Here is a 115,083-nt window from a genome sequence, read left to right as displayed (position 1 = left end):
CATCACACTTCATAAACAGATCGCGACCACCGAAGCGTATATGCCATGCTGCGTGGATCTCTCCACCCGGCAGCTCATTACGCAGCTCGATTTCACCTTCACCAAGCTGCTCGCTTAACAGACGACTCACCGCTTGCCACATGCTCTCTCTCCCCTGCAATCTGCCAGATTAAAGGTTAGCGCGCTAACGCAGCATAAAATACGATTCTGCGCACACCCTGTATGTCGCGTGCGCGCAAAGGCACTTATTGCTGCTGCGTCTTCAGCCAGTTCTCCCAGGTCGTGACCTCAATAGCAGGCTGCCTGTCGATGGCGCTTTCTGCCAGCGCCAGTGCCTGCTCTTTAATATCATCCTCACTCAGCGGACTGACCAGGCCAAACGTATTGGTTCCCAGCTCGTGGACCTTGCCATCGTCATCGCTCAGCGTGAGGAGATAACCGGCAAGTGTGAAGGTGTTATTAAGCTCGTTAATTTCAGTCAAACTATGCTCGTGAAATTTTACCGTTATTACGTAGCGAGTGATATCCCCACTGGCCATAGCTCACCTCATTGTTATCACAACATTTTTTCGCATAGACAACGATCAGTTCTGACACAGATAAGCATATATCTTTTGTGTGTCTTCCTGACCGCAGAGGCGCGTACCGTGGTTGATGGTCGCGGCACTACCGGCGGCGACGCCAAAGCGCACCATATCCTCCAGCGAGGCGTTTTCTGCCAGCTTCAGGGTCATCGCCCCTACCATGCTGTCACCCGCGCCCACTGTACTTTGACTTTTAACCGGAGGGGGAACGACCTGCACGCACTGCTGCTCGTCTACCCCCAGCGCGCCCTGTGGGCCGAGAGAGACCACAACACGCTTAGCTTTGCCGCTGTTAACCAACTCCTGGGCGGCGCGCCGAACATCATCCGGCTGGGTCAGATCCCGGTTGACCAGCGCGGCCAGCTCTTTCTGGTTAGGCTTCACTAGCTCAATACCGCCAATCTCCAGCGCGGCGGCCAGCGCCTCGCCAGAGCTGTCAACGATGCAGCGGATACCGTTATTCTGTGCAGCCTTAATCAGCTGGCCCATCTTTTCTACCCTGACGCCCGGGGGCAGACTGCCGCTGATCACCAGCAGTGAACCGCTCTCAATAGTGAGCACCTGCTCCTCGAGCTGGCGGAACTCATCCTCGCTCAGCGCCGCGCCGGGCATCACAAAACGATATTGCTCGCCGCTGGTCTCAACGTGCACGTGCAGGTTCTGCCGCGTCCAGTCATGCGTGGCGACCTGGATTGTCGTGACCTTCTCATCCGCCAGCAGGGCGGTAAGATGTTCCCCCGTCGCCCCGCCCGCAGGGAAGATTGCCGTGGCGCGTCCGCCCAGGTGCACGATGGCGCGGGCGACGTTAATTCCGCCGCCGCCGGGTTCAAACACCGGCGCGGTGCAGCGTAGCTTACCTTCGGGATAGATCTGCGGAGTCAGCGTCGCGCTGTCCAGCGACGGGGCCAGGGTCAGAGTATAGACTGCTGTCATTTTCATCTCCTTTCGCTTGGTTGTCCTAAGCCTGGCACTGAATTGCCCGAAGGGAAAGTAAATAACAGCATGATTTTCCAAATAAATAACGATAAGCGTCCGGGAAGGGCATTATACGTTTATTGGGGGTTTGAGAGCGCTCTTATTCAAAAAACGAAAGAAGAATACATTGCTATGTTATTTGAGCCTTTTTATAATTTGTTACCTTTCTTCAGATTGCTAAACGTTGATCCTGAAGGAAGTTTCCAGGACCGTAGGTCCTCTTTTTTTTGCTGTACGGACTCTTTATAAATGAAGCTTTTGAAGACAGTACCCGCTGTTGTTATCCTGGCGGGAGGCGTGCTTGCGTCGATGAATGCTGCCGCAGATGATACCGTTTTTACTGTCATGGACGATCCCTCCTCAGCACAGAAACCCTTCGAAGGTAATGTGAATGCAGGCTACCTGAATCAGTCAGGTAACACGAAAAGTACCTCCCTGACCGCTGACTCAACGCTGACCTGGTACGGCAATACTACCGCATGGTCGCTCTGGGGAAACGCCAGCAATACCTCTTCTAACGATGAGCGCTCTTCAGAGAAGTATGCAGTGGGCGGTCGTGCACGTTATAACGTGACCGACGTTGACTACGTGTTTGGTCAGGCAAGCTGGCTTACCGATCGCTACAACGGTTATCGTCAGCGTGATATTCTGACCGCCGGTTACGGTCGCCAGTTCCTGAATGGTCCGGTGCACAGCCTGCGTTTTGAATTTGGTCCGGGTGTGCGTTACGACGAGTACACCGACGGCGATAGCGAAACCCAGCCGCTGGGCTATGCATCCGGTGCGTATACCTGGCAGTTTACCGACAACGCTAAGTTTACTCAGGGCGTATCGGTATTTGGCGCAGACGATACTACGGTTAACTCTGAGACCGCGCTGAACGTAGCTATCAACGAACATTTCGCTCTGAAGCTGGCTTACAACGTAACGTGGAACTCCGAGCCGCCGGCATCCGCCCCGGAGCATACCGATCGTCGTACCGTCATTTCGCTCGGCTATAAAATGTAATTGATTTTGGGCCGGTTATTCCGGCCCGCTTCAAATTAACTTTTTGTGCTATTAAACCCTGCAACAATGTTTTATTTCTTCAGGAAAAGGGTTTCTCCTTTTTCCCTCCTTAATTTCATCCGCTGCAACATATTCAATTTATTTGACACTTTTTGATAAATAAACTGACTAGGCAAAAGTGTGATCTGGATCTACACTTTACCCACAGGCAAAAAAACGCCTCCGCAATAATGTACTAATTCAAACAGAGAAGAAACATTATGAAAACAATCAAAACACTCGCCGCCGCCACGGTGCTTTCGGCACTCTCTTTTGGCGCATTCGCGGCTCAGCCAAGTTATAACACTGCCAGTCAAACCACCTACCCAAGCGCTACCTTTAACGCAGCGGATATTGAAGCAGGCTCTAATATCCAGCCTGGCTCGCAGAATACCGGTCGCTCAACGGATGATGCTTTCGATGTTCACACTTTGGTTGCCGGTGAATGGTATTAATGGATTTAGCCTTTAGCAATAATTGCTTTTTTACATCCGGGCGTCAGCCTGACTAAGTAAAAAACCGGAGCATGCTGTCCCGGTTTTTTTATATCTGTCATTCTGCGTAAAGTTTTCTCATTATTGTATTTAGCTACGTAATAAAGAAAGCAGGTTCTCAGGTGCCTGATTCGCTATTTTCAATACCGCGTTTTGACTCTCCTGCAAAATTTGCGCTTTGAGCATTTTGCTGGTTTCCAGAGCATAATCAGCGTCCTGGATCCGGCTTTGCGCTGACTGCGTGGCGATTTTCTGCTGCGCCAGCACCGATTTGCTGGATTCAAAGCGATTAATGGCGGCACCATACTGCGAACGGTAACCATCTACCTTTGCCAGCGCGTTGTCTAGCGCACCCATCGCCGAGCGAGCAGACTGCACGGTATCCAGCCGGGCATCATTTATACCCAGCGTTTTAGTATCGGCAGGGGTCGTATCGAGCGTTGTAGTCTCGATTTTATCGCCAAAGTTGGCGCTGGTGACGACCTGATAGGGGATACTCTGCTTCGAAGGGCCGGCAGGCTGGACGGTCGGCGTCTCCAGGTTTCCCCAGGTCAGCTTACCGGTGAAGGAACCGTTTCCTACCACAGCGACAATCAGATCTTCGGTGACGTTGTCAATGGTCACCCGCTCCAGCAGATTAGCGCCGTTGTTCCCGTCGTTAAAACCACCGGAGGTACTGTCCTCATAACGATCACCGTCGCCACTAAAGGCTATCTTCATTCCGTTATAGTCCAGAGTGCTACTGCCGTTAATATCCCAGGCTGCACCGCCCGAAATAAGCAACGAGTCATCGTAGGTGGCGCCACTCTGGAAACCGTTGGCTTCCGAAAGCAAGCGTGAGTTCGCGCTGGCGTTGTCGGTGATGCCGTTGCTCACCCAGGTGTAATCCGCATCGCCGCCATTTACAGGCGTGCCTGCCAAGTGTTTGCCGTCGCGGGTAAAGAGCTGAATATCATCATCCGCGCCGAGAGAGTTGATGGTAATGGCGATATTGGTCGAACCGGCCGCAATATAAGCCAGCGGAACGATGCCCGAGGTGAAGGCGAAATCTTTGTTCGCCACCGGGAATTTGGTGCTTACCGGAGCGACGTTGCCGAGCAGAGCAGGCTGCAGCTCGGGACTGTCGGTAGCCAGTGGGTAAAGGCCAAAGATTTCGGTTCCTTCGGAGATACTGTTGATGCCGGCGAGAATGCTGGCAAATTCGTTTTGAATACTGGCGCGATCGCTTTCCGAAAGCGAGTCGTTCACCGACTGGATAGCGAGTCCCTTGGCACGTATAAGCATTAAGCTTATTGAACCGAGACTGCTCTCCGCGGTTTGCGCAAGGCTGATGGCATCATCAAGCCCCCGGGAAATCACGCTGTCAGCGTTAATATTTGCGCCCATCCGATTGGCAATAGCGAGACCTGCGGCATCATCCTTTGCACCATTAATCCGCAGTCCGGACGCGAGCCTTTCGATCGATTGCTGAAGGATCGATGAGGTTCCCGGCCGAGCTTTGAGACTGAGGCCTGCAATACCGTTATAATTTATCGATTGCATATGTTGTGTCGCGATGCTGTTTGCCCAATGTAGGCTATAACATCGGCAAAATTTAGCTTAACTTTAAAAATATTGCTTACAAAAACGACAGCCCTGGGCGCTCAATTGCCTAATTATTGATATAGTGCGCCGGATCGCTTGACGTTAGCAGGGTTTTTCTATGTGCTATGCCTTTAAATTCAGCGACAAACGGAAAGAGGGCACCATGGGTAACCAGGCAAAAGAGAGCGAGCTGTATGATGAGATGTGCCGCGTCGTAGGTAAAGTGGTGCTGGAGATGCGCGATTTAGGCCAGGAGCCGAAGCATATTGTGATTGCTGGGGTGCTCCGTACCTCGCTGGCTAATCAGCGAATTACACGCTCTGATCTCACTCGCCGGGCCATGGAGACGGTCATTAACGCCCTCGTTCCCGAAGGCAAAGCCTGAACAGCGAAAAGGCCTCTTGCGAAGCCTTTAGTTAATCAGTCACTTTATTCATCTGCCTGCTTACGGGAATACACATCGAGGCGGTAAGCCGTTCCCCACAGGTTGCGCATACTGCGCCATGTGGAAGCTTTTTATCACGGTGGTGCGATGAAAACTGAAACTTGAAACCATGGCAGACGGGACAAAAGAATTTGAGGTTTGGAATAACCCCTCCAGTCCGTTGAGTGGAAACACCACCCTAACATGTTTATTTGTGGTTGAGGGATATATCGTCAAGTAAATAGCGTTTTTTTCAAGGCTACAAATACGCTTCACTGAATGCACTTCTCAGGCATTATTACGTTTATTGATAAGGCGTTTCATTTTTTAATTTTACACATTTATTACAAGTCACCAGATTACATCCCTTGAAATAGTGTAGGCCAACCCAAAGATTAACCGAATGCAACGCTAGCCTTTTAACTCACTGATTAGACGTGTAGTATCAGAGGTGAGCTTATCAACAGCCGAGCAGGGTACAGCGTAATTTCTGTACAGATTCGTCAGAGTGAAGACGAAAACTTGCCTTAAGCCGTTGATAATAATTTAAAAATAGTTTTGTACGTGACCTTTCGTGGGGGTCACCACTGCAAATAGAGGATCTCACATGCCTGTAATTACCCTTCCTGACGGCAGCCAACGCCAGTTCGACCGCCCTGTTAGCCCAATGGATGTTGCCCTTGATATCGGCCCTGGCCTGGCGAAAGCCTGCATCGCCGGTCGCGTCAACGGTGACCTGGTCGATGCCAGCGATCTTATCGAAAACGATGCGCAGCTGGCGATTATTACCGCCAAAGATGAAGATGGCCTGGAAATTATCCGCCACTCCTGTGCGCACCTGTTAGGTCATGCCATTAAACAGCTGTGGCCTAATGCCAAAATGGCTATCGGCCCGGTTGTAGATAACGGCTTCTACTACGATATCGATCTTGATCATACGCTGACCCAGGAAGATATCGACGCGCTCGAAAAGCGTATGCACGAGCTCGCCGAAACTAACTATAACGTCATTAAGAAAAAGGTAAGCTGGCACGAAGCGCGTGAAACGTTTGTTGCGCGCGGCGAAAACTACAAGGTTACCATTCTTGATGAAAATATTGCGCATGACGACAGGCCTGGCCTGTATCATCATGAAGAGTACATTGACATGTGCCGCGGCCCGCACGTGCCGAATATGCGCTTCTGCCATCACTTCAAGCTGATGAAAATTGCCGGGGCCTACTGGCGCGGCGACAGCAACAATAAAATGCTGCAGCGTATCTACGGTACCGCGTGGGCAGATAAAAAAGCGTTAAACGCCTATCTGCAGCGCCTGGAAGAGGCCGCGAAGCGCGACCACCGTAAAATTGGTAAGCAGCTCGACCTGTATCACATGCAGGAAGAGGCGCCGGGCATGGTTTTCTGGCATAATGATGGCTGGACTATCTTCCGTGAGCTGGAGACCTTCGTGCGCTCCAAGCTGAAAGCATACCAGTATCAGGAAGTGAAAGGCCCGTTCATGATGGACCGTGTGCTGTGGGAAAAAACCGGCCACTGGGACAACTACAAAGATGCGATGTTCACCACCTCTTCAGAGAACCGTGAGTATTGCATCAAACCCATGAACTGCCCTGGCCACGTGCAAATTTTCAATCAGGGTCTAAAATCCTACCGCGACCTGCCGTTACGTATGGCGGAGTTTGGTAGCTGCCACCGTAACGAGCCATCAGGCGCGTTGCATGGCCTGATGCGCGTGCGCGGGTTCACTCAGGATGACGCCCACATCTTCTGTACGGAAGAGCAGGTGCGTGATGAAGTGAACGCCTGTATTCGTATGGTCTACGATATGTACAGCACCTTTGGCTTCGAAAAGATCGTGGTCAAACTCTCTACTCGTCCGGAAAAGCGTATCGGCAGCGACGAGATGTGGGATCGTGCTGAGGCGGATTTAGCAGTCGCGCTGGAAGAGAACAACATCCCGTTTGAGTACCAGCTGGGTGAAGGCGCGTTCTACGGTCCGAAAATTGAATTTACCCTGTATGACTGCCTCGATCGTGCATGGCAGTGCGGTACGGTACAGCTGGACTTCTCCCTGCCGTCTCGTTTGAGCGCCTCCTATGTGGGCGAAAACAACGAGCGCCAGGTACCAGTAATGATCCACCGCGCCATTCTTGGGTCACTGGAGCGCTTTATCGGCATCCTGACCGAAGAGTTTGCGGGCTTCTTCCCGACCTGGCTTGCGCCAGTGCAGGTTGTAGTCATGAACATTACCGATTCTCAGGCCGATTACGTTAACGAATTGACGCGTAAACTACAAAATGCGGGCATTCGTGTAAAAGCGGACTTGAGAAACGAGAAGATTGGCTTTAAAATCCGCGAGCACACTTTACGTCGTGTCCCTTATATGCTGGTTTGTGGTGACAAAGAGGTTGAGGCCGGCAAAGTCGCCGTGCGTACCCGTCGCGGTAAAGACCTGGGTAGCCTGGACGTAAATGATGTTATCGAGAAGCTGCAACAAGAGATTCGCAGCCGCAGTCTTCAACAACTGGAGGAATAAGGTATTAAAGGCGGAAAACGAGTTCAAACGGCGCGTCCCAATCGTATTAACGGCGAGATTCGCGCCACGGAAGTTCGCTTAACTGGTCTGGAAGGCGAGCAGCTTGGCATTGTGAGTCTGCGAGAGGCTCTGGAAAAAGCTGAAGAAGCCGGGGTCGATTTAGTTGAAATTAGCCCTAACGCCGAGCCGCCCGTTTGCCGTATAATGGATTACGGCAAGTTCCTCTATGAAAAGAGCAAATCTTCTAAGGAACAGAAGAAGAAGCAAAAAGTTATCCAGGTTAAGGAAATCAAGTTCCGACCTGGTACAGATGAAGGCGACTATCAGGTAAAACTCCGCAGCCTGATTCGCTTTCTCGAAGAGGGCGATAAGGCCAAGATCACGCTGCGTTTCCGCGGTCGTGAGATGGCCCACCAACAGATCGGTATGGAAGTGCTTAATCGCGTGAAAGAAGATCTGAATGAACTGGCAGTGGTCGAATCCTTCCCAACGAAGATCGAAGGCCGCCAGATGATTATGGTGCTTGCTCCTAAGAAGAAACAGTAAGGCCATCAAGTAATCATACCTGTGGGCCACAAGCTCACAGGTCTGGTTCGCCTTTGTTTCGTTTATCAACAATGCGAAGTGGAAGTTATTAAAATGCCAAAGATTAAGACCGTACGCGGTGCTGCTAAGCGCTTTAAAAAAACCGGTAAAGGTGGTTTTAAGCACAAGCACGCTAACCTGCGTCATATTCTGACCAAAAAAGCTACCAAGCGTAAACGTCACCTGCGTCCGAAAGCCATGGTTTCTAAAGGCGATCTGGGCCTGGTCATCGCGTGCCTGCCGTACGCATAAGTCGTTTACCTTTTAACCTTTTTTAAGAATAGATACAGGAGAGCATCATGGCTCGCGTAAAACGTGGTGTAATTGCACGTGCACGTCACAAGAAAATTTTGAAACAAGCTAAAGGCTACTACGGTGCGCGTTCACGCGTATACCGCGTTGCCTTCCAGGCTGTTATCAAAGCTGGTCAGTACGCTTATCGTGACCGTCGTCAGAAAAAGCGTCAGTTCCGTCAACTGTGGATTGCGCGTATCAACGCAGCAGCACGTCAGAACGGTATTTCTTACAGCAAATTCATCAACGGCCTGAAAAAAGCCTCTGTTGAAATCGACCGTAAGATCCTGGCTGACATCGCTGTATTCGACAAAGTGGCATTCTCTGCCCTGGTCGAAAAAGCGAAAGCAGCTCTGGCCTAAGCCAGTTAGAGAGAGGGAGCCTGGCTCCCTCTTTTTATTGTTCACCATACAAGGTAATGCAAGCATGAATGCTGCTATTTTCCGCTTCTTTTTTTACTTTAGCACCTGATCCCAGGAGGCTTGCGCGTGAAAGAAGAAACGAAAAACAGCGCCGGAAAGCCTCCCCAGGGAGGCTTTTTTTATGCCTGTATGGAAAAATATGAGATCACCATAACGGTGTCAGCACCGACATAATGAGGAAAACCATGTCACATCTCGCAGAGCTGGTTGCCAGCGCCACGGCAGCCATTAACGAGGCTACAGATATTGCGGCATTAGATAATGTGCGCGTCGATTATCTGGGCAGAAAAGGGCAGTTAACCCTTCAGATGACAACCCTGCGTGAGCTGCCGCCCGAAGAGCGTCCAGCCGCCGGTGCGGTGATTAACGAAGCCAAAGAGCAGGTGCAGCAGGCGCTAAACGCCCGCAAAGAGACGCTGGAGAGCGCTGCGCTGAACGCACGTCTGGCAGCAGAAACCATTGATATCTCTCTGCCGGGCCGCCGCGTTGAGAACGGCGGTCTGCATCCGGTAACCCGCACCATCGACCGCATTGAGAACTTCTTCGGCGAGCTGGGCTTTACCGTGGCAACCGGTCCAGAAATTGAAGACGATTACCATAACTTTGACGCACTGAACATTCCGGGTCACCACCCGGCGCGCGCCGACCACGACACCTTCTGGTTTGACGCCACCCGTCTGCTGCGTACCCAAACCTCCGGAGTGCAGATCCGCACCATGGAGAACCAGCAGCCGCCGATCCGCATTATCGCCCCGGGCCGTGTCTATCGTAACGACTACGATCAGACCCACACCCCGATGTTCCACCAGATGGAAGGGCTGATCGTCGATAAAAACATCAGCTTTACCAACCTGAAGGGGACCCTGCACGACTTCCTGAACAACTTCTTTGAGGAAGATTTGCAGGTTCGTTTCCGCCCGTCCTATTTCCCCTTCACTGAGCCTTCCGCTGAGGTGGACGTCATGGGTAAAAACGGCAAATGGCTGGAGGTGCTGGGCTGCGGTATGGTGCACCCGAACGTGCTGCGCAACGTGGGCATCGATCCTGAAGTGTACTCTGGCTTTGCGTTCGGCATGGGGATGGAGCGTCTGACCATGCTGCGCTATGGCGTTACCGATTTACGCGCGTTCTTCGAAAACGATTTGCGTTTCCTTAAACAGTTTAAATAAAGGCAGGAAAAAATAATGAAATTCAGTGAACTGTGGCTACGCGAATGGGTTAACCCGGCGGTCGACAGCGAAGCGCTCTCCGATCAAATTACGATGGCAGGCCTGGAAGTGGACGGCGTTGACGCCGTGGCCGGCAGCTTTAACGGTGTCGTAGTGGGCGAAGTGGTTGAGTGCGGCCAGCACCCAAATGCCGACAAGCTGCGCGTAACCAAGGTTAACGTCGGCGGCGAGCGCCTGCTTGATATCGTCTGCGGTGCGCCAAACTGCCGCCAGGGTCTGAAGGTTGCCGTGGCGACCATCGGCGCGGTGCTGCCGGGCGATTTCAAAATCAAGGCTGCCAAGCTGCGCGGCGAGCCGTCCGAAGGGATGCTCTGCTCTTTCTCCGAACTGGGTATTTCCGACGATCACAGCGGTATTATCGAGCTGCCAGCGGATGCGCCGATCGGTACCGATATTCGCGACTACCTGAAGCTCGATGATAATACCATTGAGATCAGCGTCACCCCGAACCGCGCCGACTGCCTGGGAATTATCGGCGTCGCCCGCGACGTTGCCGTGCTGAACAAGCTGCCGCTTACCGAGCCTGAGATCGCGCCGGTTGCCGCAACCATCAGCGATACGCTGCCCATCAGCGTTGAAGCAGCCGATGCCTGTCCGCGCTACCTGGGCCGCGTGGTCAAGGGTATCGACGTGACCGCGCCAACCCCGCTGTGGATGCGTGAGAAGCTGCGCCGCTGCGGCATCCGCTCTATTGACGCGGTTGTGGACGTAACGAACTTTGTCCTGCTGGAGCTGGGTCAGCCGATGCATGCCTTCGATCTGGGCCGTATTGAGGGCGGGATCGTTGTGCGCATGGCGAAAGAGGAAGAAACGTTGGTCCTGCTCGACGGCAGCGAAGCGAAGTTGCAGGCCGATACGCTGGTAATTGCTGACCATAACAAAGCGCTGGCAATGGGCGGTATCTTTGGTGGCGAACACTCTGGCGTGAATGGTGAAACCCAGGATGTACTGCTGGAGTGCGCCTTCTTCAGCCCGCTCTCTATTACTGGTCGCGCCCGCCGTCATGGCCTGCACACCGATGCCTCTCACCGCTACGAGCGCGGTGTTGATCCCGCCCTGCAGTACAAAGCGATGGAGCGTGCGACGCGCCTGCTGCTGGATATCTGTGGCGGTGAAGCCGGTCCGGTTATTGATGTGACTAACGATGCTGCGCTACCGAAGCGCGCGACCATCACGCTGCGTCGCAGCAAGCTGGATCGTCTGATCGGCCACCATATTGCCGACGAGCAGGTCAGCGATATTCTGCGCCGTCTGGGCTGTGAGGTGACCGAAGGCCAGGACCAGTGGCAGGCGGTTGCGCCGAGCTGGCGTTTCGATATGGAAATCGAAGAGGATTTGGTCGAAGAGGTTGCCCGCGTCTACGGCTACAACAGCATCCCTGATGAGCCGGTACAGGCGGGTCTGATCATGGGCAGCCACCGCGAAGCGGATCTGTCGATGAAGCGGGTAAAAACCATGCTTATCGACAAAGGTTACCAGGAAGTGATCACCTACAGCTTCGTGGATCCGAAACTGCAGCAGCTGATCCATCCGGGCGAAGAAGCGTTGATCCTGCCAAGCCCGATCTCCAGTGAAATGTCGGCCATGCGTCTGTCGCTGTTGACCGGTCTGCTGGGGACAGTGGTCTATAACCAGAACCGTCAGCAGAGCCGCGTACGTATTTTTGAAACCGGGCTGCGCTTTGTACCTGATGCGCAGGCGAATCTGGGGATCCGTCAGGATGTGATGCTGGCCGGAGTTATTACCGGAAGTCGCTATGAAGAGCACTGGAACCTGGCAAAAGAGAGCGTCGATTTCTATGATTTAAAAGGCGATCTGGAGTCCGTTCTCGATCTGACCGGCAAGCTGGCTGACGTCCAGTTCAAAGCGGAAGCCAACCCGGCTCTGCACCCGGGCCAATCCGCCGCGATTTATCTGAAAGGCGAACGTATTGGTTTTATTGGGGTTGTGCATCCGGAGCTGGAACGTAAACTGGATCTGAACGGCCGGACGCTGGTGTTTGAGATTGAGTGGAACGCCATTGCAGACCGCGTGATTTCGCAGGCGCGGGAAGTATCTCGCTTCCCGGCAAACCGTCGTGATATCGCGGTTGTGGTCGCGGAAAACGTCCCTGCAGCAGAAGTTTTGGCTGAGTGTAAGAAAGTTGGCGTAAATCAGGTAGTTGGCGTAAACTTGTTTGATGTGTACCGCGGCAAGGGCGTAGCGGAGGGCTATAAGAGCCTCGCTATCACCCTGATCCTTCAGGATACCGGCCGTACACTCGAAGAAGAGGAGATTGCCGCTACCGTTGCCAGATGTGTAGAGGCATTGAAAGAGCGATTCCAGGCATCATTGAGGGATTGAACCTATGGCGCTTACAAAAGCTGAAATGTCAGAATATCTGTTTGATAAGCTTGGGCTTAGCAAACGGGATGCCAAAGAGCTGGTAGAGCTATTTTTCGAAGAGATCCGTCGCGCTCTGGAAAATGGTGAGCAGGTAAAACTCTCCGGTTTTGGTAACTTTGATCTGCGTGATAAGAATCAACGCCCGGGACGTAACCCGAAAACGGGCGAGGATATTCCCATTACAGCCCGGCGCGTGGTGACCTTCAGACCCGGTCAGAAATTGAAAAGCCGTGTCGAAAACGCTTCGCCCAAAGCAGAGTAATCTGAACTAACCAAAAAGGCCGCACCTGCGGCCTTTTTTCTTTTCACTCGCCGCCCGGCATCTTAAAATCAACCTCATGACGTTAAGCAGGATGGATCCTATGCTAGCTCTTGCCCACCTACACACGCGTCGCCATGCCCGCTGGCTTGGCGGGCTCTCACTGCTTCTGCTGCTGGCTATCGCGGTAAGCCTCTGCGCAGGCGAACAATGGATTGCACCCGGTGACTGGCTCACCCCGCGCGGGCAGCTCTTTGTCTGGCAGATCCGTCTGCCCCGCACCCTTGCGGTCGTGCTGGTCGGTGCGGCGCTGGCGCTCTGCGGCACCCTGATGCAGGCGCTGTTTGAAAACCCATTGGCGGAGCCGGGCTTGCTCGGCGTCTCTAACGGTGCGGGCGTGGGCCTGATTGCCGCCGTCATGCTGGGGCAGGGGGCGCTACCTGCCTGGGCACTTGGCCTGTGCGCCATTGCCGGGGCGCTGATTATTACACTGATCCTGCTGCACTTCGCCCGTCGTCATCTCTCCATCAGCCGTCTGCTGCTGGCGGGGGTTGCGCTGGGCATTATTTGCAGCGCGCTGATGACGTGGGCCATCTACTTCTCAACCTCATTCGACCTTCGCCAGCTCATGTACTGGATGATGGGCGGGTTTGGCGGCGTTGACTGGCAGCAGGGATGGTTGATGCTGGCTCTGCTGCCGGTGATGGGATGGGTCTGTATGCAGGCACAGCCGCTCAACATGCTGGCGCTGGGAGAGACGTCTGCCCGTCAGCTGGGCCTGCCGCTGTGGTTCTGGCGCAATATACTGGTGGTCGCCACCGGCTGGATGGTAGGCGTCAGCGTGGCGCTGGCCGGATCAATTGGTTTTATTGGCCTGGTGATCCCCCATATTCTGCGTCTCTGCGGCCTGACCGATCACCGCGTACTGCTGCCCGGCTGCGCGCTGGCAGGGGCAACTGCGCTGCTGTGTGCTGACATTGTCGCCCGTCAAGCGCTTAACGCGGCGGAACTGCCCATCGGTGTAGTGACCGCAACGCTGGGCGCACCGGTATTTATCTGGCTGCTGCTGAAGGCGGCCAGGTAACAGCGTAATCACACCGCATTTAACTCCCTCTGACTAAGAAACTTTTAGTATAAAATTGCGGATGAATGCACGCCGTCTTATTGTCTATTATTAAAGGCCGGCGACTGAACCGGTGGCGCGTTTGATAACCAAGGGGAAGCTATGCAACACGATATTCTGAACACTGACGTGACGACAATTGATGGTGAGAAGACCACGCTAGCGGATTACCAGGGCAAGGTACTGTTGGTGGTTAACGTAGCGTCAAAATGCGGCCTGACGGCGCAGTATGAGCAGCTGGAAAACATTCAAAAAGCCTGGGCGAAAGACGGTTTCGTGGTGCTCGGCTTTCCCTGCAACCAGTTTTTAGGCCAGGAGCCGGGCAGCGAAGAGGAGATCAAGGAATTTTGCAGCACAACCTATGGCGTCACCTTCCCGATGTTCAGCAAAATTGACGTTAACGGTGAAAACCGTCATCCGCTCTATCAGAAGCTGATTGCCGCCGCACCCACTGCCGTGGCGCCGGAGAAAAGCGGATTTTATGAGCGTCTCGCCAGCAAAGGCCGTGCGCCGCTCTATCCTGACGATATTCTCTGGAACTTTGAAAAATTCCTGATCGGTCGTGATGGTGAGGTCGTTCAGCGCTTTGCGCCGGATATGACGCCGGAAGATCCTATCGTGATGGAAGCTATCAAGCTGGCGTTAGCAAAATAGTGAAAACGTTAATGACGCTACAGGATGTAGCGGAATCCGGCAGGCTGGGGCCAGTCACGGCCACGGTCAATGCCGGTGAGATCCTGCATCTGGTGGGACCTAATGGAGCCGGGAAAAGCACCCTGCTGGCGCGAATGGCAGGTCTGGCGAGTGGCGCTGGAAACATCATGTTCAACGGCACGCCGCTCGATACCTGGCATGCGACCGCGCTGGCCCGGCGTCGCGGCTACCTCGCCCAGCAGCAAAATCCACCTTTTGCGATGCCGGTCTGGCACTATCTGACGCTGCACCAGCCCGATCGCTCCCATACTGAACTGCTGCATGACGTGGCCGGTGCGCTGGGGCTTGATGATAAGCTCGGGCGCGCGGCGAACCAGCTTTCAGGCGGAGAGTGGCAGCGGGTGCGTCTGGCGGCAATAATTTTGCAGATCCATCCAGAAGGTAATCCTGAGGGGCAAATGCTGCTGCTTGATGAGCCGATGAACGGCCTTGATGTTGCCCAGCAGGCGGCGCTCGACCGTCTGCTCAGTGCACTCTACCGGGCGGGCATTACCATTGTGATGAGCAGTCACGATCTCAACCATACTCTGCGGCATGCTCAGCAGGCATGGCTGCTGCGCAGCGGTAAGCTGATTGCCAGCGGTCCGCGGGACAGCGTCCTGACACCGGCCAGGCTGGCTCAGGCCTATGGTATGCCTTTTCGCCGTCTTGACGTTGAGGGGCATAGCGTACTTATTTCTACACTGTAAACGCATAGCATATTGCGCGGCGCTTTACCGCCACGCTAAATTACTGGAAAAATAATAAAGCAGAGGATCCGCCCCGAATGCGCCTATGGTTTGTTTTCGCCGCCGTGCTTTTTTTAGCAGGGTGCAGCCACCACCAGGCTCCACCGCCGAACCCACGGCTGGCAGACTCGATCACTGTTATTGCCAACCTTAACGATCAGCTCAGCCACTGGCGGGGCACGCCCTATCGTTACGGTGGTATGAGCCGGGGCGGCATCGATTGCTCCGGATTTGTGCTGATGACCTTCCGGGATCGGTTCGATTTGCGTCTACCAAGAGAGACTCGCCAGCAGGCGAAAGTGGGAACAGAGATTAATAAAGACGATCTGCTGCCGGGGGATCTGGTCTTCTTCAAAACAGGCTCCGGCGAGAGCGGCCTGCACGTTGGGATCTATGATACCGATAATCAGTTCATTCACGCCTCTACCAGTCGGGGAGTGATGAAGTCCTCTCTCGATAACGTCTACTGGCGTAAGAAATTTTGGCAGGCACGAAGAATTTAATTTTCTCGCTATATCATGTAAACGGAGCCATAACATGGCTCCGTTTTTATTTAGTATGACGTAACATTTTCACATTTTGAAAAATATTTACTCAATATATTAATGCTTACTGATGAGAGAGATGATAATTATCAACTATCGTACTAATTTATAAGGACTGACTGGCAATTATCTTTCTCCCAGGATAATCTTATTACTGGCAAGGGATTGTCTGAAATTATTTTGGGATCGTGGAGCAGACGCAATGATTGTATCGCTCGACAACGCCTGGTGCTCTGAACTGCTATTCAACCCGGCGCGCGATGCGCAGGGGCAGCTACAGGGGCTTGAAATTGTCGTTAACTTTGTTGGTATAGACCCCGACGTGCGCATTCCTGCAGAGCTGGTGCTGCCGCGCCTGACGTCGCAGCAGGCTATTGCGCTTTTTAATGAACAGCTGGAGTTGATTGATACCTGCCAGCTCTTTTTTATTCAGCATAATCTTATCGCATGGATCAATATTTCTCCGGTTATAGCCGGTGCACTTTTAATGGATGAGAAGCTGGCCGCGGCGGTAAATCGTTTCCCCTTTATCGAGTTTACCCTCAATGAAAATTACCCGCAGCTGGACAGGGGGAATGAGAATCCTTTACTGGTTCAGCTGGCTAATCGTTATTCCCTGGTGCTGACGAATTTTGGTGCGGGCACGGCCTCGACCCGGGCCATATTTGACGGCCTATTTACCCGCATTGCGCTGGATAAACATTTTGTTAATCAGCGCCTCAGGGCGCGATCGTTTCAGCCATTTATGCAGGCTATTGTCACTCAGGTAAAACCTTACTGCCGCTCAATGATGATTGCGGGCATAGACAGCGAACACACGCTGAAGAAAGTGACGCCGTTTGGCTTTAGCGCAATGCAGGGACGCCTGTGGCCGCCGGTGCCTCCACAGCAGGTTACTCAACTGGTGCAGGGATAACCGCGCACTCTGCCAGTGTTTATTCCTCCTGATACCTTCTACACTACAGGAAGAGGAGGAACCATGACCCTTTCGTTTACTACACACTGGCGCGATGAGCTGCCGGGCTTTTACACCTCGCTTTCCCCTACGCCACTGCGCAATGCACGCGTGCTGTGGCATAACGCTGCGCTGGCCCAGACGCTGGGCGTGCCCGATGCGCTTTTTGCCCCTGCTGAGGGGGCGGGCGTCTGGGGCGGTGAAACGCTGCTGCCGGGCATGTCGCCGCTGGCTCAGGTCTATAGCGGGCATCAGTTTGGCGTCTGGGCAGGTCAGCTGGGCGATGGCCGTGGCATCCTGCTCGGCGAGCAGCAGTTGGCCGATGGCAAAACGGTGGACTGGCACCTTAAGGGGGCAGGGCAGACGCCTTACTCCCGTATGGGTGACGGACGCGCCGTGCTGCGCTCGACCATTCGTGAAAGTCTGGCCTCAGAGGCTATGTACTATCTGGGGATCCCGACCACCCGGGCACTGGCCATTGCCACCAGCGACACGCCGGTAGCGCGAGAAACCACCGAGCGGGGAGCCATGCTGATGCGCATCGCGGAGAGTCATCTGCGCTTCGGCCATTTCGAACACTTCTACTACCGCCGTGAGCCGGAGAAGGTCCGCCAGCTGGCCGACTTTGCCATTCGCCACCACTGGCCGCATCTGGCCGATGAGGGCGACAAATATGTGCTCTGGCTGCGGGATATTGTTGCACGTACCGCAACGCTCATTGCCCAGTGGCAGGCGGTAGGCTTTGCCCACGGCGTTATGAATACCGACAACATGTCGATTCTTGGCCTGACCATCGACTACGGTCCGTTCGGCTTTCTGGATGATTATCAGCCCGGATTTATTTGCAACCATTCCGACTACCAGGGGCGCTATCGTTTTGATAATCAGCCTGCCGTTGGCCTGTGGAATTTACAGCGTCTTGCTCAGGCACTGTCGCCCTTTATTGATGTTGATACCCTGAACAACGTGCTGGATGAGTATCAGCAGGTGCTGTTGGAGCAGTACGGAAAACTGTTGCGGGGTAAACTGGGCCTGTTTACCGAGCGGCGCGGCGATAACGAACTGCTAAACGCGCTATTTGCTCTGATGGCGCGAGAGGGCAGCGACTACACCCGAACGTTCCGCATGTTGAGCAGCACTGAACAACACAGCGCCAGCTCGCCGTTGCGCGATGAGTTTATCGATCGCGGCGGATTTGACGCCTGGTTTAGCGACTATCGTGCGCGGCTGCAGAGCGAGCAGATTGATGACGCCGAGCGCCAGCAACAGATGAAAAGCGTTAACCCGGCGCTGGTGCTGCGTAACTGGCTGGCCCAGCGGGCCATCAGCGATGCTGAACAGGGCGACACCCAAGAGCTGGAGCGTCTGCACATGGCGTTACGCGATCCCTTTAGCGATCGCAGTGATGACTACGTCAGCCGACCACCTGACTGGGGTAAGCATCTGGAAGTAAGCTGTTCAAGCTAGAGAAGGCTGCCCGCCACGGCGGGCAGTATTTCAGAGGCGGGTTGCCACGGCGTCGGAGAGCTTCTCCATCAGCAGCGTCGTGTCTTCCCAGTGTAGGCACGGGTCGGTAATCGACTGCCCGTAGGTGAGCGGTTGCCCGGCGATAATCTTCTGCGTCCCTTCCTGGAGGAAACTCTCCGCCATGATCCCGGCAATGGCTGTCGAACCGCTGCGGATCTGCTGGCAAACGTCGTCGCATACATCAAGCTGGCGACGATGCTGCTTCTGGCAGTTGCCGTGGCTGAAATCCACCACCAGATGTTCAGGCAGGGAGAACTCGCTCAGCGTTCCGCAGGCCTCGGCAATCGCCTCGGCGTGGTAGTTAGGCGTCTTGCCGCCGCGCATAATGATGTGGCCATAGGGGTTACCGCTGGTTTGATAGATGGTCATCTGCCCGTTCTTGTCCGGGGAGAGGAACATATGACTCGCCCGTGAGGCACGAATGGCGTCAACCGCAATGCGGGTATTGCCATCCGTACCGTTTTTAAAGCCTACCGGACAGGAGAGCGCCGAGGCCATCTCACGATGGATCTGGCTTTCGGTGGTGCGCGCCCCGATTGCCCCCCAGCTGATGAGATCGGCAATAAACTGCCCGGTCACCATATCAAGAAATTCGGTAGCCGTCGGTACGCCCAGCTCATTTACCTGTAATAGCAGCTTACGCGCCAGCTCCATACCGTGGTTGACTCGATAGCTACCATTAAGATCCGGATCGGAGATCAGTCCTTTCCAGCCCACGACGGTACGGGGCTTCTCAAAATAGGTACGCATGACAATCTCAAGCGTATCCTGGTGTTTTTCGCGCAGCCCCTGCAGCCGGTGAGCGTAATCCATCGCTGCATCAAGGTCGTGGATCGAGCAGGGACCCACAATGACCAGCAGTCGGCGATCTTCGCCGTTTAATATTCTCTCAATCCGCCGACGCGAGGCGTTAACGTGTTCCGCCACCGGCCGGGAGACAGGATACCGCTGGGCCAGCTCGGCCGGGGTCACCAGACTCTCTATGCGCGCAGTGCGGAGTTCATCAGTTTTGTTCATGACTTATCTCAGAAATTTGTGGCTTCAACGGCAGACCTGCCGGAAGTGATGGGCATCACGATAAACCAATCCTTGACGTTTTCAAGTATGAGCGTGATGCACATCACAATGCTGCGGGCAATGATAGCGGAAAATGGCGAATTGTACTAGCTAATTAGTACATGCTGCGATTCAGTTTCATAATATCGAGGATCTTAGTGGCAATCTCCTCAACCGAGTAGTTGGTGCTGTTCAGGTAGGGGATATTGTTTTTACGGTACAGAGCTTCCACCTCGGCCAGCTCAAGCCGGCACTGGCGCATTGAGGCATAACGGCTATTCTCGACGCGCTCTTCGCGGATCGCTGCCAGGCGTTCGGCATTGATGGTCAGGCCAAACAGCTTATGCTGAAGCGGTTTCAAGGCAGCGGGCAGCACCAGATTATCCATATCATCGGCAATAAAGGGGTAGTTAGCAGCGCGAATGCCAAACTGCATCGCCAGATAGAGGCTGGTGGGCGTTTTGCCGCAGCGGGAGACCCCGAGCAGGATCACTTGTGCCTGCTCCAGATTGCGCATGGAGATGCCGTCGTCGTGGGCAAGAGTGTAGTCAATCGCAGCGATACGGGCGTCATATCGCGTCAGGTTCCCTGGATTGAGTCCGTGGGTACGGTGGGCGACTGCGCTAGGATCGAGCTTAAGTTCCTGCTGGAGCGGAGCAACCAGCGCCTGGACGATATCCTGACAGAAGCCCTGGCTCTGGGTAATGATGCTGCGGATCTCCGGCATGACGATAGAGTAAAAGACCAGCGGCCGCACGCCTGTCTGCTGAAAAATGGCATCAATCTGCTCCTTGACCGCATTGGCACGCTGGACGTTTTCGACGAACGGCAGCGTGATGCTGTGAATGGCAACGGGAAACTGCGACATGACCGCATGCCCGAGCACTTCTGCCGTAATGGCCGTACCATCAGAAATATAAAACACCTGGCGATCGGCTGAATTTTCCATTTTTTATCCCCCGTTTGCATGATGGTGTTAACGCTAAAAATAATTTAGGTACCATACTACTGCGCATTGCGCATTTGCACAAAATGAAATGCCGTTTTTATTTTTACTGAAATGTACATTTCACTTTTATTTTTCATGTATACAAAAAATCTCAAATAGAGTGCAACCAAATCAGCAGGTTACAAAATAGCGTGAAACTGTCCGAAAAATAGAAAAATAAATTTGCTTGAACGATTCACCGTTTTTTTAAGCGAGCCAGTTATGCCAGGATAAATAGGTACGTCAGGTGTTGCTAACTCAATCATATATCAAAAAAGGATTGTCCGATGTCCAACAATGGCTCGTCACCGCTGGTGCTCTGGTATAACCAACTCGGCATGAATGATGTTGACCGCGTTGGGGGCAAAAATGCCTCCCTGGGTGAAATGATTACTAACCTGTCTGAAACTGGCGTATCTGTCCCGAACGGATTCGCTACCACGGCGGATGCGTTCAATCAGTTTCTCGATCAAAGCGGCGTCAACCAGCGTATCTACGAACTGCTGGATAAAACGGACATTGATGATGTAGGCGAACTGGCGAAGGCCGGGACGCAGATCCGGCAATGGATCATCGATACCCCTTTCCAGCCGGAGCTGGAAAAAGCCATCCATGAGGCCTATGACCAGCTTTCGGAGGGTGATGCCGAGGCGTCGTTCGCGGTGCGCTCATCCGCCACGGCGGAAGATATGCCGGATGCCTCGTTTGCCGGTCAGCAGGAGACCTTTCTCAACGTTCAAGGCTACGATGCGGTGCTGGTGGCGGTGAAGCACGTCTTTGCTTCACTGTTTAACGATCGCGCCATCTCCTATCGTGTGCATCAGGGCTACGACCACCGTGGTGTGGCGCTCTCTGCCGGCGTGCAGCGCATGGTACGTTCGGACTTAGCCTCTTCCGGCGTCATGTTCTCCATCGATACGGAATCCGGCTTCGATCAGGTGGTGTTTATCACCTCTGCCTGGGGGCTGGGCGAGATGGTCGTCCAGGGGGCGGTTAACCCGGACGAGTTTTACGTGCACAAGCCGACGCTGGCGAACGACCGCCCTTCCATTGTGCGCCGCACCATGGGCTCGAAAAAGATCCGCATGGTCTATGCCCCGAGCCAGGAGCATGGTAAGCAGGTAAAAATTGAAGATGTTCCTGAAGCTGACCGCGACATTTTCTCCCTGACCGATGATGAAGTTCAGGCGCTGGCGAAGCAGGCGGTGCTGATTGAGCAACACTATGGTCGCCCGATGGATATCGAGTGGGCAAAAGATGGTCATACCGGCAAGCTGTTTATCGTGCAGGCCCGTCCGGAAACCGTGCGTTCCCGTGGTCAGGTTATGGAGCGCTATACGCTTCATGCTCAGGGTAAAGTCGTTGCCGAAGGCCGTGCCATTGGACACCGCATTGGCGCTGGCCCGGTGAAGGTCATTCACGATATCAGCGAAATGAACCGTATTCAGCCTGGTGATGTGCTGGTAACGGACATGACCGACCCGGACTGGGAGCCGATCATGAAAAAGGCGGCGGCGATCGTGACCAACCGCGGCGGCCGTACCTGTCATGCAGCGATCATTGCTCGCGAGCTGGGCATCCCGGCGGTGGTGGGCTGCGGTGATGCGACCGAACGCATTCGCGATGACGAGAAAGTCACCGTCTCCTGTGCTGAAGGTGATACCGGCTATGTCTATGCCGAGATGCTCGACTTTAGCGTGCAGAGTTCCAGCGTAGATACCATGCCCGATCTACCGCTGAAGATCATGATGAACGTCGGCAACCCGGATCGCGCTTTTGATTTCGCCTGCCTGCCAAACGAAGGCGTTGGACTGGCGCGTCTGGAGTTTATTATCAACCGCATGATTGGCGTGCACCCGCGTGCGCTGCTGGAGTTCGACGACCAGGAGCCGGGCCTGCAAAACGAAATTCGTGAGATGATGAAGGGTTACAAATCACCGAAGGACTTCTACATCGGGCGACTGAGCGAAGGTATTGCCACCCTTGGCGCGGCCTTCTGGCCGAAACGCGTTATCGTGCGGCTCTCCGATTTTAAATCCAACGAGTACGCAAATCTGGTAGGTGGGGAGCGCTACGAGCCGGAAGAGGAGAACCCGATGCTCGGCTTCCGTGGCGCGGGCCGCTATGTCTCTGATAGCTTCCGCGACTGCTTTGCCCTTGAGTGCGAGGCGGTAAAATACGTGCGTAATGATATGGGGCTGACCAACGTCGAAATTATGATCCCGTTCGTCCGAACCGTTGATCAGGCGAAAGCGGTAGTAGATGAGCTGGCGCGTCAGGGTCTGAAGCGCGGCGAGAACGGGCTGAAGGTGATCATGATGTGCGAAATTCCGTCCAACGCCCTGCTGGCGGAGCAGTTCCTTGAGCACTTTGACGGTTTCTCTATCGGCTCGAACGATATGACGCAGCTGACGCTGGGCCTGGATCGCGACTCCGGCGTCGTATCTGAACTCTTTGACGAACGTAACGAGGCGGTTAAAGCGCTGCTCTCGATGGCAATCCGCGCGGCGAAAAAAGAGGGCAAATATGTCGGTATCTGTGGTCAGGGACCATCCGATCACGAGGACTTTGCTGCCTGGCTGATGGAGGAGGGGATCGACAGCCTGTCGTTGAACCCGGATACCGTAGTTCAAACCTGGCTAAGCCTCGCTGAAATCAAGTAATAGTTCATCATCTTCTTAAAGCCTCCCCAGCCCGGGGAGGCTTTTTTATTTGTTACCGATTTGTCTTTGGTCGAAACAATTTCTGTTGATGTGACGACGCCTTGGTTTATTTACCCATATCGAACTACCCTTACAGAGGCTAAAGCTGAAGCCATTCCAGCTCTATTTTTTTAACCGTCGAAAATTGCGACATAAGCCGTAAGGTTATAAGGGAGAAGAAAAGATGGCCGATCAACATGTACATGTCCGAAACGATTACGATGACATATATACGCCGGGTAGAGGCGTCCCCCTAAAACGTATTTCATGGAGTGCAGTGTTTGCCGGTGTCATTATTTCAATGGTGCTCTACCTAATCCTTTCTATTCTCGGCACCGCGATTGGTGCCAGCACTATCGATCCTCTGGAAGAGCAAGATCCGATGGGGGGTATCGGCATGGGAGCGGCCATCTGGACTGGCTTGAGCATGCTGATCGCCATTGCCGCAGGGGCCTATGCCAGCGGCAGGCTGGCACAGCGAGAGGGTGCTTTACATGGTCTGTTGATGTTTGGCGTCAACACCATCATTAGCGCCTGGTTCGTCGTTATGCTGGCGAACAGTGCGGTCACCGGTGCCATGAATATTTTGGGGGCTGGTTTGCAGGCGGTAGGCAGTGGCGTCACGGCGGTTGCACCGTCAGTTAAGGATATGGCGAAAGAAAAACTCGCAGAGAATAATATTAATCTCGACAGCTTACAGGACGAGCTTGAAACCACGCTGCGACAAACTGGGAAACCGGAACTGCAGCCAGAGGCGCTGCAAAATCAGGCGCAGAATGAAGCCAACAATGCTCAGAACCAGGCGGCAGCGACGGCTAACACCCCGCAGACGGCTGATACTGATATCGCCGGTTTTATTAAAGGCTTAATCGACAGAAATCAGAGCACCTTCCAGGCAGCCGACCGTGAAGCACTGAAAAATATTATTCAGGCGCGTACCGGTAAATCTGATGCCGAAGCGGAGCAGATAGTTGCTCAGACGGAAAAAAGTTATCAGGAAGCGCGGGCGAAATTTGATGAGCTGAAAGCGCAGGCGGAGCAGAAAGCCCGTGAAGCGGGTGAGAAAGCGGCAGCCGCTACGGCCAAAGCCAGCTGGTTCACCTTCTTTATGCTGCTGATTGAAGCGGTACTGGCAGGTGCAATGGGCATGGTGGGACGCCGCACTCAGCCGCGTCAGGTAACCACACACGATCGCACCCGATAATTTCGACTGTTATTGAATACAAAGCCAGACCCCGGTCTGGCTTTTTTGTGCAATCTTTAGGGTGGAAATATTTTATCGGTAACATAGTGATTATTGCGATGCATCAAAACTCTATACTCACCACTAACATTAATAACACTATCCTAAGCTATTTGTGGTGTTTTGATGTATTTGTGCTTAAGAGTAATCTGGCTCTGTTGACAGCTGATCGACATATAAACATAATGCATGGGTGGCGTCATTATAAATCCTATAAGGCTATAATACCTAAATATAATTATGGGCCGAGGATTTTATCGTCAAGATTTTATATTTTTAGTTACCAGTCGTGGCGAGCATGTTAACGTTATGCTGCATAGAAAACTTCCCCGGATAATATATAGCATCTGGTACGGCCTACCCGTCCAGAGGCTAAGCTAATGGCTTTTGGGATTAGTTTGATTGATGATGATGCGTGTTCTTTCGATGTAGGTCTGCTGTGGCAGGTTTTGTGGAGATAGAGCCTGTAGGGGCTATTTGGATAATTTTTGTGTCCAGCGTTTTAATTATGGCGCTATGCAAAAAAAGCTTAAATGAACTATTGATAATGCGATGGTGCAGCACTCATTAATTAGTGGCTGGAGAAGTTGAAAGTGAATAAAACATTGTTAGTGGTATTAATGGCACTAAGCGCTTCTGCTATGGCTGGTAGTTGTACCTATCCAGATGATATAGCCGCTGATGGTTCTATTTGTGGTGGCAGGGCTGCCTCTGTTCGTCAAGGTGGAAAAGTTCCACCTCCTGAACATACAGCTTTACCAGTCAATAACGATTTAACACCAACCAGAACAGATAAAATTATTCCTACAGGTTACGGTGATAATATTTTAGTAGCTGGTGATTACATTTATCCAGATAACGTAGAGTTTGCCTGCAATGGTGATTTGAATCTTACTTTCAATGCAGGGCGTTATTCTTCCAGCGTTGAAAAATCAGAAGTACCGGAGAACTGGTATAGCGTAGGGTTGGTAGCCCATAACCATAATTTAGGTGAACAGAATCATATCATTTATCCTAATGGGGTTGATGCGCAGAAAGTAAGTTATAACTTTAATAATGATGATACAGGTTATTTAACTATTGACAGCTTTCCCCATGTTTGGAATTTTGCAACGCTGGAAGTTAATTATTTAAAAGGTAAAGCCGTTAGTGCATCGCTTGTAGGTGATAACGATTTTAATTATCAGTGCAAACGTATTAACGTAGAAAACCCGTGGAAGGCTTAAATTATGAAGGACTATCCAGAAGGTAGTTCATTGAGTCCTACTGAACCTGTTCAAACACAACATCAGTGGGAAAATTGTAAATCAGGTTTACCGCTTGTATTATCTGATTAAAAAAAATGCCGCAACAAAGAAGCCCTCAGCGGTCAACGCTTCGAAAGGCTAAAACAGCCTTAGCAATGAGAGTCGCTATCATACCTTTACCCCATGCAGATTCTCTATCATTTAACGCTTATCTACTAGACAAGCGTAGATTTTGAACCTAAAAAAAAAGCCCATCGTGGGAGATGGGCAAAGACTACACACAGCAATTCGTTGTTTCACTCAGGGGATTTCCATGCTTATAAATCAAAGCCTTGATTTATAACCGTGCCTTAATAGTAGGCATACCCCTTATTAGCGTCGATCAGATTCGTCTCAATAGTTAACCATAAGTTACGATTTTGCGACAAGCAAAATAGGAGATATAGCGTATATATAGTGAGTTGAAGGGTCCGACCAGAAAGGAAATATAAATAATTGATAAGCGGGGCTTAATAGTAAAGCGGGTTCCCCCGCTTTATTGACTATTTATTATCCAATTTGTGATCGCTAACCTGTTCCAGCAGATTATCTTTAACCTCGTCCGGGGGAGGGACTTCGCGAACCCAGGCATCAAAAAGACGCCATGACACGGCGAGCAGAACCGGACCAATAAACAGGCCAATCATGCCAAAGGCAATCAGTCCGCCAATAACGCCGGAGAGGATCAGAATCAGCGGCAAATCGGCTCCCATGCGGATCAGCACCGGGCGGATGACGTTATCCAGCGTACCCACCACGCAGCTCCAGACCAGCAGCACCGTACCCCAGGTGGTATCCCCGCTCCAGTAGAGCCAGATAATGGCCGGGATCAGCACCGGCAGCGGACCAATCTGCACCAGACAGGAGAGGATCATGACGACGGTAAACAGGGTCGGATAGGGGACGCCGGTAACGGCCAGCCCAATGCCGCCCAGCACCGCCTGTACCAGCGCGGTCACGACGACGCCGAGTGCCACGGCGCGGATCGCCTGGGCTGCCAGCAGCACGGCGGTATCGCCACGACGACCAGCCAGCCGAGTTGCAAAGTGGCGGATGCCCTGGGCGACCCGCTCTCCGCGCCAGAATAGCAGGGCGCTGAACAGCAGCATCAGCGCACAGTGCATCATAAAGCGGCCAATGTGGGCCGCCTGGCCAACGAACCAGGTCGTGGTCGCGCCCAGATAGGGACGCACCTTAGCCATGATTGCGTTGCCGCCCATATCCAGCAGGTTATGCCAGCCGAGATAGAGATTGTGTCCTACCAGCGGAATGCTCTTCAGCCAGGCCAAATCCGGTGGCGTCAGATCGCCTGAGGTAATCGCGCGGATCACCGGGCCGCTGCCGTCAACAAGGCTATTAACCAACAGGGCAATAGGAATAACAAATACCAGGATTAAGATCACCGTCATACACAACACCGCCAGGGATCGACGGCCCGCCAGTACACGTTGGAAGCGTAAAAACAGCGGCCAGGTGGCAATGACGATGGTACCTGCCCATGCAAAGCTAAGAATGAAAGGTTGCACTATCCATAAACAGGCAACAATCATAACGGCTAAAAACAGCACCGAGAGCAGGATCTGAGCCACATCCCCGGGCTGACGACTATTGATCATAAGATCTATCCACCTTTTTGTTTTCGCCGAACCGTCGGCGCGGAGTCTGTTTAATTCAAGAATACGGCTGTTTATTTCAGCGTGTTCTGACCGCGCTATTTTGCCTGTAATTCAAAGGGGCGTAGCATAAAAAAATGTGATACAACGATAAACTCACAACGCAAACGATACACTTACAACATTAACAGTCAGGCAGGGTCAACGGTAATGATCCCACAGATTTCTCAAGCACCCGGTGTCGTTCAGCTGGTGCTAAATTTTTTGCAGGCACTGGAGCAACAGGGTTTTACAGGTGATACCGCCACGGATTACGCCGACAGGCTAACCATGGCGACCGATAACAGTATTTACCAGCTTCTCCCCGATGCAGTGGTTTTTCCCCGTTCAACCGCCGATGTTTCTCTGATCACCCGGCTTGCCGGTGAGGCCCGCTTCCAGTCGCTGGTCTTTACCCCGCGCGGCGGGGGGACAGGCACCAACGGCCAGGCGCTAAACCAGGGCATCATTGTCGATCTCTCCCGTTATATGAACCGCATCCTTGAAATAAACCCCGAAGAGGGCTGGGTACGCGTGGAAGCCGGAGTGATCAAAGATCAGCTTAATCAGTTTTTGAAACCGTACGGTTTCTTCTTCGCCCCCGAGCTCTCCACCAGCAACCGCGCCACCCTTGGCGGCATGATCAATACTGACGCCTCCGGGCAGGGATCGCTTGTTTACGGTAAAACCTCAGACCACGTGCTGGGCGTGCGGGCCGTGCTATTGGGGGGTGACCTGCTGGATACGCAGCCAGTATCGCTGGAGCTGGCACGCACTCTCGGCAAGGCGCAGACTGCCCAGGGACGGATCTATAAAACCGTCTATGAGAGCTGCTATAACCATCGTCAGCTGATTATCGATAAGTTTCCCAAGCTAAACCGTTTCCTGACCGGCTACGATCTGCGACACGTCTTTGATGATGAGATGACCACCTTCGATCTCACCCGTATCCTGACGGGTTCAGAGGGGACGCTGGCCTTTATTACTGAAGCGCGGCTGGATATCACGCCGCTGCCGAAGGTTCGTCGGCTGGTCAACGTCAAATATGACTCCTTTAACTCGGCGCTACGCAACGCCCCCTTTATGGTTGAGGCTCAGGCGCTGTCGGTTGAGACCGTTGACTCTGCGGTGCTCAACCTGGCGCGGGAGGATATTGTCTGGCACTCCGTGCACGATTTAATTACCGACGTGCCGGATAAAACCCTGCTGGGGCTGAACATCGTTGAGTTTGCTGGTGACGATGCGGAGCTGATTGATGAGCGGGTCAGCGCCCTTTGCCAGCGTTTGGATGCACTGATTGCTGCCGAGGAGGGCGGAGTGATCGGCTGGCAGGTATGCAGCGAGCTGGCAGGAATTGAGCGTATCTATGCGATGCGCAAAAAAGCGGTCGGGCTGTTGGGGAATGCCAAAGGCGCGGCAAAGCCGATCCCCTTTGCAGAGGATACCTGCGTGCCGCCTGAACACCTGGCGGACTATATTGTTGAATTTCGCGCCCTGCTTGACAGCCACGGGCTGAACTACGGCATGTTTGGTCATGTGGATGCAGGGGTGCTGCACGTTCGCCCGGCGCTGGATATGTGCGATCCGCAGCAGGAGATGCTGATGAAAAAGATCTCCGACGACGTCGTGGCCCTGACGGCGAAGTATGGCGGTCTGCTCTGGGGTGAGCACGGTAAGGGTTTCCGCGCTGAATACAGCCCGGCCTTCTTCGGCGAGCAGCTCTACGGCGAGCTGCGCAAAGTCAAAGCGGCGTTCGATCCGCAGAACCGACTCAACCCTGGCAAGATCTGTCCGCCAGCGGGCGTCGATGCCCCTATGATGCAGGTCGATGCCGTGAAGCGCGGCACCTTTGATCGACAGATCCCGATAAGCGTACGCTCCTCGTGGCGTGGGGCGATGGAGTGCAACGGCAACGGGCTGTGCTTTAACTTTGATGCAAAAAGTCCGATGTGCCCATCGATGAAAATCACCAGCAACCGTATCCACTCGCCTAAAGGCCGTGCCACGCTGGTGCGTGAATGGCTGCGGCTGCTGGCGGACCGCGGTGTTGATCCCATCAAGCTGGAGAAGGAGCTGCCGGAAAAACGCGCCAGCCTGCGGAGTCTGATCGAGCGTACCCGTAACAGCTGGCACGCCCGCCACGGCGAGTATGACTTCTCCCACGAGGTGAAAGAGGCGATGTCCGGCTGTCTGGCGTGCAAGGCCTGCTCGACCCAGTGCCCGATTAAAATTGACGTGCCGGAGTTTCGCTCGCGCTTCCTCCAGCTCTATCACACCCGCTATCTGCGTCCGCTGCGCGACCACGTTATTGCTAGCGTGGAGAACTATGCCCCGCTGATGGCCCGAGCGCCGAAGACTTTTAACTTCTTTATGAGCCAGCCGTGGGTACGCTCCCTGTCGGCTACCCATATTGGAATGGTTGATCTGCCTCTGCTGTCGGTGCCTTCCCTCCAGCAGCAGATGGTTGGGCATCGCTCAGCCAATATGACCCTCGACGAGCTGGAGCAGCTTAACGAAGAGCAGAGAGCAAAAACGGTGCTGGTGGTGCAGGATCCCTTTACCAGCTACTACGACGCTCAGGTAGTCGGCGATTTTGTCCGTCTCGTAGAGAGGCTGGGCTACCAGCCGGTGGTGCTGCCATTCTCCCCGAACGGTAAGGCGCAGCACATCAAAGGTTTCCTGACGCGCTTTGCCAAAACGGCGCAAAAAACCTCTGATTTCCTCACGCGGGTGGCGAAGCTGGGCATGCCGATGGTCGGCGTCGATCCGGCGCTGGTGCTCTGCTATCGCGATGAGTACAAGCAGACGTTAGGGGACAAGCGAGGGGAATTTAACGTTCAGCTAGTGCACGAATGGCTACCCGCCGCGCTGGCTACACGTGAGGAGCAGGCTCCGGGCGGTGAGGCCTGGTATCTGTTTGGCCACTGTACCGAGGTCACCGCGCTACCGGGCGCGCCGGGACAGTGGGCAAACATTTTTGCCCGCTTTGGCGCGAAACTTGAAAACGTTAGCGTCGGCTGCTGCGGCATGGCCGGAACCTACGGCCATGAGGTTAACAATCATACTAACTCGCTGGGGATCTACGAGCTATCCTGGCACCAGGCAATGCAGCGTCTGCCGCGCAACCGCTGCCTGGCGACGGGGTACTCGTGCCGCAGCCAGGTGAAGCGCATTGAGGGTAGCGGCGTGCGCCATCCGCTACAGGCTCTGCTGGAGATAATGGGATGATCTGGAAACGTACGGCTACCCTCGACGCGTTGAACGCAATGGGCGAGGGCAATATGGTAGGACTGCTTGATATCCGCTTCGAGCGCATCGGTGACGATGTGCTTGAGGCCTCAATGCCCGTTGACGCCCGCACACATCAGCCGTTTGGTCTGCTGCACGGTGGCGCGTCGGCGGTGCTGGCGGAAACCCTTGGCTCAGTGGCGGGCTATCTCTGCACCGAGGGCGAGCACAACGTAGTGGGTATTGAGATCAACGCCAACCATATTCGCGCCGTACGCAGTGGCCGGGTGCGGGGCGTCTGTTCCGCGCTGCATACCGGTGGCCGTCATCAGGTCTGGCAAATTGATATCTTTGATGAGCAGGATCGGCTGTGCTGTTCATCACGGCTGACTACCGCCGTCGTCTGAGATTTTGCGGCAGGTTAGGCCTGCCGTTTCCTACCAATCTATTTTTTTCTTCCCCAGATGTAGTTTTTTAAAAACATGCTAAAATCCGCGCGATTGAATCTTCGGCTAAAACTCTTGTCTTAATCGAAGACCGTAACGCTGACTGACCTAATGAAGGGATTCGTTGTTTCCTTAAGCGCTACTTATTATAAGCTTAAAGGTAACAAGGTTATGTGCGCTTCGTTTAAACTGGCTTTTCTGCATCCCCGTCACTGGTCAACCTGGTTTGGCCTTGCCGTTCTCTGGCTTCTCGTTCAGCTGCCGTATCCTTTGCTCTACCGCTTCGGCACCGGCCTTGGCCGTGTAGCGCGTCCGTTCTTAAAACGGCGGGAAAGCATTGCCCGGCGCAACCTTGAGCTCTGCTTCCCTGAAATGACGCCCGCGCTGCGCGAGACGCTCATCGACAGGAACTTTATGTCATTGGGCATGGGTCTGATCGAGACCGGTATGGCCTGGTTCTGGCCGGACAAACGGGTACGCCGCTGGTTCGACGTGGAAGGCTATCAAAACCTGGTCGAGGCGCAGAAAAAATATAATGGCGTGATGGTTGTTGGCGTGCACTTTATGTCGCTGGAGCTGGGTGGTCGGGTGATGGGTTTGTGCCAGCCGATGATGGCTACCTATCGTCAGCACAACAGTCCGGTGATGGAGTGGGTGCAGACCCGAGGCCGTATGCGATCCAATAAATCGATGATCGATCGTCGCAACCTGAAAGGCCTGGTTAGCGCGCTACGTAAGGGCGAAGCGGTCTGGTTTGCTCCCGATCAGGACTATGGCCGCAAGGGCAGCACCTTTGCCCCGTTTTTCTCCGTCAATGCTGCCACGACCAACGGTACCTATGTGCTGTCACGCCTCTCCGGTTCGGCAATGCTGACGGTGACAATGGTGCGTAAACCTGACGGTTCCGGCTATCAGCTGCATATCGGCGAGGCGCTGACGGACTACCCGGTGGATAATGAGTTCGAAGCGGCAAGCTACATGAACCGGGTGATTGAGCGCGAAATTATGCGCGCCCCTGAGCAGTATCTGTGGATCCATCGCCGCTTTAAAACGCGTCCTATGGGCGAAGCCTCGCTCTATCTCTGATTCTTAGTTAACGCTGCCTGCTGATGCGGGCGGCTTGTTCAGGCAGGCCTCACGCGAGGCCTGCGTTCATGCAACTTTTTTCCATCGCCGCCTTTTCGGGATGGTGGTTTTCGCAGTGAGTCTGATTCCGCAAACGGAACAGACGGCCCCGTGGGGGTGATGTATGTCAGGGCAAAAAGTTGTGAAGTTGAACTTAGAACCGTTGCAGACAGGGCACTTGAACTTGAGATTGGGGATAACCCCTCCGGCCCGTTGAGTTGAATGACTACCTTAGCACGTTTTTTAGCCAATTACAGATTGGATTTTATAACTAAGTAAATTATTTTAGTGCCAGCTACTCTAATCGCATAAATAGGCATTGCCTATACATGTTTCATTTTTGTTATAAGAAGCATGTTATCCTCTTTTAAAATCCATTAATATCAATAAATTACTTAAGTCAATCCTTTCCTGATAACCCTGGCAGCAGGGTCTATGCTTAATAGAAGTGTTCAAAAAGGACATCTAACGCGAATAACCCTGCGGATTAGAGGTTGAAGTGATAATCATTATCACTAACATAGCGTTATGTCCTTCTGACGTAATCGTGTGAGGTAAACCTATGGAATTGCATTCAGGGACTTTCGATCCAAACAATCCGGGCTGGCAGGGATTAATACTGACCCCTGCAGCGGCGGAACATATTCGTGCATTAACCAGCAAGCAGCCGGAGCTGAACGGGGTGCGTCTCGGCATCAAACAGACAGGCTGTGCAGGTTTCGGCTACGTACTGGATACCGTGACCGAACCAGCAAAAGACGATCTGCTGTTTGAGTTAGACGGTGCGCGCCTGTATGTCCCTCTACAGGCAATGCCCTTCATTGATGGAACAACCGTCGATTATGTGCGTGAAGGATTAAACCAGATATTTAAATTTTATAATCCGAAAGCTCAGCACGAGTGCGGCTGTGGTGAAAGCTTTGGGGTATAGGCGGTACTATGTCTCGTAATGTTGAGTCTCATAAAACTGAAGCAATGGACGATGTCCAGACCTGGTCAGGCCACCTTAACTATAAAGAGGGCTTTTTTACCCGGTTACAAACTGACGAGATGGCTCACGGCATCAATGAGGATGTTGTGCGGGCTATCTCGGCCAAACGAAATGAACCTGAATGGATGCTTGAGTTCCGCCTGAACGCCTACCGGGCCTGGCTGACCATGGAAGAGCCGCACTGGCTCAAGGCGCACTACGATAAGCTCAACTATCAGGATTACAGCTACTACTCCGCACCCTCATGCGGTAACTGCGACGACACCTGTGCCTCTGAGCCGGGAGCAGTGCAGCAGACGGGGGCCAACGCCTTCCTGACCAACGAGGTGGAAGAGGCGTTTAACCAGCTGGGTGTTCCGGTGCGTGAAGGCCGCGAAGTGGCAGTCGATGCCATTTTTGACTCGGTTTCCGTGGCGACCACCTACCGGGAGAAACTCTCGGAGCAGGGGATTATCTTCTGCTCGTTTGGTGAGGCTATCCACGATCACCCCGAGCTGGTGAAGAAATATCTCGGTACCGTCGTGCCGGGCAACGATAACTTTTTTGCGGCTCTGAACGCCGCCGTCGCCTCCGATGGCACCTTTATCTACGTGCCGAAAGGCGTGCACTGTCCGATGGAGCTGTCGACCTATTTCCGTATTAACGCCGAGAAAACAGGCCAGTTCGAGCGCACCATTCTGGTGGCCGATGAGGGGAGCTACGTTAGCTACATTGAGGGTTGCTCGGCCCCGGTGCGCGATAGCTATCAGCTTCATGCGGCGGTCGTTGAAGTGATTATCCATAAAGACGCGGAGGTCAAATACTCCACAGTGCAGAACTGGTTCCCCGGGGATAACAATACCGGCGGCATCCTGAACTTCGTCACCAAGCGCGCACTGTGCGAAGGCGAGAACAGCAAGATGTCCTGGACGCAGTCAGAAACCGGCTCGGCAATCACCTGGAAATACCCCAGCGTTATCCTGCGCGGCGATAACTCCATCGGTGAGTTCTATTCCGTGGCGCTGACCAGTGGTCATCAGCAGGCTGATACCGGCACCAAGATGATCCACATCGGGAAAAACACCAAATCGACCATCATCTCGAAAGGGATCTCGGCGGGGCAGAGCCAGAATAGCTATCGCGGGCTGGTGAAAATCATGCCGACGGCGACTAACGCACGTAACTTTACCCAGTGCGACTCCATGCTGATTGGGCCGGACTGTGGGGCGCATACCTTCCCCTACGTCGAGTGCCGCAATAACAGCGCCCAACTAGAGCACGAAGCGACTACGTCGCGCATTGGTGAAGATCAGCTCTTCTACTGCCTGCAGCGCGGCATTAGCGAAGAGGATGCGATATCCATGATTGTTAACGGCTTCTGTAAAGATGTCTTCTCCGAGCTGCCGCTGGAGTTTGCCGTAGAAGCACAAAAACTGCTGGCAATTAGCCTTGAACACAGCGTCGGTTAAGGAATAAGGGAATCCCTATGTTAAGTATTAAAGATTTACAGGTATCCGTTGAAGATAAAGAGATCCTGCGTGGCCTGAGCCTTGAGGTGCGTCCCGGTGAGGTGCACGCCATTATGGGACCCAACGGCTCCGGTAAAAGCACGCTGTCAGCCACCCTGGCCGGCCGGGAAGATTATGAAGTCACAGGCGGCAGCGTCCAGTTTAAAGGTAAAGATCTGCTGGAGCTGGACCCGGAGGAGCGCGCGGGGGAAGGCGTCTTTATGGCCTTCCAATACCCGGTGGAGATCCCCGGCGTCAGCAACCAGTTCTTCCTGCAAACCGCCCTTAACGCGGTACGCAAGCATCGTGGCCAGGAGGAGCTAGACCGTTTCGATTTCCAGGATCTGATGGAAGAGAAGATCAAGCTGCTGAAGATGCCGGAAGATCTGCTTACGCGTTCGGTCAACGTCGGCTTTTCCGGCGGTGAAAAAAAGCGTAATGACATTTTGCAGATGGCGGTGCTGGAGCCTGAGCTGTGCATTCTTGATGAAACAGACTCCGGTCTGGACATCGATGCGCTGAAGATCGTTGCCGACGGCGTGAACTCCCTGCGTGACGACAAGCGCGCGTTTATTATTGTTACCCATTATCAGCGCATCCTGGACTACATCAAACCTGACTATGTGCATGTTCTCTATCAGGGGCGGATTGTAAAATCAGGTGATTTTACGCTGGTTAAACAGCTGGAGGAGCAGGGCTATGGCTGGCTTACCGAACAGCAGTAACGCGCTGCAGCAGTGGCATCACCTGTTCGAGGCCCAGAGCGGAAACCGTTCAGAGCAGGCCCAGCAGCACCTGCAGCAGATGTTGCGCTTAGGCCTGCCGACGCGCAAGCATGAGGACTGGAAATATACCTCGCTGGATGGGCTGCTGAAGAGTCAGTTTGTCGCGAAAAGCAGCCGTATCAGTGTCGAACAGCGTGATGCCCTGGCACTGCCGGTGGATGCCCTGCGGCTGGTCTTTGTTGATGGACAGTTTAATGCAGACCTGAGCGACAGCCTTGATAACAGTGGGTACAGCGTGACGATCGGCGACGAGCGTAGCGCGCTGCCTGCGGCGGTTCAGCCGGAGGTATTTTTACATCTGACCGAAAGCCTTGCGATGAGCGTGACGTACATTCGCGTGGCGCGTAACCAACGGCCTTCTAAGCCGTTGCTCTTAATGCACATTACCCAGGGGATGGACGGTGAGGAGATGAACACCGCCCATTACCGTCACCATCTCGAGCTGGCCGAGAGCGCAGAGGCGACTATCTATGAGCACTACGTCAGCCTGAACGACAGAAGCCATTTCACCGGCTCGCGCCTGACGATGAACGTTGGTGCTAACGCGCAGCTGCACCATGTGAAGCTGGCCTTTGAGAACGCGGGTAGCTACCACTTTGCTCATAACGATCTCTTTATGGCTGCCGATGCCGCCGCCTGGAGCCACAGCTTCCTGCTCGGCGGGGCAGTGCTGCGCCATAATACCAGCACCCAGCTCAACGGTGAAAACACCACGCTGCGCATTAACAGCTTGGCGATGCCGGTTAACAATGAGGTGTGCGATACCCGCACCTGGCTTGAGCATAATAAAGGCTTCTGTAATAGCCGTCAGCTACATAAAACCATCGTCAGCGACAAAGGCCGGGCGGTATTTAACGGCATGATTAACGTGGCGCAACACGCCATCAAGACCGACGGGCAGATGACCAACAACAATCTGCTGCTGGGTAGACTGGCGGAGGTGGACACTAAACCGCAGCTGGAGATCTATGCCGACGATGTAAAGTGCAGCCACGGAGCGACCGTCGGCCGCATTGATGATGAACAGATGTTTTACCTGCGCTCGCGTGGTATCAATCAACAGGCCGCGCAGCAGATGATTATCTATGCCTTTGCCGCTGAACTGACGGAAGCCATCAGTGACGAGGCGTTAAAGCAGCAGGTGTTGAGTCGTATCGGTCAGCGCCTGGCAGGGGGCAACGCATGAGCTATTCCGTGAGCGACGTACGGGCGGATTTTCCCGTTCTGGGGCGTGAAGTTAACGGCGTGCCGCTGGCCTATCTCGACAGCGCCGCCAGCGCGCAGAAACCCAATCAGGTTATTGACGCCGAGGCCGAGTTCTACCGCCACGGCTACGCGGCCGTGCACCGGGGGATCCATACCCTGAGCGCAGAGGCAACGCAGCGGATGGAGAATGTGCGCGCCCAGGCGGCCGGTTTTCTTAATGCCCGGACGGCAGAAGAGCTTATTTTTGTTCGCGGCACCACCGAGGGCATTAACCTGGTGGCGAACAGCTGGGGCAGCAGTCAAATCCAGGCGGGGGACAACATCATCATTACGATGATGGAACACCACGCCAATATTGTTCCATGGCAGATGCTGTGTGAGCGAACTGGCGCGGAGCTGCGGGTGATCCCACTCAACCCCGACGGCACGCTGCAGCTGGACGTCTGGCGCGAGCTGCTTGACGATCGCACCCGCCTGCTGGCCATTACCCATGTCTCAAACGTGTTGGGTACTGAAAACCCTGTTGCGGAGATGACCGCGTTAGCCCATCAGCATGGTGCGAAGGTGCTGGTGGACGGTGCCCAGGCCGTGATGCACCATACCGTTGACGTCCAGGCGCTGGATTGCGACTTCTACACCTTCTCTGCGCACAAGCTCTACGGACCGACTGGCATCGGTATTCTCTATGTCAAGGAGGAGATTCTCCAGGCAATGCCGCCATGGGAAGGGGGCGGGTCGATGATCGCTACCGTCAGCCTGAAGGACGGCACAACCTATGCCCGGGCTCCCTGGCGCTTTGAGGCCGGAACGCCGAACACCGGCGGGATTATTGCTCTCGGTGCGGCGATAGAGTACGTCAGCGCGCTGGGCCTCGATAATATACAGACTTACGAGCAGTCATTGATGGAATATGCGCTGGCTGAAATGGCCAGTGTGCCAGATATCACGCTGTATGGACCTGCGCACCGCCAGAGCGTCATTGCATTCAATTTAGGTAAGCATCACGCCTATGACGTGGGGAGCTTCCTGGATAACTACGGCGTTGCAGTACGTACTGGTCACCACTGTGCAATGCCGCTGATGGCGTTTTATAACGTTCCGGCAATGTGTCGTGCATCGCTGGCTATTTACAACACCCAGGAAGAGGTGGATCGTCTGGTAGCCGGGCTGAAACGTATTCATCAGCTGCTGGGCTAACAAAGGAGCGGTTATGGCTGAATTACCCGATAAAGAGCGACTGCTGCGTAATTTTACGCGCTGCGCTAACTGGGAAGAGAAATATCTCTACATTATCGAGCTGGGTCAGCGTCTGCCGGCGCTGAGCGAGCAGGCGCATAGCGCCGAAAACACCATTCAGGGCTGCCAGAGCCAGGTATGGATCGTTATGCAGCAAAACGAGAGCGGCATCATTGAGCTTCAGGGAGACAGCGACGCGGCCATTGTCAAAGGGCTTATCGCCGTAGTTTTTATTCTGTATCAGCAGATGACGCCGCAGGATATTGTCGCTTTTGATGTCCGACCCTGGTTTGAAAAAATGGCCCTTGCCCAGCACCTCACCCCTTCGCGCTCCCAGGGGCTGGAAGCGATGATCCGCGCAATTCGTAACAAAGCCGCTAACATTAGCTAAACTGTTTATATAGCTTTCATCCTGTTACGTGAGGCGGATATCCGCCTCACGTAATTTTCAGCTTTCTGGCGCTGGGCCAGTGAATACGGGAACTTCAGTATGAAACGCGCGTCTCTAATAACAGTTAGCCTTATCAGCGCTTTTAGCGCTATTCAAACTGCCCAGGCGGCAGACTATTTACTGCCGCCGCCGGGTAGCCGTCTCATTGGGCAGAATCAGACCTATACCGTACAGCCACAGGATCGTAACCTGCAGGCAATAGGCCGCCATTTTGATACGCCCGCAATGCTGCTCATCGAAGCAAACAACACCATTGCGCCGGTGCCGAAACCGGGAACGGTAATGACGATCCCTACGCAGATGCTGTTGCCTGATACGCCCCGGGAGGGGATCGTGATTAATCTGGCCGAGCTACGGCTCTATTTCTATCCGCCGGGTGAAAACAGCGTGCAGGTCTATCCTATTGGCATTGGTCAGCAGGGACTTGAAACGCCCGTCACGCTGACTCGAGTAAGCCAGAAGATACCTAACCCCACCTGGACACCACCAGCGGGCATACGAGCGCGCTCGCTGGCGAAGGGCATCACGCTACCCACTGTTGTTCCTGCGGGGCCTAATAACCCGTTAGGACGCTTTGCGCTGCGTCTGGCGGAGGGAAGGGGAGAATATCTCATTCACGGGACTAACGCGCCTGACAGCGTCGGCCTGCGCGTCAGCTCCGGATGTATCCGTATGGCCGCTCCTGACATCCAGGCGCTCTTTTCTCAGGCATCAACCGGGATGCCGGTGCGCATCATTAACGAGCCTGTGAAGTACTCCGTGGAGCCTGACGGCAAACAGTATATCGAGGTGCACCGTCCGCTTTCGCAGCAGCCGGAGGAGAATACGCAAACCGTGCCTATTTCGCTGACGGCGACCTTTAGCGATAGCATTCGCCAGGCGGGAGGGGATCGGTTAACGATTGATAAAGCAATGCTACGGCGTGCAGGCTACCCAGTGAGCGTCCCGGTAGCAAAGAGCGAATCGGGTCCGACAGCGGTGCTGTCAGCACACAACAGCGGTTCTTCAGCAGTGACCGAAGCAGGGAGTGAGAGTTCAGGCTTGACGATGACGCAGTAGCGATAGAAGTTGATAAATCGCAGGCAAAAAAAATGGCGCACAGTGTGCGCCATTTTATTACAGGAACTCTTACTTACGGTAAGAGTGAGCCTGGTTGTCCAGACGCTGGTTAGCGCGAGCTGCGTCATCTTTAGCAGCCTGAACGTCAGAACGGATTGCGTTCACGTCGTTGCTCAGCTGGTCAACTTTAGCGTTCAGAGTCTGAACGTCAGAAGACAGCTGGTCGATTTTAGCGTTGCTGGAGCAACCTGCCAGCAGAGTAGAACCCAGGATTACCGCGCCCAGTACCAGTTTAGTACGATTCATTATTAATACCCTCTAGATTGAGTTAATCTCCATGTAGCGTTACAAGTATTACACAAACTTTTTTATGTTGAGAATATTTTTTTGATGGGAATACCCCTAAATTTGATCGTTCGCTCAAAGATGCATCGACTTTAGCGGGGGAGGCAAAAAAACTGTGTGAAAACAGACCACTTTCATCGGATATATCTTATGAAATACGACGTTAAATAGTTTAAGCCGATTTGCATTTCTATTGATAACAGCTATTGATGGAATAAAAAAAGCGCCCGGAAGGCGCTTTTATTGCAAATTAATAGAGCTGTTAATAATTACAGTACATGTACAGAAGCAGTATTAGTAGTACCGCTTGGAACCAGCGCACCGGAAACCATTACCACAACGTCACCTTTCTGTGCCAGGCCGCTCTCCAGCGCAATCTCTTTGCCCTGCAAATAGAAGTCATCGGTAGAGGCAATTTCGTTTACCAGCTGCGCGACAACACCTTTGCTCAGCACCAGCTGACGAGCAGTCAGTTCGTTGGTGGTCAGCGCAAGGATAGTGGCATCCGGGAAGTATTTACGCACTGCGCGAGCGGATTTGCCGCCCTGAGTCGCAACAACAATCAGCGGCGCTTCCAGTTTTTCAGCAGTCTCTACCGCGCCACGACAGACGGCTTCGGTGATACGCAGCTTACGGCTGTCGTTGTTGAAGTCCAGACGGCTGGTCATCACGCGGTCGGTACGTTCGCAGATGGTTGCCATGATGGTCACGGCTTCCAGCGGATATTTACCTTTAGCGGACTCACCGGAGAGCATGACAGCATCGGTACCGTCGAGGATGGCGTTAGCCACGTCACCAGCTTCAGCGCGGGTAGGACGCGGGTTTTTGATCATAGAGTCCAGCATTTGGGTAGCGGTGATCACCACTTTGCGTGCGCGGATACATTTTTCAATCATCATCTTCTGCGCGAAGATAACCTCTTCAACCGGGATTTCAACGCCCAGATCGCCGCGGGCAACCATGATGCCGTCAGACGCTTCGAGGATTTCGTCAAAGTTGTTCAGGCCTTCCTGGTTTTCGATCTTGGAGATGATCTGAATGTTTTCGCCGCCGTGCGCTTTCAGGTGCTCGCGGATCTCAACAACGTCGGAACGTTTACGGATAAAGGACGCTGCAACAAAATCGACGCCCTGTTCACAGCCAAAAATCAGATCCTGTTTGTCTTTCTCAGCCAGCGCCGGCAGAGCGATAGAGACGCCTGGCAGGTTGACACCTTTGTTTTCGCCGAGGTCGCCGTTGTTCAGCACCTTACAGACAACCTTGTTGCCTTCGATGGCGGTCACTTCCATACCGATCAAACCGTCATCAACCAGCACGGTATTACCGACGGAGAGGTCGGTGGTGAAACCTTCATAGGTTACAGCAACGATTTCATTGTTACCGACTACGGATTTATCGGTAGTGAAGGTGAAGGTCTGACCTGCCTTCAGGGAGACGTCGTTGCCACCTTCCAGCTTAATGGTACGGATTTCCGGTCCTTTGGTATCCAGCAAAATAGCGGCTTTTTTGCCGGTTTTGCTCATCACGTTGCGTAGGTTCTGGATACGCTGACCGTGTTCTGCATAGTCACCGTGAGAGAAGTTAAGACGCATAACGTTCATCCCGGCGTCCAGCATTTTGGTCAACATCTCTTCGGATTCGGTTTTCGGGCCGATGGTGCAAACAATTTTGGTCTTTTTCATGACAGTCTTAGTCTTTAAGTTGTGAAGGATAGGAGAATAGTGCTCCGGGGGCGCACCGCCGCGGAGTCAAACCTGTGTTGCGAAAGTTGCGATGCCACAGCCTAAGGATAGGTGACATCAAAAAAGCGTGCAGAGTAATGTGTGCTTGAGTTTCAGCCCAAAACGGGAGTATGCGATGTGATAGTTGAATTTTACAGTTCAATGAGCTGAAACCATTCAATAGCGACCAGATACCCATTATACGCTGAAAAAAGCGCAAAAGGAAAATGAAAACAGCGTTTCAAAAACCTTCTGTGCAGTTTCACAACGAAGTGTGATCAAGGTGTTAAGTATTCACAAAACTGTAAATAACGAGCGTAGCGATCGCTGCGGCAGAAGAGGGGGATTCGCTCAATTTTGCACCGCCGCGCCTCTTTATACTTTTCTCCCACCAGGTTTTGCTGGTTACTATTTCTGTGGACAGCATTGACTCATTTTAAACTGAGCGCGGAGACAAGCATGGGAGATATCTCTACACATTTCAATCGTCAGGAATTTGCCTGCCGCTGTGGATGTGGATTCGCTGTGGTCGATAAGAAATTAAACGAAGTTCTGGAAGACATTCGTGACTATTTTGCTATGCCGCTAATCATAAATTCTGCATGCCGGTGTGCGGGCTATAATCAAAAAATAGGCGGTGCAAAAGGGAGTCAACACGTTCTGGGCATGGCCGCAGATATTAGCATTATGAATATTCATCCGGACAGAGTGGCAGACTATGTTGAGGAAGTTCACAAAGAGTGCTCTACGGGGCGGTATAACAGCTTTACGCATATTGATGTACGCAATGTAGTAGCCCATTGGGACGAGAGAAGTTGAGGCATTTACGGCACAACGGCTTACAATGAGAGAAGCGAGTTCAACTCGCTTCATCTTTTTTATATTTAAATAAAATCATTTATGATCGATTTAATCTGCAGGATAATTTTATTCATTTTCTTTTCAGAGGTGTGGTACATATAGATGGTTGGTCTTTTCTCTTTTACAGGGATATATTCAACACCGTCAACTTTATACATGGTGGCGATTTTGCGCGTGAGAAGTGAACAGCCTTTGCCGGCGCGTATATTATAAAGCAGACCGGTGAGGCTGAAGTTATGCTCAATAAACGTGGCATCGGGTAGATAGTTTTTAACGAGCTGGGAAAAGCTTCGTTGAAGGTAGCTTGAATTGAGATCTTTCCAAATAAAAAGAGGTGTCGTACTGTGCGACACCGAGTAGCTCATCGGCGTGCAGATGACTATCTCATCGCCTTGCCACTTATCAACATCACACGTGGTATTAGACGCGATTTCGCGCAGCGAAACGACAAGCGTGTGTTTACGTGCGACGTCATCAACATCAGACAAATTAATAACATATCTTTCACAATTAAAAAGAATGTTTTCACTTTTCATCGCCATCACGATTTGTTGATACAGCAACTCAGGCACGCTAATATCAAAAAGAATAGTTAATGGTATATCAGCGTTTCCTGATCGACACTCGCTTTCAAGCGCCAGTATCATTTCATAAATGGGTTTGCATTTTTGATAATAGTCAAAAGCAAGCTCAGTAGGTTCCAGGCTGTTATAGGTACGGGTAAAGAGTTTGCCTCCGAGATAGTCTTCCAGTTCGCAGATGGCTTTACTTAAAGGCGAGCGAGTGATACAGAGTGCCTCTGCTGCTTTAGCAAAATTGCGCTCTTCCATGGTGACCATAAAATATTTCATTTTTTTCGCAAGTAATGCGCCCATTCGGTTTTCTCCGATGATGATTATGAGAGTAGGGTGAATACAATGGCTGTACATCCAAAACTATATTGATTAAAAGATGTAATGTCATTTTCGTGTGCATTATACGTATTTAATTAACGTCTAATGCAACCGCAGGCAGCATCATTTTTCGATTAACTTTAGGCTATTTATGAACACTATTTAACAAGGGTGATAATATCATCAGGCCACGGCATTTCTGAAGGACAGGGTAAATGAAAAATAGCAATTATACAGTTAAACATTATCAATGGCTCCAGACCATTAAAGGCAGTAATACTTATGGCACTCTCAACTATTATTAGTCAGGAACCGGATACGTTTATCGCTGCTTTTGCTGGCAGTATCATTTTTGTGGTTTCTGCTATCGATTTTGCCGTTTGGGCACGGCTACTTTTATTCGCCGCCTCAATGATGGTGGGGCTGATATGCTCAGAGTTTAGTGCGCAGGTGTTATCCCAGCTTAGCCAAAAATTATTGGGGCTTGCCCTGGAGGTCTCGCCAGCAGTAGGCGCAGTGATCAGTGCAGCGGTAGCAGTGCGCTTGCTCATGTATTTAACCACTCGCCCAAAGAAGGTTGGGTCAATCTTTGATCATAAGTTCCGGAAAGGTGAAAAATGAACATACTTTATCTTAGTTACATAATTAATATTCTTGTCGCAGGTTTGATTATTGCCAAGATCGTCTTTACGCGCGCGGTTCCGCCTACCCATCATCCCGCCTACTCATGGGTAACATGGGCGTTAGCCGTGGCCTGTAGCGCGCTTATCGTCTGGATTGCGCATGGCCATTTCAGGCTGGCCGAGCTGGCTCAGATGGTTATCAATATCCTATTTTGCATTGCCCTTTTCGCTGCTGAGGGCGATCTGGCATTTTTAATTAAAGGAAAGAGAAGAAAAATTAATATCTAACTTCCGCCTTTAACCCAGAGTAGGAAGTCAACAAGCATAATAGGTGGGAGATTTTAATGGTATTAAAATGTTTAAATAATTGTATAGAGTTGAACTATTTAGGGAGAGGTACGATAAATGAATATCAGTCACGATCTGTTTTATCACCGTGGTAAGTTGCTCTATTTGCTTTGCGATATGTCTGATACAGATGAGCGTGCAATGATACGGATTGTTGAAAGTGGACGTATTTATGATATCTATTCATGTGAATATCCCATTCAGGATCTCCGCTTTGTTCAGGGACAGACGACCCGGGACATTATGATCACCTGGCTGGCCTGGATCGATCCCCGGCACAAACACTCCAGAACCTACCTGCTTAGCTTCGATGATACGTTTACCGTTAGGCGTGTTGATCTATTACAATCTACCTACATTGGGCGGGAAAAAAATATGTTGCCGACGGCTACCCAGTTTGATGATGTTTTACTGTTGTCACAGATTAGCCTGGTTGAAGGATGGGTAAGCCTGAGTGTGTATGATATTGACACGTTGAAAGAGATTGTGCCTGTCAACATGATCAAGGAGAGCGTGAGTTATGACTTCTTTCATGCGCCAGAAGAGTGCGCAGAGAAGTTTAGCGTTATTAAGATTTCCACTAACGAAGCAGCCATTATATTTTATAATGAATTTGAACACCGTTGCGTTTATCGCTACCCGGTTATTAGCTTGAGAAGTGTTGAAAACATTGCTTACAAATAATTTGCAAAATAAAGTGTCTTTTATTGGACTTATTTATGAGCCGACTATTTCAATTTTATTTGATTGATGAAAAGTATCTGTCTATCTAAAGACACTGCAAATGTTGGTCGGTGAAAACCGAGTTCACGTTCAGCGAACCCGGTATCAGCGCTACTCTTAGAAGAATTAGCCTTCAGCAAACTTAAGCAGTGCGTCGCCATCGAGGCGGTAGCGCACCCACTCGCTCTGAGGAAGGGCGCCGATGCTAAGGTAAAAATCGATAGAGGGCTGGTTCCAGTCGAGGACGCTCCACTCCAGACGGCCACATTGACGAGTGACCGCACATTGGGCAATGTATTTCAGCAGCGCTTTACCTGCACCTTTGCCGCGGTATTCTGGTGACACATAGAGATCTTCCATGTAGATGCCGTTGCGCCCAAGCCAGGTTGAGTAGCTGGTGAAGAAAACGGCATAGCCTACCGTTTTTCCGTCAATCTCGCAGATCAGTGCTTCAGTTTTGCTTTCAGGACTGAACAGCGTTTTGCCAATCTCTTCCGGGGTCGTCACCACCTCGTCAGGCGCTTTTTCATACACTGCCAGCTCGTAAATCATATCGTAAATAGCATTAACGTCCGTGGAGAGGGCCTGGCGAATCGTGATACTCATCCGTTTTCCTGTCATTTTCTGTCGGTAGGTAAATTGATGGCGTTAAGCATAAGGGTTATCGTAAAAAGAATTAAGTGCAATGAACTCATGGATTGTTGAATACTATGCATTCTGCTCTAAGACGTCTCGATTTAAATCTGCTACCCGTTTTCGATGCCGTTTATCGCCACGGCTCGGTCAGTCTGGCGGCGGATGAGCTGGCGATGAGCACCTCGGCACTTAGCCACGCACTATCCCGGCTGCGGACAGCCTTAAACGATCCGCTTTTCTACCGGGAAGGGCACCGCATGTGTCCCAGCGTATATGCTTCCCAGCTCGCGCCTGCTGTCGCTTCGGCATTAAGCTCGCTTAATTTACAGCTTACGCCACAGCCGAAATTCGATCCTGCTGCCAGCACAGACTGCCTGCAGATTGCCATTACGGATTTCACCGCATTTACCATTTTCCCCACGCTGATATCCAGGCTACAACGCGATGCACCCGGGTTGCGCTTTGAGCTGCGTTATTTGCCTCATAGTCCTGCCCTAACGGAGCTGCTGGCGGGAGAGGTCGATCTGGCGCTGGGGTTCAGTGCGCCGGGCGATGCAAAGCAGCCGGAGCTGGATGAGATTAGCTGGTTGAAAGATGAGTATGTGGTTATTAGCAACCCTGGCCGAGCGCAGCTCACTTTCGACGATTATCTGGCTGCCCGTCATTTGATTGTGACGCCGTGGAATGAGAGGCAGGGCGTTCTGGATCTTCAGCTGGCGCAAATGGGACACACACGCCAGGTAACGATAAAAACACCCTCCATGCTTAGCGCCCCCTTTATTGTCGCCGAAAGCGATCTGCTTATGGCCCTCCCGCGACTGGCGGCGGAGCGTATCGCCCAGACGGCAGGCGTTACAATTTTCGAGCTGCCGTTTAGCGTGCCTCCGTTCGAGGTGAAAATCTATTCCCACAAACGAAGCGGTAAGCGCGGTGCGACCGACTGGTTGAAAGAATTGTTGCTGACGCTGGCGATATCTGGCGCAGAATGAAAAGCAAAAAGCCCGCTAAAAAGCGGGCTTCTCAAATTTGGCTCCTCTGACTGGACTCGAACCAGTGACATACGGATTAACAGTCCGCCGTTCTACCGACTGAACTACAGAGGAATCGTGTGAACGCAGCGAATATTAGCGGCATAAAATTTTTTGTCAAACCCCATTTGAATCAATGTCGTTCGTCTGCTGCTTCTCTCACCACTCTGGTGCTTTTGCCAACAAAATCTGTGGAAAATACTTTGCAGGATCGGCATTTCTCCCTCATCATTTGAAATGAAGTTTCAACTTTCTCTCTTGCACTCTCGCTAAGGTCCACTTTGAACGTCACTGCCGCTCTACGACAGGCCGTCGTACGCACGTCCTGGTATAAAAAACGCAATAGTTACCGAGTCCTTTTCTGGCGTGAGATCACTCCGCTGGCGGTACCTATTTTTCTGGAAAATACCTGCGTACTGCTGATGGGGGTACTCAGCACCTTTCTGGTCAGCTGGTTAGGTAAAGAGGCGATGGCGGGCGTGGGCCTCGCTGACAGTTTCAATATGGTGGTCATGGCGTTTTTTGCCGCGATCGACTTAGGGACCACCGTGGTTGTCGCCTTTAGCCTGGGCAAACGTGACAGGCGACGAGCACGGGCGGCGGCACGGCAGTCGCTGGTGATCATGACTCTCTTTGCCGCAGTGCTGGCGGCGGTGATCCACTACTTTGGCGCGCAGATTATTGACGTTGTCGCGGGAGAGGCGACGCCAGAAGTCAAAGCGCTGGCGCTGACCTATCTGGAGCTAACCGTTCTTAGCTACCCGGCAGCGGCGATTGCGCTGATCGGCAGCGGAGCGCTGCGTGGGGCAGGTAATACTAAAATTCCGCTGATGATCAACGGCGGCATGAATATTCTCAATATCATTATCAGTAGCGCGCTGATCTACGGCGTCTTCTCCTGGCCGGGGCTGGGCTTCGCCGGGGCCGGACTGGGCCTGACCATCTCCCGCTATATCGGCGCGATAGCTATCATCTGGGTACTGATGATTGGCTTTAATCCGGCGTTGCGTATTACGCTCAAAAGCTACTTTAAGCCGCTTAACTTCGCCATTATCTGGGAGGTGATGGGTATTGGTGTTCCAGCCAGCATCGAGTCAGTGCTTTTTAACAGCGGCAAACTGCTGACGCAGATCTTTGTGGCCGGTATGGGGACTAACGTTATTGCCGGTAACTTTATCGCCTTCTCCGTGGCGGCATTAATCAACTTGCCAGGCAACGCGCTGGGTTCTGCCTCAACCATCATTACCGGCAGGCGATTGGGTAAGGGGCAGATTGGCCAGGCCGAGCGCCAGCTGCGCCATGTCTTCTGGCTTTCGACTATTGGCCTGACCTGTATCGCCTGGTTCAGCGCGCCGTTTGCAGGCCTGCTGGCCTCGTTTTATACCCCGGAGCCGGACGTTCAGGAGGTCGTGAAAACGCTGCTCTGGCTTAACGCCGCATTTATGCCTATCTGGGCGGCTTCGTGGGTGCTGCCGGCGGGGCAGAAGGGTGCGCGTGACGCTCGCTTTGCAATGTGGGTCTCCATGCTCGGCATGTGGGGTTGCCGCGTTGTCGCAGGCTATACGCTAGGTGTGGTGCTGGGGATGGGCGTGGTGGGTGTCTGGCTGGGGATGTTCCTCGACTGGGCGGTGCGCGGGGTGCTCTTCTACTGGCGCATGATTAGCGGCCGCTGGCTGTGGAAATATCCGCGTGCCAAACGGCCAAATGCACAGTAAGTCAGCGGGGCATTGCTGTTTTTTGTGCGGCATGGGGAATAATTGGGCAATCGGATGTTTTTTTTAAATCACCCTTTGACAAGCCCACCCCCCGCCGTTAATATTCGCCCCGTTCACACGATTCCTCTGTAGTTCAGTCGGTAGAACGGCGGACTGTTAATCCGTATGTCACTGGTTCGAGTCCAGTCAGAGGAGCCAAATTCTAGTCTCAAGACCTCTCCCTGCGTCCTGAGGCATTAAAAAGCAGTTAGATTAACCCGGCTGTCCTGATAAGGACTGCCGGGTTTTTTACATCTGTGGTTTTCGGGCCTTAATCGGAGCCTCACGGTTCGTTGAGTAAATGCAGCACTCACTGATACCGCTATCCGCAAGTTCAGACCCGCAGGCAAACCCGGCGAACAGTGGACCGGTAAACCAATCATTTTTGCCCGTTTTCTTGCCATAACAGCCTGATGCTCTTCCTCCTTTTTTTTCATCATTGGCGCCGATGCCGGACTTTCTGTCCGGTCCCTGTGACTTTAAAAAAGGAAATACTATGTCCGTTATCCCTGAAGCTGGCAGCAGCCTGCGCTTATACACTGGCATCAACTATTCCGGTACCTCCCAGTCCGTCGCCCACGGCATCACCGGCACTCTCGCCACCGGCAGTAACAGCTGGAACTACCGCTCTGTTGCCATGAGCGACATGCATGCCTTCTGCTGGAGCGAAGTCAGTACTACCGACCCTTCCCTGAACTACCAGAACCACACCGAGAGCCTTATCACTGCTGACGTCCCTGACCTTACCACCTTCTATGTTGCCTCCGCTTTTCCGCTGTCTTACCTCGGCGTCGACCCGGCCGTGGTCACCCCGGTCTGGCTCGACATGAGCGCCGTTTCCGGTGACGTTAATGCCGTGGCCGCCACCTCCGTGGTTGGCGGTGCCACCACCAGCATCACCACCCTGAGCCGCCCGGGCCTGAATGGGGTGGCCGGCTTTATCGGCATCACCACCGGCAGTTCCGTCATCGTCTCATGCTTGTTCGGTGCCTACAATGCCACCACCGGCCAGGTCGCCTGGAGTAGCCTCAATGCCGGTACTCTGGTGCTGGAGTACACCGGCGGTGCCGTGACCATCCTCTCCGCCACCGGCTTCCCGGATGGCTGGACCTTCGCCGCCCCGGTCATGCAGACCGACAACTCCTGGCAAATCATCGTTGCGGGTGGTGGTGCCGGTAACGTCATCAGCACCCTGGTCAGCGACAGGAGCAGCATCATCAACGATGGCATCAGCGCGGCAGTCCTGACCGCCACCGTGACCGACGGCAGCGGCCTTCCCGTTTCCGGCGTGACGGTGAAGTGGAGTGCCGCCCCGGGTGAGCTGAGCACGTCATCTTCAGTGACGGACATGGCTGGCCAGGCTACGACGACCCTGACCGACACCGGTGACACCGGGACAAGCTGGGTGACGGCCACTCTGGACAACGGCAGCACGAAGAGCGTGAGCGTGGCTCTGCTCGATGCCAGCGGCGATGTGACCCTGGTCAGCGTCACCAGTGACAAGGACACCATCATCAATGACGGTGAAGACCAGGCGTACCTGACCGCCACGGTGGTGGATACGGCCGGTAACCCGGCGCAGGGTGTGACGGTAACCTGGACAACCGACCTGGGCAACCTGAACCATAAACAGCAGGTGACGGATGAAACCGGCCAGTCGCATGCGAAACTGTCGGACCTTGGTGACGCGGGGACCGCAGTGGTGACCGCAACCCTGCCGGACGGCACCTGTAAGTATGTGAATATAACGGTGGAGGAAGCTGAAGCCGGCGACCGGATTGTCAGCCTGACCAGCGACAAAGCCAGTATCACGAATGACGGTACGGATGCAGCGACGCTGACTGCGCTGGTTTATGGCCAACAGAACATGCCCGCGGCAGGCGTGAGGGTGAACTGGCGTACCACCCTGGGCAATCTGAGTAGTGAGTTTTCAATGACGAACCTTCTGGGTCAGGCAACCGTGAGTCTGACAGATACGGGTGATACAGGTACTGCGGTAGTGGCTGGCGTGCTGTATAATGGCAGTATAAAAAGCGTAGAGATTGTTTTGAATACGCCAACTCTACGCTGGACTGATGTAACACGTGCACTTAACCCCCTCAAAAAAATAACTGTTGATGAACAAGGGATTTTTTCTACTAATAATTATGTTCCGGTGGGAGCCCGCGTAAGTCGAAAATTTACTGGGGGAGCATTGCCTGTACACTGGAGTTCAAGCCAGCCAGGTGTTGCAAGTGTCGATAAAAATGGTACGGTCACGATTAATGGCAGAGGCATTGCAAAAATCTCGTTAACTGACAGTGACAACAACCAGATTTCTTACCTTATTAATACCTTAACAGCTAGCCTCTATAAGCAAAAATCTACAGTACCGGAACCATGGCAGGAACATTTATCTAGCGCGTCAGGGCTGGAGGATTTGTTCGATGAGTGGGGGGATTTTTACAATGACGCGAACGCCTGCGGTTGGCGTGGTCAGTCAGCATCTAATTTTTATTTCTGGAGCGCAACAGGAAGCGATCGGGATCCGGGTATTCTCGTTAAAATGGCCTACTGGACAGTTAACCTTCATATGAAAACAGAGGAGGTCGTCGACTGGCCAGATAGTTATCATTATATCGCTGTGGGCGTTTTGTAAGTATCCCGAATAGTTAAAATAGTTAAGTTACTCTCGCATACGCAATCTGCGAAAAAAGAAGAGCGCTATGCGCATGTCACGCTTTTAGCACAGGATGCTGGTGGCAGTGGTAGCGCTTTTTTACCTGTGAAGGTTCAGCATTTTTTTTACTCACTTGCATAAAACTGTTAACGCCTCGTAAATAATAAAGGCTTCTGGAAAGAAGCCTTTGCCAGCTAAAAACTATTTCTTTAATCGTCGTTCTGCTTACCGGAACGGCGGCTCGTTAAAGGTTCTCAGCTTACGCGAGTGCAGACGGTCACCCTCGGCGCGCAACAGGTCAATCGCCCGGATCCCAATCTGCAAATGCTCAGAAATAGCGCCCTCGTAAAAACGGTTCGCCTGGCCCGGCAGCTTGATTTCGCCATGCAGCGGCTTATCCGAAACGCAGAGCAGGGTGCCGTACGGGACGCGGAAGCGGTAGCCCTGTGCGGCGATGGTGGCGCTCTCCATATCGATTGCCACCGCACGGCTCAGGTTAAACCTCAAGGCCGAGGCGCTGTAGCGCAGCTCCCAGTTGCGATCGTCAGTGGTGACGACCGTCCCGGTACGCAGTCGCTGTTTAACCTCTTCACCAGGCATGCCGCTGACCATTTTGGTAGCGTCATAGAGCGCGCGCTGGACCTCGGCAATGCTTGGAATGGGAATATCCGGCGGCAGTACCGCATCCAATACATGATCGTCGCGCAGATAGGCGTGCGCCAGCACATAGTCGCCAATGGACTGGCTTTCACGTAGGCCGCCACAATGGCCAATCATCAGCCATAATGCAGGGCGCAGTACGGCAAGGTGATCGCAAATGGTTTTGGCGTTCGACGGCCCAACGCCAATATTGACCAGCGTAATGCCTTCGCCATCGGCGGTGATCAGATGCCAGGCAGGCATCTGATGCTTTTTCCATGCCAGATCGGAAATAGCCTCTTCCGGCGCCTCGGTCTCGGCAGTGATCCAGACCCCGCCTGCGCAAGAGAGCGCAATATAGGGGCTGTCAGGATCGAGGATCTGGCTACAGCCCCAGCGCACAAACTCATCCACGTAGCGGGTATAGTTGGTAAACAACACGAAGGGCTGGAAGTGTTCCACAGGCGTGCCGGTATAGTGACGCAGGCGAGCCAGTGAGAAATCAACGCGGCGCGCATCAAAATGCGACAGCGGATAGAGTTCTGTGGGGTGAAACAGGCCGTCGGCAGTCTCATCGCCAATCTGTGCCAGCTCGGTAGTCGGGAAGTGGCGGGTCAGCCCCGCGCTCATTGAGCGATCCAGCGTCAGCGCTGAGCCATCAATAACATAAGGATAGGGGATCTCATGCTGGGATGGCCCAACTTCAATTACTGCCCCATAGTCATTGTACAGCAGCGTTAACTGTTCCAGCAGATAGGAGCGGAACAGTCCCGGACGTGTGATGGTGGTAGTGTAGCGGCCGGAGTGGGTAAAACGGCCGTAAGCACGGGTTTTTGGCGGATTTGTGGTATTCCCATCCCAGGAGACCGACAGCTCAGGGTAGACGAACTTGCCCTGGGCACGTGCCAGAGTATCGGGCAGCGTACCGTCATTAATAAAGACCCCGATGGCATCGCGTAGTGCGTTCACTGACTGCTCATAGAGTGCATCAAGCTTCTCCAGCGCCTGCTCCGGCGTCAGACCTTCGCCCTTGTTATACATCATTATCTCCTTGTTCACGGGTGTGCTGACATACACGATAGTATGTCACACGAATGTGAAACAAAAGGGTGGGATAATTTCATACTTTACCTGTCCGCGTCCTGCCTATACTCGTGGGACCGATCGTCGCCGGGTCTCTTTTAATGTCGATACCAGAACGTCTTTTCGCTTTTCTGCACGGAAGCTGGAATAGTGTGGCACTTCTTCTGCTCTCTATCTTCGCTCTACAAACTTATGAGGCATGGGCTTTCTATCCCACCGATCCCCCTGCGGAGTGCAGCAGTAGTCCGGACGATGCAGGGCGCGGGCGCTGTCTGCTTGACCGGGTTTACCAGGCGGGCGATGCGGCGGCAGAAGCGGGTTTAGACCGCGCAGTTTATCGGCAGCAGGCGAGCGCCGCACTGGCACAGATTGAAGAGATGAATGCACCTCCGGCCTGGCTGCTGGCGGAGGCGCGCTTCGCCTGGGCGTGGGCCAGCGATCCAGATAACAGCGTCTTTACCGATCGGCAAAGTGATGAGGAGGAGAGGCTAACTGTCGCGGATTACCAGAAGGTCTGTTTTCCCCCTTATTCATTGACGGTCAGCGTGCAGCATGACATCGCCCAGCTCATGTGTACTGTCGCCCGGCAGCGTATCCATCTGTTGGAACGCGGCATGAATCAAATTCAGCAGGATGGGGCCGGTATGAAGGCGATGCTGGAATTTATCAAGCGCTACCCTCTGCTGAAAAGCGATACGGAGCTGGATGAGGCCAGCCTGCACCTGGCACGAAGGTTAGTGGTGCTGGGGCTAGGGTTTGCTACAGCCGAGCGCGCGGGATCACAAGCCAAACAGGCGGCGGGGCTGGCCTTTCTTATGCTCTCGGTTGCTGAGGCTCAGTATAACCCACCCGATCGCGAAGCAGTTGCCTTTGCTGCCCGTATCGCGCAGTTCGTCGATATCGCCAGGCCTGCGGAGACCCCCCGACAGGATTACAACATCAAGCTGGTGACCTTGAGCCACCGTCTGGTTTCTGAGATGTTTCCGCCAGAGAGCCTTGTTGTCGTCAATAGCAACCAGCTGCAGACGGACATGAGTATTGATATTGCCCTTAATCCTGTCTATCCGCCTACCATGCGCAGTACGGCGGCAGCGGAGGCGAAAAACTTGCTAGATAGCTTAACCCAGAATGCTCTGCGGCAGCGGGATTTTGCCACGCAAAGAGAGCGGCTGGAGGTGGTGCAAACGCTTTTTGAAAGACTGGAGCGCTATAAGCCGGAGCCGGAGCAACACCTCGAGTTTGCCGCCGTCTGCCCCATCAACATATAAAAAACCGGCCAGAGTGGCCGGTTTACGCATCAGATTTTGCAGGCGTCACCGCAGTCATCGTCAGCGACGATTGCCTGCGCTTTTTTATCAGCATCTTCCAGACGTTCCGCATTGCGCTCCTGCGCTTCTTCAAGCCCGGCAAACTCCAGGTTGTCGAGATCAATTTCCATTAGCTACCCCTTTTTTAAGCTGGTTGATTGGCTACTTTAGCATTATATGCCATCCGTTCGGGATGGCGAGAAATGCTACCGGTGCCGGTATCAGGCTTCCTTGCGCCAGCGCTGCATGGCAACCGGGAACGGCGTCGCTTCGGGCTGGGCGGGCGTTCTGACAACCAGACTCGGCAGCGCCAGTTCAACCTCGTGTTCATTCAGCTTCTCAATAATACGAATATTAATCTCCTGCTGAATATCCATATACTTGTTGTAATCGGCGGTATTCACAATATGAACTACCTCAAAGGTCAGACGATCGGCATTAAAGGCCAGCAGGTGTGCGCGGTCGAATTTCGTTTCGCCAACCTCAGTAATGATCGTTTTTACCATGTCACCAATCATACGCAGCTTTTCCGGCGGGGTTGCGAGTGCGACGCCGAAGGTAAAGACGATACGGCGGGTCTGCATACGCTTGTAGTTATGAATGGTCTGTTGCAATAGCTGGGCGTTGGCGCAAACAATCTGTTCCCCGCTAAGGCTGCGAATACGGGTGGTTTTCAGCCCAATGTGCTCAATGGTGCCCGCCACGTCGTTAAATACCACAAAGTCGCCGATCTCAAAGGGCTTATCGAAACCGATCGACAGCGAGGCGAAAACATCGCTCAGTACGGTCTGCACCGCCAGCGCGATAGCAATACCGCCGACGCCAAGGCTGGCAACCAGCGCGGTAATATCAACGCCAATATTTGCCAGAATCGACAGCAGCATCATTGACCAGACAACGACGCGCAGGATCATGCCCAGAATGACCAGCGTTACCGGGTTTTTATTGGCGCCTGGGGCATAGAGCAGATGGCGCATCCACGATTGCACGCCCTGATCGAGCCAGATAGCAATCTGAATAGCAATGACAAAAAACCAGATGTGGGAGACCGTAGAGAAGAGGCGGTCAGGCAGATCGACAAACCGCAGGCTGAACAGAAAAGCCGCAATGAAAAGAAGAACCTTATTGGTTCGCTTCAGTATATCGAAGGCGATAAAGCGTGAGTGAGTGCTGTTACCCTCTTTTTTACTGGCCTGCTGGATCCTTTTGTAGACAAAGTTAAGCAGTCGGTTGGTCAACCAGTAAGTAATGAGAGTAACAAAAAAGACGATAGCCAGGTTGATCCAGAACGCCGGTGACATCAACACCGTAACGATATTCAGCCGTGCCAGATACTCCATTTTACCTCCAGTAGTAGCGCATAAACACTACAGTATAGACACCGAAGGGTAAGGGTGGGATGGGACCAGACCGAGAAGAGGTATGCCAGGCGGCGTAAGCCTGCCTGGCTAACGTATTTAATTGACCACGTCTATCCAGGTAGACTGCTGACTGCCGTTATCCAGGGTCGCGGTTATAATCGCTTCTCCAGAAGTGGTGCTGCTGAATGTAGTGCTGGCCGAACCTTCATTATCCGTTGTCGATGTTGTTGCGCTTAGCTGTCCCAACGTTGTCGTCCAGTGAACGTTTGTCCCTGCTACGGTGCTGCCCGTTTTGCTCTTCACAACAGCGGTAATGGCCGCGCTATCCTGCCCACTGGCGCTAATCGTGGTTTTACTGACTTTGAGGGTATCAATATAGAGATCTTGTTCAGCACTCTGTTTTACCGGAATGATCCGGTAATTATGATTTTGACCATCAGGTCCATAGGCAAACACGACGGCGTTTTCGGCTTTGGTATCGGTAAAAGAGTTGGTAGCGACGCCAGATGCATCAGTATAGCTGTATATCTGCGCCAGCTTTCCGGTTGATGATGTTGTTACCCATGTAACTAGCGCACCACTAATGGCCTCGCCGTTTGACGAACGCACTGTTGCAGTCAAATGGGCAACCGTTTTATCACCCGTCGTTTCAATGGTAGGCGGAATAGCCAGCATATCGGTAACGGATAACGTGTCGGTTTTAACCTGAGCATTCCGGTCATAATAGAGTGTTGCTTGTCCAAATTGAGATGTTGGCAGAGTCAATTTTATGACCGGTACAAACATGCCATTGGTTTGGTTATAGAAATCAATCTGGTCGGCCTGCGCATCGACAAGGCCGCTGGCATTGAGATAGAAGAATGCCTGGATAGGCAGTTTAGTGGGGATATCCTGCTGCCAGGTTGCGATGCGCAATTCATTTTGATCGTTAATGGATTCCGAGCTTATCTTGGCCATGCTCAATATTGTCTGGTTAAACGCATCGGTCACGTTTGCATAGTCTTCTGTCAGACCAAATCCACACTCTGAGGCATGAGATCTATTATATTTGACATAATGATTATACCAGCCATTCGCATCAGTAATACCCTGCAGTTGGCACTGTTCACTTTCATTATGCCCATATGTCATACCACACCCTGCATCCATACGGTTGTCTGAGGCAGCATCAATGGGGAAAGAACAGAGCACATCGAGGGCAATTTTACCTTCAGGTTTATCATCGTCAGGGTATAGGAAAAAACCGTTGTCGTAGCTATAAGCGAGTTTGGTATATTTTGAATCCGCCCTGAGATAGGAGAAAGACACCCCGCCGCTGGTGACCGAGGCCGGGCTTGGATTCCATGAAAAATAGCTAGATGAATGATTGGTTCCTCTTAATAATATACCTGAGCAATTAAAAGCGGGTGAGTTTTTACTGCATGAATCCACGCTATCTATATATTGTTTAGACAGGTTTGCTGCTACCTGTTCACCATGCAGGTCTTGCCAGCCAGACTGAGGGGAAGTGAGATTGTTTTGTGCAAAAAGGTTGAATGATACAAAAAGCAGGGCGCTAATATATTTTGAGGTTTTCATAATTTCTTCTCTTATTTTAATGTGCCAGCGGTGACTAAACCGCTGGCAATTCTATTCTTGTTAATTTACGTAGTAAGAGATGTTGCCGTTAATTACCTCTGCCGGGAAATCAATAACGCCAGAGGAGGCGTCGCCCCAAACAAAGAGTGAATCATCGTTTTTGATCGCGGCAAAAGCGCGGGTATTGCTGTAAATAGCGGTAACGTTATTCAGGCCTGGAACTAATGAATCTCGGCCCCCCGTGGCGGGGTCGCCCCAGGTAATTACACGCCCCGATCTGGTTAATGCGGCAAAACTGCTGCTGTTTGCGCTAAGCGCAACAATATCAGTGAGTAAACTGGCTACCGCGCTGGCGTCTCCGCCATAGGCTGCGTTGCCCCATGCAATAACGGTGCCGTCAAGGCAGAGCGCAGCGAAGGCACCATAGGTGCTTTTAACATCGATAATGTCATTTCGCGATTTATACTGGGCTGGCAGGCTATTACCATAAGTGCTGTTCCCCCAGCACGTTATACCACCATTTGAAAGTATTGCCGTATAAGCAGACTCGGTGGCAACCAGCCGTGAAGCATTGTTAATGGTTCTGACAGCACTTGCATCGCCGCCATAATCAGTATCGCCCCACGCTTTTATTGCGCCGTTTGCAATGACAGCGAAGGCACGACGGCTGGCACAGCACGTATCAATACCGCTGAGGGCGCTTATTTCTTGTGGAACAGACCCTCCTGTATTCTCACTGCCCCAGGCAAAAAGCTCTCCACCCCGATTAATGGCCGCAAATGCATTTTCATTGGCAATGATTGTCTGTATATCGCTCATCGCGGCAATATTGTCTGGGACGGAGAGATCAATCGACTGGCCATCATCTACACCCCATCCCCATGTTTGAATATAGGGGGAGATGAGTGAACGTAAAGCATAGGTTCCCCGGGAGCCTTTTATATCCACTATGCTAAGGCGTCCCGCTATGCTGGCAGGAACATCTCCGCCTTCAGTTTCGTCCCCCCAGGCAATAACGCTACGATCGTCGCGGAGCGCTGCAAAAGAGTAATATGTAGCATAGAGGGAGCGCACATCGTGGTTAATGCTGGCAGGCAGCGTATACCCGCCCTTGCTTGTTTCCCCCCATCCCACATAGCTGCCGTTATTTAATTTCACGGCAAATGCCCCCGTAGAAATGAGGTCGTCCTTCCACTCGCCGTTGCCGATGATATTAGCGACATTAAGCGTAAGGGTGTCACCATTAATATTGCTGACTTCAAGGTATTCATCGGGATGCGTATCGATGAAATAACTGCTTATGGTGTAATCCGCGCTGTTTTGATAACGCCAGACTACGGATAGGGGTCTAAGCGTAAGCGGATCGAGTGCGGCCAGGCAGCCTGTTTGCAACTGGCCCGCTCCACGGCTGCAACCGCGAGCGCCACGGATAATGGCAAACGATTTACTGGTCGTTACTTCAATATCGTACGATTTTGAACTGCCGTTGCTAATACGTGCCATTACCGTAGCGGTGCCAATGTCGCCTGTATCGGTCAGAGTGACGGTCGCGACGCCGCTGCTGTTAGTGAGCGTGGCGCTGGCGCTGAGGTTGCCGAGGGTTGTTTTCCACTCCACGGAGACGTCGGCAAGCGCCAGGCCAGAAGCGGTATCGATAACGTTGGCAGAGAAAACAGCGGTATCAATACCGTTATTTTCAATACTGGTTTTGTCACTGGTTAGGCTATCGATCTCTGCCGTAGCGGGTAGCGTCGCGTCCGAAAGCACCACAAGCCAGGTTCCGTCAGCTTGCTGAGCGGGGTCGCTAAAACTCCAGTTACCAGGAATACCCGTACCGGAGGTAATGACCGGAACGCCGCCGGTAAAGCAAACTGTGAACGAACCGGAAATAGAGAAGTTTGCTGTCCCATCGGCATTTAACGTACCGGACTGTAATGAGAGGGTCTGTACGCTTCCTGATGAAGGCATAACGGCCAGCAATCCGGTATGACCGCGCGTCACGGCAGAGTAAAAGGTGGAAGGATAGCGTTGGGTAATAGCCATCACCTCATCCTCTGTATCGGTAGTACTGAGGGTGACGTTTAACTGGACATCGGTCTTATCCAGCGCGAGAAGCTGCGCTGGCATATGTCCGGTAAAAAGTGTGGCAAAATCTGGCGTGTCCGCATTCATCCGCACAAGCTGATATTCGGTATAGTCGAAGGCCGTATCGATAGGGTTGAAAGATGAATAGAGCAGGACAGGCATGTCGTAAAGTTTAATGGAGCGCCAGAGCCAGCCTGATCCTGAATTAGCCTGGACGGATTGATGTGGGTTAAGGATCTGGCTGGTACCACTGTATGAGGCACCAGAAAAGAGGGTACCCGTATCAACGGCTTTGCCAGCAGTAAGCGTGACCAGCCAGGAGCCATCGGCCTGGAGCACGGGATTAGTAAAAGACCAGCTTTCCGGAAGCCCGGACACGGAGGAGAAGGACAGGGTATCGTTGTTATAGACGAGCATCACGGAGCCGGAGCCTGACCAGCTCACCATACCAGAGGCGTCGTCCAGCGTGCCAATCATGAGTGAGGCGAGGGTGGAAGCGCCGTTAACATTCTGAATAAAGGCAATAGCACCCTCGTGTTCGAATGACGCGAAGGTGGAAACGCTATTGGATGAGCCAGGGACAAGACTAGAGGAGGCAAAGCAGTTTTGTGCAACGAACTCTCCGCTAAGCTGCACAAAAACGGGCACGGCAAGGGTGGCATCAACACCGAGAAACTGCAGTGGGTACTGAGGGGTAGGCAGAGCGGATGCAATATTGGCAAGACTGTCGGTGACATATTGCTCGACATGATTAGTGTAAGAAAGAGTTGGATTACCCGTATCGACGCTGCTCCATATAAACGTGTACATATTATCGGTGCCGGGAACGGATACGGACTGCTCGGCCCATGAGATGGAGGAAGAAGCGACAATTCCCGTCTGACCATGCACCGCGCGCAGCGCAGTACCCGCATAATTGGGCATTGAGTAGAAAACAAGGGAAGAGGCCTGAACGCTTGTTGGGGATGTTGCCATAGTTAAACTCCTTGAGCGGAAGATAAACAGAGAGAACCCACAGGGTTAGAGAGACTGTACTGGCAGGGATGAAATGAATTGTGCAAATAAAGCAGAAATGGGGGTAAAATATGAAATCAAAGCCCATGTTCGTTTTAAGTAAGTTCTTTTTTCCTTAAACAATGAGGCCTGAAATCTCAGGCCTCATTGTTTTTACATTGCAGGAATGTAAATACTGGGTGCTGATGTAAATGTGCTACTGCCGTTAGCGATAGTTAAATTGATCGTTCCGCCTTCCCAGTCAGAAGTTGCAAGGTTTAAGTTGTTAATAATAATGTGCAGGGTTGCTTTCCAGTCTGATCCTGAAATATAAGTTGAGGCGTTTTGTTGGATATAGCTATTGGTAACGCTATAGGCTGTGTCGTACAGATGAACAGAAGAGGTATCCGTCAGGTAAAGGGTTGTGGTTGGAGCGCCTGGGTTATTACCACTCAAGGGTTGTGTGTAGAATCTGAATACATAGTTTTGTGCTCCCGGGTAATTGTGGGCGATCAGCTCAAAACTAATTGTCCCTGCCCTGGTGCCCTTCTTGATGTTGGTTGCAATAAACTGTGGAAAGACAGAAGGCCCGGCTATAGCATTAACCGTGACTGATTTGCTATTGCTATTCTCCAGCGTAGCGGTGACGGTAATTATGCCTTCCTGCGTTGCCATTAATAAAGTAGATGCTTCTCCTTGCGCGTTGGTTACACTACTTTGGCTACTCAATTTACCGGACGTTGCGGTCCAGAATACAGGCGTATTTTTCAGTGGGGATTGATGTCCATCAACCACGGTTGCGGTTATTAACGCCCGGTCACTGCCATTGACTATAAGTACAGGTTTGTCGCTTACCACGCTGCTAATTGAGCTTCGGTTATTTTTTACAAACAGGGATACTGCATATTCTCCAGAAGTGGCGGTTGTTGTCACAGATCCTAAAAGAAAATCCTGTGAATCTCCACCTGCCAGCATCACTACGGGCATCTGGTTTACTTCATCCCATGTGACAATCAATGATGTACCGCCGATCCAGTCAGCATTCCCCGCTGAATTTAGTTCACCAATTAAAAGCGGTATAGCTATCTTTGCTTGGGTTTTATCCATAACAGCAATAATGCCGCTGTTGCTCTTACCTGCAATAGTAAGAGAGGCTGTCGTCATTGTTGCTGGCCAATGTTGTTCAGCGCAGGCAACCAACGTAGATGTGAGATCGGAAGATAATAGCGTGCTTCGTATAACAATATCATTACTGCCTAATGCTGTCGCTTCGACCCAGGGAGAGGTCTTTGAATCATAGAGTGTGGTGATATCGGCAACATCATTTGCGCTCACGTTATCCGCGTAGCCCAAAAAATTGAAATTATTTACATCCTGAATGACCGTGCGGCTGAATAAGCGCTTAACCCCGACTCTGGCTGACTTCCAGAGCCATTGGCGCAGCGCTGTCCTCATCTGTACGCTGGCATGCTCTTGAAGTTCAAAGAGTTCGCCCTGGTAGTTTGTCTCGCTGTAAAGTAAGGCATTACTGGATGAAACAACCAGATTGATAGCTTGTGATTTAGCACTGCCGTTGCTGATGCGAGCCATTACTGTGGCGGTGCCGATATCGCCTGTATCGGTCAAGGTCACCGTAGCGATGCCGCTATTGTTGGTCAGGGAGGTTCTGACGCTGAGGTTGCCAAGCGTCGTGTTCCAGTCAACAGAGACGTTAGCGAGCGCCTGTTCAGACGCGGAGTCGATGACGGTGGCTGAGAAGGTGGCGATATCGGTACCGTTATTCTCTATGCTGGTTTTGTCACTGGTCAGGCTGCCGATCTCTGCCGTAGCAGGTAGGGAAGCGACAGAAAGTATGACAAGCCAGGAGCCGTCATCCTGGCGCAGCGGGGGGCCAAAGGACCAGCCGGTGGGCAATCCAGAGACGGAGGCCAAGGTCAGCGTATCATTGTTATAGACAAGTATGACGGAGCCGGAGGCGGACCACATCACCGTGCCGGATGCCTCGTTCAACGTGCCGAACGTCAGAGAGGCGAGGGTAGACGCACCGTTAATATTCTGAATGAAAGCGAGAGCACCCTCGTTGGCGAAAGAAGCAAAAGTGGAAACTTTGGTAGAGGATCCGGGAACCAGGGAAGAGGAGGCAAAACAGTTTTGCGAGCTGAACTCGCCACTCAGCTGCACAAAGACCGGTACTGCGAGAGCGGCATCAACACCGAGGAACTGCAGCGGATACTGAGGCATCGAGAGAGAAGAGGCAATATTGGGAATACTGGTGGTGATATAGTGCTCAACGTGGCCAGTATAGGAGAAGGCTGGATTGCCGATATCAACGCTGCTCCATAAGAAAGTATACAAATTATCAGTGCCGGGAACGGAGACGGACTGCTCGGCCCATAAAGAGCCTGACGATGCGACAAGGCCGGTCTGTCCATGAACAACACGCAGAGTATCGCCCGCATAATTGGGCAGCGAATAGAAAGCGAGTGAAGAGTCCTGAACGTCAGTTAGGGATGGTGTCATGGTAAATCTCCTTGAGCATAAAACAGATAAAAGAGAGAACCCACAGGGGAAATCAGACTTTAGCGGCAGATAAAAAGGGAATTGTGCAAATAAAGCAGAATGAGAGGTGAAATATAGAAGCGAAATCTTTTTTAACGCGCATTGAAAATCTTTTTTGATGAAAAATACCTCAGAAAAAGATCCAACATTACAAGTGATTATGTTTTTTTTCGATGAGGATTTGAGATGAAGATTGTGACGGTATTACGCAGCGGAGGTGAGTATACCGCTGAGCATGTTTATTGGCTTGATAAACAGCTCTGCTCACGCTACGACCATATTTGTTTAACAGATGTGGAGATAGAGGGCATAAAGAGCGTGGCGCTAAAAAAAGACTGGACGGGCTGGTTCGCCAAACTTGAACTGTTTGATCCGGATTTGATAAAGGATGATATCTTCTATGTTGATCTGGATACGGTTATCGTGGGGGGCTTTGATCATATGCTTACGGATAATACCCTGTCGGCGTTAAGAGACTTCTATTTCCCAGACTATGCGGCCTCTGGCATTATGCTTATTCCTCACGCCGCCAAGTTATCTGTTTGGCAGAAGCTCAGCGCGATGACTAACGACGAGCTGAGCACATATAGAGGTGATGGCGAGCTGCTGCGTGAGATAGTGGATTTTAATTTTCTTCAGGATCGGTATCCCGGAGAAATTGTTAGCTATAAAGCGCATATTGCTGGCAGAGGAATGGCTGGATTCAGTCCGACGTTTTCGCGAGGTAGCAAGAGGCTGCCTGCAGGGGCAAAAATAGTCTGCTTCCACGGCAGGCCAAGACCCTGGAAACTGACTTTGCCCTGGATACCGCCTTTAGCTTCTCCGACACCATGCCTCTAACGACATCTGGGGGATGCCCGTCAGCTCTCCGCAGCTGACAACATCTATCTGCGGGCGGGCGCTGGCAAAAAGCAGCGGCAGGTGGGAAAGATTATTTGACCTGCCGCCTTCGATACGGGGCTGATTAGTTGCATCAACCCCGATAAGCGCAACCTCCTTAAATCCCAGATGATAAGCCAGCCCCAGTGCGCCATAGGCGCTGTTTCCTGAGTGAATTGCATTTTTATTTTCCGATAAACCGCATACCGCGGACCAGCGCCATAGCCACCACGCTGGGGAACCTTTTTCTCGTGGCTCCTGGCCTCGTCGAGCCAGCCGACGGTAAGCAAGCACCTCTGGAACAGCGCTTTTCAAGCCTGCCGCATGGTAGATAACGCCATCTCTCCTGCTATGCAAACGAGCCAGGTTAGCGGCAGAGGGATCGAGGGTAAAAAAGTGGTCTACGCGAGGCAACCAGTCGATAGCGCCGTTGACCGCAATAATAGTTATGCCTGGCGGAGGAGTGAAATTCTTAGCTGACGGGCCAGATGCGACAATAATGGCTCGCCTGGACATGGGTAAACAAGATCGCATTTTATACCTTATTAAAAATTGGTTTCCATTATTACTATGAATATATGTTTTGTTACATGTGATCATGATTTGCTTAAAGCAAAGCCGTTAATGATATATGTTAAATAGTGTTATAAAACCACCGTGTATGTTCATAAAATTTTCAAAGAATAGGGTGCAATTATTAGTGGCAAGTAACTTTTTTTCGCCTATTCAAAGGCTTTGGTGCTAATAAATGAAGGGTTTTGAGCTTTTGGTTTTAAGATTTTTCAAATGCAGCCGACATTGTCAATTTATTTTAGTGTCTCATAAAGGATCTGCTGGTGAGGTTAAAGGGAAAATGAATTTCTGATACGATCTTCTTTTCGCGAAAGGAGAAGGTATTTGTCTGAATAATCCTTTTAGCGAAGCCACTAAAAAATGAATTTATATGAAGTTGAAATATTTCTAACGGTTTATGGCTTTTTCGCAGTTTAAAAATGGCGGCCTGGTAGCGTTGTGCTGCCTAAAATAGGTAATGATATGAGTGAGAACACACTATTTTCTAAGTTGAGAAGAAAACGCGCCTTTATTGGCGTGGTATGGCTTCAGGCTATATTACAGGCGGCCATGCCGCTGGTCTCGATAGCCAGTATGAATGCCCATGCCGAAACACAGGCGGCAACGACACCGGTCTCGCCGTTTTCCGTGGACCGGGCATCCGCACCGGCGTCCCTTCCCGGCAGCGAAAATTTCAGTACGGTTGCCAGCGCCCTCTCTTCAACCGGGACATCCGGATTGACCGGGGCCGCCACCTCCGCTGCAACCGGCTATGCCGCCTCTTCCGTGCAGGAGTGGCTGAGTCAGTTTGGTACAGCCCGGGTCCTGCTAAACGTCGATGATAACGGTAACTGGGATGACAGCGCTTTTGACTTCCTTGCCCCGCTGTACGATAACCAGAAGTCAGTGCTGTTTTCACAGGTTGGCTTACGTAGCCCGGACGATCGCCTGACTGGTAACTTCGGGCTTGGCGTACGCACCTTCTATTTAAAAGACTGGATGCTGGGTGGAAACGTCTTTTTTGACGATGACTTTACCGGTAAAAACCGACGCATTAGCTTTGGTTCAGAAGCCTGGACAGACTATCTGAAGCTTGCCGGGAACGTCTACGTCGGGACCACTGACTGGCACTCATCCCGAGATTTCGACGACTATAACGAAAAACCTGCGGATGGATTCGATGTCAGGGCGGAAGGTTATCTACCTGCGTACCCGCAGCTCGGCGTCAAAGCCATGTACGAACAGTACCATGGCGATGATGTTGCTCTCTTCGATACCGATCATCTGCAAAGTAACCCGTCGGCAGTCACTCTCGGCGTTAACTACACGCCTGTTCCTCTTATTACCGCTGGCGTGGACTATAAACGCGGTCAGGACTCAATGGATGAAACCCGCTTTAGCCTGAATTTCCGCTATGCACTGGGCCAGTCCCTCGAATCACAGCTCTCCTCCGATCAGGTGGCATTCCGTCGTAGCCTTGCAGGCAGCCGTTACGATCTTGTCGATCGCAACAATGAAATTGTGTTGCAGTATAAGAAGAAACAGCAGACGGCGGTCTTATCCGACCTCGCTATTTATTCTGCCGTAGACGGTAGCCCGGCTGATGGTAAAACGGCCAATACCGTTACGGTCCATGCGATTGATAACAACGGCGACGCCCTGAAAAATGTATCAATTGCCTGGAGCATCACCGGCCAGGGCAAACTCAGTTCAGCCACGGGAATAACCGATGCAAACGGCAATGCGTCAGTAAACGTAACGAACACCACGGCTGAACAAAATAGCGTCAGCGCAACCTCTGGCGCAATCGTCCGCAGTACGACAACCACCTTTGTTCAATCCGTTGCATCGTTAAATCTGAAGCTAACCAAAAACAACAGCCAGGCTGACGGCCAGGATCAAAACGCTGGCCAGGTTACCGTTAAGGATGCAAACGATCAGGCGATGTCCGGCGTGGCCATCAGCTGGAAAGTGGATAATGGCGCCACCATTGCCAGCAGCGATGCCGTGACCAACAGCAGCGGGCAGGCAAGCGTCCACTTCACCAGCTCGCAGGCGGGTACCGTTAAGCTCACCGCCACGGCGGCAGGTAAAACAGAAACGGTCAGCTCTGCCTTCCAGTCAGCAGACGTCTCTGCGCTGAAAGTCACGATGAGCAAGAATAATGCGCCAGCAGACGGCATAAGCACCAACGTCGCCCAAGCCCAGGCCGTAGACGATCATGGTAACCTCCTTGCCGGGAAAAGCATTACCTGGACACTGGGGAAAGGTAGCGCGGTAGCGACAACGCCTATGACCAGCATCACGGATCAGAACGGTATCGCCACGTTAACGCTGACGGATAAGGTTGCAGAGAGCCAGGCGGTGACCGCGACCGCGGATGGAGTGAGTGGCCAGACGCAGGCGGTATTTAACGCTGTGTCGGTCTCTGCCATCGATGTCAGCGTCACCGCGAACAACGTGCCAGCCGATGGCGCATCGACCAACGGCGTTCGCGCTGTGGTCACTGATAGCAAAGGCAATCCTATGCCCGGGGTCGATCTGACCTGGAGTTTAGGCAGCAGCCACGCCAGTGCCACGACGCCGCTCTCTGTCACCACTGACGCTAACGGAGTCGCCACCCTCAGCCTGACGGATACCGTGGCTGAGACCGTTACGGTTAATGCCAGCGCCGGTGGTCAACAGGGTAGCGCCAGCGTGACCTTTATCCAGGTAGATGTGAAAGGGATAGACGTCAGCGTTATCACAAACAATGCGCCTAACGATGGTGCATCGACCAACGACGTGCAGGCCGTCGTGACCGATTCTAAGGGCAACCTCATGTCAGGGGTCAGTCTGACCTGGAGCTTAGGCAGCAGTCATGCCAGTGCGACTACGCCGCTGTCGGTCACCACCGACGCTAACGGGGTGGCTAAGCTCAGCCTGACCGATACCGTGGCTGAAACCGTGCCGGTTAAGGCCAGCGCCGGTGGGCAGGAGGGCAGTGTTAATGTCACCTTTACCCAGAATGACGTGAACAGCATCACCGTCAAGATGACAACCAATAGCTCTCCCGCAGATGGCGTGACGGAGAATATCGCCCAGGCGCAAGTTTTGGATGATAAAGGCCAACCGATGCAGGGCGTCGATGTGACCTGGAGCGTCAGCGGTAACGCGAAAGCGACCTCATCCCTTACCGCTGTGACCGATGCAAACGGCTATGTAACGTTGAACGTCGTTGATACTACCGTTGAATCCGTGACGTTAACGGCCAGCGCAGGGGGGAAATCGGGTCAGGTCTTTTCTATCTTCACCGAGGTGCCTGCAGACAATGTTGCCGTCACCATGTTGACCGACGGGGCAATGGCAGACGGTAAGGCAACCGACGAGGCGCAGGCGGTGGTAACGGACAAAGCCGGTGCGCCGATGCCTAATGTGCAGGTGATATGGTCAATTAGCGCAGGCAATGCCGTGCCTAAAACGTCGCTGACCGTCAATACGGATGAAAACGGGATAGCAAAACTCTCGTTTGTTGACACCACCGCGGAGTCGTTAACCATCACCGCAGCGGCGGGCGGTAAAACGGGGCAGACCACCGCTTCGTTTATTGAGGCTGGCTTTGGCCCGGTGACCATCGAATATCCTAAAGTTCGCAACTCCGGCATCAATCATTATGCAGTTGAGGGTGGGCTAACCATTCGGATGAAAGCCTGGCCGGGAATGGCGGCTGGCGATCAGGCCTCGGTCCATTTTGTGATTAAAGGCGAGATAGCCCCGGATTCTCCGCTGCAGGTATTGCCGGACTACACCTCCCCGGTACATACGGTGACAGCCGATGAGGTTGGCTCGGATATTAACTTTACGGTACCGCAGGAGCTTGTGGATGGTTTGCAACCCCTGGAGGATAACGAGAATAGTTTGGTGTCTACTGCAAAGGGTACGGTAGTGCGCCCAAGTACAGGCATTACGGTTCAGTCTGCACCATTAATTGAGACTGTAGATACCATAGCCTGATTCAAATATCTCTAAAAAGCAGTCCGCCAGGGCTGCTTTTTTATATTAAGCAACGTAAGTAATAAACTATGACGCTAAATAAAACCATTGCAGTATGTGCATCTGGCCCTTCGTTAGTCAGAGAGGACTGTGAGGCGCTTATCCGAGCTGGTATTCCTGTTATTGCCGTAAACTCGACCTGGCAGATGGTACCGGAATGTACGTACATCTACGCTGCCGATCGTCGCTGGTGGCAGAAGAACGTAACCCATTTACCGGCTGGCCCGCAGCGCTGGACGTGCAGCAAACCGGCCAGCGCTGAATTTAACCTGAACTATTTCGAACCTGACTATCGCGGATCGTTCAATTCTGGCTTACGGGCCACTCTTTTTGCGCGCTACTGTGGGGCCAGCAATATCATTTTACTGGGTTTCGACTGCTCCATTGCCGCCGGGAGCCACTGGCATGGTGACCATACCGATCTTGGCAATCCTAATCAGAACGCGGTAAAAATATGGCAGAGCGATTTTAACTGGTTATCAGGTTTTCTTGCTGATAGCGTTAAGGTAATTAACTGTAGCAGGAAGAGTGCATTAACCTGCTTTACCCGCGCTCCACTCGGTGAAGCGCTGGTAAATATAAGTTAACGATTAACGATCGGTTTCAGTTTGGATAGTAGCTGGCGGGAATGCGATAAAAACAATATCAGAGCTTACCGCAGAGCCAGAGGCCTGGGGAAGACTGATGGTAAAATTCACGGTTTCGGCCACGCTATCCAGCACCGCGACGCTACAGGAACCATCTTCATAGAGGGGAATATTTGCTACGGAGAAAGGGTAGCCCTCCATTGTTGCGTTCCCGGTGTTAAGGCTGATGCGGGCGTAAGTAATATCTTCGGAGGGGTGAGCGCGAATATAAAGATGCCCCTGAGAGCGGCCATTTGCCGCCGCACCCGTGGAGATCGCATAGCCCGCTAACGAGCCGGTCCCCGGTAGATAGTCACCAAACACCATGCTGGCCGTTGCCGTTACGCCCGGATTAGAGGTGAGATAGGCACTTACGCTAATTAACCCAGGCGCAAAACTAAACACATGCAGAATGGCGCTGCCTGTTTCGTCCAGATTACTTTGCCATACTGAGGTGCCTGTTTCGTTAAAGTAGGCATTCTGAGAAAGTGAAACATAAATACCCGCTCCTGCGGGACCCGAAACGGTGAGAGTATTGACTGGCACAACCGGTGCGCTGGTATTATCCCGCCAGGGGGCGCCCGTCGCGGCGTTCAGATAAAGTTGGTTCGTTAATTTTGTCATAATGTTTACCTGAGCAGTAGAGGATTCGGCATAGCCGCCGGAGGCGAAGTTGACTGTATATTGTCCGGAGGCTTTGCCATCACCGATTGGCGTAATAAAGGCGGCGGGGACCGTAGTAGTAAAGGATCCGGCCGTCATCTCCTGTGCGGTTACGGTGTGAATGTCGCTCCAGGTAGTACCCGACACGGGCGTCACGCCATCAGATTCAAAGCCCTGCCAGTACAGGTTAACGCCGTCGCCAACGTTCATACCTGAATAGGTAACGACAATCGGTGTTCCGTCAACATACTCGGTACTGTCAATGGTATTATCACCCGCCGCTTCCGGGAAAGCGGGAGGAGGCAGCAGCACTGAATGGACGGTATCAATATTGACAGATGCGGCAGTGGAGACACCGCGTGACTGTGTAGAGGTAAAGGTTACGTCATAATAGGATTGGGCTGTCCCAATACCGACCGGGAGAACAGACGCTGCCGGGACGACAACCGAGAAACCCGCGCTAAGATCGCTGCTTGTTACGGTATGGGTTGTTGACCAGGCTGTACCGGTAACCGGTGTCCCATTGTTGAAGCCCTGCCAGTATAGGGTCACTACATCACCGACACCGATATTCGCGTAGGCGGGAATGGTCACTGGCGTGCCGTCAGCCGCTTCGGTTGCATCGATCCAACCATCATTGCCTTCAGGGAAGGTTGGCGGTGGTAATGATACCTGGCTCATATCAATATTAACGGTGGCGCTGTCAGAGCTTTCAGCAGTGCTGCCCGCGACAGGCGTGACGGTATACCAGGCGGTTGCACTACCGATATTAATCGCCGTGACGTAGGGGGCGGCTATAGCAACGTCGAACCCTTTGCTAATATCGGCCGAACCGACGGTATGAGTAAGAGTGGTGACGCTTTCAGGAATGGTATATCCACTGCTGTCAGCGCCTACCCAGTAAACCCACACCTGGTCGCCTGTGGCGATACCGCTGTAGGCCGGAACGTGTACCAGGGTACTGCCATCCGCGATATCGGCATCTGTAATCGTATCGCTGGCATCAGCTTCAGGGAAATCGGGCGCAGGAAGCGTGCCGATATCATTGCGTTGCACCACCGCCGTAACAATGGGCGAGGCGATAAGGTTACTCGCCTCATCAAGCCGGCTGTACCAGACCTGATAGCTGCCATCGGGCGCAAGGCTGGCGGGAACAACCAACGTCCAGGGGAAGTATGCCGCCGGATCGTCTTCTATATAGAGCAGGCCAATCTGCATGCCATTCCAGTAGGCGGTTAAATAGTCACCCTGGTGCGCATTAGGGGACTCTTCAATTACGATCAGTACACCCTCACCCTGAGTAAGATCCTGCTGATTAATTACGCCATCAGCAGACATTTGGGGGAGTTTGGGCGGAATCAACGTTTCGCTCATAAATACCTCACGGAAAAAAATGGCTATCCGAAGATAGCCATTGGTTTAGAGATTAATTAAGCAATTGTATCGACGCCGACTTCGCCAACGATGGAGGACTGAACGTCGCCATGGTTGGCCGGAGTCATGGTATACCACGCCTGAGCTGAACCAGACTGTACCGGTGGGACCTGATCCGGCGTCAGGATAAACTCGACGTAACCATTATCCAGATCGCCCTGTACAACGGTGTAGCTTGGAATGATCAACGTATCTATCTGAATATGTTTCTCATCATACAGCTGCCAGGTGAGATCGATCTGGTCATTTACAGCCATCCCCGTGTAGTTAACGTGGATCTGGATACCCTCGTCGGCTTCACGTTTATTGATCCAGCCATCGTCTGCAGCCTGCGGAAACTCTGGAGCAGCCAGGGTAGGCGGCAAGACACCGCCGGTAACGGAGACGGTCCACGGTGGAGAAACCAGCACGTTTTTACGAGTATCGATATACTGATAAAACAGCTCGTAGGTGCCGTTTGCCAGACAGGCCGGCGGGAAGGTGTTACTCACATCGATGGTTAAAGGGAAATCGGTGGCCGGATCGACAACCTGCATAGTGTAACTGTGAATATCATCCCACCAGAAGGTCAGCACGTCCTCAGCACGAGCTTCATCAAAGGGTTCAATAATAACCTGAACCTTCTCCGCAACATCATACTGATCCAGCTCGCCATCCATGCCGTTAGGCACAAAGACACGCGGCGTGTTCTCGTCATAAAAACGCGCTTCAGCCAGCATCGCGGTGGAAGAGTCATCGTCAACGTAGACTGCATAAGTAATAAGCTCAGGGCTATCGCTCTCTACGGAGAGCGTTGCCACACCAGAGTCATCAGTGACAGAGGTCGTTGATTTTTGGTCGGACAGAGTAACCCAGGTGACCGTTACACCGGCTGCGGGTGCACCAGTATCGTCCAGTACGACTGCAGTTAACGTGACTTCATCTCCCGGCGCTGCGCTCAGCGGTTCGGCAGTGACTGAGGAAATAGTATTTGTAGCATTTACAGTAGACATAATTAACCCTCATATTAAAAGTAGTGTTCCAGATAACAGATAATCTCTGTGGAACCCGGAAACTATATGGGTAATTGAGGGGGGCGGTCGGTCAAAAAAAGTACGCAGGATGTTTAAAAAAAGTGAAGGGGTCTTAAGTATTAAATAGTGGAAAGGACGTTTATATAGGCTGAAAAGTAAGGGTTGTTTTGCTGAATAAAAATAGCGGAATAGAATTAAGAGGGGTACTGCCAGAGATTTGGTGCGTCCGAGTGGACTCGAACCACCGACCCCCACCATGTCAAGGTGGTGCTCTAACCAACTGAGCTACGGACGCACTAAGAAGATGGTGCGTTCAATTGGACTCGAACCAACGACCCCCACCATGTCAAGGTGGTGCTCTAACCAACTGAGCTATGAACGCAACGTTGTGTGTGACAACGGGGACGAATATTAGCGGCAGGCGGCGGCTGTGGCAAGCAGAAAAAAGCACTTTTATCACTGATTTCACGCGATTGCGGAACTTTTATACATAAAACACACATTTGGTTGATGCATAAGGATAAATTTTAATCGTAAATCTTCTTAGGGGCATCAGGGGGAGATGAATGTCAGCAATTTCCCGTTCAGCATAGTTATCTGATCGACACCCCTGTCTGAAATCCATTTCATGTAAAACGTGTAAATCCTCTTAGCGTTATCGTGTCCCATGGTATGAAAGACGGGTTAGCTCCGGCTGACTGTAGCCGCAGGCACAGGTAGGCCTGAATTATTAACAGAGAGCAGCTTAAACTCTGGGTTGTTTAAACAGATTTATGAAGGCATATCGCCTTTACCCATGCTATCGACCCTGGTTTGCAGAAAATCAATAAATGCGCGTACTTTTTCTGGCACATGGCGTGTATTAGGGTAGAGCGCGTAAATGCCTTGCCGGGGGAAATGATGGTCTGGCAGTAACCGAATCAGATTTCCTCTGGCCAGTTCATCTTTTACCAGCCAGCCAGGTAAAAGCGCGACGCCTGCGCCCTCCAGGGTAAAAGCCAGTAATGAAGAGGCGCTGTCGGCCATAATCATGGCGGAGTTATGGACGTTAAAAATGACACTTTCTCCCTTTGGTGTGGTTACCTGCCAGCTCAGTGGCGTGGATAAACGACTGTGAGCAATCCATTTTGCCTTAGCAAGCTGTGCAAGTTCCACGACATACTGCTCTCCCAACGTATTCAGATAAGCAGGGGAAGCAACTGGATAAATATCAAATTGATCAATGAGACGAGCGTGGTGACTGGAATCGGCAAGATGGCCAAGCCGTATTGCGACATCAAAACGACCGGAAATGAGATCGTCATTTTGGGATGACGAAACATGTTGTATACGCAGTTGCGGATGTCGGGCACTGAAGGCAGCCAGTGCCGGGACAACGACGTGCACGCCATATTCCGATGTGGTAGTAATTCTGAGTGAACCGCTTAATCCTGAGCGATCGCTACGAATGGCATCAAGAACACGTTCGGCATCCTGAAGGAGGCGCAGACAGTGCTGGTAAAATCTTTCACCGGTATCCGTAATTGAAACATGTCTGGTGCTTCTGGACAGTAATGATACGCCCAACTCTTTTTCCAGCACTTTAACATTAGAGCTGACGACCGCTTTAGTCAGGCCCAGCGTCATGGCTGCGTTGGTAAAACTTCCTGCTTCAACCACTGCAACAAAGATTGCTGCGCGTTGCATGTTAATCATTTTTTATGTTCTCTGGCGTTACACTGTCAAAATAATTTTGACAGTGTAACAATGGAAGGGAAATTTATCCTCTGTTCCGCAGCTCGTATACTGCACGTCCTGTGATGTAATTTTTTGAGAAAAAAATGAATTATCGTGCGCGCGCTACCATCGTATATCTTCTGGCATTCTTTATTGATTTGGTAAACATGTTTATCGCCAACGTCGCTTATCCTGATATTGCGCGACGCTTTGATGCCACTGTCAGCGAGGTGGCATGGATAAGTAATGGTTACATATTAGGCCTGACGCTTGTCATACCCCTCAGCAGTTGGCTGGCAAGACGCGCTGGCGCTAAACAACTTTTCATGTTTTCCCTGCTTATTTTCATTGCTGGCACTTGTGGAGTTGGGGCGTCATCATCAGTATCACAACTTATTGCGTGGCGCTGGATACAGGGCGTTGGTGGCGGACTACTTATCCCTGTTGGCCAGGCAATGACCTATGCACTCTATCAGAGTCATGAACGCGCAAAGCTCTCTTCAGTTGTGATGCTGATTGCCCTGCTGGCTCCGGCACTGTCACCCGCCATGGGAGGATTTCTGGTGGACAGCCTCAGTTGGCGCTGGGTGTTTCTGGCAAGCCTGCCGTTGGCCGTTTTCACCTTGCTACTGGCCTGGCTCTGGCTCAAAACTGATCCGCAGGAAGAATCACGCGAGCGGTTAGATCTGTTAGGTTTAATGAGTGGCTGCACAGCATTAACCTTGATACTACTGGGGCTGACATATCTGGGTGAACCCAATCATCTTTATTCTGGAGGTTTGATACTGACAGCCGGCATGTTTTGCCTGGCGGGTTATGTATGGCATGCCCTGACAAACAGCAAGCCGTTGATCAATCTGCATCTGGTCAGGGATCCGCTTCTGCATACAGCAATGCTGATTTATCAGTTTATACCAGGCGTATTTACCGGTGTGAATATGCTCAGCATGCTCTATTTGCAGAATCAGCTCGGCATGCGTGCCAGCTTTGTCGGCGCGATGATGCTGCCATGGTCACTGGCCTCTTTTGCAGCGATTAGTATGACAGGCAAAAAGTTTAATATATGGGGACCACGCCCTCTGTTTATATCAGGTTGTCTGATTAACTCTTTCGGTATTGGTCTGCTAGCTCTGACTGGACACACTATGGATGTGACAGTTTGTGTAATGGCGTACACGCTGATGGGTTTTGGCAGCAGCCTGTGTAGCAGCACAGCACAAAGCTCTGCTTTCATTCAGATAGCAGACCGCGAACTCGCTGATGCCAGTGCGCTGTGGAACATCAACCGCCAGCTCAGCTTCTGTCTGGGCGTCACACTGCTTAATCTTCTGTTTAATCTGATTGCCAATACCGGCCTGCCCACAGAAGAGGCTTATCACCTTTGTTTTATATTAGCAGCATGCAGCGCCGTTATTCCCGTGCTGTACTGTTATCGTCTTAATAATCAGCGTTTTATATCTTTAGTGAGTAAGGAGCAGAAATGAATCGTTATTTCAAAGAAGTACTGGATGCCCACGTATTAATCCAGAATTGGTTAGGTGATGCCGATGCGCATGCTGATATCTGTGAAAAATTACTGTCACGCTTCAGCCCGAAATTCTCGATGGTAACACCGGGTGGAGCTTTGCTCGATTTTGCTGCATTAAAGGCTTTTTTCGCTACGCAGCGTGGTGCCCGTCAGGGTCTGAATATTGAAATTAACGGTATGCAAATTATTGCTGAAAATGAAAGGGGGGCCACTGTCATTTATAAAGAATTACAGCAGTTGCCCGGACAGGAAGCAACGCTCCGTTTTTCAACGGCTGTGTTTGAATTGGATCATGACGGTTATGCCATCTGGCGGCATCTTCACGAGACGTCTCTGCCTCAAACTTAGCCAGAGAGGGAAATTAAAACAGCCGCCTGCAGGCGGCTGGTGGTGGTGGATTATCGTGCAGCGCGCTGGAGGATCACGCTTGAGGGCTGACGCTGCAGGAAGCGCATCCGCAGCATCATCATGATCGCCGCCGAGGTCAAACCGATGATAAAGCCCATCCAGAAGCCAGCCGGCCCCATGCGATCGACAACAATGTCGGTCAGCGCCAGCAGGTAGCCGCTCGGTAATCCCAGCACCCAGTAGGCGATGAAGGTAATGAAAAAGATCGAGCGTGTATCTTTATAGCCGCGCAGGATGCCGCTGCCTACCACCTGAATGGAGTCGGAGATCTGGTAGATTGCCGCTAACATCATCAGCTGCGCCGCCAGGTGCACCACCTCGGGGTTATCGTTGTAGAGCAGGGCAATCTGCTCCCGCAGCGAGACGGTAAAGATGGCGGTAAGCACTGCCATGCAGACGCCGACCCCCAGACCGGTACGGGCGGCAGTCTGCGCGTCCAGAGTTGAACCTTGCCCAAGGCGAAACCCGACGCGGATGGTTACCGCCGCCGCCAGCGACATCGGCAGCACGAACATCAGCGAGCTAAAGTTAAGGGCGATCTGATGACCTGCCACGTCAACGATGCCCAGCGGTGAGACCAGCAGCGCCACCACGGCAAACAGCGTCACCTCAAAGAACAGCGCCAGCGCAATAGGCAGGCCGAGCTGCACAAGGCGCTTAAGAACGGTGAAGTCGGGCCTGGCAAAGTGCTGGTCCTGACGGATATCGCGCATGGAGCGGGCGCGTTTAATGTATGAGAGCATACAGATAAACATCACCCAGTAGACCGCCGCCGTAGCGACACCGCAGCCGACGCCGCCCAGCTCCGGCATGCCAAAGTGACCGTAGATAAAGATATAGTTAACCGGAATATTGACCAGCAGGCCGATAAAGCCAAACACCATGCCGGGTTTGGTTTTGGCCAGCCCCTCGCACTGGTTACGTGCTACCTGAAAGAAGAGATAACCCGGCGCACCGCAGAGCAGGGCGCGGAGATAGCGCACGGCCTTATCCGCCAGCTCCGGATCAATGTTATGCATAGCACTAATAATATGCCCGGCGTTCCAAAGAACGATCATAATGAGCACAGAGACAAAGCCAGCCAGCCAGAAACCCTGGCGCACCTGCTGGGCAATGCGATCCCGGCGGCCTGAGCCGTTAAGCTGAGCGATAACCGGGGTCAGGGCCAGCAGCAGACCGTGGCCGAAAAGGATCGCCGGTAGCCAGATGGAGGTACCGATGGCGACGGCCGCCATGTCGGTAGCGCTGTAGCCCCCGGCCATTACGGTATCAACAAATCCCATAGCGGTTTGCGCAACCTGCGCAAGGATCACCGGGATAGCCAGCGCCAGCAGCTGGCGTGCTTCGATAAAATACTTCTGCACGGAAACACCTGTATATTGTTGTTATAGGAAAGCATGAAAAAGCCGCCTTTACTGGCAGCGAGAAGAGATTGCAGGATAAATAGCCAAACCATTGTAACGGGCAACAGCGAATATGCCAGAGAAAAAACAGCCAGGGCGGGTGCAGTGCTGGCAACCTCTTTTTCCACCTGTTATTGTGCAATTATCAAAACGGCTTGCGCCGAATTAATGGTTACAGGAGTTGTAGGCATGTTTACTGGTATTGTACAGGGCACGGCAAAAATCGTGTCTATTGATGAAAAACCCAACTTCCGCACCCACGTTGTCGAATTGCCGGAGCCGATGCTGCCAGGGCTGGAGACCGGCGCGTCCGTGGCGCATAACGGCTGCTGCCTGACCGTCACCAGCATCAACGGCCCGCTGGTAAGCTTTGACCTGATGAAAGAGACGCTGCGTATCACTAACCTTGGTGAGCTGAGCGTGGGCAGTGAGGTGAACGTAGAGCGTGCGGCGAAGTTTAGCGATGAAATTGGCGGCCACCTGATGTCGGGGCACATTATTACTACCGCAGAGGTGGTGAAAATTCTGGCCTCAGAAAATAACCGTCAAATCTGGTTTAAAGTTCAGGACGCGAGCCTGATGAAATATATTCTCTATAAAGGGTATATCGGCGTGGACGGTATTAGCCTGACGGTGGGCGAGGTGACGCCGACGCGTTTCTGCGTGCACCTGATCCCGGAAACCCTCGAGCGCACCACGCTGGGTAATAAAAAACTGGGTCACAAGGTCAATATTGAGATCGATCCGCAGACCCAGGCGATTGTCGATACGGTAGAGCGCGTGCTGGCCAGCCGAGAGGCGGCGATGATTGCCGCCTCGGTCAGCAGTAGCGAAGAGTAATCCATAAAAAAACCCCGGCGCGCCGGGGTTTTTATTTGTAAGGACTAGCGCGCCACGCGCAGGCCGTTCTCGACGCCGCGGCTGAATACCACCTGCCAGAGCTGAATGTCTCGTGCGCGGAAAGCACCGGCACAGGCGTTCAGGTAGTAGCTGAACATGCGCTTAAAGCGTTCAGAGTAGTTATCGGCAATCTCCGGCCACGTCGCCATGAACCGCTCATGCCACGCCATCAGCGTGACATCGTAATCGGCACCAAAGTTATGCCAGTCCTCCATAATGAAGTGAGGCTCGCTGGCGTTCGCTATCTGGCGCACTGACGGCAGGCATCCATTAGGGAAAATATACTTATCGATCCACGGGTCAACGTGATGGTCGGTTTTTTTCGAGCCAATGGTGTGGAGCAGGAACAAACCGTCAGGCTTAAGGTTGCGGTCTACCACCTCAAAATAGGTGGCGTAATTTTTCGGACCAACGTGCTCGAACATGCCGACGGAGACCACGCGGTCGAACTGATCCTTCAGATCGCGATAATCCTGCAGCAGGATGGTGACATCCAGCCCTTCGCACCGTGCCTGAGCCATTTTTTGCTGCTCGGCTGAGATAGTTACGCCGGTCACGCTGACACCGTAGTTTTTAGCCATAAAGTAAGCCAGACCACCCCAGCCGCAGCCGATATCCAGCACGCGCATGCCGGGCTGGAGCTGTAATTTTTCACAAATGAGCCGCAGCTTGGCCTGCTGCGCCTCCTCCAGCGTCTGTGCCTCTTTCCAGTAGGCGCAGGAGTATTGCATATAGGGATCAAGCATGCGGCTAAAGAGGTCGTTACCGAGATCGTAGTGCTCTTTACCTACTATCCAGGCGCGCTTCTGGGTTTGCAAATTAAGGACCCGCGCGGCGGCGATACGCAGCGTATCTTTGACGTGGCGCGGCATCTGATTTTCCAGACCGGCGCGAAGCACCTTGCTAAAGAACATATCCAGCCGGTCACACTCCCACCAGCCGTCCATGTAGCTCTCGCCCAGCCCGAGCGAGCCTTCCTTTAACACGCGCTTAAAAAAACGGGGGTTTTTCACCCGGATATCCGAGGGGGCAGTGCCGTTAATGCTAATGCCCGCGCGGCTTAACAGTTCGTTTGCGATACGGAACCAGTTATCGCTCTGTATGTTGACTTCTTCTATACACGATGAACTCATAGCTTCTCCATCACTCTATGTGATCAGAACCTTCAAACAGCGTAGACGCTTTTAATGGTTTGTGAGAAATCCCACGGACGAACCGTGAGTTGATATCCGACGTAGAACAGAGGAAGGGAGATAGCCCTTGCCGAAAATGCCATCCATGGGAGAACAGGCGCACTCCTGCGCCTGGGGAAACACGTTATTTTTAGTAGTAAAAATTATCGAATTGAGTATAGGCCGCAAAAATCAGTCATTCAACCCATTATGGTTAGTTAACTAATTATTTGTCTGCGTGTTTTTGCAGATAGTAACCCAGCCCGGCAAGCAGCACGGTTAACAGCATAACGCTGGTGGTGGTAAGCAAAGGCGTAGCAATTAGCGTTGAGACCAGCAGGCTGGCTAAAAAGCAGAGGCCCAGCTGCAGGGTATTTTGCAGCGCTGCGGCGCGTCCTGCCGCCTGTGGAAATGGACTCAACGCCTGGGCTACAACAATCGGGTAGATTGCCCCGTTGGCCATCGCCATAACGCAGAATGGGGCCAGCAGTAATGTTAAGGAGACCTGAGGAATGAACGCCACCAGCCAGACGGCAACAACGCTCAGAGCATAGAGGGCCAGCAGCCAGGGCAGGAGGCGTGCTCCCTGCCAGCGTTGCAGAGCTGCCCGACAGCCGTAGCCGCCTAAGAGAAAGGCGATCGTCTGTGGGACGTAGCTCAAACCAATCGCTGCGGGACCATAGCCCAGCGCGCTAAGAATAAACGGCGAGCCGGTAAGCCAGGCAAAAAAGCTGGCCGAGCAGGCGGCATAGATTGTCACGTTGCCACAATAGAAGCGGGAGCGTAACAGCAGCCCAAACGTCACGGGCGCGGTCTGCGGCTGGCTCTTTTTCAGCGGTTTTTTCAGGCGCAGTGCGGGAAGCATCAGCAGAAGGGTGATAACAAACAGCACCGTGAATATAGTTTGCCAGTGGGAGTGGGCAAGGATCCAGCTTCCCAGCAGCGGAGCGAGGGCAGGTGACAGCCCTACCAGCGGCATGATAGTGGCAAATATACGATTAACCCGCTGGGCCGGATAGTAGTCTGTGACCAGCGTCTGCCAGGTCACCGCGGCGGCACATACTCCCACGGCCTGTACAAAGCGCAGCGCCAGCAGCGTAGTGCCATCACGCACCCACAGCATGCCGATGCAGCCAATAGCAAATAACCCCAGCCCGCAGAGCAGTATCGGCCTGCGGCCAAAGCGATCCGAGAGCGGTCCCCATACCAGCTGGGCGAGGGCAAAACCGGCCAGAAACAGGCTCAGGCTGGCGCTGACAGCCGATGCTGGCGTATTGAGATCCTGTTGAATGGCCGTAAACGCCGGCAGGTACATATCCGTTGCCAGAAAGCCCAGCACGCTTAATCCCGCCAGCCAGACTAAAAAACCTTTACCAGGTAACATCATCATTCCTTCTTCTTATCTTTCATATACAGGTGATAAAGAGTGCATATTACAAAGCCGCAAAGTGTAGGCAGTGCAAGACCAGTTGTGAAACGGTAATATTTGCGCAGTGCATTCAAAAATTTTGCAGGCAGAATATGTGGTCAGATTACTCCCTTGAAGTGGTAGATACCGTCGCCCGTACCGGCAGCTTTAGCGCCGCAGCCCAGGAGCTGCACCGGGTACCCTCAGCTATTAGCTACACCGTACGCCAGCTTGAGGAGTGGCTGGCCGTGCCGCTGTTTGAGCGACGTCATCGAGATGTGATACTGACGCCCGCTGGCAGCTGGTTTTTGCAGGAGGGGCGCTCTGTCATCAAAAAAATGCAGGTCACCCGTCATCAGTGCCAACAGATTGCCAACGGCTGGCGCGGTCAGCTAGCCATTGCGGTGGATAATATTGTTCGCCCCGAACGCACCCGGCGGATGATCGTTGATTTTTATCGCCATTTTTCAGACGTCGAGCTGCTGGTGCAAAAAGAGGTATTTAACGGTGTCTGGGACGCGCTGGCCGATGGCCGCGTAGAGCTGGCCATTGGAGCCACCCGGGCTATACCGGTGGGCGGACGCTTTGCTTTTCGCGATATGGGGATGCTCAACTGGCGCTGCGTCGTGGCTGCTCATCACCCGCTGGCAGGATTACAGGGTCCGCTGAGCGATGACATTTTGCGCGGCTGGCCATCGCTGGTATGGGAGGATACCTCCCGGCTGCTGCCCAAGCGGATCACCTGGCTGCTGGATAACCAGCGGCGAATGGTAGTGCCGGACTGGACCTCCTCCGCCGAATGTCTGAGCGCTGGGCTGTGCGTGGGCATGGTGCCAGGCCATTTTGCCAGACCGTGGCTCGATCGCGGTGAGTGGGTAGAGCTACAGCTGGAGGAGCCATTTCCGGATGCGGCCTGCTGCCTGACCTGGCAGCAAAACGATAACTCGCCTGCGCTGGGCTGGTTGCTGGATTACTTAGGTGATAGCGACACGCTTAACCGGGAGTGGCTGCGGGAGCCAGAGTAATTGGCTCCCGAGGAACCCTCAGCGAGGAGGATTAACGACGATAGTCGCGGAAGGGACCGTCAGCCACCGAGCGACGCTCGATCAGGCGGGGATGAACCTCAATCGACTGCGACTCTTCACGCTTGTTGACGATGCGATCCATCAGCATAGTAAACGCGGTTTCACCCAGCGAGTCTTTTGGCTGGTGAATAGTGGTCAGCGCCGGGGTAAAGAATCGGGCGTTACGCACGTTATCATACCCGATCAGCGAAACATCCTGCGGCACGCGCAGGCCCATCTCATCGACGGCGCAAAGCGCACCCATCGCCATCACATCGCCACCGCAGAACACGGCGGTAGGGCGGTGCGGCTGGGAGAGGATCTGCTGCATTGCCCGGTAGCCAGATTCGGGTTCAAAATCGCCCTGTACGATCCAGTTCTCCGGCACGTTAATCAGTGCCTCTTCCATGGCTTTCATGAAACCGGCCAGACGGCCCGCGCCGGTATTGCGCTCAAGAGGGCCGGGGATCACGCCGATCTCGCGGTGGCCGCGCTCAACCAGGTAGCGGCCAGCCATGTAGCCACCCTCAAAGGCGTTATCGATCACCGAGTCGGTGAAGTCGGCTTTTGCTTCGCCCCAGTCCATTACCACCATGGGGATATGGCGATACTCCTCCAGCATGCTAAGCAGCGGGGCAGGATACTCGGAGCACATCACCAGCAGACCATCGACGCGCTTCTGCGCCATCATTGAGAGATAGGCACGCTGCTTCTCGAGATTATTCCAGGCATTGCCCAGAATCAGGGTGTAACCTTTCTGGAAACAATTCTTCTCAACCGCTTCGATAATCTCGGCAAAATAGGGCGCTTCGCTGCTGGTTGCCAGCAGGCCGATCGATTTGGTGTGGTTAACCTTCAGGCTGCGGGCCACGGCGCTGGGGGAATAGTGCAGCTCTTTAATGGCTGCCCACACTGCGTTACGCGTCTCTTCCGCCACAAAGCGGGTTTTGTTAATAACATGTGATACGGTTGTGGTGGAAACGTTTGCTCGTTTCGCTACGTCTTTTATAGTTGCCATGCAATGTCACTCCAGACCACGACGTAAGTTCCTGAAAATAGTGTAGGTAAACGTTTGCCTCAACTCAGCCCTCATACAACCTTTGGGGTTGCGATTCGCCGGGAAAACGACACGGAACGTCAGGAGGGGTCTATGGCCGGTACGCGAATAAATTTAGCGTGGAATTTTGTCTTATCTTGATGAAAAGGGGAAGCGTTAAAACGCATATCACCCCAAATCAAAGAAGATTTTTGCCCATAAATGTGTAAAAATGCGCAGGCTCACTTTTTGTGGGGTAATAAGAATGGAGAGAAATTGATGAGTGCAGATCTGAAGTTTTCCCTGATGACGACCGTTGTGGTGCTGGGCCTGATTGTTGCCGGTGCGCTGACCGCTGCGTTAAACTGATTCACTATGAGGGAGCGCGCGCTCCCTCTACCTGTTATCTATCTTTTACCCCCACCTAATTGTTATCAAAATGGCAATAAACTTTTGTTAGTTTGATAACTTCTGTTTTTTTGTGATAAGTGTCATGCTTTTGCCTTCTGTGACGGTGTCGCCTGTTCGACACGGCAATTCTGGAGTCAAAACATGAAAATCAATTTTCCCCTGCTGTCCCTGGCGATAGGGGCATTTGGCATTGGAACCACCGAGTTTTCCCCGATGGGGCTGCTGCCAACTATCGCCCGCGGGGTCGATGTCTCTATTCCGGCAGCGGGAATGCTCATTAGTGCCTACGCCATTGGCGTGATGGTAGGGGCGCCGCTGATGACGCTGCTGCTCTCTCATCGCGCCCGCCGCAGCGCGCTGATCTTCCTGATGGCGATCTTTACCCTGGGCAACGTGCTGTCAGCGCTCTCCCCGGACTACACCACTCTGCTGCTGTCACGCATTATCACCAGCCTTAACCACGGCGCGTTTTTTGGCCTCGGATCGGTAGTGGCGGCAAGCGTGGTGCCCAAAGAGAAGCAGGCCAGTGCAGTAGCCACCATGTTTATGGGACTGACCATCGCCAATATCGGCGGCGTGCCGGCAGCAACCTGGCTGGGTGAAACCATCGGCTGGCGGATGTCGTTCCTTGCCACCGCAGGGTTGGGCGTGATTTCAATGCTGAGCCTCTTCTTCTCCCTGCCGAAAGGCAGCGCAGGGGAGCGTCCTGAGGTGCGTAAGGAGCTGGCCGTGCTGGTGCGGCCGCAGGTGCTGTCGGCGCTGCTGACTACCGTGCTGGGGGCGGGAGCAATGTTCACCCTCTATACCTACATTGCGCCGGTGCTGCATGAGATCGCCCATGCTACGCCGCTGTTTGTTACCGCCATGCTGGTGCTGATTGGGGTAGGTTTCTCTATCGGCAACTACCTGGGCGGCAAGCTGGCGGATCGCTCCGTAAGCGGCACGCTGAAAGGCTTTTTCCTGCTGCTGATTGTTATCATGCTGGCGATCCCGCTGCTGGCGCGTAACGAGCTGGGCGCGGCGGTGAGCATGGTTATCTGGGGTGCAGCAACCTTTGCCGTGGTGCCACCGCTGCAGATGCGCGTGATGCGCGTAGCCCATGAGGCGCCGGGTCTGTCGTCATCCGTCAATATTGGTGCCTTCAATCTCGGTAATGCACTGGGTGCGGCGGCGGGCGGGGCGGTGATCTCCAGCGGATTGGGATACAGCGTTGTCCCCGTGACCGGCGCGCTGATTGCGGTACTGGCGCTGCTGCTGGTGCTGGTTTCCGGACGTGGTCAAACCGAACGCGAATACGCGGTCGAGTAACCGAAAAGAGAGCGTCCTGCCGTATACCGGCAGGACGCGTAATTAACGAAGGGTCTTAGAGGTCATCACCCGGCGGGCACCTACGTAGTGGCGTTGCCAGTAGTCTTCGCTCAGGGAGGTGATCTGAATATCCTGGCCGCTGCGCGGCGACTGAATGAATTTACCGTTACCCACATAGACACCAACGTGATCGGCCGTGCCACGACCCTGGGTACGGAAGAAGACCAGATCGCCGCTCTGCAGCTCACCGGTATTGACCGGAGAGGCATCGCGCAGGTGATACATCTCATTGGCCGTGCGCGGAATACGAAACTTGACCAGATCTTTATAGGCGTAATAGACCAGACCGCTGCAGTCAAAGCCGGTACGCGGCGAAGACCCTCCCCAGCGGTAGGGTTTACCGAGTTGATCCATCAGCTTATTCATGGCTGTTTTTTGGGCTTTCTGTACCCGCGCCTTATGCAGATCTGCCAGCGTCTCCGGTTTGCCCTCTTTTGCCTTCACGCAGCGTGATTTATGGCCTTTACGCACGGTGCATTTTTCTGCGACGGCGAGCGAAGCAGTTTTAGCTGGGCTGTTTTTTGTACGGCGGGAGGCGACTTTGCTGGCTTTCGCGCTGTTTGACGCGCGTTTGGTGCTGGAAGAGGCGGTTTTAGAAGCGCTGGTTTTTTTATCGGTCTTCTTTTTGGTGTTGCTTTTTGCAGTGCCACTGCTTTTCGTTGATGTCTTTTGATTAGTGCTTTTGCTTTTTCGCTCTGATGATTTTGCCAAATGCGTTTTTTGCACGGCAGAGGGCCGCGCCTGTTCGGACGCCCCGGCCAGCGGCGTGAACGTCAGCGAGGCAAAAACCAAAGCACAGAGCGTGATCGAGATTTTATTTATCCGCGCCACTGAGCAATCCCCTGAGTCAGTTAAGCAACTAATAATGCTTGCGTGTGATTTACAAAACTCGTCGATTCTAAAGCATAAAATGCCAAAAGGTTAATAAACTTTTCGCACCACAGCTCTGTTTCGTTAGCAAGCGCAAAAAAAAACAGCAGTTGTCTCTTTTTAACGCTCAAGAGATGACCAGTTATGCAGCCAAAACGCTAAGCAGCACAATTTTTACGGCAACTTTATCTTTCAGACGATAAACTAACGGTTGGTGAACAAAATGTTATTTTACCCGGTGGTGTGAAAAGCTAGAATGTCACATCACGCCGTAAGAAGTTAAGGAAGCAAGACAATGAGCACAACCGTAGAGAAAATTCAGCAGCAGATCGCTGAAAACCCGATCCTTCTGTATATGAAAGGCTCCCCTAAGCTGCCGAGCTGCGGCTTCTCCGCTCAGGCCGTACAGGCACTCTCCGCCTGCGGCGAGCGTTTTGCCTATGTTGATATCTTGCAGAACCCGGATATCCGTGCCGAGCTGCCAAAATACGCGAACTGGCCGACCTTCCCGCAGCTGTGGGTAGATGGCGAACTGGTCGGCGGCTGCGATATCATCATCGAGATGTACCAGCGCGGCGAGCTGCAAACGCTGATCAAAGAAACAGCAGCGAAGTACAAAACGGAAGAGCCTGACGCAGAGTAAGCGTTTCGTTCTGTGTAAAAAAGCCGCTCACTGGAGCGGCTTTTTTGTTTCAGTCGCGGCGTTATGCCTCGTCAGCGACTATCGGCAGCGGCCAGCCGCCGAGCCGTTTCCAGCGATTGACGATCTCACAGAACAGCAGCGCGGTCTGTTCGGTATCATAGAGCGCAGAGTGGGCCTGAGTACTGTCAAACGCCAGTCCAGCGGCTGTACAGGCTTTTGACAGCACGGTTTGCCCCAGCGCCAGCCCACTCAGGGCAGCGGTATCGAAGGTAACGAAAGGGTGGAACGGGTTACGCTTGAGCGAGGCGCGCTCTGCCGCCGCCATCATAAAGCCGTGGTCGAACGTGGCATTATGGGCCACCATAATGGCGCGATTGCAGCCAGAGTCTTTAATGCCCTTACGCACCATTTTAAAGATTGCGTGCAGCGCATCGTATTCGCTTACCGCCTCGCGCTGCGGATCATGAGGATCGATGCCGTTAAACGCTAACGCCTCGGGGACAAGGTTAGCCCCTTCAAAAGGCGCAACCTGGAAGTGCAGGGTGCTGTCCGGCATCAGCCAGCCGTCGCTATCCATCTTTAGCGTCACGGCGGCAATGTCCAGTAGCGCATCGGTTTTGGCATTAAACCCGGCGGTTTCGACATCAATCACGACGGGGTAAAAACCACGGAAACGGTCGCAAAGAGCGGTGAGCTGTGCGTTATCGGACATAGGATCTCTTAATACAGGAAAAAGCAGCGCGCATTATGGCAAACTTTAGGCAGGGATTGTATAGCACAGATGAAACAACGGGCGCAGAGTGCGCCCGCAGAGATCAGTTACCCAAGCCGCGGCCCGCGTCTTTCTCTTCGATCAGCTCGATCTTATAACCGTCTGGATCTTCAACAAAGGCGATAACGGTCGTGCCGCCTTTTACCGGGCCGGCTTCACGAGTGACGTTGCCGCCGTTCTGACGAATGCGCTCGCAGGCTTCAGCTGCGTTCTCTACGCTCAGGGCAATATGACCATAGGCGTTGCCCAGCTCGTAGCTATCCACACCCCAGTTATAGGTCAGCTCAATGACCGCCTCATCGCTCTCCGGGCCGTAGCCAACAAACGCCAGCGAGTATTTATACTCGGTGTTTTCGCTGGTGCGCAGCAGCTGCATGCCCAGAACCTTGGTGTAGAACTCAATGGAGCGCTGCAGATCGCCAACGCGCAGCATGGTATGAAGTAAGCGCATAATATCCTCTTTCGTTTTTTTGCTCAGGCATTTAAGTCATTAAGTCTATTTTAGTATAGCGGCGGATCCCTGCCGCTATCAATGTCAGTGACGACGTACCGGTTACAGCGTCGGGTAGTCGGTATACCCTTCCGCGCCGCCGCCGTAGAAGCTCTCCGGACGCTGCGGGTTCAGCTCGGCCTTGCGTCGCAGGCGCTCCACCAGATCCGGGTTAGCGATATAGTCGCGACCAAAGGCCACCGCGTCAATCAGGCCCTTAGCGATCAGGTTCTCTGCTTTCTCTGGCGTATAGGCCCCGGCACCGACGATCGGGCCGTGGAAACGCGCACGCACTTTTTCACGGAACTCATCGGTATAGGGCTGACCACCGGCCCAGTCTGGCTCGGAGAGATGCAGATAGGCGATGCCGCGCTTAGCCAACTCTTCAATCAGGTAGAGCGCATCGGCCTCTTCATTGTCGCCGTTGTCAGTGTTCTGGAAAGTACCGATTGGAGAAAGACGGATGCCAATACGTTCAGCGCTCCACTCTTTGCTTACCGCATCAACCACTTCCAGCACCAGGCGGGCGCGGTTCTCAACGCTGCCGCCGTACTCGTCGGTACGATGGTTCGCCGACGGGGAGAGGAACTGGTGCAGCAGGTAGCCGTGAGCGGAGTGCAGCTCCACCAGGTCGAAACCGGCTTCGCGGGCGTTAGCTACCGCCTGGCGGAAGTCATCAACGATGCCCGGGATCTCGCTGATATCCAGCGCGCGAGGCGTGGAGGTATCAACGCGGATGGCGTTACCGTTCTCATCGCGAAGGGAGGTACGGGTCCCAGAATTGATTGCCGACGGGGCAACCGGAGCATTACCGCCCGGCTGGATGCTGGCATGGGAAATACGGCCGGTGTGCCAGAGCTGTACTGCGATCTGACCGTTTTCAGCATGAACGCCGTCGGTGATCTTTTTCCATGCGGCAATCTGCTCGGGGCTGTGCAGGCCTGGGGCACCAGCGTAGCCTTTTGCCTGGGCAGAGATCTGTGTCGCCTCGCTGATGATTAACCCGGCGCTGGCGCGCTGACGATAGTATTCGCCCATCAGCGGGGTAGGGATATCACCCGGCTCGATGCTGCGCAGACGTGTCAGCGGGGCCATAAAAACGCGGTTTGCCGCAGTAATCGCACCCACTTTCAGCGGGGTAAACAGTTTGTTCGCCATAGCTTCTCCTGAATAGACCGGTCAACTAGTTAAAAGGGAAATAAAACGCCTGACTTATTCAGGCGTGATGAGTATTGTTTTAGCGTGTGCCAGCGCGCTCTCCAGCGGCAGAGCACTGCGGGAAATTTTAGCCTGTATATTGGCACCCAACCACAGCGCATAGAGCACCTGGCCTTGGGTAAGGGCATCTCCCTCAAAGCGCAGGCAGTGGGTATCGCGACCCTTTTCCAGCGCCTCGGCCAGCAGCGCAATGACACGGCTGGCACCTCTGTCCATCGCGCTACGCATATCTTCCGAGAGATCGCACACTTCGGCAGAGAGTTTCACCGTCAGGCAGCCGCTGATGATCCCCTTCTGACAAAACTGGTTCAGCGTCTCCTGGAAATAGGCAATTAAGCGGTCGCGATAGTTACCGCTACCATGAGAGAAATGGTGGGTGAGACGCTGGTGGTAGCCAACATAGTGACGCTCAAGCATCGCCACCCCGAACGCCTCTTTCGAGCGAAAATAGTGATAAAACGAGCCTTTCGGCACTTCCGCCGTTTTTAACAGCTCGCTTAATCCCATGCCGGTAAACCCGCGATGGATGCAAAGCTGCTCGCCGGTTGCCAGTAAGTGTTCACGGGTATCGTGTTCGGTATCTCTGTTCATAGGACTTACTGTAATAGACCATTCGGTCTAATGCAAGGGTTGCTTTATGTCGGATGGGCGTCTTCAATAGTATTATCGATTGCTAACAGGAGGAAGGACGTGCCGGAACAGCTGGAGTTTTTCCCCATTCTTAGCCCATGCCGGGGAATTTGTCAGACCGATGAACAGGGCTACTGCCGCGGCTGCCTGCGCAGCCGGGATGAACGTTTTAACTGGCAGCGTATGAGCGACAGTGAAAAGCAGAACGTGCTGCGTCTCTGCCGCCAGCGTGCGCTGCGCAAAATGCGTGCAGGTAGCCAGCCGGCAGGAGAAGAACCGCAGCAGCCCTCACTGTTTTAAGCGCCGTTTTCCGTATACTCTTTGCCTGTCTCTTCTTTGCAAAGTAAGGAAACGGTTATGGTTCAGCGTATTACCCTCGCGCCTCAGGGGCCGGAATTTTCACGTTTCGTCATGGGCTACTGGCGTCTGATGGAGTGGAATATGACGCCACGCCAGCTGGTCAGCTTTATTGAGGCGCATCTGGAGATGGGTGTCACTACGGTCGATCACGCCGATATCTACGGCGGCTATCAGTGTGAAGCCGCCTTTGGCGACGCGTTAAAGCTAGCTCCCCACCTGCGTGAGCGCATGGAGATCGTCTCTAAATGCGGCATTGCCACCACGGCGCGCCCCGAGCACGCTATCGGTCATTATATCACCGATAAGCGGCACATTATCAGCAGCGCCGAGCAGTCGTTGACTCACCTGGCGACCGATCGCCTCGATCTGCTGCTGATCCATCGCCCCGATCCGCTGATGGATGCCGATGAGGTTGCCGAGGCGTTTCTTCAGCTTCATCAGAGCGGGAAGGTGCGTCACTTTGGCGTCTCTAACTTTACCCCGGCCCAGTTTGCACTGCTGCAGTCGCGTCTGCCGTTTACCCTCGCCACTAACCAGGTTGAGATCTCGCCGGTGCATCAGCCGCTGCTGCTTGACGGCACGCTCGATCAGCTTCAGCAATTGCGTATTCACCCGATGGCGTGGTCCTGCCTCGGCGGTGGTCAGCTGTTTAGCGACGAGGCTTTCCAGCCGCTGCGCGACGAGCTGGCGCAGATCGCTGAAGAGATCCAGGCCGAAACTATTGAACAGGTGGTCTATGCCTGGGTGCTGAAGCTGCCGTCGAAGCCGCTGCCGATTATTGGCTCGGGCAAAATCGAGCGCGTGCGTGCGGCGATTGCCGCTGAAGCGCTCACGCTTACCCGCCAACAGTGGTTCCGCATCCGTAAAGCCGCGCTCGGGTACGACGTGCCTTAATAGCTGATTATCTGATTCTCCGGTGGTATCTACATCCCTGGTTTACACTTCAGAGATAATAACCAATAACCGGAGATCATATGAAGCGATTGAGTTTGGCCGTATTGACACTGTTAGCCTGCACCGGTGCGCAGGCTGCCAGTGAAGAGGTTGAAATGAACCTTGTCACTTCTCAAGGCGTGGGTCAGTCCATCGGGACGGTGAAAATTACCGAAACCGATAAAGGGCTGGAATTTGCGCCCGATCTGAAAGCACTTCCGCCCGGCGATCATGGTTTCCACGTGCATGCTAAAGGTACCTGCGAGCCTGCTATGAAGGATGGCAAGCCTTCTGCAGCTGAAGCGGCGGGTGGGCATCTTGATCCACACACCACTGGCAAACATGAGGGTCCAGAGGGCGCGGGGCATACGGGAGATCTGCCCGTGCTTCAGGTCAATAACGACGGTAAAGCCACTCAGCCAGTGGTTTCCCCGCGTCTGAAAAAGTTGGATGAAGTGAAAAACAGATCGCTGATGATCCACGTGGGTGGCGACAACTATTCCGACAAACCGGAGCCGTTAGGCGGCGGCGGAGCGCGCTACGCTTGTGGTGTCATTAACTAATCACGTTAGCATCCCCGGCGGTGGCGCTTGTACAAGCTGCGACAGTGATATCTGTAGCCGCCAAACAAGCGCCGCCAGCTCTCGGGCAGCGGGTTGATGGTGTCGAGACAAGCTATCGCAGATACGCTGTAACCGCTGCAGCGTGCTGGCCAGATGGCGCTGGTCAACGCCACGCTCGCTCATCACATCGCGTAACTGCGCTATGCAAACGTCTCTGACCCGTGAAAGCGGATCGGAGCGGGTTTCCCACTCGCGAAGCTGCCAGACAACATGGCAGCAGTTGAGCAGTACCACTCCCCAACGTAACAGCCAGCGGCGGGCCAGCGCATCCTGACTATTACTGAGCTGACTGATGTGATGATAAGCCAGCGATTCAAACTCATATTCGCTATGCGACGGGCGGTGGCTGAGCTGATCGACGAAATCGCGGCGCAAGGCGCGTATACGGCGGCGGCTTTTACGGGCGTCAGAGCCGGGGCGCAAGATAGCGAACGCCAGCCATGAGAGTGCTACCCCAGCGATTTTTGCCGAGTTATCATTCAGAAAATCAGCAAAATCGTACACGGGTGGATTGGTCACGGCGATAAACGACCCCATAAAAACAATCAGCTGACCCCATAATCCTGCCAGCTTCGTCATTTGCTGTTTAAGTAGCTGCATAGTGGTCAGCAGTGGAAAAAGAAAAAGCAAAAATTGCCAAAGATCGGTGACTTGCACCATCAGGCCAAATTTCACCACAAAGCTGAATAATGACAGTAGCACGAGGGTCCGCATCAGCAAGGTGAGCGATTTAAAAGGGGTTGCGACGATTGAATAGAGCACGCAGCTGATCGCCGCCAGCGATAGCGCTCCAGAACCGGACTCCCATTGCGATCCAATACTCCATGCACCCACGACCATTAGCGTACAGAAGGTTCGAATACCGCTCCATAAGGCTTCCACGCTATCGGTATGACGCGCCAGGCTCGGACGCCGACTGGTAATATGCAATGAGACAGACGTACCATTTTCCAGCGCTCGCAACCAGCGGTTGCTTTGCAGATAAAGTGCGCAAAAAAAGCGTAGCCGTTGCCAGAAGGCGAGGTGGTGATAGTCACTATCGTCCTGGGGGCGTAACGGGGCGATAATCTGTGCAATGCTATAAGAATTAATATGGGGACGGGTAAGCGCAGAGAGCAGTTGCTCAACGATCTCACGGGTCTGCTGCGGTGGGTTGGGCCAGTTCAGCAGCAGACGGCGAAGACTGGAGATAACGCTGGTCAGACGTAGCTGATGGTGCAGCAGCGCGTTAAGCAGCGCATTCTGGCGACGAAAGCGGTAATGACTCCAGAACGCCTGAATACGTAGCAGATTCATCGTCAGGATCTGGTTAATAACCCCCTCATGCGCGGAACGAATGGCATCGTTGGTTTCAGGTTGCCAGAGCAAACTGGCGTGTTCCAGCAAGCGCGTCTGCATATTTTTCAACGCATTGAGCAGGGCGGTTCCATCGGATGTGCTTGGCAGGATCATCATCATCACTCCGCCGCAAAGTATACCGAGCACGACCTCACAAACGCGGGCCTGAGCGATATCCCACAGCTGAACGGTATCAATGAGATTAACGGTCGGAAAGGCAATAATAGCGGCGGTATAGCCAGACAGTTGAAAACCGTAAGCGACGTTATTGGTAAAGTATGCACAGGCCCAGGTACACAGACCAAGCCAGGCCGCCATGCTGAATAAGAAGAGCCAAGGCTCATTTAAGGTATGGCCTGCGATGATCAGCGCAGCCGTCGCACCCAGTAGGCTGCCAGCAATACGGCCGAGACTTTTACTAATGACGCCGCCCACCGTTGGAAAGCTCACCACGGCGGCGGAGGTCATCGCCCAGTAGGGTTCATCCAGGTCAAAGCAGTAGGCGAGGGTTAAGGCGAGGCACATGGCGATGGCGTTACGTAATGCATATCGCCATTGTCCGGTGGTTGCTTTAAACCAGGGGGTATTACGCCAGCTAAAAGAAGAAGCCTGCATTAGCGCTGTCCAATCGCAACGCTGCACGTGGTGCCGGAAATCAGCGTGATGTCATGAGGAAGCGAATCGAACTCTATCCTTACCGGCACGCGCTGGGCCAGGCGCACCCAGGGAACATTGGGTTTAATGTCGGGCACTAAACCAGAATCACTCTCTACGCTCTGATCGTAGATGGCGCGACCAATACTGGAAACGTGACCCTGTAACTTTACGTTACCGCTATACAGGGTAATAACGGCTGCCGCACCTTCGCGAATATGGCGCAGTTTTGTCTCTTCGAAATACCCCATGACATAAAAAGAGTGGCTGTCAACAAGGGCGAATAGCGGCTTGCCGGTGGTGGCGTAATCTCCTGTTCGGGTCGAAAGATTAGTTACCCAGCCTGCGACCGGCGCGCGAACATCGGTCTGCTCAAGCTGCCATTGCGCGTGTTCTAAAGTCGCTTCGGCTGCTTCAACGCTGGCCTGGGCCGCTTTAACATTCAGGTTGGCGGTATCCATATCTTCCGCCGAAATATAGTTACGTGATAAATGCTGACGCCGTTTCGCTTCGTTGGTTGCTTTTGCGAGGTCCGATCGCGCTTTTGCCAGCCCGGCTTGCGCATTAAGTTTCGCTATGTTAAAAGGCGTTTTATCAACGGTTAACAGCAGGTCGCCGGCATTGACGAACTGATTATCCCTGATAGTGAGCCGGGTAATGCTGCCGGAAACCTGGGGCGTAATACTCACCTGCTCGGCGCGAATTTTGCCATCGCGAGTCCACGGGGACTGCATGTAAAAGTTCCACAGCCACCATCCCGCCAGCACTGCGACGATGGCGACCGCAATCGTTGAAAAATATTTAACTGTTTTAAGCGTCATACTCACCACGCAATCAGCAATACGAAACTCAGACAGACGCAAAGCGTAAAGATCGACAGATCCATCAGCAGGGGATGCCATATTTCACCTGAATAGATCCAATCTCGCAGCAGACGATGCGCCACTAGCCAGATAATAAATCCGCCTACGAACGCTTTGAAAAATGGAGGGAAATAGATAGAGGCACCGATCACCAGATCCTGTAAAGGCAATCCTGTTGCATTAAGCATAAGCGTCACAAATCGTAATCCTTTGCATTAACTATCATTGTTTATAGGTTTAGCAAAAACCACGGTAACGTACTCTCTTTCTGCTCTAAGCTGATCATGTCAGCTATAAGTAAAATAAGTATTACGTTTGTTTTGAAAATATAAATATTGCACACTATTCTAAAATCAGCATAATAACTTAGCAAGCTAATTATAAGGAGATGAAATTGGAATCGCCATTGGGTTCTGATCTGGCACGTTTAGTACGTATCTGGCGTGCACTGATTGACCATCGCCTAAAACCTCTGGAATTGACGCAGACGCACTGGGTAACGCTGCATAACATTCATCAGCTGCCACCTGAACAGTCGCAGATTCAACTGGCAAAAGCGATCGGCATTGAACAGCCGTCGCTGGTGCGTACTCTGGACCAGCTGGAAGAGAAGGGCCTTATCTCCCGGCAGACCTGTGCCAGCGACCGACGGGCAAAACGTATTAAGCTCACTGATAAAGCGGCCCCAATCATCGATGAGATGGAGTCCGTTATCAATAAAACACGGGGTGAGATCCTCGCCGGTATCTCTGCCAGCGAGCTGGAGCAGCTCATCACCCTGATTGGCCGGCTAGAGCATAATATTATTGAATTACAATCGCGTGACTAACGCTGACAAGAGCCTTGCGAAAGCAGGGCTTTTTAATGGCTGAGAGATAAGAGGGCCGCCGCAGAGGCGGCCACAGTAGTTATGATTAACGCGGGGAGACGGTAACCTGGCTGCCATTGCTGGCCAGTACAACGCGCTGGCCGGCAGCGAAGCGGGTATTGCCCTGTTTCTGCACAACCATAACGGTATTGCCGTCGTCTTTACGGATCTCCAGCTCTACGCCCTGACTTTTGTTAAACGCACCCTGCACGCCCTGACCGGCAACACCGCCTGCCACCGCACCTGCGGCAGTTGCCAAAGACTGACCGGAACCGCCGCCGACGGTATTCCCGAGGAAGCCACCCAGCACCGCACCGCCCAGCGCGCCAATCACGTTGTTCTCATTGCCGCCCTGAATCTGTACCGGACGGGCGTTAACAATCGTACCGTAAGTGACACTTTGCACCTGTTTCGCTTCGGAAGCGCTGTAAACGTCGCCGGAGAGGCTGCTGTCATTCACGCAGCCTGCCAGAGTGAAGCCAACCAGGGAAACTGCCAGTGCACGTAAAATCATCTATGAATCTCCTGTTCACCTAAAAACGCTCGGACGAGCATCCGTCATCTTTAAATTATATGGCATTTAAAGATATCAGGTCATACCTTCCGCCAAAACAATGCGAAAATAGTACCATTGCAGAGCTTAACTTTACTTAAACAGGCCAAAAGTGGACAAGTTGGCCTGTGCAAACCCGGTCTGAAAGATCACAATAGCACTACCCATGCCCACGGTCATTGTGCCAGGGTAGGGTATTGATCCTAAGCCACGCAGACAGATAAGGACGGCATATGAAATCGGGTCGCTATATTGGCGTCATGTCAGGCACCAGCCTTGATGGGGTAGATGTTGTCCTTGCGGCGATTGACGATCGCATGGTGGCGCAGCAGGCCAGCCTGAGTTGGCCGATACCCGTGTCGCTCAAGGAGGCCATTCTCAATATCTGTCAGGGGCAACAGCTTACCCTCTCCCAGCTCGGTCAGCTTGATAGCCGGCTGGGCAAACTGTTTGCTGATGCGGTCCTGGCGCTGCTTAAGCAGGAGAACCTGCGCCCGCAGGATGTTGTCGCTATTGGCTGTCACGGGCAGACCGTCTGGCATGAGCCGGGGGGCGATGCGCCGAATACATTGCAGATCGGCGATAACAACCAGATTGTCACCCACACGGGGATTACGGTAGTGGGTGATTTTCGCCGCCGGGATATTGCCCTTGGCGGCCAGGGCGCGCCGCTGGTTCCCGCTTTCCATCAGGCTTTGCTGGCTCACCCTGTCGAGCGGCGCATGGTGCTCAATATTGGCGGTATTGCTAACCTCTCTCTGCTCTTCCCGGATCGGCCGGTAAGAGGCTATGACACCGGGCCGGGCAATATGCTGATGGATGCGTGGATCTGGCGGCAAAAGGGGCAGCCTTATGATAAAGATGCCCAGTGGGCAAGCGCGGGGAAGGTCATTGTCCCGCTGCTCCAGCAGATGCTCAGCGATCCATGGTTTGCGCGGCCTGCGCCGAAAAGTACCGGGCGAGAGTACTTCAACTACGGCTGGCTTGAACGCCAGCTGGCTCATTTCCCGGGCCTGTCGGGCAGCGACGTGCAGGCCACGCTGGCGGAGCTGACGGCGGTCAGTATTGCTGAGCAGGTGCTGTTGAGCGGCGGCTGCGAGCGCCTGCTGGTTTGCGGTGGTGGAGGGCGCAATCCACTGGTGATGGCGCGACTGGCAAGCCTGTTGCCGGGTATTGAAGTCGGTACTACCGACGAGGCGGGGATCAGCGGAGACGATATGGAAGCGCTGGCCTTTGCCTGGCTAGCGTGGCGCACCGTTGCCGGTCTGCCGGGTAATCTGCCCTCCGTCACCGGCGCCTCGCAGGCCAGCGTGCTGGGAGCCATATTCCCGGCTAATCCGCGCCATAATCAGACATAACCTAAATTTTCTTTTGTAACGAGACGTTAGACTAAAACGATGCAGGGGCAGGCGCGTGTTACGCTTCGCCCCGGGACACGTTTTAGGATGGATCATGAAAAGATTATTGATTGCCTTATTGCCAGTGATGCTTGCCGGATGTACCACCTACAACCAGTTTGTGGAGCGCATGCATACCGATACTCTTGAGTACCAGTGCGACGATGAAAAACCGCTGACGGTCAAGCTAAACCAGACTCGCCAGGAAGTGAGCTTCGCCGTGGATGATACGCCGTTGACGCTGCAACAAGGCCTTTCTGCCTCCGGCGCACGCTATACCGATGGCATCTACGTCTTCTGGTCAAAAGGGGATAACGCCACGGTTTACAAGCACGATCGCATTATCTTAAACAACTGTCAGCTACAAAACCCGCAGCGTTGAGATTTTTACCCAGGCGGCGCACAATAGCGCCACCTGAACTTTTATGTAGCGAACGCCATGTCAGACAATCATGATGCACATAACAGCGATCTGCAGCACATCGCGCACCTGCGCCGCGAGTACACCAAAGGTGGCCTGCGCCGCACGGATCTTCCTCCTCAGCCGTTGACCCTGTTTGAACGCTGGCTTAGTCAGGCCTGCGAGGCGCGTCTGGCCGATCCCACGGCGATGGTGGTCGCTACGGTAGATGAGAATGGCCAGCCCTACCAGCGTATCGTTCTGCTCAAGCACTATGATGAAAAAGGGCTGGTGTTCTATACCAACCTCGGCAGCCGTAAGGCGCATCATATCGAAAACAATCCGCACATCAGCCTGCTGTTTCCCTGGCATATGCTGGAGCGCCAGGTGATGGTCATCGGCAAAGCGGAACGTCTCTCTACCCTGGAGGTGGTGAAGTACTTCCATAGCCGCCCGCGCGACAGTCAGATCGGCGCCTGGGTCTCGCAGCAGTCCAGTCGTATCTCCGCCCGCGGCGTGCTCGAAAGCAAGTTTCTTGAGCTTAAGCAGAAGTTTCAGCAGGGCGAAGTGCCGCTGCCCAGCTTCTGGGGCGGGTTCCGCGTCAGCATTGAGCAGATGGAGTTCTGGCAGGGGGGCGAACACCGCCTCCACGATCGTTTTTTATACCAGCGTGAAAACGGCGGCTGGAAAATCGATCGTCTCGCGCCTTAATCGCTGAAAAATGTTGATTTAAGCGCTGGTACTCCTGGTTCCAGCGCTTTATTCTATCCCTCTTTCGTAACGAGCGAAAAGTCGTGTACCGGCAAAGGTGCAGCGTTTGAGACATGGAGAATTTGATGGCAAGCGGTAACTTGATTAAACAATTGCAAGAGCGGGGCCTCGTTGCCCAGGTGACGGACGAAAATGCGTTAGCAGAGCGACTGGCGCAAGGCCCGATCGCGCTCTATTGCGGCTTCGATCCCACCGCTGACAGCTTGCATTTGGGGCATCTGGTTCCATTGTTATGCCTGAAACGCTTCCAGCAGGCAGGCCACAAGCCTGTGGCGCTGGTGGGTGGCGCAACGGGCCTGATTGGCGATCCGAGCTTTAAAGCCGCCGAGCGCAAGCTGAACACTGAAGATACCGTCCAGGAGTGGGTAGATAAGATCCGCAAGCAGGTTGCGCCTTTCCTCGACTTCGACTGCGGTGACAACTCAGCGATTGCGGCGAACAACTACGACTGGTTTGGCGGCATGAACGTGCTGACCTTCCTGCGCGATATCGGGAAGCACTTCTCTGTTAACCAGATGATCAACAAAGAGGCGGTTAAGCAGCGCCTGAACCGTGACGATCAGGGCATCTCCTTTACCGAGTTCTCCTATAACCTGCTGCAGGGCTACGATTTCGCCTGCCTGAACAAACTGCACGGCGTGGCGCTGCAGATTGGCGGCTCCGATCAGTGGGGTAACATTACCTCTGGTATCGACCTGACTCGTCGTCTGCACCAGAACCAGGTCTTCGGCCTGACCGTTCCGCTGATCACCAAAGCCGACGGCACCAAGTTTGGTAAAACTGAGGGCGGTGCGGTATGGCTCGATCCGAAGAAAACCAGCCCGTATAAGTTTTACCAGTTCTGGATCAACACCGCCGATGCAGACGTCTACCGCTTCCTGAAGTTCTTCACCTTTATGGATATCGCGGAGATCAACGCGCTGGAAGAGGAAGACAAGAACAGCGGTAAAGCGCCGCGCGCCCAGTACGTACTGGCCGAACAGGTAACCCGCCTGGTGCACGGCGAAGAGGGACTGGAAGCGGCGAAACGCATTACCTCCAGCCTGTTCAACGGCACCCTGAGCGATCTGAGCGAAGCTGACTTCGAGCAGCTGGCTCAGGACGGTGTTCCGATGGTTGAAATGGAGAAGGGCGCGGATCTGATGCAGGCGCTGGTGGATTCAGAGCTGCAGCCGTCCCGTGGCCAGGCCCGCAAGACCATCGCTTCTAACGCGGTCACCATCAACGGTGAAAAACAGTCTGATGCAGAATACACCTTTGCCGACAGCGATCGCCTGTTTGGTCGCTATACGCTGCTGCGTCGTGGTAAGAAAAATTACTGTCTGATCTGCTGGAAGTAACGCACTAAGCACAGGGAGTGAGAAATCACTCCCTTATTTTTATGTCCGGGTAAGAAAATGAAGAATATCCTCGCCATCCAGTCTCACGTCGTCTTTGGTCATGCCGGTAACAGCGCCGCTGAGTTTCCGATGCGCCGCCTTGGCGCTAACGTCTGGCCGCTCAATTCGGTTCAGTTCTCTAACCACACCCAGTACGGCAAGTGGACCGGCTGCGTCATGCCGCCCGCGCACCTAACGGAGATCGTGCAAGGTATTGCCGATATCGACAAGCTGAAGACCTGCGATGCGGTCCTGACAGGCTACCTTGGCTCTGCCGAGCAGGGCGAGCATATTCTGGGGATTGTGCGCCAGGTAAAAGCGGCTAATCCGCAGGCGAAATATTTTTGCGATCCGGTAATGGGCCATCCGGAGAAGGGGTGCATTGTTGCGCCCGGCGTCGCAGAGTTTCACGCCCGCTATGCGCTGCCCGCCAGCGATATCATTGCCCCGAATCTGATCGAGCTGGAGATGCTGTGTGGTCATCCGGTGAATAACGTCAGCGAGGCGGTTGCCGCTGCCCGCGAGCTGATTGCGCAAGGCCCAGAGATTGTGCTGATCAAGCACCTGGCCCGGGCGGCCAAAAGCATGGAGAGCTTTGAGATGCTGCTGGTCACGGCGCGCGAAGCCTGGCATATCAGCCGCCCGCTGGTGAATTTTGGCATGCGCCAGCCGGTTGGCGTGGGCGACGTCACTAGCGGCCTGCTGCTGGTGAAACTGCTTCAGGGAGCCTCCCTGCGTGATGCGCTGGAGCACGTAACGGCGGCAGTATATGAGATCATGCTCACCACCAGGCAGATGGGGGAGTATGAGCTGCAGGTCGTTGCCGCCCAGGATCGCATCGCCCGGCCCGAGCACCTGTTCCGCGCCACAGAGGTGTAGGCCGGGCGAACGCTATGTAAATAATAAAAAAGCCGCTGATCTCTCAGCGGCTTTTTCTTTGGCTTGCGTTTCCCGGAGCGCGTTACACGGTAGCGGTCTCAGACGCGGCTGCGTCTTTATCATCGCTCTGCGTCATACGGTTCAGCTTCGACGCGGTCAGCAGCATCAGCACCGCAATGACGGCGGTAACCATACCAATCTGCAGGAACACGCGACCGTAGACATCCAGCGACATCAGCGGATCGGTCACGTTCTCTGGGATAGCCATCATGTTAGCCACATAGCCAGCGATCAGGTTAGCCCCGGCGGTCGTCAGGAACCAGCTGCCCATGATGAAGCCCATCAGACGCTGCGGCACCAGCTGGGCTACCATCGCCAGACCAAGGCCGGAGATCATCAGCTCACCGATGCTCTGGAAGGCGTAGCTGGCAATCAGCCAGTTGACGGAAACAATCCCGGCATCGCTGGCAAACTTAGCCCCCAGTGGCAGGATCAAGAACGCCGCTGAGCAGAGCACCATACCGAAAGCGAACTTAAACGGCATCGGCAGGTTATCCCCCATCTTGTTATAGATAGCGGCCAGAATCGGGCTACCAATAATGATCCAGAACGGGTTCAGAGCCTGATACTGCTCTGGCTCGAAGGCGATACCCAGAATTGAGTGCTCAACGTTGCGAATGGCAAAGAAGTTCAGCGAGGTCGGCATCTGGCTGTAGAGGATGAAGAACAGGATCGCCTGCAGCATCAGAATAAAGGCCACGATCATCTTGCGACGCGCCGCGCCGTGCATAGAGAACGTCTCTTTCGCAAAGATGAACACGATACCCAGCGCAACCAGCGCCAGCACCAGACGGGCAATGCCCTGGTTATGCAGCAGCCAGGTTGCTGCTGCAATCAGCACGACAACGCCGACAATCGTGGCCAGCAGGTTACCCATGCGCAGCGGTTCAAAGTCTGGCTTCGAGCCGTACTGCTTGACCCAGCGCTTGCAGAAGGCAAAGTTCACCACGGTGATCAGCATCCCGACTACGCTCAGCGAGAAGGCCACGCTCCAGCCAAACTTCGCTGCCAGCCACGGCGTCGCCAGCATAGAGAAGAACGAGCCGATATTGATGGACATGTAATACATGGTGAATGCGCCATCAAGACGTGGGTCATCCTTCGCGTAGCAGGTAGAGAGCAGCGATGAGGGGTTGGCTTTGAACAGGCCGTTACCCACAGCGATAGTCGCCATACCCATATAGACAATGGCTGCATCATGACCAGACCAGGCCACCAGCGCATAGCCGATCGCCAGCACAATCGCGCCCAGCATGATAACGCGTTTAGTACCCAGAACCTTATCGCCCAGCCAGCCACCGATGGCCACCAGGCCATAAACCAGGGCGCTGAAGGAGGAGAACAGCGTAATAGAGTCGGATTCAGACATACCCAGCTGTTTAACCAGGTACACCGCCATGATCCCTTGCAGGCCGTAGAAACCGAAGCGCTCCCACAGCTCAATGGAGAAGATCAGGTAAAACGCCTTGGGTTGTTTGAAAGCGTTCAGGCTAACGCTTTCAGATGGTTTGTTGTTTGCAGTGGACACATATACCTCTTTTTTTACATCCCATATTAACGGGGGTGTTCAATGCGCGATGGCCAGAGTCCATCGTGCTTATAGTTATAAGGGAGGGGAAACGGCAGGTAATGTTCCCTATCCAGGACGCGGAGGCAATAGCTTTGTAATAAACTGTTACATATAAAATGTCCGGTATAATGCGCCAGTTTAGAGTTTGTTATTCAGCGTTAAATTTTGGCTTTAGCATTTTGATAGTTTTTTCCACTAAATAGAATTGGCAAAACAGGGCGTATGGCGATATGTTCTGCTATTTTGGCTTGTATGCAGCGTATTAGCCCGATATTGCCAAAAATGGTGGTTTAATCTACCGCTGATTGCTTCTGCAACGCAGCCTGTGGCATGCATGCGTCTTACGTTTAAAACAAATTTTTAACGTTCATTGCGTGCAGTGATCTATCTCACAAATCTATAGAAATTTTTCGTATTAAAAAAACGATTAACCTTAAAAAGTAATAACCAGCCGAGTTTTATCACGCCCCGTACAGGCATGAAAACATAAGCTGGCGTTATAAAGGGGAAAAGCAGCGAGGAGAAAATTACTCGTAAACCTTGTCGCGATATTCGCACAGGTCTTCAATAATGCAGGAGCCACAGCGGGGCTTACGGGCAATACAGGTGTAGCGGCCATGCAGGATGAGCCAATGATGGCAATCGACCTTAAATTCCGTCGGGACTACCTTCAGCAGCTTCTCTTCTACCTGTTCAACGTTCTTTCCCGGCGCAAATAGCGTGCGGTTACAGACGCGGAAGATATGGGTATCGACGGCAATGGTTGGCCAGCCAAAGGCGGTATTAAGCACCACGTTGGCGGTCTTGCGCCCGACGCCGGGCAGAGCCTCCAGCGCGCCACGATCCTCCGGTACTTCACCGCCGTGCTGCTCCAGCAGAATACGGCAGGTCTTGATGACATTCTCCGCCTTGCTATTAAACAGGCCGATAGTTTTGATGTACGCCTTTACCCCCTCCACACCAAGGGCCAGTATCGCTTCCGGCGTGTTAGCAACCGGGTAGAGCTTCGCCGTTGCCTTATTAACGCTGACGTCCGTGGCCTGCGCCGAGAGCAGGACCGCAATCAGTAACTCAAACGGCGAAGTAAAGTTCAGCTCGGTAGTTGGGTGCGGATTGTTTTCCCGAAGACGGGTTAATATCTCCAGACGTTTTACTTTATTCATCAGGCCTTCCCGGGCGTGGCAGGGGTGTCTACGGCAGGTGTGGTTACAGCAGCTGCGGCGCGACGTTTTTTGGTCCGTTCATCAATCAGGTATTTCACCGCCAGCATCATGCCCAGGCCGATAAACGCTCCGGGTGGCAGCATCGCCAGCAGGAAAGGCGAATCGGTATGGAAGACCTCGATGCGCAGCACTTTCGCCCAACTGCCCAGCAGGCCGTCTGCGCCGTCAAACAGCGTGCCGTTACCCAGCACTTCGCGCAGCGAGCCAAGCACGAACATGGCGCAGGTTGCTCCCATGCCGATAGAGAACCCATCCAGCGCCGAGAGTGCCGGGCCTTTCTTCGCGGCAAAGGCTTCCGCGCGACCTACTACGATGCAGTTGGTGACGATCAGCGGGATAAAGATCCCTAGCGACTGGTAAAGCCCAAAGGCGTAAGCGTTGATTAGCATCTGCACCGCGCTCACTACCGAGGCGATAATCATCACGTAGATCGGAATACGGATCTCTGCTGGCGTCCAGCGGCGCAGGGCAGAAACAGCCAGGTTGGTCAGGGTCAGCACCAGCGTTGTCGCCAGGCCAAGACCCAGAGCATTAGTTGCGGTGGATGTCACGGCCAGCAGCGGACATAGCCCCAGTAGCTGCACCAGCGCCGAGTTGTTCTTCCACAGCCCCTGAACAATAACCTCTTTTATTTCGCTCATGGTCTACTCTCCGCAGGGCGGTAAAGAATTAAGCCGATCGGGCAGGGTCTGCGCGTACAGTCCTGCCCGTTTGACGGCGTTCACCACCGCGCGAGGGGTGATGGTTGCACCGGTAAACTGGTCGAAATCGCCACCGTCTTTTTTCACCGCCCAGTGACTGTCAGACTCGCCTGCAATCGTCTTACCGCTGAAAGAATTGATCCAGTCTGAGAGGCGTAGTTCGATCTTATCGCCCAGGCCCGGGGTCTCATGGTGCTCGGTGACTCGGGTGCCTAACACCGTGCCGCTAAAATCTGCGCCAACCAGCAGCTGGATAGCACCGGAGTAACCGTCCGGGGCCGTGGCCTCCATGACCGCTGCAACGGGCTTATCGTCCTGGCGGGCAATGTAGACCCGACGCTCGCCCTTGCCCAGCGCCGGAGCGTTAACCAAAAAGCAGCTCTGGCTTAGGTCGTTATTATAGATATTGGCTGGCACAACCTGATCGAACAGCGCCTTCTGCTGAATAGCGGCCTGCTCGGCAATGGTCGATTTGGTCAGCTGGGCGATTGCCGCCGTCAGGCCGGTAGAGCAGGCGGCAAACAGCGCCAGGGTCACGCCGTGTTTCTGCATGGTCTTCAACATGGCGGTCTCCTCAACGATGGCCGTAGACGCGCGGACGCGTATAGTAGTCAATCAACGGCACGGTAATGTTCGCCAGCAGCACCGCAAAGGCAACCCCGTCCGGATAGCCGCCAAAGCTGCGGATCAGCCAGACCAGCACCCCGGTCAGCGCACCGAAGATCAGGCGACCTTTATTGGTGGTCGAAGCGGTTACCGGATCGGTCAGGATAAAGAACGCACCGAGCATTGTTGCCCCGGAAAAAATATGCAGCAGCGGCGAAGCCAGGCTCTCTGGCGAAAAGATCCAGCCCAGCGTAGCGCAGAAGGTTAGCGTGACAAGGAAGCTAACCGGAATATGCCAGCGGATAGCGCCTTTCCCCAGCAGGAACAGCCCGCCCAGCAGATAAGCAAGGTTAACCCACTGCCAGCCCGCACCCGCCAGCACGCCGCTGTAAATCGGATACTGCATGATCTGATCGACGCTGTGACCAGCATGCAGCGACGTTTTGAAGGTATCCAGCGGCGTGGCCTGGCTAACGCCATCGATGCCCAGCCGCAGGGTGTTCATATCACCCCCCGCGCTGTGGCCGGTAAAGATCATTTGCACCGCATCCACAAAGCCGGGCACGTTAGCGGCAATCTCATGGGGCGGTAACCAGCTGGTCATCTGTACCGGGAAGGAGATCAGCAGCACCACGTAGCCGATCATTGCCGGGTTGAAGGGATTATGCCCAAGGCCGCCGTAAAGCTGCTTGGCAATAATCACTGCAAAAACGGTTCCCAGAACGACCATCCACCAGGGCGCGAATGACGGAATACTGATCGCCAACAGCAGGCCAGTGAGAAGGGCGGAGTTATCCTTGAGGATCGCCGCCGCGCTCTGCTTACGCAGCTTAAGTACCAGTCCTTCCGCGGCGAGAGCGCTAACGCCTGCCAGCAGGATCTGCAGGAGCGTACCCCAGCCAAAGAACCAGGTCTGCACGGCGATCCCGGGTAGGGTCGCGAGCAGAACCAGCATCATAATCCGTGATGTCTGGCGCTGGTTGTGCGTATAGGGGGAGCTTGCGATTCTAAAAACCATCTATTCCTCGTTAACGGCCTGTTTTGCGGCTTTCTTAGCCTGAGCCCTGGCGATGGCTGCAGCAACGGCCGCTTTACGCGGATCGTCATTGGCCGCCGGGGTATCCACTATTTTCTCAACAACCTGCTGCTGTGCCTTACGTGCTTTAGCGCGGGCGATGGCGGCCTCAACGGCGGCTTTACGCGGATCGACCGCGGCGGCTGGCTCTTCGGCAACAGGTTCAGGCGTTGCTTCAGGTGCCGCCGCCTGTGCCGCCTTACGCGCTTTGGCGCGGGCGATAGCTGCCTCAACCGCGGCTTTACGCGGATCGGCTTGCTCCGCTGCCGTCTCTGCTGCGACAGGCTGCTGCGCTTTCTCTGCCTGGCGTGCGCGGGCTTCGGCCTTGCGGGCTTCACGGGCGGCAATCACTGCGCTGTTATCCGGCTCGGCACCGGCCTGGACCACTACCGGCTGAGCGGCGCGCTGCTGTTTTTCACGCACGCGGGCCAGAGCGGCATTCACTGCATCTTTATCTTTCGCGGCTGGCTGGGCAGCAGACTTTTTGTGGCGCTCAAGGCGTGCCGCTTTATCACGCTCAAGACGAGCCTGTCGTGCTTCAAAACGGATTTTTGCTTCGGCGGCGCGCTTCTCTTCCTGAGCGATAGCGTAGATCTCGGCCTTCTCCTGGCGGAAATACTGCACCAGGGGAATGTTGCTGGGGCAGACCCAGGCGCACGCTCCGCACTCAATACAGTCCGCCAGGTTATGGGCGGTAGCCTTATCGTGCTGCTGGCCTTTACTGAACCAATAGAGCTGCTGTGGGAGCAGATCTGCCGGGCACGCATCGGCGCAGGCGCTGCAGCGAATACAGCCTTTCTCTTCCGGCGTCTCGCCCATCTCATTGGCCGACGGGGCGAGCAGGCAGTTGGTAATTTTAACCACCGGCACGTCCAGCCACGGCAGGGTGAAGCCCATTAGCGGCCCGCCCATAATCACCAGCTGCTCGCCAGAGGGGCAAAAACCTGCCGCGTCGAGCAGGTGGCGTACTGGCGTACCCAGGCGCGCCCAGACGTTACCCGGCTGCGTCACGGCCTCGCCGGTAAGGGTGACTACGCGCTCGGTCAGGGGTTCGCCATCGATTACCGCACGCTTAACGGCGAAGGCGGTACCGACGTTTTGCATCAGCACGCCAATATCAGACGAACGGCCACCGTGCGGAACCTGTTTGCCGGTGAGGATCTGGGTCAGCTGCTTGGCACCGCCAGAAGGATATTTAGTCGGGATCACCCGCAGCACGATATCGTGCGTATTCGCCAGCACCGCCCGCAGCATTGAGATGGCCTGCGGCTTATTATCTTCAATGCCGATCAGGACCTGGCGCGGCTGAAGAATGTGCGCAAGGATACGAATACCTTCGACGATCTGCGCGGCGCAGTCCTGCATCAGGCGGTCGTCGGCGGTGATGTAGGGTTCGCACTCTGCGGCGTTGATAATCAGCGTTTCGATCTTATCTCCGCCGCCCTGCAGTTTATTGCCGGTGGGGAAGCCTGCGCCGCCGAGACCCGCCACACCGTACTGGTGGATGCGTTCAATCAGCTCGGCGCGAGTACGCGAGCGATAGTCGCTCCAGCCGTCGCGCTCAATCCAACGGTCTTCACCGTCGGCATCAATAATCACGCTTAGCTCGGCCAGCGCCGAGGGATGGGCAGTAGAGTGGGGGGCAATCGCCACCACCGTGCCGGAGGTAGGAGCATGAACCGGCAACATACGACCACGGCCGCGCGTCAGCGGCTGGCCGCGCAGGACGCGATCGCCTACGGCCACGCACAGCTCGCCCTCAGCGCCAATGTGCTGCTTAAGGGGAATAACGAAGCGCCCCGCCAGCGGGAGCTGGCGCAGCGGCGTACCGTTTGACTGAGTTTTCATCTCCGGCGGATGGATGCCGCCGTTGAAATCCCAGATCTTGTCTTTTTTAAATGCGGAGAATAGCTTAAGCATGTTGTTCCACAGGAATAATGCGCACCGGAATGGTTTGCAGATCCCATTTCCAGCTTTCGGTTGTTGTCGCGACGGGACGCAGGTCGATACACTGCGTCGGGCACGGAGCAACACAGAGGTTACAGCCAGTGCAGAGATCGCTGATGACCGTGTGCATGGCGCGGGTGGCGCCGACGATGGCGTCAACCGGGCAGGCCTGAATGCACTTGGTGCAGCCAATGCAGTTAGGCTCGTCAATGACTGCTAGCATACGTACTGGCTCTGCGGCGCCGGCATCGTCACCAATTGGCTGCGGATCGACGTTTAACAGCGTGGCGATTTTTTGCATCACCGCTTCGCCGCCGGGAGCACAAAGGTTAATCTTCTCGCCCTGGCTACCCACGGCCTCGGCATAGGGACGACAGCCGGGATAGCCGCACTGGCCACACTGGCTCTGCGGCAGCAGGTTATCAATTTTTTCTACGACCGGATCGTCCTCTACCGCAAAACGGCGCGAGGCGTAGCCGAGAATCAGGCCAAAGATCAGCCCGAGCACGCTCAGGGCAGCGATGGCTATCCATATAGCAGACATTACAGCTTCACCAGACCACTAAAGCCCATAAAGGCCAGAGACATTAAACCCGCGGTAATCAGCGCGATGGCGTTACCGCGAAACGGTGCCGGGACATCCGCCACCGCCAGACGTTCGCGAATAGCGGCAAACAGGACCATCACCAGCGAGAAGCCGACGGCCGCAGAAAAACCGTACAGCGCCGACTGTAAAAAGTTATGCCCGAGGTTGATGTTCAACAGCGCCACACCCAGCACCGCGCAGTTGGTGGTGATGAGGGGCAGGAAAATCCCCAGCAGGCGGTAGAGCGCCGGGCTGGTTTTTCGCACCACCATTTCGGTGAACTGCACCACCACGGCGATGACCAAAATAAAAGCCAGGGTGCGCAGATAGATGAGATCCAGCGGGATCAGCACCCAGGTGTCGATAAGCCATGCGCAAATTGAGGCCAGCGTCAGTACAAAGGTGGTCGCCAGCCCCATCCCCATCGCGGTCTCCAGCTTTTTGGAGACCCCCATGAACGGGCAGAGGCCGAGGAACTTAACCAGCACGAAGTTATTAACCAGTACGGTTCCGACAAACAGCAACAGGTAATCAGTCATTATTCAGCCTGAAAAAGAGTAGCCGCCTATTATCGGATAAATCGATCCGGGCGACAACAGTACAACAAATAAGGTTAATTACGGGTTAACGAAGGTCTTCTTCACCCGCTGCGATCGTTTAAGGTAGGGGACGATCAGGGCGGCAGCCAGTAAAGGAAACAGCAGCTGGCGCAGCGCCAGGGTATCCGAGACCGGTGAAAAGGCAAATGCCTTCAGCGCCAGCAGCGTTGAGATTAACAGCCAGATAATATAGTGCTTTGGTACCTGTCTGCGGCGCTTAAAGAAAGCAACGGTCAGCCATAGGGTATAGCCACCCATGGCAACGGCAAAGATAAATGAGGCGTACCACAGTGCTTTATCCCCAGTACTTTGGGCGTTAAGCACGGCAACGATCTCAGGCGTCAGCAGCACGGTGATAAAGCGGACAACGACAAACAGCGTACCCAGCAAGGAGACCAGCAGCCAGGCGAGCGGGGCCAGTAACCAGCCTCCAATACGTTCAGCAGGCGTTACGGTCATATCATCTTCTCCCCTGGCATGGTTAACACTCTTTTGCAGGGCGAGAGTATAAAGCATTATACAGCGAATGCTACCCGCGCTATTTCCTACCGCACTCGGCGACAAATGACCCTAGCGGCAAGCGTTGAAAAATAACGCGGGCGAACGCTATTTAGCCTGTACGGTAGCGGCAGGTTCCGGCGGCTGGTAGTTATCAATATGGCTGGCAACGCCCAAAAGTATGGCGCTTACGCCCAGTACAACCCATCCTGCTAATTCAATGATTCGGTTCATTATTCCGGACATACTTTTCTATTTCTCCCTGTATATAGAAATGGCATAGTATCGACGCAAAAAAGCCTCAGCAAGTAACAAACCATATTTTCAGCCTATTCGCAATTGGAACGTTAAAGTGTGCTACAGGATGTTTTAGATAAGTTATAAAATGCATATTATTGTGACAACTATGTTGAGGATAGAAATATCCCCCCGCACTGACGAGAGGCAGCATGATGAATGATAAAATTCGGGTTGGATTAATTGGCTACGGCTACGCCAGTAAGACATTTCACGCTCCGCTCATTGACGGTACGCCGGGTATGGAGCTGGCCGCTATCTCCAGTAGCGATGAGGCAAAAGTAAAAGCAGACTGGCCTGCGGTGCCGGTGGTCTCGGAGCCTAAACATCTTTTCAACGATCCCAGTCTCGATCTGATTGTTATTCCGACGCCTAATGATACTCACTTTCCGCTGGCAAAGGCGGCGTTGGAGGCGGGCAAGCATGTCGTCGTCGATAAGCCCTTCACCGTGACACTGTCACAGGCACGGGAGCTGGATGCGTTGGCACGCAGCCTTGGTCGCGTGCTCTCGGTATTCCACAATCGCCGCTGGGACAGCGATTTCCTGACGGTAAAGGCTCTGATAGCAGAAGGTGCCTTAGGGGAGGTGAACTATTTTGAGTCACATTTCGATCGCTTCCGTCCTCAGGTGCGTAACCGCTGGCGCGAGCTGGCCGGACCGGGGAGCGGCATCTGGTACGATCTGGGTCCGCACCTGCTCGACCAGGCGGTAAACCTGTTCGGCCTGCCGGTGAGCATCACCGTCGATCTGGCCCAGCTGCGTCCGGGAGCGCAGGCGACGGACTATTTCCACGCGGTGCTGAGCTATCCTCAACGTCGCGTCATACTCCACGGTACGCTACTGGCGGCGGCGGAGTCGGCCCGTTACATCGTGCATGGCACCCGAGGCAGCTACGTGAAATACGGTCTCGATCCGCAGGAGGAGCGGCTGAAAAACGGCGAGCGGCTGCCGCAGGAGGACTGGGGCTATGATATGCGCGATGGCGTATTAACCCGCGTTCACGGTGAAGAGGTGGTGGAGGAGAGCTGGCTCACCGTGCCGGGGAATTATCCCGCTTATTACGCTGGCATCCGCGATGCCCTAAACGGCGTGGGCGAAAATCCGGTTCCCGCCAGCCAGGCGATCCAGATTATGGAGCTGATCGAGTTAGGCATGGAGTCGGCAAAACATCGTTCGACCCTGTGTCTGGCTTAACCGATGTGCCGCCCAACCGGGCGGCATTTTTTTATGCGTTGCGCAGGCTGTCTTTTAATGCCTGCTTCTCTGCCGCGCTGAGGAAAGCGACCTCAAGGCCGTTAATCTGCGCCTGGCGGATCTGCGCCTGGCTCAGGCCTGCCTGCGGTGCCGCCACGTTATACTCATGAACAATATCCACACCCTGAACCGCCGGATCGTCGGTGTTGATAGTCGCCAGAATGCCGTGCTCAAGGAAGGCTTTCAGGGGATGCACGTCAAGCGATGCAACGGTGCTGGTCTGGATGTTAGAGGTCAGGCAGGACTCAATGCCGATGCGCTGTTCGGCAAGGAAATCCATTAACGCGCGATCCTCAATGGCTTTCACCCCGTGGCCGATACGCTCTGCACCCAGCTCGCGGATCGCCTGCCAGATACTCTCCGGCCCGGCGGCTTCACCGGCGTGAACGGTAATGTGCCAGCCCGCATCGCGGCCACGGTTGAAGTGGGTCAGGAACAGGCTACCAGGGAAGCCCAGCTCGTCACCGGCCAGATCCAGGCCAGTGATGGCATCGCGGTGAGCCAGCAGCGCATCCAGCTCTTCAACGCAGGCGTCCTCACCAAAGGTACGGCTCAGAATACCAATCAGACGCGCCTGGACGTTAAACGCCTGGCTGCCCTGGCGAACCCCTTCAATCACGGCCTCAACCACGCCAGCGACTGGCAGACCATGGGTCATCGCCATATAGCGTGGTGAGAAGCGCAGCTCGACGTAGTGCAGCCCGTTACGTGCAGCATCTTCCATATTCTCAAACGCTACGCGGCGGCAGGCGTCCAGCGAGGCCAGCACCTTAACGCCCCAGTCCAGCTTCGCCAGGAAGCTCACCAGATCCGGTTCGTTAGCGGTCACCTGGACGTGCGGACGCAGCGATTCAAGCGAGTCAGCGGGCAGGGCAAGTGAAAATTCACGGCCAAGGTCAAGGATGGTTTGCGCCCGGATGTTGCCATCAAGATGGCGATGAATGTCGGTCAAAGGTAGGTTAGCGTCAATCATGGTTGCACTCTTTTTAGATAAAGTGCAGAGCATTATACTCAACAAACCTAACTAATTAAAACTATTGAAAAATTTATGAATATACAGTTGCTTGGGGACGTTATGGCAGTTTTACGTTGGGCGCGATTATTCCATTTCATTCACATGAACGTAAGAGGGATTGGGAGCTAAGCCCCCAAAAATATTAAAACTCTCGCGACAGCGTCAGATACCCATTAAACCGTACGGAGCACTCATCAGCATTGATAAGGCCTGAAGCGATAAATACATTTTTTATACCCTTCTTGTTCTGATAGGTATATTTTGCTGTGACGTTTTTCACCTTATTTTCGTAGTAAGAGGAAAAGTATTGTGATTTAGATAAAGTCAACCCGTTGTTAAGTGCCTCATCTGCATTATGGTCTTCATATGCTATTTGTGTAGCGAAAAGGCGAGATACCGGAGAAATATCTAAAACCTCTACAACAGTCTTATCTCTATCTATCGATGAAGGCACGATGTTTAGTTCCTCTGTAAAGTGCTGAAATAATCCTGTTTCAATTGATGCCCAGATATTTGCACATGCTTTATCATCAGCATATGAGAGGGCGGGAAAAAACAGGGCAATATAGATGAGTTTGTTCATAGCATCATTCTACAATAAGAGTATGATCGTTACTGGTACCAATCTTAATTCGATAGTTGAGATCAAGAATGATGCAACCATTAGAGGCCCCTCCGGGGTCTGAGATACTGTCTCCATGGATTAGAAACCCTCCTCGTCCGCACATATGGTTAGAGGATTCTGGGGTAAGTCGCATAGTATATTTTTTTGCATGAGGATGAAAAAATGGGGCGCTTATGTGATATGTACCACGAGGAAGTGGTCCTTTGTCTGCTACACATTCTTTTGATGGATCGTTATAGAAACCTTTGGCACCAGCGTACCGGGCGGTAAAGGCATAAGATCCATTATGATAGAATCTGGCCGTTTTCACTTGGTAAACCCATGTCATTATGCCGCACCTCTCACTTTCCACGTATCGCTATGAATAATGTTCCCGTCGAAATAATGCCAGGTAATTTTTTCGTAACTCAGTGAGATATATTCAAGGTGAGTTTGCTTGTCAAATTGCGGATCCTTAATGTCCAACATGAATGAGTCAATGTCAGTAATCATGACATTTTCAAGGCTTGTTCTGAAATACTCCTCTTCCTGACCATTGTAGTTTATACGGTAGTGACGAAATTCTGCAGTTTTGAATTTGCTGCCTGATGTCACTCCCTTGTATAAATAGGGGGAAGCACTATCGATCTCTTTTCTAAAAGCCAGTTCGCCATGAAGTCTAGGTCCGGTTATTTTTCCAGTGAGATCATCAGTTGGAAGTTCTACAGTATGCATTAGCTCTAAAACTTCCACGCTGCCTTCACGGTCATGGATATCAACTGAACCTCTAATAAGTTTTCCGGCATCGTCAGTGAGCCAGAGATATACTGGTATAGCCATTTTCAACTCCTTATTGATAGACCGTTAGTAGTCTCGCTCTCAAGGAGTCATAAATACACAGAAAATTAATTACAATTCATGTACATATATTCAGTGTCGATAATTAACATGAGAATTATTTACGATTTGGATAAACCCTGATGATGACTGGTTTAGGCATCATCAGGGCTATGAGGGAAAATTTACGCAGCATAAATTATAATAGAGTGTTTATCCCCGCAATCAATCTCTCGAGACCCCGATCCAGCTTCTCCCTTGGGCAGCCCGCATTCATCCTGACAAACCCGCTCCCTTCGGGACCATAGGTATATCCCGGCATAATCGCCACTTTCTGCTGGTGGATAAGCACATCCTGCAACGCATGGTCGTCGAGATTAAGCGACCGCAGATCGATCCACGCCAGATAGCTGGCCTCAGGCGGCTGCCAGCGAAGCTGAGGAAACGCCTGATTCAGCTGGCTGGCGATGGTCGTCATATTACCCTGCAGGTAGGTGCGCAGCGCATCCAGCCAGGGCGCGCCCTCCCGGTAGGCGGCAATATGCGCGCAGAGCGAGAGCACCGCCGGGGAGGAGAGTCCGTCCCTGCCTTTAAGCGTTGAAAGATAGCGTTCCCGGCTTTGCGTATCGCTGATTATCCCATACGCCCCGGTCAGCGCCGGAATGTTGAAGCTTTTCGACCCGGATGTGAACAACGCCCACTCGCCTCGACCCACCTGGCACCAGGGAATATGTTTTGCCTCGCCCCACACCATATCCATATGGATCTCGTCGCTAATCACCCTGACGCCATGGCGTTCGCAGAGCCTGGACATCGCCTCCAGCTCTTCACGCGTCCACACTTTCCCTGTCGGATTATGCGGGCTGCACAGCAGTAGAATTTTGGTTTCCGTCAGGGCAAGTACGGCCTCCAGCGCTGTGAAGTCGCACTGCCAGCCGATAGCGGTTTTCTCCAGCGGCACGCCCAGAACGCGCCGCTGGTTACCTTCAATGGTTTTATAAAAGGCATCGTAGGCCGGAGTGTGAATGACCACGGCATCTCCCGGCGCAGACCACTGGCGAATCAGCTCGGAAGCCATGTAGATAACCGACGGGCCGTAGACGAGGGTCTCAGGATCGATCCCGGTGGCAAAGCGGGTAGCGTACCAGTGGCAGACCGCGCCAAGGAAATCCTCATTCTTCCAGCGGCTATAGCCCAGCACGCCATGCGCCAGTCGCTGCTGGATGGCGTCAATAATGCAGGGGGCGGTAGCGAAATCCATATCCGAAATGGTGAAGGGCAGCAGGTCGGCCACGCCAAACCGATCCGCTACGTAGTCCCATTGCGTACACCATGTTCCATGCCGGTCGATCGCCGTCGAAAAATCAAACATAGCCTTATCCTTTATGCCTGCACTGAGTTCATCAGGGCTTCCATCTCATCTTTCACCGACTGCACCTGAGGGCCAATCACGACCTGTAAATTGTGCTGGTTAAGCTGCACCACGCCGATGGCGCGATTGTCCTTCAGGGCCTGCACATCAACGCGAGACATATCGTTAACAGAGAGACGCAGGCGGGTGATGCAGTTGTCGAGGCTGACGATATTATCACTCCCGCCCAGCGCAGCGAGTATTGCCGGGACGTTATAGCCTGAACGTCCCAGCGCGCCTGCCATCGTCTTCTCGACGGAGCTGGCCGTTTCAATATCCCGGCCCGGCGTTTTTAAATTAAAATGCAGGATAGCGAAACGGAAGATAAGGTAGTACACCGCGAACCAGACGGCGGCGACCACTGGCACAAGGTACCACTTGGTTGCCAGACCGTGCAGAATGCCAAATACCACAAAATCAATCACGTTGCCGTCGGTGTTGCCGATAGTCACCCCAAGTACGGCCATCACCGTGAAGCCGAGGCCGGTGAGCAGGGCGTGAATGAGATAGAGCACCGGGGCGACAAACAGGAACAGAAACTCTAACGGCTCCGTGGTGCCGCCGACCACACAGGCGATCAGGCCGGAGATTAATAGCCCCTTAATTTTATGACGATTCTCAGGACGGGCGCAGTGATACATCGCCAGCGCTGCGCCGGGCAGGCCGCCAAGGAAAGCGGGCATTTTCCCTTGAGAGAGAAAACGCGTCGCGCTCTCTGAGAACCCGTGCGTGGTTGGACAGCTCAGCTGGGCCTGAAATATGGTCAGCGCACCGCTGACGCTATGGCCGCATACCTCCTGGGTGCCGCCTGCGTCCGTGAAGCGGATCAGCGCGACAAGGATATGCTGCAAGCCAAACGGCAGCAGCAGGCGTTCACCGGTGCCGAAGATCATTGGCCCAAAATCACCCGCACTGTTGATAATCTGCCCCAGCCCGCGAATGCCCATAGCAAATACGGGCCAGATGAGCGGGATAACAAGGCCGACCAGTCCCATCG

General features: G+C 53.4%; 109 protein-coding genes, 4 tRNA genes, 1 other RNA gene and 1 other annotated feature (2 of these 115 only partly in view). Of the genes, 60 read left to right on the top strand and 54 right to left on the bottom strand.

Annotation, left to right across the window (positions count from 1 at the left end; all coding sequences use genetic code 11):
• From RTN40_RS10820 to pfkB, 3 genes are all read right to left on the bottom strand, one after another.
• Positions 1-142, bottom strand: the start of a protein-coding gene (locus RTN40_RS10820) for a fructosamine kinase family protein (protein WP_312228456.1). Its footprint begins 719 nt before the window's first position; only the first 142 of its 861 coding nucleotides appear in the window; its start codon is at positions 140-142; its stop codon lies off the left edge, out of view.
• Between the two features lie 103 nt (positions 143-245).
• Positions 246-539, bottom strand: a complete 294-nt coding sequence (gene ghoS, locus RTN40_RS10815; protein WP_312228455.1) for a type V toxin-antitoxin system endoribonuclease antitoxin GhoS — start codon at positions 537-539, stop codon at positions 246-248.
• Positions 540-584: 45 nt separating this feature from the next.
• On the bottom strand, positions 585-1,517 hold the full coding sequence (pfkB, locus tag RTN40_RS10810; protein WP_312228454.1) for a 6-phosphofructokinase II: 933 nt from the start codon (positions 1,515-1,517) through the stop codon (positions 585-587).
• Positions 1,518-1,808: 291 nt separating this feature from the next.
• Between pfkB and RTN40_RS10805 the strand changes: the two genes are divergently transcribed.
• Positions 1,809-2,567 carry a YdiY family protein gene (locus tag RTN40_RS10805; protein ID WP_312228453.1) on the top strand — a complete coding sequence of 253 codons (759 nt, stop codon included), beginning with the start codon at positions 1,809-1,811 and terminating at the stop codon, positions 2,565-2,567.
• 260 nt (positions 2,568-2,827) lie between these two features.
• Complete coding sequence (locus tag RTN40_RS10800; protein ID WP_103821112.1) at positions 2,828-3,061, top strand: hypothetical protein; 234 nt, start codon at positions 2,828-2,830, stop codon at positions 3,059-3,061.
• A 129-nt stretch (positions 3,062-3,190) separates the two neighbouring features.
• Here the strand turns inward: RTN40_RS10800 and RTN40_RS10795 are convergent, their stop codons facing one another.
• Positions 3,191-4,642 carry a flagellin gene (locus RTN40_RS10795; RefSeq protein ID WP_312228452.1) on the bottom strand — a complete coding sequence of 484 codons (1,452 nt, stop codon included), beginning with the start codon at positions 4,640-4,642 and terminating at the stop codon, positions 3,191-3,193.
• Between the two features lie 205 nt (positions 4,643-4,847).
• On the opposite strand from RTN40_RS10795, the gene fumD reads away from it, so the two are divergent.
• The 15 genes from fumD to selO all read left to right on the top strand — a co-directional run bounded on the left by fumD (position 4,848) and on the right by selO (position 18,350).
• Positions 4,848-5,069, top strand: a complete 222-nt coding sequence (gene fumD / locus RTN40_RS10790) for a fumarate hydratase FumD (RefSeq protein WP_312228612.1) — start codon at positions 4,848-4,850, stop codon at positions 5,067-5,069.
• 646 nt (positions 5,070-5,715) lie between these two features.
• Positions 5,716-7,644, top strand: a complete 1,929-nt coding sequence (thrS, locus tag RTN40_RS10785; RefSeq protein WP_312228451.1) for a threonine--tRNA ligase — start codon at positions 5,716-5,718, stop codon at positions 7,642-7,644.
• 3 nt (positions 7,645-7,647) lie between these two features.
• Positions 7,648-8,190: a translation initiation factor IF-3 gene (gene infC / locus RTN40_RS10780; RefSeq protein ID WP_039058207.1), complete on the top strand. Its 543-nt coding sequence runs from the start codon at positions 7,648-7,650 to the stop codon at positions 8,188-8,190.
• Positions 8,191-8,283: 93 nt separating this feature from the next.
• On the top strand, positions 8,284-8,481 hold the full coding sequence (gene rpmI / locus RTN40_RS10775) for a 50S ribosomal protein L35 (RefSeq protein ID WP_001124225.1): 198 nt from the start codon (positions 8,284-8,286) through the stop codon (positions 8,479-8,481).
• A 47-nt stretch (positions 8,482-8,528) separates the two neighbouring features.
• Positions 8,529-8,885, top strand: a complete 357-nt coding sequence (gene rplT / locus RTN40_RS10770) for a 50S ribosomal protein L20 (RefSeq protein ID WP_007374646.1) — start codon at positions 8,529-8,531, stop codon at positions 8,883-8,885.
• A gap of 59 nt (positions 8,886-8,944) precedes the next feature.
• Positions 8,945-9,068 (top strand) — a sequence feature (Phe leader region).
• On the top strand, positions 8,950-8,994 hold the full coding sequence (pheM, locus tag RTN40_RS10765; protein WP_001386830.1) for a pheST operon leader peptide PheM: 45 nt from the start codon (positions 8,950-8,952) through the stop codon (positions 8,992-8,994). Its footprint overlaps the feature before it by 45 nt.
• 62 nt (positions 9,069-9,130) lie before the next feature.
• Positions 9,131-10,114: a phenylalanine--tRNA ligase subunit alpha gene (gene pheS, locus RTN40_RS10760; protein ID WP_312228450.1), complete on the top strand. Its 984-nt coding sequence runs from the start codon at positions 9,131-9,133 to the stop codon at positions 10,112-10,114.
• A gap of 15 nt (positions 10,115-10,129) precedes the next feature.
• Entirely contained in the window at positions 10,130-12,517 is a 2,388-nt protein-coding gene (gene pheT, locus RTN40_RS10755) for a phenylalanine--tRNA ligase subunit beta (RefSeq protein ID WP_312228449.1), read from the top strand.
• A 4-nt stretch (positions 12,518-12,521) separates the two neighbouring features.
• Entirely contained in the window at positions 12,522-12,821 is a 300-nt protein-coding gene (ihfA, locus tag RTN40_RS10750; RefSeq protein WP_006820203.1) for an integration host factor subunit alpha, read from the top strand.
• 100 nt (positions 12,822-12,921) lie between these two features.
• Positions 12,922-13,902 (top strand): vitamin B12 ABC transporter permease BtuC, encoded by a 981-nt coding sequence (gene btuC, locus RTN40_RS10745; protein WP_312228448.1) that lies wholly within the window; start codon positions 12,922-12,924, stop codon positions 13,900-13,902.
• A 141-nt stretch (positions 13,903-14,043) separates the two neighbouring features.
• Positions 14,044-14,595, top strand: a complete 552-nt coding sequence (locus RTN40_RS10740) for a glutathione peroxidase (RefSeq protein WP_312228447.1) — start codon at positions 14,044-14,046, stop codon at positions 14,593-14,595.
• A gap of 11 nt (positions 14,596-14,606) precedes the next feature.
• On the top strand, positions 14,607-15,344 hold the full coding sequence (gene btuD, locus RTN40_RS10735) for a vitamin B12 ABC transporter ATP-binding protein BtuD (protein ID WP_409418526.1): 738 nt from the start codon (positions 14,607-14,609) through the stop codon (positions 15,342-15,344).
• 77 nt (positions 15,345-15,421) lie between these two features.
• A complete protein-coding gene (locus RTN40_RS10730) occupies positions 15,422-15,886 on the top strand; it encodes an NlpC/P60 family protein (RefSeq protein WP_312228445.1) in 465 nt (154 codons plus the stop codon).
• A gap of 244 nt (positions 15,887-16,130) precedes the next feature.
• Positions 16,131-16,844, top strand: coding sequence for an EAL domain-containing protein (locus RTN40_RS10725; RefSeq protein ID WP_312228444.1), 714 nt, complete (start codon positions 16,131-16,133; stop codon positions 16,842-16,844).
• A gap of 63 nt (positions 16,845-16,907) precedes the next feature.
• A complete protein-coding gene (gene selO, locus RTN40_RS10720) occupies positions 16,908-18,350 on the top strand; it encodes a protein adenylyltransferase SelO (protein ID WP_312228443.1) in 1,443 nt (480 codons plus the stop codon).
• 30 nt (positions 18,351-18,380) lie between these two features.
• Here selO and aroH read toward each other — a convergent pair whose 3' ends face one another.
• Positions 18,381-19,427 (bottom strand): 3-deoxy-7-phosphoheptulonate synthase AroH, encoded by a 1,047-nt coding sequence (gene aroH / locus RTN40_RS10715; protein WP_312228442.1) that lies wholly within the window; start codon positions 19,425-19,427, stop codon positions 18,381-18,383.
• A gap of 154 nt (positions 19,428-19,581) precedes the next feature.
• Positions 19,582-20,415 (bottom strand): pyruvate, water dikinase regulatory protein, encoded by an 834-nt coding sequence (locus tag RTN40_RS10710; RefSeq protein WP_312210977.1) that lies wholly within the window; start codon positions 20,413-20,415, stop codon positions 19,582-19,584.
• A 326-nt stretch (positions 20,416-20,741) separates the two neighbouring features.
• On the opposite strand from RTN40_RS10710, the gene ppsA reads away from it, so the two are divergent.
• The 3 genes from ppsA to RTN40_RS10695 all read left to right on the top strand — a co-directional run bounded on the left by ppsA (position 20,742) and on the right by RTN40_RS10695 (position 25,625).
• Positions 20,742-23,117 (top strand): phosphoenolpyruvate synthase, encoded by a 2,376-nt coding sequence (gene ppsA, locus RTN40_RS10705; protein ID WP_312228441.1) that lies wholly within the window; start codon positions 20,742-20,744, stop codon positions 23,115-23,117.
• A gap of 223 nt (positions 23,118-23,340) precedes the next feature.
• Positions 23,341-24,360 (top strand): hypothetical protein, encoded by a 1,020-nt coding sequence (locus tag RTN40_RS10700; RefSeq protein ID WP_312228440.1) that lies wholly within the window; start codon positions 23,341-23,343, stop codon positions 24,358-24,360.
• 632 nt (positions 24,361-24,992) lie between these two features.
• On the top strand, positions 24,993-25,625 hold the full coding sequence (locus tag RTN40_RS10695) for a hypothetical protein (protein WP_312228439.1): 633 nt from the start codon (positions 24,993-24,995) through the stop codon (positions 25,623-25,625).
• Positions 25,626-25,885: 260 nt separating this feature from the next.
• Here the strand turns inward: RTN40_RS10695 and rprA are convergent.
• An RNA gene (gene rprA, locus RTN40_RS10690) (antisense sRNA RprA) lies at positions 25,886-25,993 on the bottom strand.
• A 195-nt stretch (positions 25,994-26,188) separates the two neighbouring features.
• Entirely contained in the window at positions 26,189-27,301 is a 1,113-nt protein-coding gene (gene ydiK / locus RTN40_RS10685; RefSeq protein WP_312228438.1) for an AI-2E family transporter YdiK, read from the bottom strand.
• 207 nt (positions 27,302-27,508) lie between these two features.
• Between ydiK and RTN40_RS10680 the strand changes: the two genes are divergently transcribed.
• The 10 genes from RTN40_RS10680 to RTN40_RS10635 all read left to right on the top strand — a co-directional run bounded on the left by RTN40_RS10680 (position 27,509) and on the right by RTN40_RS10635 (position 39,351).
• Positions 27,509-30,565, top strand: coding sequence for an FAD-binding and (Fe-S)-binding domain-containing protein (locus tag RTN40_RS10680; RefSeq protein WP_312228437.1), 3,057 nt, complete (start codon positions 27,509-27,511; stop codon positions 30,563-30,565).
• Complete coding sequence (gene menI, locus RTN40_RS10675; RefSeq protein WP_312228436.1) at positions 30,562-30,972, top strand: 1,4-dihydroxy-2-naphthoyl-CoA hydrolase; 411 nt, start codon at positions 30,562-30,564, stop codon at positions 30,970-30,972. Before RTN40_RS10680 ends, menI begins: the two co-directional genes overlap by 4 nt.
• Positions 30,973-31,182: 210 nt before the next feature.
• Positions 31,183-32,097: a kdo(2)-lipid IV(A) palmitoleoyltransferase gene (gene lpxP, locus RTN40_RS10670; protein WP_312228435.1), complete on the top strand. Its 915-nt coding sequence runs from the start codon at positions 31,183-31,185 to the stop codon at positions 32,095-32,097.
• Positions 32,098-32,698: 601 nt separating this feature from the next.
• Positions 32,699-33,067, top strand: coding sequence for a Fe-S cluster assembly scaffold SufA (gene sufA / locus RTN40_RS10665; RefSeq protein ID WP_312228434.1), 369 nt, complete (start codon positions 32,699-32,701; stop codon positions 33,065-33,067).
• Positions 33,068-33,075: 8 nt separating this feature from the next.
• Entirely contained in the window at positions 33,076-34,575 is a 1,500-nt protein-coding gene (gene sufB / locus RTN40_RS10660; RefSeq protein ID WP_312228433.1) for a Fe-S cluster assembly protein SufB, read from the top strand.
• Between the two features lie 17 nt (positions 34,576-34,592).
• Complete coding sequence (sufC, locus tag RTN40_RS10655; RefSeq protein WP_312228432.1) at positions 34,593-35,339, top strand: Fe-S cluster assembly ATPase SufC; 747 nt, start codon at positions 34,593-34,595, stop codon at positions 35,337-35,339.
• Positions 35,314-36,585, top strand: coding sequence for a Fe-S cluster assembly protein SufD (gene sufD / locus RTN40_RS10650; protein ID WP_312228431.1), 1,272 nt, complete (start codon positions 35,314-35,316; stop codon positions 36,583-36,585). The genes sufC and sufD overlap by 26 nt, the downstream gene beginning before the upstream one ends.
• Positions 36,582-37,802, top strand: a complete 1,221-nt coding sequence (gene sufS / locus RTN40_RS10645) for a cysteine desulfurase SufS (protein WP_312228430.1) — start codon at positions 36,582-36,584, stop codon at positions 37,800-37,802. Before sufD ends, sufS begins: the two co-directional genes overlap by 4 nt.
• A gap of 13 nt (positions 37,803-37,815) precedes the next feature.
• Entirely contained in the window at positions 37,816-38,232 is a 417-nt protein-coding gene (sufE, locus tag RTN40_RS10640; RefSeq protein WP_312228429.1) for a cysteine desulfuration protein SufE, read from the top strand.
• Between the two features lie 99 nt (positions 38,233-38,331).
• A complete protein-coding gene (locus tag RTN40_RS10635; RefSeq protein ID WP_409418525.1) occupies positions 38,332-39,351 on the top strand; it encodes a L,D-transpeptidase family protein in 1,020 nt (339 codons plus the stop codon).
• A 69-nt stretch (positions 39,352-39,420) separates the two neighbouring features.
• Here the strand turns inward: RTN40_RS10635 and RTN40_RS10630 are convergent, their stop codons facing one another.
• On the bottom strand, positions 39,421-39,657 hold the full coding sequence (locus tag RTN40_RS10630; RefSeq protein WP_007374746.1) for a major outer membrane lipoprotein: 237 nt from the start codon (positions 39,655-39,657) through the stop codon (positions 39,421-39,423).
• A gap of 308 nt (positions 39,658-39,965) precedes the next feature.
• Positions 39,966-41,378, bottom strand: coding sequence for a pyruvate kinase PykF (pykF, locus tag RTN40_RS10625; RefSeq protein ID WP_312228428.1), 1,413 nt, complete (start codon positions 41,376-41,378; stop codon positions 39,966-39,968).
• Between the two features lie 498 nt (positions 41,379-41,876).
• On the opposite strand from pykF, the gene RTN40_RS10620 reads away from it, so the two are divergent.
• Positions 41,877-42,236 carry a D-Ala-D-Ala carboxypeptidase family metallohydrolase gene (locus RTN40_RS10620; RefSeq protein WP_312228427.1) on the top strand — a complete coding sequence of 120 codons (360 nt, stop codon included), beginning with the start codon at positions 41,877-41,879 and terminating at the stop codon, positions 42,234-42,236.
• Between the two features lie 65 nt (positions 42,237-42,301).
• On the opposite strand, the gene RTN40_RS10615 is transcribed toward RTN40_RS10620, so the two are convergent.
• Positions 42,302-43,153: a LysR family transcriptional regulator gene (locus RTN40_RS10615; protein ID WP_312228426.1), complete on the bottom strand. Its 852-nt coding sequence runs from the start codon at positions 43,151-43,153 to the stop codon at positions 42,302-42,304.
• Between the two features lie 300 nt (positions 43,154-43,453).
• Between RTN40_RS10615 and RTN40_RS10610 the strand changes: the two genes are divergently transcribed.
• The 3 genes from RTN40_RS10610 (at position 43,454) to RTN40_RS10600 (ending at position 44,826) form a co-directional block, all read left to right on the top strand.
• Entirely contained in the window at positions 43,454-43,792 is a 339-nt protein-coding gene (locus RTN40_RS10610) for a putative holin (protein WP_312228425.1), read from the top strand.
• Positions 43,789-44,082 carry a phage holin family protein gene (locus RTN40_RS10605; protein WP_312228424.1) on the top strand — a complete coding sequence of 98 codons (294 nt, stop codon included), beginning with the start codon at positions 43,789-43,791 and terminating at the stop codon, positions 44,080-44,082. Before RTN40_RS10610 ends, RTN40_RS10605 begins: the two co-directional genes overlap by 4 nt.
• 117 nt (positions 44,083-44,199) lie before the next feature.
• Positions 44,200-44,826: a hypothetical protein gene (locus RTN40_RS10600; protein WP_312228423.1), complete on the top strand. Its 627-nt coding sequence runs from the start codon at positions 44,200-44,202 to the stop codon at positions 44,824-44,826.
• 165 nt (positions 44,827-44,991) lie between these two features.
• Here RTN40_RS10600 and RTN40_RS10595 read toward each other — a convergent pair whose 3' ends face one another.
• Positions 44,992-45,471, bottom strand: coding sequence for a GNAT family N-acetyltransferase (locus RTN40_RS10595; RefSeq protein ID WP_312228422.1), 480 nt, complete (start codon positions 45,469-45,471; stop codon positions 44,992-44,994).
• Positions 45,472-45,563: 92 nt separating this feature from the next.
• Between RTN40_RS10595 and RTN40_RS10590 the strand changes: the two genes are divergently transcribed.
• On the top strand, positions 45,564-46,490 hold the full coding sequence (locus RTN40_RS10590; protein WP_312228421.1) for a LysR family transcriptional regulator: 927 nt from the start codon (positions 45,564-45,566) through the stop codon (positions 46,488-46,490).
• A 38-nt stretch (positions 46,491-46,528) separates the two neighbouring features.
• On the opposite strand, the gene RTN40_RS10585 is transcribed toward RTN40_RS10590, so the two are convergent.
• Positions 46,529-46,604, bottom strand: a tRNA-Asn gene (locus RTN40_RS10585).
• A 5-nt stretch (positions 46,605-46,609) separates the two neighbouring features.
• On the opposite strand from RTN40_RS10585, the gene RTN40_RS21000 reads away from it, so the two are divergent.
• The 4 genes from RTN40_RS21000 to RTN40_RS10570 all read left to right on the top strand — a co-directional run bounded on the left by RTN40_RS21000 (position 46,610) and on the right by RTN40_RS10570 (position 50,921).
• Positions 46,610-46,765: a DUF5951 family protein gene (locus RTN40_RS21000; protein WP_409418524.1), complete on the top strand. Its 156-nt coding sequence runs from the start codon at positions 46,610-46,612 to the stop codon at positions 46,763-46,765.
• Between the two features lie 45 nt (positions 46,766-46,810).
• Positions 46,811-48,244, top strand: a complete 1,434-nt coding sequence (locus RTN40_RS10580) for an EmmdR/YeeO family multidrug/toxin efflux MATE transporter (RefSeq protein WP_312228420.1) — start codon at positions 46,811-46,813, stop codon at positions 48,242-48,244.
• Between the two features lie 122 nt (positions 48,245-48,366).
• Positions 48,367-48,442, top strand: a tRNA-Asn gene (locus RTN40_RS10575).
• Between the two features lie 337 nt (positions 48,443-48,779).
• Entirely contained in the window at positions 48,780-50,921 is a 2,142-nt protein-coding gene (locus tag RTN40_RS10570) for an Ig-like domain-containing protein (protein ID WP_312228419.1), read from the top strand.
• A gap of 246 nt (positions 50,922-51,167) precedes the next feature.
• On the opposite strand, the gene RTN40_RS10565 is transcribed toward RTN40_RS10570, so the two are convergent.
• The gene (locus RTN40_RS10565) at positions 51,168-52,622 is read right to left on the bottom strand and encodes an AMP nucleosidase (protein WP_312228611.1); all 1,455 of its coding nucleotides are present in this window, start codon (positions 52,620-52,622) and stop codon (positions 51,168-51,170) included.
• A 194-nt stretch (positions 52,623-52,816) separates the two neighbouring features.
• Here RTN40_RS10565 and RTN40_RS10560 point away from each other — a divergent pair, with 194 nt between their 5' ends.
• Positions 52,817-53,932 carry a hypothetical protein gene (locus RTN40_RS10560; protein WP_312228418.1) on the top strand — a complete coding sequence of 372 codons (1,116 nt, stop codon included), beginning with the start codon at positions 52,817-52,819 and terminating at the stop codon, positions 53,930-53,932.
• Positions 53,933-53,961: 29 nt separating this feature from the next.
• On the opposite strand, the gene RTN40_RS10555 is transcribed toward RTN40_RS10560, so the two are convergent.
• The 5 genes from RTN40_RS10555 to RTN40_RS10535 form a co-directional block, all read right to left on the bottom strand.
• Positions 53,962-54,102, bottom strand: a complete 141-nt coding sequence (locus RTN40_RS10555) for a hypothetical protein (protein WP_312228417.1) — start codon at positions 54,100-54,102, stop codon at positions 53,962-53,964.
• 90 nt (positions 54,103-54,192) lie between these two features.
• Positions 54,193-55,311: a mechanosensitive ion channel family protein gene (locus RTN40_RS10550; RefSeq protein WP_312228416.1), complete on the bottom strand. Its 1,119-nt coding sequence runs from the start codon at positions 55,309-55,311 to the stop codon at positions 54,193-54,195.
• A gap of 117 nt (positions 55,312-55,428) precedes the next feature.
• Positions 55,429-56,910, bottom strand: a complete 1,482-nt coding sequence (locus RTN40_RS10545; protein ID WP_312228415.1) for an Ig-like domain-containing protein — start codon at positions 56,908-56,910, stop codon at positions 55,429-55,431.
• A gap of 60 nt (positions 56,911-56,970) precedes the next feature.
• A complete protein-coding gene (locus tag RTN40_RS10540; protein ID WP_312228414.1) occupies positions 56,971-59,970 on the bottom strand; it encodes an Ig-like domain-containing protein in 3,000 nt (999 codons plus the stop codon).
• Positions 59,971-60,162: 192 nt separating this feature from the next.
• Positions 60,163-62,508, bottom strand: coding sequence for an Ig-like domain-containing protein (locus RTN40_RS10535; protein WP_312228413.1), 2,346 nt, complete (start codon positions 62,506-62,508; stop codon positions 60,163-60,165).
• Positions 62,509-62,733: 225 nt separating this feature from the next.
• On the opposite strand from RTN40_RS10535, the gene RTN40_RS10530 reads away from it, so the two are divergent.
• Positions 62,734-63,387 (top strand): phosphohydrolase, encoded by a 654-nt coding sequence (locus RTN40_RS10530; RefSeq protein ID WP_312228412.1) that lies wholly within the window; start codon positions 62,734-62,736, stop codon positions 63,385-63,387.
• On the opposite strand, the gene RTN40_RS10525 is transcribed toward RTN40_RS10530, so the two are convergent.
• A complete protein-coding gene (locus RTN40_RS10525; RefSeq protein ID WP_312228411.1) occupies positions 63,361-63,942 on the bottom strand; it encodes a hypothetical protein in 582 nt (193 codons plus the stop codon). The two genes, RTN40_RS10530 and RTN40_RS10525, sit on opposite strands and share 27 nt — an antisense overlap.
• Before the next feature lie 519 nt (positions 63,943-64,461).
• Here RTN40_RS10525 and RTN40_RS10520 point away from each other — a divergent pair.
• Positions 64,462-67,971, top strand: coding sequence for an Ig-like domain-containing protein (locus tag RTN40_RS10520; RefSeq protein ID WP_312228410.1), 3,510 nt, complete (start codon positions 64,462-64,464; stop codon positions 67,969-67,971).
• Between the two features lie 185 nt (positions 67,972-68,156).
• A complete protein-coding gene (locus RTN40_RS10515) occupies positions 68,157-68,597 on the top strand; it encodes a hypothetical protein (protein ID WP_312228409.1) in 441 nt (146 codons plus the stop codon).
• Positions 68,598-68,600: 3 nt separating this feature from the next.
• Here the strand turns inward: RTN40_RS10515 and RTN40_RS10510 are convergent, their stop codons facing one another.
• The 5 genes from RTN40_RS10510 to RTN40_RS10490 form a co-directional block, all read right to left on the bottom strand.
• The gene (locus RTN40_RS10510) at positions 68,601-70,673 is read right to left on the bottom strand and encodes a hypothetical protein (protein ID WP_312228408.1); all 2,073 of its coding nucleotides are present in this window, start codon (positions 70,671-70,673) and stop codon (positions 68,601-68,603) included.
• A gap of 56 nt (positions 70,674-70,729) precedes the next feature.
• Positions 70,730-71,725, bottom strand: a complete 996-nt coding sequence (locus RTN40_RS10505) for an Ig-like domain-containing protein (RefSeq protein ID WP_312228407.1) — start codon at positions 71,723-71,725, stop codon at positions 70,730-70,732.
• A gap of 239 nt (positions 71,726-71,964) precedes the next feature.
• Positions 71,965-72,041 (bottom strand) — tRNA-Val (locus RTN40_RS10500).
• Between the two features lie 10 nt (positions 72,042-72,051).
• Positions 72,052-72,128: transfer RNA gene (locus RTN40_RS10495), tRNA-Val, on the bottom strand.
• Positions 72,129-72,517: 389 nt separating this feature from the next.
• Positions 72,518-73,441, bottom strand: a complete 924-nt coding sequence (locus RTN40_RS10490) for a LysR substrate-binding domain-containing protein (RefSeq protein WP_312228406.1) — start codon at positions 73,439-73,441, stop codon at positions 72,518-72,520.
• A gap of 125 nt (positions 73,442-73,566) precedes the next feature.
• Between RTN40_RS10490 and RTN40_RS10485 the strand changes: the two genes are divergently transcribed.
• Positions 73,567-74,946 (top strand): MFS transporter, encoded by a 1,380-nt coding sequence (locus RTN40_RS10485; protein WP_312228405.1) that lies wholly within the window; start codon positions 73,567-73,569, stop codon positions 74,944-74,946.
• Positions 74,943-75,338 (top strand): DUF4440 domain-containing protein, encoded by a 396-nt coding sequence (locus RTN40_RS10480; protein WP_312228404.1) that lies wholly within the window; start codon positions 74,943-74,945, stop codon positions 75,336-75,338. The genes RTN40_RS10485 and RTN40_RS10480 overlap by 4 nt, the downstream gene beginning before the upstream one ends.
• Positions 75,339-75,388: 50 nt before the next feature.
• Here the strand turns inward: RTN40_RS10480 and mdtK are convergent, their stop codons facing one another.
• Entirely contained in the window at positions 75,389-76,762 is a 1,374-nt protein-coding gene (gene mdtK / locus RTN40_RS10475) for an MdtK family multidrug efflux MATE transporter (protein ID WP_312228403.1), read from the bottom strand.
• A 228-nt stretch (positions 76,763-76,990) separates the two neighbouring features.
• Here mdtK and RTN40_RS10470 point away from each other — a divergent pair, with 228 nt between their 5' ends.
• Positions 76,991-77,641, top strand: a complete 651-nt coding sequence (locus RTN40_RS10470; protein ID WP_312228402.1) for a riboflavin synthase subunit alpha — start codon at positions 76,991-76,993, stop codon at positions 77,639-77,641.
• 44 nt (positions 77,642-77,685) lie between these two features.
• On the opposite strand, the gene cfa is transcribed toward RTN40_RS10470, so the two are convergent.
• Together cfa and punC are read right to left on the bottom strand one after the other, a co-directional pair.
• Positions 77,686-78,834, bottom strand: a complete 1,149-nt coding sequence (cfa, locus tag RTN40_RS10465) for a cyclopropane fatty acyl phospholipid synthase (protein WP_312228401.1) — start codon at positions 78,832-78,834, stop codon at positions 77,686-77,688.
• Positions 78,835-79,099: 265 nt separating this feature from the next.
• A complete protein-coding gene (punC, locus tag RTN40_RS10460) occupies positions 79,100-80,257 on the bottom strand; it encodes a purine nucleoside transporter PunC (protein WP_312228610.1) in 1,158 nt (385 codons plus the stop codon).
• Between the two features lie 137 nt (positions 80,258-80,394).
• Here punC and punR point away from each other — a divergent pair, with 137 nt between their 5' ends.
• Complete coding sequence (gene punR, locus RTN40_RS10455; RefSeq protein WP_312228400.1) at positions 80,395-81,306, top strand: DNA-binding transcriptional activator PunR; 912 nt, start codon at positions 80,395-80,397, stop codon at positions 81,304-81,306.
• Positions 81,307-81,337: 31 nt separating this feature from the next.
• Here the strand turns inward: punR and purR are convergent, their stop codons facing one another.
• Entirely contained in the window at positions 81,338-82,363 is a 1,026-nt protein-coding gene (purR, locus tag RTN40_RS10450) for an HTH-type transcriptional repressor PurR (RefSeq protein WP_312228399.1), read from the bottom strand.
• Positions 82,364-82,660: 297 nt separating this feature from the next.
• On the opposite strand from purR, the gene RTN40_RS10445 reads away from it, so the two are divergent.
• On the top strand, positions 82,661-82,750 hold the full coding sequence (locus RTN40_RS10445; RefSeq protein ID WP_103820868.1) for a YnhF family membrane protein: 90 nt from the start codon (positions 82,661-82,663) through the stop codon (positions 82,748-82,750).
• 183 nt (positions 82,751-82,933) lie between these two features.
• Complete coding sequence (locus RTN40_RS10440) at positions 82,934-84,100, top strand: MFS transporter (RefSeq protein ID WP_312228398.1); 1,167 nt, start codon at positions 82,934-82,936, stop codon at positions 84,098-84,100.
• A 42-nt stretch (positions 84,101-84,142) separates the two neighbouring features.
• Here the strand turns inward: RTN40_RS10440 and RTN40_RS10435 are convergent, their stop codons facing one another.
• Positions 84,143-84,991 (bottom strand): NlpC/P60 family protein, encoded by an 849-nt coding sequence (locus RTN40_RS10435; protein ID WP_312228397.1) that lies wholly within the window; start codon positions 84,989-84,991, stop codon positions 84,143-84,145.
• A gap of 334 nt (positions 84,992-85,325) precedes the next feature.
• Between RTN40_RS10435 and grxD the strand changes: the two genes are divergently transcribed.
• A complete protein-coding gene (gene grxD / locus RTN40_RS10430) occupies positions 85,326-85,673 on the top strand; it encodes a monothiol glutaredoxin 4 (RefSeq protein ID WP_042394696.1) in 348 nt (115 codons plus the stop codon).
• A gap of 61 nt (positions 85,674-85,734) precedes the next feature.
• On the opposite strand, the gene rnt is transcribed toward grxD, so the two are convergent.
• From rnt to RTN40_RS10410, 4 genes are all read right to left on the bottom strand, one after another.
• Positions 85,735-86,385, bottom strand: coding sequence for a ribonuclease T (gene rnt, locus RTN40_RS10425; protein ID WP_312228396.1), 651 nt, complete (start codon positions 86,383-86,385; stop codon positions 85,735-85,737).
• A gap of 103 nt (positions 86,386-86,488) precedes the next feature.
• The gene (gene gloA, locus RTN40_RS10420; RefSeq protein WP_312228395.1) at positions 86,489-86,896 is read right to left on the bottom strand and encodes a lactoylglutathione lyase; all 408 of its coding nucleotides are present in this window, start codon (positions 86,894-86,896) and stop codon (positions 86,489-86,491) included.
• A 102-nt stretch (positions 86,897-86,998) separates the two neighbouring features.
• On the bottom strand, positions 86,999-88,093 hold the full coding sequence (locus RTN40_RS10415; RefSeq protein WP_312228394.1) for an alkene reductase: 1,095 nt from the start codon (positions 88,091-88,093) through the stop codon (positions 86,999-87,001).
• Between the two features lie 54 nt (positions 88,094-88,147).
• Positions 88,148-88,744 (bottom strand): TetR/AcrR family transcriptional regulator, encoded by a 597-nt coding sequence (locus tag RTN40_RS10410; RefSeq protein WP_312228393.1) that lies wholly within the window; start codon positions 88,742-88,744, stop codon positions 88,148-88,150.
• Between the two features lie 99 nt (positions 88,745-88,843).
• On the opposite strand from RTN40_RS10410, the gene RTN40_RS10405 reads away from it, so the two are divergent.
• The 3 genes from RTN40_RS10405 (at position 88,844) to sodC (ending at position 90,639) form a co-directional block, all read left to right on the top strand.
• Positions 88,844-89,083, top strand: a complete 240-nt coding sequence (locus tag RTN40_RS10405; protein WP_312228392.1) for a DUF1289 domain-containing protein — start codon at positions 88,844-88,846, stop codon at positions 89,081-89,083.
• A gap of 57 nt (positions 89,084-89,140) precedes the next feature.
• Complete coding sequence (locus RTN40_RS10400) at positions 89,141-90,037, top strand: aldo/keto reductase family oxidoreductase (protein WP_312228391.1); 897 nt, start codon at positions 89,141-89,143, stop codon at positions 90,035-90,037.
• An 80-nt stretch (positions 90,038-90,117) separates the two neighbouring features.
• On the top strand, positions 90,118-90,639 hold the full coding sequence (gene sodC / locus RTN40_RS10395) for a superoxide dismutase [Cu-Zn] SodC (protein WP_312228390.1): 522 nt from the start codon (positions 90,118-90,120) through the stop codon (positions 90,637-90,639).
• Here the strand turns inward: sodC and RTN40_RS10390 are convergent, their stop codons facing one another.
• From RTN40_RS10390 to RTN40_RS10380, 3 genes are read right to left on the bottom strand one after another with little or no spacing between them, the layout of a single operon-like run.
• A complete protein-coding gene (locus RTN40_RS10390; protein WP_409418523.1) occupies positions 90,640-92,652 on the bottom strand; it encodes an FUSC family protein in 2,013 nt (670 codons plus the stop codon).
• Positions 92,652-93,512 carry an HlyD family secretion protein gene (locus RTN40_RS10385; RefSeq protein ID WP_312228389.1) on the bottom strand — a complete coding sequence of 287 codons (861 nt, stop codon included), beginning with the start codon at positions 93,510-93,512 and terminating at the stop codon, positions 92,652-92,654. Before RTN40_RS10385 ends, RTN40_RS10390 begins: the two co-directional genes overlap by 1 nt.
• Positions 93,513-93,514: 2 nt before the next feature.
• Complete coding sequence (locus RTN40_RS10380; protein ID WP_312228388.1) at positions 93,515-93,751, bottom strand: DUF1656 domain-containing protein; 237 nt, start codon at positions 93,749-93,751, stop codon at positions 93,515-93,517.
• A gap of 191 nt (positions 93,752-93,942) precedes the next feature.
• Here RTN40_RS10380 and slyA point away from each other — a divergent pair, with 191 nt between their 5' ends.
• Positions 93,943-94,383, top strand: a complete 441-nt coding sequence (gene slyA, locus RTN40_RS10375; protein ID WP_312228387.1) for a transcriptional regulator SlyA — start codon at positions 93,943-93,945, stop codon at positions 94,381-94,383.
• 85 nt (positions 94,384-94,468) lie between these two features.
• Here slyA and slyB read toward each other — a convergent pair whose 3' ends face one another.
• The gene (gene slyB, locus RTN40_RS10370; RefSeq protein ID WP_312228386.1) at positions 94,469-94,936 is read right to left on the bottom strand and encodes an outer membrane lipoprotein SlyB; all 468 of its coding nucleotides are present in this window, start codon (positions 94,934-94,936) and stop codon (positions 94,469-94,471) included.
• A gap of 272 nt (positions 94,937-95,208) precedes the next feature.
• Between slyB and anmK the strand changes: the two genes are divergently transcribed.
• The 5 genes from anmK (at position 95,209) to pdxY (ending at position 99,801) form a co-directional block, all read left to right on the top strand.
• Complete coding sequence (anmK, locus tag RTN40_RS10365) at positions 95,209-96,333, top strand: anhydro-N-acetylmuramic acid kinase (RefSeq protein WP_312228385.1); 1,125 nt, start codon at positions 95,209-95,211, stop codon at positions 96,331-96,333.
• A gap of 94 nt (positions 96,334-96,427) precedes the next feature.
• Positions 96,428-96,754 carry a C-type lysozyme inhibitor gene (gene mliC, locus RTN40_RS10360; RefSeq protein ID WP_312228384.1) on the top strand — a complete coding sequence of 109 codons (327 nt, stop codon included), beginning with the start codon at positions 96,428-96,430 and terminating at the stop codon, positions 96,752-96,754.
• A 57-nt stretch (positions 96,755-96,811) separates the two neighbouring features.
• The gene (gene pdxH / locus RTN40_RS10355) at positions 96,812-97,483 is read left to right on the top strand and encodes a pyridoxamine 5'-phosphate oxidase (protein WP_312228383.1); all 672 of its coding nucleotides are present in this window, start codon (positions 96,812-96,814) and stop codon (positions 97,481-97,483) included.
• Positions 97,484-97,608: 125 nt separating this feature from the next.
• Positions 97,609-98,883, top strand: coding sequence for a tyrosine--tRNA ligase (gene tyrS, locus RTN40_RS10350; RefSeq protein ID WP_312228382.1), 1,275 nt, complete (start codon positions 97,609-97,611; stop codon positions 98,881-98,883).
• A gap of 57 nt (positions 98,884-98,940) precedes the next feature.
• Positions 98,941-99,801, top strand: coding sequence for a pyridoxal kinase PdxY (gene pdxY, locus RTN40_RS10345; RefSeq protein WP_312228381.1), 861 nt, complete (start codon positions 98,941-98,943; stop codon positions 99,799-99,801).
• 82 nt (positions 99,802-99,883) lie between these two features.
• Here the strand turns inward: pdxY and dtpA are convergent, their stop codons facing one another.
• The 10 genes from dtpA to blr form a co-directional block, all read right to left on the bottom strand.
• A complete protein-coding gene (gene dtpA / locus RTN40_RS10340) occupies positions 99,884-101,389 on the bottom strand; it encodes a dipeptide/tripeptide permease DtpA (RefSeq protein WP_312228380.1) in 1,506 nt (501 codons plus the stop codon).
• Between the two features lie 569 nt (positions 101,390-101,958).
• Entirely contained in the window at positions 101,959-102,594 is a 636-nt protein-coding gene (nth, locus tag RTN40_RS10335) for an endonuclease III (protein ID WP_312228379.1), read from the bottom strand.
• Positions 102,594-103,295, bottom strand: coding sequence for an electron transport complex subunit E (locus RTN40_RS10330; protein ID WP_312228378.1), 702 nt, complete (start codon positions 103,293-103,295; stop codon positions 102,594-102,596). The genes nth and RTN40_RS10330 overlap by 1 nt, the downstream gene beginning before the upstream one ends.
• 3 nt (positions 103,296-103,298) lie before the next feature.
• On the bottom strand, positions 103,299-103,919 hold the full coding sequence (gene rsxG / locus RTN40_RS10325) for an electron transport complex subunit RsxG (RefSeq protein ID WP_312228377.1): 621 nt from the start codon (positions 103,917-103,919) through the stop codon (positions 103,299-103,301).
• A gap of 10 nt (positions 103,920-103,929) precedes the next feature.
• Complete coding sequence (gene rsxD, locus RTN40_RS10320; protein WP_312228376.1) at positions 103,930-104,979, bottom strand: electron transport complex subunit RsxD; 1,050 nt, start codon at positions 104,977-104,979, stop codon at positions 103,930-103,932.
• Positions 104,980-106,956 (bottom strand): electron transport complex subunit RsxC, encoded by a 1,977-nt coding sequence (rsxC, locus tag RTN40_RS10315; RefSeq protein WP_312228375.1) that lies wholly within the window; start codon positions 106,954-106,956, stop codon positions 104,980-104,982.
• A complete protein-coding gene (gene rsxB, locus RTN40_RS10310; RefSeq protein WP_312228374.1) occupies positions 106,949-107,527 on the bottom strand; it encodes an electron transport complex subunit RsxB in 579 nt (192 codons plus the stop codon). Before rsxB ends, rsxC begins: the two co-directional genes overlap by 8 nt.
• Positions 107,527-108,108, bottom strand: coding sequence for an electron transport complex subunit RsxA (gene rsxA / locus RTN40_RS10305; RefSeq protein ID WP_312228373.1), 582 nt, complete (start codon positions 108,106-108,108; stop codon positions 107,527-107,529). Before rsxA ends, rsxB begins: the two co-directional genes overlap by 1 nt.
• 78 nt (positions 108,109-108,186) lie before the next feature.
• Complete coding sequence (locus tag RTN40_RS10300; RefSeq protein ID WP_312228372.1) at positions 108,187-108,627, bottom strand: DUF2569 domain-containing protein; 441 nt, start codon at positions 108,625-108,627, stop codon at positions 108,187-108,189.
• 147 nt (positions 108,628-108,774) lie between these two features.
• Complete coding sequence (gene blr / locus RTN40_RS10295) at positions 108,775-108,900, bottom strand: division septum protein Blr (RefSeq protein ID WP_042393736.1); 126 nt, start codon at positions 108,898-108,900, stop codon at positions 108,775-108,777.
• A gap of 218 nt (positions 108,901-109,118) precedes the next feature.
• Between blr and RTN40_RS10290 the strand changes: the two genes are divergently transcribed.
• Positions 109,119-110,159: an oxidoreductase gene (locus tag RTN40_RS10290; RefSeq protein WP_312228609.1), complete on the top strand. Its 1,041-nt coding sequence runs from the start codon at positions 109,119-109,121 to the stop codon at positions 110,157-110,159.
• 31 nt (positions 110,160-110,190) lie between these two features.
• On the opposite strand, the gene add is transcribed toward RTN40_RS10290, so the two are convergent.
• The 6 genes from add to malX form a co-directional block, all read right to left on the bottom strand.
• A complete protein-coding gene (gene add / locus RTN40_RS10285) occupies positions 110,191-111,192 on the bottom strand; it encodes an adenosine deaminase (RefSeq protein ID WP_312228371.1) in 1,002 nt (333 codons plus the stop codon).
• A gap of 184 nt (positions 111,193-111,376) precedes the next feature.
• Complete coding sequence (locus tag RTN40_RS10280; protein WP_312228370.1) at positions 111,377-111,817, bottom strand: Shiga toxin A subunit; 441 nt, start codon at positions 111,815-111,817, stop codon at positions 111,377-111,379.
• Positions 111,818-111,821: 4 nt separating this feature from the next.
• The gene (locus RTN40_RS10275) at positions 111,822-112,187 is read right to left on the bottom strand and encodes a tlde1 domain-containing protein (protein ID WP_312228369.1); all 366 of its coding nucleotides are present in this window, start codon (positions 112,185-112,187) and stop codon (positions 111,822-111,824) included.
• Entirely contained in the window at positions 112,187-112,678 is a 492-nt protein-coding gene (gene tssD / locus RTN40_RS10270; RefSeq protein WP_312228368.1) for a type VI secretion system tube protein TssD, read from the bottom strand. The genes RTN40_RS10275 and tssD overlap by 1 nt, the downstream gene beginning before the upstream one ends.
• Positions 112,679-112,874: 196 nt before the next feature.
• Positions 112,875-114,047 carry a MalY/PatB family protein gene (locus RTN40_RS10265; protein WP_312228367.1) on the bottom strand — a complete coding sequence of 391 codons (1,173 nt, stop codon included), beginning with the start codon at positions 114,045-114,047 and terminating at the stop codon, positions 112,875-112,877.
• A gap of 11 nt (positions 114,048-114,058) precedes the next feature.
• Positions 114,059-115,083 carry the 3' portion of a maltose/glucose-specific PTS transporter subunit IIBC gene (malX, locus tag RTN40_RS10260; protein ID WP_312228366.1) on the bottom strand. The gene runs 568 nt beyond the window's last position, so 1,025 of the gene's 1,593 nt are visible here — the last part of the coding sequence; its start codon lies beyond the right edge, outside the window; it ends in the stop codon at positions 114,059-114,061.

The sequence above is a fragment of the Pseudescherichia sp. genome, assembly GCF_031987975.1.
Classification (GTDB): domain Bacteria; phylum Pseudomonadota; class Gammaproteobacteria; order Enterobacterales; family Enterobacteriaceae; genus Pseudescherichia.
This window is presented reverse-complemented; position numbering and strand designations above follow the sequence as displayed.

Bases quoted from the DNA above. Each gene is read 5' to 3' on its own strand.
- ghoS (WP_312228455.1), bottom strand. From the start codon at position 539: ATGGCCAGTGGGGATATCACTCGCTACGTAATAACGGTAAAATTTCAC.
- pfkB (WP_312228454.1), bottom strand. From the start codon at position 1,517: ATGACAGCAGTCTATACTCTGACCCTGGCCCCGTCGCTGGACAGCGCG.
- RTN40_RS10805 (WP_312228453.1), top strand. From the start codon at position 1,809: ATGAAGCTTTTGAAGACAGTACCCGCTGTTGTTATCCTGGCGGGAGGC.
- RTN40_RS10800 (WP_103821112.1), top strand. From the start codon at position 2,828: ATGAAAACAATCAAAACACTCGCCGCCGCCACGGTGCTTTCGGCACTC.
- RTN40_RS10795 (WP_312228452.1), bottom strand. From the start codon at position 4,642: ATGCAATCGATAAATTATAACGGTATTGCAGGCCTCAGTCTCAAAGCT.
- fumD (WP_312228612.1), top strand. From the start codon at position 4,848: ATGGGTAACCAGGCAAAAGAGAGCGAGCTGTATGATGAGATGTGCCGC.
- thrS (WP_312228451.1), top strand. From the start codon at position 5,716: ATGCCTGTAATTACCCTTCCTGACGGCAGCCAACGCCAGTTCGACCGC.
- rpmI (WP_001124225.1), top strand. From the start codon at position 8,284: ATGCCAAAGATTAAGACCGTACGCGGTGCTGCTAAGCGCTTTAAAAAA.
- rplT (WP_007374646.1), top strand. From the start codon at position 8,529: ATGGCTCGCGTAAAACGTGGTGTAATTGCACGTGCACGTCACAAGAAA.
- pheS (WP_312228450.1), top strand. From the start codon at position 9,131: ATGTCACATCTCGCAGAGCTGGTTGCCAGCGCCACGGCAGCCATTAAC.
- pheT (WP_312228449.1), top strand. From the start codon at position 10,130: ATGAAATTCAGTGAACTGTGGCTACGCGAATGGGTTAACCCGGCGGTC.
- ihfA (WP_006820203.1), top strand. From the start codon at position 12,522: ATGGCGCTTACAAAAGCTGAAATGTCAGAATATCTGTTTGATAAGCTT.
- btuC (WP_312228448.1), top strand. From the start codon at position 12,922: ATGCTAGCTCTTGCCCACCTACACACGCGTCGCCATGCCCGCTGGCTT.
- RTN40_RS10740 (WP_312228447.1), top strand. From the start codon at position 14,044: ATGCAACACGATATTCTGAACACTGACGTGACGACAATTGATGGTGAG.
- btuD (WP_409418526.1), top strand. From the start codon at position 14,607: ATGACGCTACAGGATGTAGCGGAATCCGGCAGGCTGGGGCCAGTCACG.
- RTN40_RS10730 (WP_312228445.1), top strand. From the start codon at position 15,422: ATGCGCCTATGGTTTGTTTTCGCCGCCGTGCTTTTTTTAGCAGGGTGC.
- RTN40_RS10725 (WP_312228444.1), top strand. From the start codon at position 16,131: ATGATTGTATCGCTCGACAACGCCTGGTGCTCTGAACTGCTATTCAAC.
- selO (WP_312228443.1), top strand. From the start codon at position 16,908: ATGACCCTTTCGTTTACTACACACTGGCGCGATGAGCTGCCGGGCTTT.
- aroH (WP_312228442.1), bottom strand. From the start codon at position 19,427: ATGAACAAAACTGATGAACTCCGCACTGCGCGCATAGAGAGTCTGGTG.
- RTN40_RS10710 (WP_312210977.1), bottom strand. From the start codon at position 20,415: ATGGAAAATTCAGCCGATCGCCAGGTGTTTTATATTTCTGATGGTACG.
- ppsA (WP_312228441.1), top strand. From the start codon at position 20,742: ATGTCCAACAATGGCTCGTCACCGCTGGTGCTCTGGTATAACCAACTC.
- RTN40_RS10700 (WP_312228440.1), top strand. From the start codon at position 23,341: ATGGCCGATCAACATGTACATGTCCGAAACGATTACGATGACATATAT.
- ydiK (WP_312228438.1), bottom strand. From the start codon at position 27,301: ATGATCAATAGTCGTCAGCCCGGGGATGTGGCTCAGATCCTGCTCTCG.
- RTN40_RS10680 (WP_312228437.1), top strand. From the start codon at position 27,509: ATGATCCCACAGATTTCTCAAGCACCCGGTGTCGTTCAGCTGGTGCTA.
- menI (WP_312228436.1), top strand. From the start codon at position 30,562: ATGATCTGGAAACGTACGGCTACCCTCGACGCGTTGAACGCAATGGGC.
- lpxP (WP_312228435.1), top strand. From the start codon at position 31,183: ATGTGCGCTTCGTTTAAACTGGCTTTTCTGCATCCCCGTCACTGGTCA.
- sufA (WP_312228434.1), top strand. From the start codon at position 32,699: ATGGAATTGCATTCAGGGACTTTCGATCCAAACAATCCGGGCTGGCAG.
- sufB (WP_312228433.1), top strand. From the start codon at position 33,076: ATGTCTCGTAATGTTGAGTCTCATAAAACTGAAGCAATGGACGATGTC.
- sufC (WP_312228432.1), top strand. From the start codon at position 34,593: ATGTTAAGTATTAAAGATTTACAGGTATCCGTTGAAGATAAAGAGATC.
- sufD (WP_312228431.1), top strand. From the start codon at position 35,314: ATGGCTGGCTTACCGAACAGCAGTAACGCGCTGCAGCAGTGGCATCAC.
- sufS (WP_312228430.1), top strand. From the start codon at position 36,582: ATGAGCTATTCCGTGAGCGACGTACGGGCGGATTTTCCCGTTCTGGGG.
- sufE (WP_312228429.1), top strand. From the start codon at position 37,816: ATGGCTGAATTACCCGATAAAGAGCGACTGCTGCGTAATTTTACGCGC.
- RTN40_RS10635 (WP_409418525.1), top strand. From the start codon at position 38,332: ATGAAACGCGCGTCTCTAATAACAGTTAGCCTTATCAGCGCTTTTAGC.
- RTN40_RS10630 (WP_007374746.1), bottom strand. From the start codon at position 39,657: ATGAATCGTACTAAACTGGTACTGGGCGCGGTAATCCTGGGTTCTACT.
- pykF (WP_312228428.1), bottom strand. From the start codon at position 41,378: ATGAAAAAGACCAAAATTGTTTGCACCATCGGCCCGAAAACCGAATCC.
- RTN40_RS10620 (WP_312228427.1), top strand. From the start codon at position 41,877: ATGGGAGATATCTCTACACATTTCAATCGTCAGGAATTTGCCTGCCGC.
- RTN40_RS10615 (WP_312228426.1), bottom strand. From the start codon at position 43,153: ATGGGCGCATTACTTGCGAAAAAAATGAAATATTTTATGGTCACCATG.
- RTN40_RS10610 (WP_312228425.1), top strand. From the start codon at position 43,454: ATGGCACTCTCAACTATTATTAGTCAGGAACCGGATACGTTTATCGCT.
- RTN40_RS10605 (WP_312228424.1), top strand. From the start codon at position 43,789: ATGAACATACTTTATCTTAGTTACATAATTAATATTCTTGTCGCAGGT.
- RTN40_RS10600 (WP_312228423.1), top strand. From the start codon at position 44,200: ATGAATATCAGTCACGATCTGTTTTATCACCGTGGTAAGTTGCTCTAT.
- RTN40_RS10595 (WP_312228422.1), bottom strand. From the start codon at position 45,471: ATGAGTATCACGATTCGCCAGGCCCTCTCCACGGACGTTAATGCTATT.
- RTN40_RS10570 (WP_312228419.1), top strand. From the start codon at position 48,780: ATGTCCGTTATCCCTGAAGCTGGCAGCAGCCTGCGCTTATACACTGGC.
- RTN40_RS10565 (WP_312228611.1), bottom strand. From the start codon at position 52,622: ATGTATAACAAGGGCGAAGGTCTGACGCCGGAGCAGGCGCTGGAGAAG.
- RTN40_RS10555 (WP_312228417.1), bottom strand. From the start codon at position 54,102: ATGGAAATTGATCTCGACAACCTGGAGTTTGCCGGGCTTGAAGAAGCG.
- RTN40_RS10550 (WP_312228416.1), bottom strand. From the start codon at position 55,311: ATGGAGTATCTGGCACGGCTGAATATCGTTACGGTGTTGATGTCACCG.
- RTN40_RS10545 (WP_312228415.1), bottom strand. From the start codon at position 56,910: ATGAAAACCTCAAAATATATTAGCGCCCTGCTTTTTGTATCATTCAAC.
- RTN40_RS10540 (WP_312228414.1), bottom strand. From the start codon at position 59,970: ATGGCAACATCCCCAACAAGCGTTCAGGCCTCTTCCCTTGTTTTCTAC.
- RTN40_RS10535 (WP_312228413.1), bottom strand. From the start codon at position 62,508: ATGACACCATCCCTAACTGACGTTCAGGACTCTTCACTCGCTTTCTAT.
- RTN40_RS10530 (WP_312228412.1), top strand. From the start codon at position 62,734: ATGAAGATTGTGACGGTATTACGCAGCGGAGGTGAGTATACCGCTGAG.
- RTN40_RS10525 (WP_312228411.1), bottom strand. From the start codon at position 63,942: ATGTCCAGGCGAGCCATTATTGTCGCATCTGGCCCGTCAGCTAAGAAT.
- RTN40_RS10520 (WP_312228410.1), top strand. From the start codon at position 64,462: ATGAGTGAGAACACACTATTTTCTAAGTTGAGAAGAAAACGCGCCTTT.
- RTN40_RS10515 (WP_312228409.1), top strand. From the start codon at position 68,157: ATGGTACCGGAATGTACGTACATCTACGCTGCCGATCGTCGCTGGTGG.
- RTN40_RS10510 (WP_312228408.1), bottom strand. From the start codon at position 70,673: ATGAGCGAAACGTTGATTCCGCCCAAACTCCCCCAAATGTCTGCTGAT.
- RTN40_RS10505 (WP_312228407.1), bottom strand. From the start codon at position 71,725: ATGTCTACTGTAAATGCTACAAATACTATTTCCTCAGTCACTGCCGAA.
- RTN40_RS10490 (WP_312228406.1), bottom strand. From the start codon at position 73,441: ATGATTAACATGCAACGCGCAGCAATCTTTGTTGCAGTGGTTGAAGCA.
- RTN40_RS10485 (WP_312228405.1), top strand. From the start codon at position 73,567: ATGAATTATCGTGCGCGCGCTACCATCGTATATCTTCTGGCATTCTTT.
- RTN40_RS10480 (WP_312228404.1), top strand. From the start codon at position 74,943: ATGAATCGTTATTTCAAAGAAGTACTGGATGCCCACGTATTAATCCAG.
- RTN40_RS10470 (WP_312228402.1), top strand. From the start codon at position 76,991: ATGTTTACTGGTATTGTACAGGGCACGGCAAAAATCGTGTCTATTGAT.
- cfa (WP_312228401.1), bottom strand. From the start codon at position 78,834: ATGAGTTCATCGTGTATAGAAGAAGTCAACATACAGAGCGATAACTGG.
- punC (WP_312228610.1), bottom strand. From the start codon at position 80,257: ATGTTACCTGGTAAAGGTTTTTTAGTCTGGCTGGCGGGATTAAGCGTG.
- punR (WP_312228400.1), top strand. From the start codon at position 80,395: ATGTGGTCAGATTACTCCCTTGAAGTGGTAGATACCGTCGCCCGTACC.
- purR (WP_312228399.1), bottom strand. From the start codon at position 82,363: ATGGCAACTATAAAAGACGTAGCGAAACGAGCAAACGTTTCCACCACA.
- RTN40_RS10445 (WP_103820868.1), top strand. From the start codon at position 82,661: ATGAGTGCAGATCTGAAGTTTTCCCTGATGACGACCGTTGTGGTGCTG.
- RTN40_RS10440 (WP_312228398.1), top strand. From the start codon at position 82,934: ATGAAAATCAATTTTCCCCTGCTGTCCCTGGCGATAGGGGCATTTGGC.
- grxD (WP_042394696.1), top strand. From the start codon at position 85,326: ATGAGCACAACCGTAGAGAAAATTCAGCAGCAGATCGCTGAAAACCCG.
- rnt (WP_312228396.1), bottom strand. From the start codon at position 86,385: ATGTCCGATAACGCACAGCTCACCGCTCTTTGCGACCGTTTCCGTGGT.
- gloA (WP_312228395.1), bottom strand. From the start codon at position 86,896: ATGCGCTTACTTCATACCATGCTGCGCGTTGGCGATCTGCAGCGCTCC.
- RTN40_RS10415 (WP_312228394.1), bottom strand. From the start codon at position 88,093: ATGGCGAACAAACTGTTTACCCCGCTGAAAGTGGGTGCGATTACTGCG.
- RTN40_RS10410 (WP_312228393.1), bottom strand. From the start codon at position 88,744: ATGAACAGAGATACCGAACACGATACCCGTGAACACTTACTGGCAACC.
- RTN40_RS10400 (WP_312228391.1), top strand. From the start codon at position 89,141: ATGGTTCAGCGTATTACCCTCGCGCCTCAGGGGCCGGAATTTTCACGT.
- sodC (WP_312228390.1), top strand. From the start codon at position 90,118: ATGAAGCGATTGAGTTTGGCCGTATTGACACTGTTAGCCTGCACCGGT.
- RTN40_RS10390 (WP_409418523.1), bottom strand. From the start codon at position 92,652: ATGCAGGCTTCTTCTTTTAGCTGGCGTAATACCCCCTGGTTTAAAGCA.
- RTN40_RS10385 (WP_312228389.1), bottom strand. From the start codon at position 93,512: ATGACGCTTAAAACAGTTAAATATTTTTCAACGATTGCGGTCGCCATC.
- slyA (WP_312228387.1), top strand. From the start codon at position 93,943: ATGAAATTGGAATCGCCATTGGGTTCTGATCTGGCACGTTTAGTACGT.
- slyB (WP_312228386.1), bottom strand. From the start codon at position 94,936: ATGATTTTACGTGCACTGGCAGTTTCCCTGGTTGGCTTCACTCTGGCA.
- anmK (WP_312228385.1), top strand. From the start codon at position 95,209: ATGAAATCGGGTCGCTATATTGGCGTCATGTCAGGCACCAGCCTTGAT.
- mliC (WP_312228384.1), top strand. From the start codon at position 96,428: ATGAAAAGATTATTGATTGCCTTATTGCCAGTGATGCTTGCCGGATGT.
- pdxH (WP_312228383.1), top strand. From the start codon at position 96,812: ATGTCAGACAATCATGATGCACATAACAGCGATCTGCAGCACATCGCG.
- tyrS (WP_312228382.1), top strand. From the start codon at position 97,609: ATGGCAAGCGGTAACTTGATTAAACAATTGCAAGAGCGGGGCCTCGTT.
- pdxY (WP_312228381.1), top strand. From the start codon at position 98,941: ATGAAGAATATCCTCGCCATCCAGTCTCACGTCGTCTTTGGTCATGCC.
- nth (WP_312228379.1), bottom strand. From the start codon at position 102,594: ATGAATAAAGTAAAACGTCTGGAGATATTAACCCGTCTTCGGGAAAAC.
- RTN40_RS10330 (WP_312228378.1), bottom strand. From the start codon at position 103,295: ATGAGCGAAATAAAAGAGGTTATTGTTCAGGGGCTGTGGAAGAACAAC.
- rsxG (WP_312228377.1), bottom strand. From the start codon at position 103,919: ATGTTGAAGACCATGCAGAAACACGGCGTGACCCTGGCGCTGTTTGCC.
- rsxD (WP_312228376.1), bottom strand. From the start codon at position 104,979: ATGGTTTTTAGAATCGCAAGCTCCCCCTATACGCACAACCAGCGCCAG.
- rsxC (WP_312228375.1), bottom strand. From the start codon at position 106,956: ATGCTTAAGCTATTCTCCGCATTTAAAAAAGACAAGATCTGGGATTTC.
- rsxB (WP_312228374.1), bottom strand. From the start codon at position 107,527: ATGTCTGCTATATGGATAGCCATCGCTGCCCTGAGCGTGCTCGGGCTG.
- rsxA (WP_312228373.1), bottom strand. From the start codon at position 108,108: ATGACTGATTACCTGTTGCTGTTTGTCGGAACCGTACTGGTTAATAAC.
- RTN40_RS10300 (WP_312228372.1), bottom strand. From the start codon at position 108,627: ATGACCGTAACGCCTGCTGAACGTATTGGAGGCTGGTTACTGGCCCCG.
- blr (WP_042393736.1), bottom strand. From the start codon at position 108,900: ATGAACCGAATCATTGAATTAGCAGGATGGGTTGTACTGGGCGTAAGC.
- RTN40_RS10290 (WP_312228609.1), top strand. From the start codon at position 109,119: ATGAATGATAAAATTCGGGTTGGATTAATTGGCTACGGCTACGCCAGT.
- add (WP_312228371.1), bottom strand. From the start codon at position 111,192: ATGATTGACGCTAACCTACCTTTGACCGACATTCATCGCCATCTTGAT.
- RTN40_RS10280 (WP_312228370.1), bottom strand. From the start codon at position 111,817: ATGAACAAACTCATCTATATTGCCCTGTTTTTTCCCGCCCTCTCATAT.
- RTN40_RS10275 (WP_312228369.1), bottom strand. From the start codon at position 112,187: ATGACATGGGTTTACCAAGTGAAAACGGCCAGATTCTATCATAATGGA.
- tssD (WP_312228368.1), bottom strand. From the start codon at position 112,678: ATGGCTATACCAGTATATCTCTGGCTCACTGACGATGCCGGAAAACTT.
- RTN40_RS10265 (WP_312228367.1), bottom strand. From the start codon at position 114,047: ATGTTTGATTTTTCGACGGCGATCGACCGGCATGGAACATGGTGTACG.